This is a genomic window from Pseudomonas sp. DVZ6 (assembly GCF_024259445.1).
Classification (GTDB): Bacteria; Pseudomonadota; Gammaproteobacteria; order Pseudomonadales; family Pseudomonadaceae; genus Aquipseudomonas; species Aquipseudomonas peradeniyensis.
In genome coordinates, this window is sequence record NZ_JANCLM010000018.1 from 1 (window position 1) to 103,183 (window position 103,183).

General features: G+C 64.4%; 92 protein-coding genes and 1 pseudogene. 52 read left to right on the plus strand and 41 right to left on the minus strand.

All coding sequences use genetic code 11. The features are described 5' to 3' along the window. The first annotated feature begins 170 nt into the window (after positions 1 to 170). The 11 genes from NMG10_RS12365 (at position 171) to NMG10_RS12415 (ending at position 12,393) form a co-directional block, all read left to right on the plus strand. Positions 171 to 518, plus strand: coding sequence for a hypothetical protein (locus NMG10_RS12365; RefSeq protein WP_203651830.1), 348 nt, complete (start codon positions 171 to 173; stop codon positions 516 to 518). Between the two features lie 99 nt (positions 519 to 617). After that, a complete protein-coding gene (locus NMG10_RS12370; RefSeq protein ID WP_232856373.1) occupies positions 618 to 1,406 on the plus strand; it encodes an alpha/beta fold hydrolase in 789 nt (262 codons plus the stop codon). Next, positions 1,403 to 2,257, plus strand: a complete 855-nt coding sequence (locus NMG10_RS12375; protein WP_232856372.1) for an alpha/beta hydrolase — start codon at positions 1,403 to 1,405, stop codon at positions 2,255 to 2,257. Before NMG10_RS12370 ends, NMG10_RS12375 begins: the two co-directional genes overlap by 4 nt. A 102-nt stretch (positions 2,258 to 2,359) precedes the next feature. Next, complete coding sequence (locus tag NMG10_RS12380) at positions 2,360 to 3,154, plus strand: DUF4892 domain-containing protein (RefSeq protein WP_203651834.1); 795 nt, start codon at positions 2,360 to 2,362, stop codon at positions 3,152 to 3,154. A gap of 12 nt (positions 3,155 to 3,166) precedes the next feature. Then, positions 3,167 to 4,219, plus strand: coding sequence for an AI-2E family transporter (locus NMG10_RS12385; protein WP_254464442.1), 1,053 nt, complete (start codon positions 3,167 to 3,169; stop codon positions 4,217 to 4,219). Positions 4,220 to 4,457: 238 nt separating this feature from the next. Beyond that, positions 4,458 to 4,547: a K(+)-transporting ATPase subunit F gene (gene kdpF, locus NMG10_RS12390; protein WP_011534724.1), complete on the plus strand. Its 90-nt coding sequence runs from the start codon at positions 4,458 to 4,460 to the stop codon at positions 4,545 to 4,547. Between the two features lie 9 nt (positions 4,548 to 4,556). Continuing rightward, positions 4,557 to 6,251, plus strand: a complete 1,695-nt coding sequence (gene kdpA / locus NMG10_RS12395; RefSeq protein WP_254464443.1) for a potassium-transporting ATPase subunit KdpA — start codon at positions 4,557 to 4,559, stop codon at positions 6,249 to 6,251. Between the two features lie 10 nt (positions 6,252 to 6,261). Next, positions 6,262 to 8,316, plus strand: coding sequence for a potassium-transporting ATPase subunit KdpB (kdpB, locus tag NMG10_RS12400; RefSeq protein WP_254464444.1), 2,055 nt, complete (start codon positions 6,262 to 6,264; stop codon positions 8,314 to 8,316). A gap of 10 nt (positions 8,317 to 8,326) precedes the next feature. Further along, on the plus strand, positions 8,327 to 8,890 hold the full coding sequence (gene kdpC / locus NMG10_RS12405) for a potassium-transporting ATPase subunit KdpC (protein ID WP_232856368.1): 564 nt from the start codon (positions 8,327 to 8,329) through the stop codon (positions 8,888 to 8,890). Positions 8,891 to 9,046: 156 nt separating this feature from the next. Next, positions 9,047 to 11,701, plus strand: coding sequence for a sensor histidine kinase KdpD (locus NMG10_RS12410; RefSeq protein ID WP_254464445.1), 2,655 nt, complete (start codon positions 9,047 to 9,049; stop codon positions 11,699 to 11,701). Further along, a complete protein-coding gene (locus NMG10_RS12415) occupies positions 11,698 to 12,393 on the plus strand; it encodes a response regulator (RefSeq protein ID WP_232856366.1) in 696 nt (231 codons plus the stop codon). The genes NMG10_RS12410 and NMG10_RS12415 overlap by 4 nt, the downstream gene beginning before the upstream one ends. Positions 12,394 to 12,480: 87 nt before the next feature. Here the strand turns inward: NMG10_RS12415 and lysA are convergent, their stop codons facing one another. Further along, positions 12,481 to 13,710 carry a diaminopimelate decarboxylase gene (gene lysA, locus NMG10_RS12420; RefSeq protein ID WP_254464446.1) on the minus strand — a complete coding sequence of 410 codons (1,230 nt, stop codon included), beginning with the start codon at positions 13,708 to 13,710 and terminating at the stop codon, positions 12,481 to 12,483. Between the two features lie 228 nt (positions 13,711 to 13,938). On the opposite strand from lysA, the gene NMG10_RS12425 reads away from it, so the two are divergent. Next, positions 13,939 to 14,865, plus strand: a complete 927-nt coding sequence (locus NMG10_RS12425; protein ID WP_254464447.1) for a LysR family transcriptional regulator — start codon at positions 13,939 to 13,941, stop codon at positions 14,863 to 14,865. 4 nt (positions 14,866 to 14,869) lie between these two features. Here NMG10_RS12425 and NMG10_RS12430 read toward each other — a convergent pair whose 3' ends face one another. Both NMG10_RS12430 and NMG10_RS12435 read right to left on the minus strand, forming a co-directional pair. Next, positions 14,870 to 15,169 carry a hypothetical protein gene (locus NMG10_RS12430; RefSeq protein ID WP_234560528.1) on the minus strand — a complete coding sequence of 100 codons (300 nt, stop codon included), beginning with the start codon at positions 15,167 to 15,169 and terminating at the stop codon, positions 14,870 to 14,872. Positions 15,170 to 15,187: 18 nt separating this feature from the next. Next, complete coding sequence (locus tag NMG10_RS12435; RefSeq protein ID WP_254464448.1) at positions 15,188 to 15,673, minus strand: hypothetical protein; 486 nt, start codon at positions 15,671 to 15,673, stop codon at positions 15,188 to 15,190. A 54-nt stretch (positions 15,674 to 15,727) separates the two neighbouring features. Between NMG10_RS12435 and NMG10_RS12440 the strand changes: the two genes are divergently transcribed. Then, entirely contained in the window at positions 15,728 to 16,579 is an 852-nt protein-coding gene (locus NMG10_RS12440) for a helix-turn-helix domain-containing protein (protein ID WP_232856361.1), read from the plus strand. A gap of 95 nt (positions 16,580 to 16,674) precedes the next feature. After that, positions 16,675 to 17,013: a hypothetical protein gene (locus tag NMG10_RS12445; protein ID WP_254464449.1), complete on the plus strand. Its 339-nt coding sequence runs from the start codon at positions 16,675 to 16,677 to the stop codon at positions 17,011 to 17,013. A 3-nt stretch (positions 17,014 to 17,016) separates the two neighbouring features. Here NMG10_RS12445 and cynR read toward each other — a convergent pair whose 3' ends face one another. After that, positions 17,017 to 17,907, minus strand: a complete 891-nt coding sequence (gene cynR, locus NMG10_RS12450) for a transcriptional regulator CynR (RefSeq protein WP_254464450.1) — start codon at positions 17,905 to 17,907, stop codon at positions 17,017 to 17,019. Between the two features lie 110 nt (positions 17,908 to 18,017). Between cynR and NMG10_RS12455 the strand changes: the two genes are divergently transcribed. The 3 genes from NMG10_RS12455 to NMG10_RS12465 all read left to right on the plus strand — a co-directional run bounded on the left by NMG10_RS12455 (position 18,018) and on the right by NMG10_RS12465 (position 20,586). Next, the gene (locus NMG10_RS12455; RefSeq protein ID WP_186733909.1) at positions 18,018 to 18,677 is read left to right on the plus strand and encodes a carbonic anhydrase; all 660 of its coding nucleotides are present in this window, start codon (positions 18,018 to 18,020) and stop codon (positions 18,675 to 18,677) included. 30 nt (positions 18,678 to 18,707) lie between these two features. Further along, complete coding sequence (cynS, locus tag NMG10_RS12460) at positions 18,708 to 19,178, plus strand: cyanase (protein WP_186714928.1); 471 nt, start codon at positions 18,708 to 18,710, stop codon at positions 19,176 to 19,178. A 184-nt stretch (positions 19,179 to 19,362) separates the two neighbouring features. Continuing rightward, positions 19,363 to 20,586: an amidohydrolase family protein gene (locus tag NMG10_RS12465; RefSeq protein WP_232856359.1), complete on the plus strand. Its 1,224-nt coding sequence runs from the start codon at positions 19,363 to 19,365 to the stop codon at positions 20,584 to 20,586. A 9-nt stretch (positions 20,587 to 20,595) separates the two neighbouring features. Here the strand turns inward: NMG10_RS12465 and NMG10_RS12470 are convergent, their stop codons facing one another. The 3 genes from NMG10_RS12470 to NMG10_RS12480 all read right to left on the minus strand — a co-directional run bounded on the left by NMG10_RS12470 (position 20,596) and on the right by NMG10_RS12480 (position 24,138). After that, on the minus strand, positions 20,596 to 21,849 hold the full coding sequence (locus tag NMG10_RS12470) for an arsenic transporter (RefSeq protein WP_232856358.1): 1,254 nt from the start codon (positions 21,847 to 21,849) through the stop codon (positions 20,596 to 20,598). 8 nt (positions 21,850 to 21,857) lie between these two features. Continuing rightward, complete coding sequence (locus tag NMG10_RS12475; RefSeq protein WP_254464451.1) at positions 21,858 to 23,111, minus strand: MFS transporter; 1,254 nt, start codon at positions 23,109 to 23,111, stop codon at positions 21,858 to 21,860. Positions 23,112 to 23,244: 133 nt separating this feature from the next. Then, positions 23,245 to 24,138, minus strand: coding sequence for a LysR family transcriptional regulator (locus NMG10_RS12480; protein WP_028690499.1), 894 nt, complete (start codon positions 24,136 to 24,138; stop codon positions 23,245 to 23,247). A 146-nt stretch (positions 24,139 to 24,284) separates the two neighbouring features. On the opposite strand from NMG10_RS12480, the gene NMG10_RS12485 reads away from it, so the two are divergent. From NMG10_RS12485 to NMG10_RS12505, 5 genes are all read left to right on the plus strand, one after another. Further along, complete coding sequence (locus NMG10_RS12485) at positions 24,285 to 25,364, plus strand: 4-oxalomesaconate tautomerase (RefSeq protein ID WP_028690500.1); 1,080 nt, start codon at positions 24,285 to 24,287, stop codon at positions 25,362 to 25,364. A 76-nt stretch (positions 25,365 to 25,440) separates the two neighbouring features. After that, entirely contained in the window at positions 25,441 to 26,754 is a 1,314-nt protein-coding gene (gene dctA / locus NMG10_RS12490; protein ID WP_254464452.1) for a C4-dicarboxylate transporter DctA, read from the plus strand. Between the two features lie 123 nt (positions 26,755 to 26,877). Continuing rightward, the gene (locus tag NMG10_RS12495) at positions 26,878 to 28,182 is read left to right on the plus strand and encodes a CitMHS family transporter (RefSeq protein WP_028690502.1); all 1,305 of its coding nucleotides are present in this window, start codon (positions 26,878 to 26,880) and stop codon (positions 28,180 to 28,182) included. 63 nt (positions 28,183 to 28,245) lie between these two features. Continuing rightward, positions 28,246 to 29,499 (plus strand): OprD family porin, encoded by a 1,254-nt coding sequence (locus NMG10_RS12500; RefSeq protein WP_254464453.1) that lies wholly within the window; start codon positions 28,246 to 28,248, stop codon positions 29,497 to 29,499. A 179-nt stretch (positions 29,500 to 29,678) separates the two neighbouring features. After that, positions 29,679 to 31,031, plus strand: a complete 1,353-nt coding sequence (locus NMG10_RS12505; RefSeq protein WP_254464454.1) for an MFS transporter — start codon at positions 29,679 to 29,681, stop codon at positions 31,029 to 31,031. A 246-nt stretch (positions 31,032 to 31,277) separates the two neighbouring features. Here NMG10_RS12505 and NMG10_RS12510 read toward each other — a convergent pair whose 3' ends face one another. From NMG10_RS12510 to NMG10_RS12525, 4 genes are all read right to left on the minus strand, one after another. Continuing rightward, complete coding sequence (locus tag NMG10_RS12510; RefSeq protein WP_234560523.1) at positions 31,278 to 31,862, minus strand: hypothetical protein; 585 nt, start codon at positions 31,860 to 31,862, stop codon at positions 31,278 to 31,280. After that, positions 31,847 to 32,278, minus strand: a complete 432-nt coding sequence (locus NMG10_RS12515) for a hypothetical protein (protein ID WP_234560522.1) — start codon at positions 32,276 to 32,278, stop codon at positions 31,847 to 31,849. Before NMG10_RS12515 ends, NMG10_RS12510 begins: the two co-directional genes overlap by 16 nt. 133 nt (positions 32,279 to 32,411) lie before the next feature. After that, positions 32,412 to 33,452, minus strand: coding sequence for a hypothetical protein (locus tag NMG10_RS12520; protein ID WP_254464455.1), 1,041 nt, complete (start codon positions 33,450 to 33,452; stop codon positions 32,412 to 32,414). 361 nt (positions 33,453 to 33,813) lie between these two features. Next, positions 33,814 to 34,632, minus strand: coding sequence for a helix-turn-helix domain-containing protein (locus NMG10_RS12525; protein ID WP_254464479.1), 819 nt, complete (start codon positions 34,630 to 34,632; stop codon positions 33,814 to 33,816). Between the two features lie 246 nt (positions 34,633 to 34,878). On the opposite strand from NMG10_RS12525, the gene NMG10_RS12530 reads away from it, so the two are divergent. Both NMG10_RS12530 and NMG10_RS12535 read left to right on the plus strand, forming a co-directional pair. Further along, the gene (locus NMG10_RS12530) at positions 34,879 to 35,193 is read left to right on the plus strand and encodes a DUF2834 domain-containing protein (RefSeq protein WP_254464456.1); all 315 of its coding nucleotides are present in this window, start codon (positions 34,879 to 34,881) and stop codon (positions 35,191 to 35,193) included. A 298-nt stretch (positions 35,194 to 35,491) separates the two neighbouring features. Then, complete coding sequence (locus NMG10_RS12535) at positions 35,492 to 35,953, plus strand: hypothetical protein (protein ID WP_254464457.1); 462 nt, start codon at positions 35,492 to 35,494, stop codon at positions 35,951 to 35,953. On the opposite strand, the gene NMG10_RS12540 is transcribed toward NMG10_RS12535, so the two are convergent. Continuing rightward, positions 35,945 to 36,736 carry a response regulator transcription factor gene (locus tag NMG10_RS12540; RefSeq protein ID WP_234560519.1) on the minus strand — a complete coding sequence of 264 codons (792 nt, stop codon included), beginning with the start codon at positions 36,734 to 36,736 and terminating at the stop codon, positions 35,945 to 35,947. The two genes, NMG10_RS12535 and NMG10_RS12540, sit on opposite strands and share 9 nt — an antisense overlap. A gap of 138 nt (positions 36,737 to 36,874) precedes the next feature. Between NMG10_RS12540 and NMG10_RS12545 the strand changes: the two genes are divergently transcribed. Continuing rightward, on the plus strand, positions 36,875 to 37,978 hold the full coding sequence (locus NMG10_RS12545; protein ID WP_254464458.1) for a polyamine ABC transporter substrate-binding protein: 1,104 nt from the start codon (positions 36,875 to 36,877) through the stop codon (positions 37,976 to 37,978). A gap of 187 nt (positions 37,979 to 38,165) precedes the next feature. Continuing rightward, positions 38,166 to 39,038, plus strand: coding sequence for a contractile injection system protein, VgrG/Pvc8 family (locus NMG10_RS12550; RefSeq protein WP_232856350.1), 873 nt, complete (start codon positions 38,166 to 38,168; stop codon positions 39,036 to 39,038). Between the two features lie 63 nt (positions 39,039 to 39,101). Here the strand turns inward: NMG10_RS12550 and NMG10_RS12555 are convergent, their stop codons facing one another. Beyond that, positions 39,102 to 39,917 (minus strand): carbon-nitrogen hydrolase family protein, encoded by an 816-nt coding sequence (locus tag NMG10_RS12555; protein WP_254464459.1) that lies wholly within the window; start codon positions 39,915 to 39,917, stop codon positions 39,102 to 39,104. A gap of 123 nt (positions 39,918 to 40,040) precedes the next feature. Between NMG10_RS12555 and NMG10_RS12560 the strand changes: the two genes are divergently transcribed. The 4 genes from NMG10_RS12560 (at position 40,041) to NMG10_RS12575 (ending at position 44,217) form a co-directional block, all read left to right on the plus strand. Next, positions 40,041 to 40,853: a LuxR C-terminal-related transcriptional regulator gene (locus tag NMG10_RS12560; RefSeq protein WP_254464460.1), complete on the plus strand. Its 813-nt coding sequence runs from the start codon at positions 40,041 to 40,043 to the stop codon at positions 40,851 to 40,853. A 370-nt stretch (positions 40,854 to 41,223) separates the two neighbouring features. After that, on the plus strand, positions 41,224 to 42,540 hold the full coding sequence (locus NMG10_RS12565; protein ID WP_254464461.1) for an APC family permease: 1,317 nt from the start codon (positions 41,224 to 41,226) through the stop codon (positions 42,538 to 42,540). Between the two features lie 82 nt (positions 42,541 to 42,622). Further along, positions 42,623 to 43,786 (plus strand): AAA family ATPase, encoded by a 1,164-nt coding sequence (locus NMG10_RS12570; protein ID WP_232856346.1) that lies wholly within the window; start codon positions 42,623 to 42,625, stop codon positions 43,784 to 43,786. 26 nt (positions 43,787 to 43,812) lie between these two features. Continuing rightward, complete coding sequence (locus NMG10_RS12575) at positions 43,813 to 44,217, plus strand: hypothetical protein (protein WP_232856345.1); 405 nt, start codon at positions 43,813 to 43,815, stop codon at positions 44,215 to 44,217. Between the two features lie 432 nt (positions 44,218 to 44,649). Here the strand turns inward: NMG10_RS12575 and NMG10_RS12580 are convergent. From NMG10_RS12580 to gloB, 11 genes and pseudogenes are all read right to left on the minus strand, one after another. Next, a pseudogene (locus NMG10_RS12580) lies at positions 44,650 to 45,090 on the minus strand (GNAT family N-acetyltransferase); the annotation flags it as partial. 188 nt (positions 45,091 to 45,278) lie between these two features. Next, entirely contained in the window at positions 45,279 to 45,548 is a 270-nt protein-coding gene (locus NMG10_RS12585; protein ID WP_011534690.1) for a DUF3077 domain-containing protein, read from the minus strand. Between the two features lie 148 nt (positions 45,549 to 45,696). After that, entirely contained in the window at positions 45,697 to 45,942 is a 246-nt protein-coding gene (locus tag NMG10_RS12590; protein WP_011534689.1) for a hypothetical protein, read from the minus strand. A 273-nt stretch (positions 45,943 to 46,215) separates the two neighbouring features. Next, positions 46,216 to 48,105 carry a P-loop NTPase fold protein gene (locus tag NMG10_RS12595; RefSeq protein WP_254464462.1) on the minus strand — a complete coding sequence of 630 codons (1,890 nt, stop codon included), beginning with the start codon at positions 48,103 to 48,105 and terminating at the stop codon, positions 46,216 to 46,218. A gap of 138 nt (positions 48,106 to 48,243) precedes the next feature. Next, the gene (locus tag NMG10_RS12600; protein ID WP_254464463.1) at positions 48,244 to 49,848 is read right to left on the minus strand and encodes an ABC transporter ATP-binding protein; all 1,605 of its coding nucleotides are present in this window, start codon (positions 49,846 to 49,848) and stop codon (positions 48,244 to 48,246) included. A gap of 1 nt (position 49,849) precedes the next feature. After that, positions 49,850 to 50,869, minus strand: a complete 1,020-nt coding sequence (locus tag NMG10_RS12605) for an ABC transporter permease (RefSeq protein ID WP_254464464.1) — start codon at positions 50,867 to 50,869, stop codon at positions 49,850 to 49,852. A gap of 1 nt (position 50,870) precedes the next feature. Beyond that, positions 50,871 to 51,944 (minus strand): microcin C ABC transporter permease YejB, encoded by a 1,074-nt coding sequence (locus NMG10_RS12610; protein ID WP_046854817.1) that lies wholly within the window; start codon positions 51,942 to 51,944, stop codon positions 50,871 to 50,873. Position 51,945: 1 nt separating this feature from the next. After that, the gene (locus NMG10_RS12615; RefSeq protein ID WP_254464465.1) at positions 51,946 to 53,778 is read right to left on the minus strand and encodes an extracellular solute-binding protein; all 1,833 of its coding nucleotides are present in this window, start codon (positions 53,776 to 53,778) and stop codon (positions 51,946 to 51,948) included. Continuing rightward, entirely contained in the window at positions 53,775 to 55,607 is a 1,833-nt protein-coding gene (locus NMG10_RS12620; RefSeq protein ID WP_254464466.1) for an extracellular solute-binding protein, read from the minus strand. Before NMG10_RS12620 ends, NMG10_RS12615 begins: the two co-directional genes overlap by 4 nt. 217 nt (positions 55,608 to 55,824) lie before the next feature. Continuing rightward, positions 55,825 to 57,252, minus strand: a complete 1,428-nt coding sequence (locus tag NMG10_RS12625) for a lytic transglycosylase domain-containing protein (RefSeq protein ID WP_203651896.1) — start codon at positions 57,250 to 57,252, stop codon at positions 55,825 to 55,827. 100 nt (positions 57,253 to 57,352) lie between these two features. Continuing rightward, complete coding sequence (gloB, locus tag NMG10_RS12630) at positions 57,353 to 58,132, minus strand: hydroxyacylglutathione hydrolase (protein WP_232856340.1); 780 nt, start codon at positions 58,130 to 58,132, stop codon at positions 57,353 to 57,355. An 84-nt stretch (positions 58,133 to 58,216) separates the two neighbouring features. On the opposite strand from gloB, the gene NMG10_RS12635 reads away from it, so the two are divergent. The 4 genes from NMG10_RS12635 to NMG10_RS12650 all read left to right on the plus strand — a co-directional run bounded on the left by NMG10_RS12635 (position 58,217) and on the right by NMG10_RS12650 (position 62,766). Next, a complete protein-coding gene (locus NMG10_RS12635; protein WP_254464467.1) occupies positions 58,217 to 58,990 on the plus strand; it encodes a class I SAM-dependent methyltransferase in 774 nt (257 codons plus the stop codon). A 13-nt stretch (positions 58,991 to 59,003) separates the two neighbouring features. Beyond that, entirely contained in the window at positions 59,004 to 59,450 is a 447-nt protein-coding gene (rnhA, locus tag NMG10_RS12640; RefSeq protein WP_028690529.1) for a ribonuclease HI, read from the plus strand. A 162-nt stretch (positions 59,451 to 59,612) separates the two neighbouring features. Continuing rightward, positions 59,613 to 60,368 (plus strand): DNA polymerase III subunit epsilon, encoded by a 756-nt coding sequence (gene dnaQ, locus NMG10_RS12645; protein WP_254464468.1) that lies wholly within the window; start codon positions 59,613 to 59,615, stop codon positions 60,366 to 60,368. Between the two features lie 154 nt (positions 60,369 to 60,522). Continuing rightward, complete coding sequence (locus tag NMG10_RS12650; protein ID WP_234560501.1) at positions 60,523 to 62,766, plus strand: Orn/Lys/Arg decarboxylase N-terminal domain-containing protein; 2,244 nt, start codon at positions 60,523 to 60,525, stop codon at positions 62,764 to 62,766. Here the strand turns inward: NMG10_RS12650 and NMG10_RS12655 are convergent. Next, positions 62,750 to 62,968, minus strand: coding sequence for a hypothetical protein (locus NMG10_RS12655; protein WP_028690532.1), 219 nt, complete (start codon positions 62,966 to 62,968; stop codon positions 62,750 to 62,752). The two genes, NMG10_RS12650 and NMG10_RS12655, sit on opposite strands and share 17 nt — an antisense overlap. 158 nt (positions 62,969 to 63,126) lie before the next feature. Between NMG10_RS12655 and NMG10_RS12660 the strand changes: the two genes are divergently transcribed. Further along, a complete protein-coding gene (locus NMG10_RS12660) occupies positions 63,127 to 63,687 on the plus strand; it encodes an NADPH-dependent FMN reductase (protein WP_232856337.1) in 561 nt (186 codons plus the stop codon). Positions 63,688 to 63,783: 96 nt separating this feature from the next. On the opposite strand, the gene phnX is transcribed toward NMG10_RS12660, so the two are convergent. Both phnX and NMG10_RS12670 read right to left on the minus strand, forming a co-directional pair. Next, complete coding sequence (gene phnX, locus NMG10_RS12665; protein WP_234560500.1) at positions 63,784 to 64,611, minus strand: phosphonoacetaldehyde hydrolase; 828 nt, start codon at positions 64,609 to 64,611, stop codon at positions 63,784 to 63,786. A gap of 34 nt (positions 64,612 to 64,645) precedes the next feature. After that, positions 64,646 to 65,752, minus strand: a complete 1,107-nt coding sequence (locus tag NMG10_RS12670) for a 2-aminoethylphosphonate--pyruvate transaminase (protein ID WP_203651911.1) — start codon at positions 65,750 to 65,752, stop codon at positions 64,646 to 64,648. 114 nt (positions 65,753 to 65,866) lie between these two features. On the opposite strand from NMG10_RS12670, the gene NMG10_RS12675 reads away from it, so the two are divergent. From NMG10_RS12675 to NMG10_RS12710, 8 genes are all read left to right on the plus strand, one after another. Next, positions 65,867 to 66,730 carry a LysR substrate-binding domain-containing protein gene (locus NMG10_RS12675; RefSeq protein ID WP_203651913.1) on the plus strand — a complete coding sequence of 288 codons (864 nt, stop codon included), beginning with the start codon at positions 65,867 to 65,869 and terminating at the stop codon, positions 66,728 to 66,730. Positions 66,731 to 66,794: 64 nt separating this feature from the next. Continuing rightward, positions 66,795 to 67,823, plus strand: coding sequence for an AraC family transcriptional regulator (locus tag NMG10_RS12680; protein ID WP_232856335.1), 1,029 nt, complete (start codon positions 66,795 to 66,797; stop codon positions 67,821 to 67,823). A gap of 181 nt (positions 67,824 to 68,004) precedes the next feature. After that, entirely contained in the window at positions 68,005 to 72,447 is a 4,443-nt protein-coding gene (locus tag NMG10_RS12685) for an NEL-type E3 ubiquitin ligase domain-containing protein (protein WP_254464469.1), read from the plus strand. A gap of 89 nt (positions 72,448 to 72,536) precedes the next feature. After that, complete coding sequence (locus tag NMG10_RS12690) at positions 72,537 to 74,183, plus strand: AMP-binding protein (protein WP_203651916.1); 1,647 nt, start codon at positions 72,537 to 72,539, stop codon at positions 74,181 to 74,183. A 12-nt stretch (positions 74,184 to 74,195) separates the two neighbouring features. Continuing rightward, entirely contained in the window at positions 74,196 to 74,963 is a 768-nt protein-coding gene (locus NMG10_RS12695) for an SDR family NAD(P)-dependent oxidoreductase (protein WP_254464470.1), read from the plus strand. Between the two features lie 12 nt (positions 74,964 to 74,975). Then, a complete protein-coding gene (locus tag NMG10_RS12700) occupies positions 74,976 to 76,169 on the plus strand; it encodes an acetyl-CoA C-acyltransferase (protein WP_232856331.1) in 1,194 nt (397 codons plus the stop codon). Between the two features lie 8 nt (positions 76,170 to 76,177). Further along, positions 76,178 to 77,305, plus strand: coding sequence for an acyl-CoA dehydrogenase (locus NMG10_RS12705; RefSeq protein WP_254464471.1), 1,128 nt, complete (start codon positions 76,178 to 76,180; stop codon positions 77,303 to 77,305). Positions 77,306 to 77,318: 13 nt separating this feature from the next. Beyond that, the gene (locus NMG10_RS12710; protein ID WP_198743228.1) at positions 77,319 to 78,092 is read left to right on the plus strand and encodes an enoyl-CoA hydratase; all 774 of its coding nucleotides are present in this window, start codon (positions 77,319 to 77,321) and stop codon (positions 78,090 to 78,092) included. Between the two features lie 37 nt (positions 78,093 to 78,129). Here the strand turns inward: NMG10_RS12710 and NMG10_RS12715 are convergent, their stop codons facing one another. Further along, positions 78,130 to 82,665 carry a hypothetical protein gene (locus NMG10_RS12715; protein WP_254464472.1) on the minus strand — a complete coding sequence of 1,512 codons (4,536 nt, stop codon included), beginning with the start codon at positions 82,663 to 82,665 and terminating at the stop codon, positions 78,130 to 78,132. Positions 82,666 to 83,006: 341 nt separating this feature from the next. Here NMG10_RS12715 and NMG10_RS12720 point away from each other — a divergent pair, with 341 nt between their 5' ends. From NMG10_RS12720 to NMG10_RS12740, 5 genes are all read left to right on the plus strand, one after another. Next, positions 83,007 to 83,411, plus strand: coding sequence for a TraR/DksA family transcriptional regulator (locus NMG10_RS12720; RefSeq protein ID WP_050704989.1), 405 nt, complete (start codon positions 83,007 to 83,009; stop codon positions 83,409 to 83,411). A gap of 275 nt (positions 83,412 to 83,686) precedes the next feature. Then, positions 83,687 to 85,171, plus strand: a complete 1,485-nt coding sequence (locus tag NMG10_RS12725; protein ID WP_232856388.1) for a methyl-accepting chemotaxis protein — start codon at positions 83,687 to 83,689, stop codon at positions 85,169 to 85,171. 116 nt (positions 85,172 to 85,287) lie between these two features. Further along, entirely contained in the window at positions 85,288 to 85,482 is a 195-nt protein-coding gene (locus NMG10_RS12730) for a hypothetical protein (protein WP_203651925.1), read from the plus strand. A gap of 507 nt (positions 85,483 to 85,989) precedes the next feature. Continuing rightward, positions 85,990 to 86,460, plus strand: coding sequence for a hypothetical protein (locus NMG10_RS12735; RefSeq protein WP_028690546.1), 471 nt, complete (start codon positions 85,990 to 85,992; stop codon positions 86,458 to 86,460). Next, a complete protein-coding gene (locus NMG10_RS12740; protein ID WP_203651927.1) occupies positions 86,457 to 86,666 on the plus strand; it encodes a hypothetical protein in 210 nt (69 codons plus the stop codon). The genes NMG10_RS12735 and NMG10_RS12740 overlap by 4 nt, the downstream gene beginning before the upstream one ends. A gap of 165 nt (positions 86,667 to 86,831) precedes the next feature. On the opposite strand, the gene NMG10_RS12745 is transcribed toward NMG10_RS12740, so the two are convergent. From NMG10_RS12745 to NMG10_RS12775, 7 genes are all read right to left on the minus strand, one after another. Continuing rightward, a complete protein-coding gene (locus tag NMG10_RS12745; RefSeq protein ID WP_203651928.1) occupies positions 86,832 to 87,197 on the minus strand; it encodes a Na+/H+ antiporter subunit G in 366 nt (121 codons plus the stop codon). Further along, the gene (locus NMG10_RS12750) at positions 87,194 to 87,472 is read right to left on the minus strand and encodes a K+/H+ antiporter subunit F (RefSeq protein ID WP_011534656.1); all 279 of its coding nucleotides are present in this window, start codon (positions 87,470 to 87,472) and stop codon (positions 87,194 to 87,196) included. Before NMG10_RS12750 ends, NMG10_RS12745 begins: the two co-directional genes overlap by 4 nt. Next, positions 87,469 to 87,957: a Na+/H+ antiporter subunit E gene (locus tag NMG10_RS12755; protein WP_203651929.1), complete on the minus strand. Its 489-nt coding sequence runs from the start codon at positions 87,955 to 87,957 to the stop codon at positions 87,469 to 87,471. Before NMG10_RS12755 ends, NMG10_RS12750 begins: the two co-directional genes overlap by 4 nt. Continuing rightward, positions 87,954 to 89,633 (minus strand): monovalent cation/H+ antiporter subunit D, encoded by a 1,680-nt coding sequence (locus NMG10_RS12760; RefSeq protein WP_234560489.1) that lies wholly within the window; start codon positions 89,631 to 89,633, stop codon positions 87,954 to 87,956. Before NMG10_RS12760 ends, NMG10_RS12755 begins: the two co-directional genes overlap by 4 nt. Then, positions 89,630 to 89,974: a Na+/H+ antiporter subunit C gene (locus NMG10_RS12765; protein ID WP_028690551.1), complete on the minus strand. Its 345-nt coding sequence runs from the start codon at positions 89,972 to 89,974 to the stop codon at positions 89,630 to 89,632. Before NMG10_RS12765 ends, NMG10_RS12760 begins: the two co-directional genes overlap by 4 nt. Beyond that, positions 89,974 to 92,880 (minus strand): monovalent cation/H+ antiporter subunit A, encoded by a 2,907-nt coding sequence (locus NMG10_RS12770; protein ID WP_254464473.1) that lies wholly within the window; start codon positions 92,878 to 92,880, stop codon positions 89,974 to 89,976. The genes NMG10_RS12765 and NMG10_RS12770 overlap by 1 nt, the downstream gene beginning before the upstream one ends. A gap of 299 nt (positions 92,881 to 93,179) precedes the next feature. After that, entirely contained in the window at positions 93,180 to 94,124 is a 945-nt protein-coding gene (locus tag NMG10_RS12775; protein WP_254464474.1) for a DMT family transporter, read from the minus strand. Positions 94,125 to 94,208: 84 nt separating this feature from the next. On the opposite strand from NMG10_RS12775, the gene NMG10_RS12780 reads away from it, so the two are divergent. Beyond that, entirely contained in the window at positions 94,209 to 94,772 is a 564-nt protein-coding gene (locus NMG10_RS12780) for a helix-turn-helix domain-containing protein (RefSeq protein ID WP_254464475.1), read from the plus strand. A 4-nt stretch (positions 94,773 to 94,776) separates the two neighbouring features. On the opposite strand, the gene NMG10_RS12785 is transcribed toward NMG10_RS12780, so the two are convergent. Continuing rightward, a complete protein-coding gene (locus NMG10_RS12785; RefSeq protein ID WP_254464476.1) occupies positions 94,777 to 95,325 on the minus strand; it encodes a cysteine hydrolase family protein in 549 nt (182 codons plus the stop codon). A gap of 82 nt (positions 95,326 to 95,407) precedes the next feature. Between NMG10_RS12785 and NMG10_RS12790 the strand changes: the two genes are divergently transcribed. Further along, a complete protein-coding gene (locus NMG10_RS12790) occupies positions 95,408 to 96,385 on the plus strand; it encodes a GlxA family transcriptional regulator (protein WP_254464477.1) in 978 nt (325 codons plus the stop codon). Here NMG10_RS12790 and soxR read toward each other — a convergent pair. Then, positions 96,352 to 96,840, minus strand: coding sequence for a redox-sensitive transcriptional activator SoxR (soxR, locus tag NMG10_RS12795; protein WP_203651936.1), 489 nt, complete (start codon positions 96,838 to 96,840; stop codon positions 96,352 to 96,354). The two genes, NMG10_RS12790 and soxR, sit on opposite strands and share 34 nt — an antisense overlap. 88 nt (positions 96,841 to 96,928) lie before the next feature. On the opposite strand from soxR, the gene NMG10_RS12800 reads away from it, so the two are divergent. Next, positions 96,929 to 97,309: an antibiotic biosynthesis monooxygenase gene (locus tag NMG10_RS12800; protein ID WP_203651937.1), complete on the plus strand. Its 381-nt coding sequence runs from the start codon at positions 96,929 to 96,931 to the stop codon at positions 97,307 to 97,309. On the opposite strand, the gene NMG10_RS12805 is transcribed toward NMG10_RS12800, so the two are convergent. Both NMG10_RS12805 and NMG10_RS12810 read right to left on the minus strand, forming a co-directional pair. Next, the gene (locus NMG10_RS12805; RefSeq protein ID WP_203651938.1) at positions 97,288 to 98,058 is read right to left on the minus strand and encodes a S9 family peptidase; all 771 of its coding nucleotides are present in this window, start codon (positions 98,056 to 98,058) and stop codon (positions 97,288 to 97,290) included. The two genes, NMG10_RS12800 and NMG10_RS12805, sit on opposite strands and share 22 nt — an antisense overlap. Then, positions 98,042 to 99,154, minus strand: coding sequence for a DUF3182 family protein (locus NMG10_RS12810; protein WP_254464478.1), 1,113 nt, complete (start codon positions 99,152 to 99,154; stop codon positions 98,042 to 98,044). Before NMG10_RS12810 ends, NMG10_RS12805 begins: the two co-directional genes overlap by 17 nt. 195 nt (positions 99,155 to 99,349) lie before the next feature. Between NMG10_RS12810 and NMG10_RS12815 the strand changes: the two genes are divergently transcribed. Next, entirely contained in the window at positions 99,350 to 101,152 is a 1,803-nt protein-coding gene (locus tag NMG10_RS12815) for an aminopeptidase P family protein (protein WP_232856323.1), read from the plus strand. 48 nt (positions 101,153 to 101,200) lie between these two features. Here NMG10_RS12815 and NMG10_RS12820 read toward each other — a convergent pair whose 3' ends face one another. Together NMG10_RS12820 and rhtA are read right to left on the minus strand one after the other, a co-directional pair. Beyond that, complete coding sequence (locus NMG10_RS12820) at positions 101,201 to 101,482, minus strand: hypothetical protein (RefSeq protein ID WP_186714886.1); 282 nt, start codon at positions 101,480 to 101,482, stop codon at positions 101,201 to 101,203. A gap of 185 nt (positions 101,483 to 101,667) precedes the next feature. Next, positions 101,668 to 102,555 carry a threonine/homoserine exporter RhtA gene (rhtA, locus tag NMG10_RS12825; RefSeq protein WP_203651943.1) on the minus strand — a complete coding sequence of 296 codons (888 nt, stop codon included), beginning with the start codon at positions 102,553 to 102,555 and terminating at the stop codon, positions 101,668 to 101,670. Positions 102,556 to 103,183: the final 628 nt, after the last annotated feature.

Consider the following 103,183-nt stretch of genomic DNA (forward strand, 5'->3'; position numbering starts at 1 on the left):
GCTGCAAAGCAGCCCCGGCAAGTCCAAGCCGGACGCCAAGTATCAAGACCTTGAAAGGGCTGGGCTGAGCCCTGGCAACTGGTATTTCTGTCAGTTGCCAGCCGGGAGGCGGCCCAAGTAGCGTGGCGCGGTGAATGATTCATGGGGCCGACAGGCACAGGGAGTGGTGAGTGAGCCGTTATCGCATGGCGCTGGTGCGCTCGGTCGACCCGCAGTGGCTGCTCGACAAGCTGACGGACGATGGTCGGCTGGATTTCGCCGAGTATCGCCTGATGCAGGACATCGCCGATGCCAAGCTTGATGAGCTGATACGCCGGTTCGAAGGCCAGCATGAGTTCGAGCAACTGCGCCAGGCCAGCATCCGCATGGCGCACCTGCTGCAGACCAGCTGTCTGGCCCTGCGCCGGTTGGCTGACAATGAGAACGACTGCAGCCTGGGCCGCCAGGCCCTGGAGTGGCAACTGGGCTACATGCAAGCCTGCCTGCACCGTTCGCTGGCCAGCCTCGAGCGCTGCTGAATGACCTGATCGCCACCGGCGATGACCTTTCCGAACGTTGCCGCCAGGGTCCGGCTTGCCGACAATGGGCTATCCATCCCTCGTGCAGAGCAGGCGGCCATGTCGCAGCAGATCTTCTTCGCCCACGCCAACGGCTTCCCCTCGGCCACCTACGGCAAGCTGTTCGCCGCCCTGGAGCCGGACTACGAGGTGCATCACCTGGCGCAGCACGCCCACGACCCGCGTTTTCCGGTCAACGACAACTGGCAGAACCTGGTGGACGAACTGCTGCATCACCTCGAGCAGCAGGATGCGCCGGTCTGGGGTGTCGGCCATTCGCTGGGCGGCGTGCTGCACCTGCATGCGGCGCTGCGCCGCCCGGAGTTTTACCGTGGGGTGGTGATGCTCGACTCGCCGGTGCTGACCCGTGCCGATGAATGGCTGATCCAGGCCGCCAAGCGCCTGGGCTTCATCGACCGCATCACCCCGGCCGGGCGCACCCTGGGCCGGCGCGAGGCATTTCCCGACCGCGACAGCGCCCGCCGCTACTTCGCCGGCAAGACCCTGTTCCGCCACTTCGACCCGGACTGCCTGGAAGCCTACCTGGAACATGGCCTGGAGCAGGGTAAGGAGGGCCTGCGCCTGCGCTTCGACCCGGCCACCGAGATCAGCATCTACCGCAGCATTCCCCATGTCAGCCCGGCCCGGCCACGCCAGTTGCAGGTGCCGCTGGCGATGGTACGCGGCGCCCAGAGCCGGGTGATCCGCAAACACCACGCCCTGGCCGTGCGCGCCATGGCCAAGGGCGAGTACCACAGCCTGCCGGGCGGGCACATGTTTCCGCTGGAGCGGCCCACCGACACCGCTGGCCTGATCAAGGGCCTGTTCGACCGCTGGAGCCAGGCATGAGCGCCCAGGTCGAGGAGATCCGCCTGACGTTGGGCCATATCGAGCTGGCCGCACACCTGTTCGGCCCGGCTGACGGCCTGCCGGTGATCGCCCTGCATGGCTGGCTGGACAACGCCAACAGCTTCGCTCGCCTGGCGCCGCAACTGAAGGGGCTGCGTATCGTCGCCCTGGACCTGGCCGGGCATGGCTACTCCGAGCATCGTCCGGTCGGCGCCGGCTATGCCCTGGCGGACTACGCCCATGACGTGCTGCGGGTTGCCGAACAACTGGGCTGGAAGCGCTTCGGTCTGCTCGGTCATTCGTTGGGCGCAATCATCTCGGTACAGCTGGCCGGGGCCTTGCCCGAGCGGGTCAGCCACCTGGCGCTGATCGACGGGGTGATTCCGCCGACGCTCAGCGAACAGGACGCTGCCGAGCGCTTGGGGCTGGCGCTGCAGGCGCAACTGCGCCTGGAGGGCAAGCGCAAATCGGTGTACGCGACCCTGGAGGCGGGCGTCGAGGCGCGCATGAAGGGCATGGTCGCGGTCAGCCGCGAAGCTGCCGAACTGCTGGCCCAGCGCGGCCTGATACCGGTGCCCGGCGGCTACAGCTGGCGCAGCGACAGCCGCCTCACCTTGCCCTCGCCAACCCGCCTGAACCAGGACCAGGCCATGGCCTTCGTCAAACGCATCGCCTGCCCGGCCTGCCTGGTGGTGGCCGCCGACGGCATGCTGGCGCGCCACACGGAATTGCTGGAGCAGCTACCCTTCGAGCGGGTGACCCTGCCGGGCGGCCACCACTTGCACCTGAACGACGCCGAGGGCGCGGCCCTTGTCGCAGACTGTTTCAATCGCTTCTTTGGCATTCCTTGACTTGCACCGGACAAGTGTCGAGGCTTGGCGGGTTGAAAGGGAGACAACCATGTACATGCCAGACATCCACGCGCCTTGCCCCGCCACCTGTGAGGGCGGTCGATGAGCGCACCTGTTTTCGTTCGCGGCGCCATTGCCGCCTGCTTCGCCATCGCCAGCCCCCTGTTGTGGGCCGGCAGCCTGCCGGTACCGCCTGACGCCAAGGTGGTCGACCAGCGCCCGGCGGTGGAGCAGGAGCGGGTCTACCCCATGGGACCGCTGCGCAAGATCAGCGGCCGCCTGCGGGTCGACGACAAGGTCGAGAGCCGTGGCCAGGTCAGCTCGGTGACCTATGAGCTGCCGGTCGAGCGCAGCGCCCGCGAAGCTTTCACCAGCGCCCGCGAGGCCCTGCAGCAGGAGGGCGGCTATCCACTGTTCTGGTGCCAGGGCCGCGATTGCGGCGAGGCCAGCCTGTGGGCCAACGACGTGTTCGCCAATGCCCGGCTCAATGGCGGTGACGAGCAGCAAGCGTTCATCCTGCTGCGTCGCTCAGCCGAGGAAGCCGACACCCTGGTGGCGCTGTACAGCGTGACTCGCGGCAACCGCCGTGCTTATCTGCATGTCGAGGAGTTCGTCGCCGGCAGCCCGCTGGGCGAGCTGCTGCCCACTGCCGCCACGGTGCTGCGCGAACTGCGCGATACCGGCAAGCTCGACTACCCTGATCTGGCCGAGCCCCAGGCTACCTGGGCAACGTTGCTGGCCCGCAGCCTGAACCTCGACAGCACCCTGCGCGTCAGCCTCAGCGGCAAGGGCGCCGAGGCCTGGCGCGAGCAGCTGGTCAAGGCCGGCGTGCGCAGCGCGCGGCTGGAGGTCGGTGACGCCCCGACCGAGGGCCTGCACCTGGAACTGATCCGTTGAGTGAGCGCCACCATGGCCAACAATGACCGCCTGTTGATCCAGATCCTGCTGCTGACCCTGCTGGGGGCCGCGCTGTGGGTGATGGCACCGTTCATCTCGGCGCTGCTGTGGGGCGCCATCCTGGCCTTTGCCAGCTGGCCGCTGATGCGCCTGCTGACCCGTGTGCTGGGTGGGCGCGAAACCCTCGCCGCGAGCCTGCTGACCACGGTGTGGATCCTGCTGGTGGCGCTGCCGCTGGTGTGGCTGGGTTTCAACCTGGCCGACCATGTGCGCGATGCCACCGCGTTCATTCGCGACGTGCAGGTCGATGGCCTGCCGGACGCGCCCGCCTGGGTGGCGGGCATTCCATTCGTCGGTGAGCGCCTGGTGAGCTGGTGGGAGTCGTTCGACCAGCAGGGCGCGGCCTTGCTGGCCTCGGCCAAGCCGTACCTGGGCCAGGTCGGCAACTGGCTGCTGGCACGCAGTGCGCAGATTGGCGGCGGGGTGCTGGAGCTGACCCTGAGCCTGGTGTTCGTGTTCTTCTTCTACCGCGACGGGCCACGCTTGGCAGCTTTCGTCCATCGTCTGCTGCAACGGCTGGTGGGCGAGCGCGCCGAGTACTACGTCGACCTGGTGGCCGGCACCGTGCAACGGGTGGTCAACGGCGTGATCGGTACCGCCGCGGCCCAGGCCCTGCTGGCGCTGATCGGCTTCCTGATCGCCGGCGTGCCGGGGGCCATCGTGCTCGGCCTGGTGACCTTCATGCTCAGCCTGATCCCCATGGGTCCGCCGCTGGCCTGGATCCCCGCCACCGCCTGGCTGGTATGGAAGGGTGACTACGGCATGGCGGTATTCCTGGGGGTGTGGGGCACGTTCATCATCAGTGGCGTGGACAACGTGCTCAAACCCTACCTGATCAGCCGGGGCGGCAACCTGCCGCTGGTGATCGTGCTGCTGGGGGTGTTCGGCGGCCTGATCGCGTTCGGTTTCATTGGCCTGTTTATCGGGCCGACCCTGTTGGCGGTGGGGTACAGCCTGCTGCTGGACTGGAGCCGCAATTCGGCGCAGCACACGCCGCAACGTTGACCTTTCGGGCCTCTTCGCGGGTAAACCCGCTCCCACAGGTACAGCGCAGCCCTTGAGCTTGGCGCAGCACCTGTGGGAGCGGGTTTACCCGCGAATGGGCCCGTGAAGCGATCCGGTGTATCTGATCTTTACGCATTCTTTATGCCCCGGCCCCACCCCCGATCTCGCCCCTTTACGCCCCTCCCTCGGACAATTTCCCCAAAGCGGCCCTCACGCCGCACCAAGGGGAGATTCACTCATGTACATGCTCGACGGGCTGTCACTGCTATTGGCGGTGGCGTTGGCGGTTTACCTGCTGGTGGCGCTGCTGCGCGCCGACCGCGGCTAAGGGGCGACCATGCACAGTTACGATTACCTGCTGCTGCTGGCGTTCTTCGCCATCGTGCTGCTGCCGGCGCCCTGGCTCGGTCGCTTCTACTACAAGGTGATGGAAGGCCAGCGCACCTGGCTGTCGCCGCTCCTCGGCCCGGTGGAGCGGGGCTGCTACCGCGTTGCCGGCGTGCGCGCCGACCAGGAGCAGAGCTGGAAGCAGTACACCCTGGCCCTGCTGGCTTTCAACCTGGTCGGTTTTTTGATGGTGTTCGGTGTCCTGCAACTGCAGGGCAGCCTGCCGCTCAACCCGCAGCACCTGCCGGGCCAGGAATGGTCGCTGGCGTTCAACACCGCGGTCAGTTTCATGACCAACACCAACTGGCAGGCCTACAGCGGTGAAGCCTCGGTCAGCTACCTGAGCCAGATGATCGGCCTGACCGTGCAGAACTTCGTCAGCGCCGCCACCGGCCTTGCCGTGCTGGTCGCCCTGTGCCGGGGTATCGCCCGTCGCTCGGCCACCACCCTGGGCAACTTCTGGGTCGACCTGACCCGCGCCACCCTCTACGGCCTGTTGCCGCTGTGCCTGGTGCTGGCGCTGCTGCTGGTTTGGCAGGGCGTGCCGCAGACCTTTGCCGACTACGTCCACGCCGTGACCCTGCAAGGCACCGACCAGACCATCCCGCTGGGCCCGGCCGCCAGCCAGATCGCCATCAAGCAGCTGGGCACCAACGGCGGCGGCTTCTTCGGCGTCAACTCGGCGCACCCGTTCGAGAACCCGACGGCCTGGAGCAACCTGTTCGAGGTGGCTTCGATCATCCTGATCCCGGTGGCCCTGGTGTTCACCTTCGGCCATTACGTCAAGGACCTGCGCCAGAGCCGCGCGATCATCGCCTGCATGCTGGCGCTGTTCCTGATCGGCGGCAGCACCGCGCTGTGGTCGGAGCACCAGCCCAACCCGGCCCTGCAAAGCGCCCAGGTACAGCAGAGCGCGCCGCTTGAAGGCAAGGAGAGCCGCTTCGGCACCACCGGCTCCGTGTTGTGGACGGTGACCACCACCTCCGCCTCCAACGGTTCGGTCAACGCCATGCACGACAGCCTCAACCCGATTACCGGCATGGTGGCGATGGTCAACATGATGCTTGGCGAAGTGATCTTCGGCGGCGTCGGCGCCGGCCTCTACGGCATGCTGCTGTTCGTGTTGATCGCGGTATTCCTGGCCGGCCTGATGATCGGCCGCACCCCGGAGTACCTGGGCAAGAAACTCCAGGCCCGTGAAGTGCAACTGCTGGTGGCGAGCCTGCTGGTGATGCCGGTGGGCGTGCTGATCCTCGGCGCCATCGCCGCCAGCCTGCCTGGGCCGGCCGGCGCGGTGACCAACCCCGGCGCCCACGGTTTCAGCCAGCTGCTCTACGCCTACACCTCCGGCACCGCCAACAACGGCTCGGCCTTCGCCGGTTTCGGCGCCAACACGGTGTACCACAACGTGATGATCGGCCTGGCCATGCTGATCGGCCGTTTCGGCTACATCCTGCCGGTGCTGGCCCTGGCCGGCAGCCTGGCGGCGAAGAAGAGCGCGCCGCAAGGCCTCAACAGCTTCCCCACCCACGGCCCGCTGTTCACCACGCTGCTGCTGGTGACCATCCTGCTGGTCGGTGGCCTGACCTTCCTGCCGACCCTGGCCCTGGGGCCGATTGCCGAACACCTGAGCCTGGGTTTCTGAGGAATACACAATGAACATGCCCATTCCCGAAGTGAAGGCGCGTCAAGGCGCCAAGGACCAGACCCGCTTCAGCGCGTTGTGGCGCCCGGCGCTGGTCCAGGCTTTCGTCAAGCTCGACCCGCGCCAGCTCAAGCGCGCCCCGGTGATGCTGGTGGTGGCCCTCACCGCCGTGCTCACCACCGTGCTGTGCCTGGTGCCCGGCAGCGGCGTGAGCACCGGCGTGGCGGTGCAGATCGCCGTCTGGCTGTGGTTCACCGTGTTGTTCGCCAACTTCGCCGAAGCCCTGGCCGAGGGCCGCGGCAAGGCCCGCGCCGACAGCCTCAAGGCCGGCAGCCAGGGCCTGACCGCCAAGCGCCGCAAGAGCGACGGCAGCTTCGAGAGCGTCGCCGCCACCCAGCTGCGCAAGGACGATGTGGTGCGCGTGGTGGCCGGCGAGATGATCCCCGGCGACGGCGAGGTGCTCGAAGGCATCGCCGCGGTCAACGAGTCGGCGATCACCGGCGAGTCCGCCCCGGTGATCCGCGAGTCCGGCGGCGACCGCTCGGCGGTCACCGGCAACACCCGCCTGGTCTCCGACTGGCTGCTGATCCGCATCACCAGCAACCCGGGCGAGTCGACCCTGGACCGCATGATCGCCCTGGTCGAAGGCGCCAAGCGCCAGAAAACCCCCAACGAGATTGCCCTGGACATCCTGCTGATCGGCCTGACCCTGATCTTCCTGATCGTGGTGGTCACCCTGCAGCCGTTCGCCCGCTTCGCCGGTGGCGAGCTGCCGCTGATCTTCCTCGCCGCGCTGCTGGTGACCTTGATCCCCACCACCATCGGCGGCCTGCTGTCGGCCATCGGCATCGCCGGCATGGACCGCCTGGTGCGCCTGAACGTGATCGCCCGCTCCGGCCGTGCGGTGGAAGCAGCCGGCGACGTGCACACCCTGATGCTCGACAAGACTGGCACCATCACCTTCGGCAACCGCCGCTGCAGCGCCCTGCACGCCGCCTCCGGGGTGACCGCCAAGGAGCTGGGGGAGGGCGCCTTGCTCGCCTCGCTGGCCGACGACACCGCCGAGGGCAAGTCGATCGTCGAGTACTTGCGCCAGTTGCACGATTTCGCCGAGCCTTTGACCGAGCAGTACGCAGCCATCGCCTTCAGCGCCGAGACCCGTCTGTCGGGCATCGATTTCCAGCAGCGCCGCTACCGCAAGGGCGCCGTCGACGCGGTGCTGGCCTTCTGTGGCCTGCAACGCCTGGAGCTGCCCGCCGCCCTGGCCCGTGAAGTGGAGCGCATCGCCCAGAGCGGCGGCACTCCGCTGCTGGTGTGCGTCGACACGCACCTGCTCGGCGTGATCCATCTCAAGGACGTGGTCAAGCCCGGCATCCGTGAACGCTTCGCCGAACTGCGCAAGCTCGGTATCCGCACCGTGATGGTTACCGGCGACAACCCGCTGACCGCCGCCGCCATCGCCGCCGAGGCCGGCGTGGACGACGTGCTGGCCGAAGCCACCCCCGAGAAGAAGCTGGCGCGCATCCGCCAGGAGCAGAACGACGGCCGTCTGGTCGCCATGTGCGGTGATGGCGCCAACGACGCCCCGGCGCTGGCTCAGGCCGATGTGGGCATGGCCATGAACGACGGCACCCAGGCCGCCCGCGAGGCCGCCAACATGGTCGACCTGGACAGCGACCCGACCAAGCTGCTGGACGTGGTGCAGGTGGGCAAGGAGCTGCTGGTTACCCGCGGTGCGCTGACCACCTTCTCCATCGCCAACGACGTGGCCAAGTACTTCGCCATCCTGCCGGCGCTGTTCGCCGCCATCTACCCGCAGCTGGGCGTGCTCAACCTGATGCACCTGGCCAGCCCGCAGAGCGCGATCCTCTCGGCCATCGTGTTCAACGCGCTGATCATCATCGTGCTGATCCCCCTGGCTTTGCGCGGGGTGCGGGTGCAGGCCGCCAGCGCTGCCCACCTGCTGCGCCGCAACCTGCTGATCTACGGCCTGGGCGGCATCGTCGTGCCGTTCGCCGGGATCAAGCTGATCGACATGCTGCTCACTGCGCTGCACCTGGTCTGAGGAGGCTGATATGACCGCTTATGTACGCCCGGCCCTGAGCCTGGTCCTGCTGATGACCCTGGTCACCGGCGCGCTGTATCCCCTGGCGGTGACTGGCATCGCCCAGGTCGCCTTCCCTGGCCAGGCCAATGGCAGCCTGGTGCGCGATGACCGCGGCGAGGTGCGTGGCTCGGCGCTGATTGCCCAGGAGTTCAAGGGCGACGCCTGGTTCAAGTCGCGGCCTTCGGCGGGCGCCTATGCCACCGTGGCCAGTGGCGCCAGCAACCTGGCGCCGAGCAACCCGGCGCTGGCCGAGCGCGTGAAGACTGATGCCGCCGCGCAGTACCAGGGGCAGCAGGGGCCGGTGCCTCAAGCGCTGCTGACCACCTCGGGCAGCGGGCTGGATCCGCACCTGCCGCCCGAGGCCATCGCCTACCAGCTGCCGCGTGTGGCGGCGGCACGGCAGGTACCGGTGGAACGCTTGCAAGCGCTGGTGAATGAGGCCACCCTGCGTCCACTGGTCGGGCCGCCCGTGGTGAATGTGCTGGCGCTGAACCAGGCGCTGGAGCGCTTGGCGCCTGTGGCCGCGCACTGACACCCCTGTAGGAGCGGCCTCGTGCCGCGAAAGGGCCGCGCAGCGGCCCCAGCGATTGTTGCCTCACCGCAGATCACCTGGGGCTGCTATGCAGCCCTTTCGCGGCACGAGGCCGCTCCTACATCGACCGCGTAATGAGGCAAAAAAGGATGAAACATGAGTGACTCCGCCCGCGCCGACGCGTTGTTGGCGGGCCTGCCCCGGGAAGGCCGGGGCAGGCTCAAGGTATTTCTCGGCGCCGCGCCCGGGGTCGGCAAGACCTTTTCCATGCTGCAGGCCGCCCACGCCCAGCAACGCCAGGGCGTGCGCGTGGTGGCCGGGGTGGTCGAGACCCACGGCCGCGCCGAGACCGAGGCCCTGCTCGGCGGCCTGGCTCAGCAACCGCTGTTGCGCAGCGAATACCGCGGCGTGATGCTTGAGGAAATGGACCTCGACGGCCTGCTCAAGGCCGCGCCACCTCTGGTGCTGGTCGACGAACTGGCCCACACCAACGCCCCCGGCAGCCGCCACGCCAAGCGCTGGCAGGACGTGCAGGAGCTGCTCGCCGCCGGCATCGATGTGTACACCACGGTCAATGTCCAGCACCTGGAAAGCCTCAACGACAAGGTCCGCGACATTACCGGCGTGCAGGTGCGCGAGACCTTGCCCGACTGGGTGCTGCAGGAAGCCTTCGAGCTGGTACTGATCGACCTGCCGCCCCGCGAGTTGCTCGAGCGCCTGCGCGAGGGCAAGGTCTACGTGCCCGAGCAGGCGCGGGCGGCCATCGAGGCCTATTTCTCCCAGACCAACCTCACCGCCCTGCGCGAGCTGGCCATGCAGACCGCCGCCGCCCAGGTCGACGCGGACCTGGCCAGCGGCTACCGCCAGCGCGGCCAGGAGGCTCCTGCCTTGCGTGGGCGCCTGCTGGTGGGCATCGATGGCGACGACCAGGCCGAACGGCTGGTGCGCCACGCCTGCCGCGTGGCCCAGCGCCGGCATCTGCCGTGGAGCGTGGTGCATGTGGACAACGGCCGCCTGCGCGACGAAACCGCCCGCCATCGCCTGCAGGCCGCCCAGCAACTGGCCGAGCGCCTGGGCGGCGAAGTGGTGCTGCTGCGTGCCGGTGAAGTGGCCCGTACGCTGATCCAGCACGCCGCCGAGCGTCGCGCCAGTCTGGTACTGGTAGGGCAGTCCCGCGACCTGCTGCGTCGGCGCTTCTTCGGCGCCGGCGTCGCCGCGCGCCTGTTGCGCGAGAGCCACGGCCTGGAGATCAACGTCCTCGACCGCGACGCCCAGCCGCAAGCGGCGCGGGCGGCGGTCAAGCGTGTGTGGGTGTGGCGTCACTACCTGCTGGCGCTGTTCGCCACCGTGCTGGCCACCGGCCTGGCCTGGGCCGTGTCGAGCATGCTGGCGTTGCCCAACATCTCCCTGGTGTTCCTCGCCGCCGTGCTGCTGGTAGCGGTGCGCAGCAGCCTGGGCCCGGCGCTGGCCTGCGCGGCGTTGTCGTTCCTGACCTACGACTTCCTGTTCATCCCGCCGAACTTCTCCTTCGCTATCCAGCGCGAGGAGGATGTGCTGACCCTGGTGTTCTTCCTGTTGATGGCGGCGCTCACTGGCAACCTGGCCGCCCGCCAGCGCCGCCAGCTGCAGGCCCTGCGCGAGACCCAGGCGCAGACCAACCAGCTGCTCGACCTGTCGCGGCGCCTGACCGTGGCCACCGACCGCCAGGCCGTGTTCAGCGCCGCCGGCCAGCATATGGACGGCTGGCAGGACGTGCAGGTGTGCCTGCTGGAGCGCAGTGCCGATGGCTTGCTGCAAGTCGCCAGCGGTGGCAACCATGCCTTCACCGACAACGAGCGCGCCGCCGCCGAATGGGCCTGGCAGCATGGCCAGGCCGCAGGCTTTGGCAGCGATACCTTGCCTCACGGTCGTTGGTGGTGGTGGCCGTTGGCCGTGGAAGAGCAACCCCTGGCGCTGCTCGGCATACGTCCCCGCGATGGCGAGCCGCTGAGTGCCCAGCGCCGCCGTCTGCTCAAGGCCCTGGCGCAACCCCTGGCCCAGGCCCTGGCCCGCGCACGCCTTGGCGAGCAACTGGAAGCCGCGCGCCTGCATGGCGAAACCGAGCAACTGCGCAGCGCCTTGCTCGCCTCGGTATCCCACGACCTGCGCACCCCGCTGACCTCCATGCGCGGCAGCATCGACAGCCTGCTGGCCCTGGGCGACGCGATTCCCCCGGACGACCGCCGCGAACTGCTCGAAGGCACCCGCAACGAAGCCGAGCGCCTGGATCGCTACATCCAGAACCTGCTGGACATGACCCGCCTGGGCCACGGCACCCTCAAGCTGGCCCGCGACTGGGTGGCCCCGGCCGATATCGTCGGCAGTGCCCTCAATCGCCTGCGCGTGGTGCTGGCGCCCCTGCGCGTGCACACCGAAGTGCCGCCGGAGCTGCCGCTCCTGTTCGTGCACGCGGCGTTGATCGAGCAGGCGCTGATCAACGTGCTGGAGAACGCCGCCCGTTTCTCCCCGCCGCAGGGCCGCCTGGAGCTGCAGGTCTCGGTGCGCGACGAGCAGCTGTGCTTCGCTGTCGCCGACGAAGGCCCAGGCATTCCCCCGGACGAGCGCGAAAAGATCTTCGACATGTTCTACACCGCTGCCCGCGGCGACCGGGGCGGGCAGGGCACCGGTCTGGGCCTGGCGATCTGCCAGGGCATGATCGGTGCCCATGGCGGCCGCATCCTGGTCGATGATGGCATCGATGGCCACGGCACCTGCATCACTCTATGCTTGCCGCTGCCGACCCAACCCGATACTGAAAGTGAAGCCCCATGAGCCAAGCCGCCACTCTGCTGGTCATCGACGACGAGCCGCAGATCCGCAAGTTCCTGCGCATCAGCCTGGCGTCCCAGGGCTACAAGGTGCTCGAAGCCGCCACCGGCAGCGAGGGCCTGGCCCAGGCCGCGCTGAACAAGCCTGACCTGGTGGTGCTCGACCTGGGCCTGCCGGACATGGACGGCCAGCAGGTGTTGCGCGAGTTGCGTGAATGGAGCACGGTGCCGGTGATGGTGCTGTCGGTACGTGCCAGCGAGGTGCAGAAGGTCGATGCACTGGATGGCGGGGCCAACGACTACGTGACCAAGCCATTCGGCATCCAGGAGTTCCTCGCCCGGGTGCGGGCCTTGCTGCGCCAGGCGCCGCAGGTCGGTAGTGCGACGTCTGCCGCGAGCTTCGGGCCATTGGTAGTGGACTTCGCCTTTCGCAAGGTGACCCTGGATGGCGTGGAAGTGGCGCTGACGCGCAAGGAGTATGCGCTGCTGGCGCAACTGGCCGGGCACCCGGGGCGGGTGATCACCCAGCAGCAGCTGCTGAAGGACATCTGGGGGCCGACCCATGTGGACGACACCCACTACCTGCGCATCGTGGTGGGGCACCTGCGGCAGAAGTTGGGGGACGATCCCACGGCGCCGCGGTTCATCGTCACCGAGGCGGGGGTAGGGTACCGGCTGGTGACGCCGGCCCTGTAGGAGCGGGCTTGCCCCGCGACCACCGGCGAAGCCGGTGCCACGCATCGTATCGCGGGGCAAGCCCGCTCCCACAGGTAGAGCTGGGCGCTAAATACCCAGTTCCAGTGCCAAAAGCTCCTGCACGGTCTGGCGCCGACGGATCATGCGCAGGTTGCCCTGCTCGACCAGAAACTCAGGCAGCAACGGGCGGCTGTTGTAGTTCGACGACATCGAAGCCCCGTAAGCCCCCGCGTCATGAATCACCAGCAGGTCACCCACCTTGGCCTCTGGCAGTTGCTGCGGGGTCAGCTCCTCGTCGTTCTGGGTAAATACATCCCCCGACTCGCACAGCGGCCCGGCCACCACGGTCGGTTGCAGCGGACGGCTCACTGGCCGGCCCACGGCATCGAACAGGCTCATGCGGTGGTAGGCCCCGTACATCGCCGGGCGCATCAGGTCGTTGAAGCCGGCATCGACCAGTATGTAGTGCCTGTCGCCCATCTGCTTGACGGCACGCACCTCGGCCACCAGGCAACCCGACTCCGCCACCAGGAAGCGCCCCGGCTCGATTTCCATGCGCACGGGATGGCCGAGCATGGTTTCAACTTCCGCCCGCGCCACCGCCCAGGTGCGGGCGTAGCGTTGCAGGTCCACCGGCTGGTCGTCGCTGCGGTATGGCGTGGACAGCCCGCCACCGATGGAGAAGGCCTCGATGTCCACGCCCAGCTTGCCGATCAGCCCGACCATGGCGCCGGCCACCTGTTCCAGATGCTCGTAGTCCACGCCCGAGCCGATATGCATGTGCACGCCGACCAGGTGCAGGCCGTTTTCTTTCACGCAAGCCAGCGCCTCGGGCAGTTGCTCGTGCCAGATGCCGTGCTTGCTGTTCTCGCCACCGGTGTTGGTCTTGCGGCTGTGGCCATGGCCGAAACCCGGGTTGATGCGCAGCCATACCCGGTGCCCGGGGGAGTGCTCGCCCAGCTGGCGGAGCATGTCAATGGAGCCGGCGTTCACTTCGATCTTCGTCTCGACCACTCGGGCCAGGGTCGGCTGGTCCAGCACGTCGCAGGTCAGCACCACGCCGGCCGGGTCACCGTCCACCGTCGCCCCGGCCGCGAAAGCCCGCTCCATCTCACCCAGCGACACGGCATCGAGCACCAGGCCACGTTCGCGCATCAGGCGCAGGACATGCAGGTTGGGGTTGGCCTTCTGCGCGAAGCGGACCGTGTCAAAGTGCTGCAGGAGCTGGTCGATGCGCTGGTGGATGGTCTGGGCGTCGTAGGCCCACAGTGGCGAGCCGTGCTGGCGGACGGCCTGGGCCAGGAGGGTGGTGGTCATGGTGGTGTTCCTTGTAATGGATGCACCGATCTTGAGTGAGTTGGATGATTCATAAAAATAGATAATTTTCAGAAGGTCATCCGTATTTGATATACATTCGACTGCTGTAGGAGCGGGCTCGTCCCGCGAACACCGGCAAAGCCGGTGCCATCCACCGCGTTGCCGGTGTTCGCGGGACAAGCCCGCTCCTACAGGTCCCTGCCAAACGTTCAGGTGTTGCATGCCCCCATGAAACTCTCCATCCGCCACATCGAAGTGTTCCGCGCCATCATGGCTGCCGGCAGTGTCACCGGCGCCGCGCGCCTGCTGTTCACCTCGCAGCCCACCGTCAGTCGCGAGCTGGCGCGCATGGAGCAGGTCACCGGTTTGAACCTGTTCGAACGCGAAGGCGGGCGCCTGGCACCCACGGCCCAGGCCTTGCTGCTGATCGAGGAGGTCGAGCGCGCCTTCGTCGGCCTGGAGCGCATCGATCGCTTCGCCCAGGCCATCCGCAACTTCGAACAGGGCCGGCTGGCCATCACCTGCCTGCCACTGTTCTCGCAAACCCTGCTGCCCAAGGCCTGCAAGGCGTTTCACCAGCAACACCCGGGCGTGAGCGTAAGCATCACCGCCCAGGAGTCGCCGCTGCTGGAGGAGTCGCTGGTGGCCCAGCAGCACGACCTGGGCCTGACCGAAACCGGGCAGGTGCTCAGGGGGGCGGTCGGGGAGCTGCTGTTCAGTGCCGACATGGTCTGCGTGCTGCCCGAAGACCACCCATTGCAGGCCAAGCCGGTGCTGGCGCTGCAGGATTTCCACGAGGTCGACTTCATCAACCTGGCCAGCCTGGACAGTTACCGGCAACAGCTTGACCGGCACTTCCGCGAAGCAGGGGTGAACCGACGCACGATCATCGAGACCACCAGCGCGGCGTCGGTGTGCGCGATGGTCCGGCAGGGCCTGGGGGTGGCGATCATCAATCCGCTAAGCGGGCTGGAAGCGGGGCAGGGGGGCTTGCCGATTCGCCGCTTGAGCCTCTCGGTGCCGTACCAGGTGATGTTGATCCGGCCGGAGCTGCGCCCGGCATCGGCGGTGCTGGAACCGTTTTGCCAGGCATTGAAGGCGCAGGCGCGGGACATGCAGGCGGCATTGGCGAAGGCCTTCCATGGCGCCACCTGATCGCTCAATGCGCCATGGCCTTGAACGTTCGGAAGCAAAGCCCCGTCGCCAGCCGTTGCGCGGTCAGATCGAAGAGCATGGCCAGGCACGGTAGCTTGAAGTGCGCGGTCATCTGTTCGACACAGTCCCAGTGGCCGGTGATGATCCAGCGTTCACTCGGCAAGGCTGCGTACTTGAGGCTGTACACCACGCATCCCGAGGTACGGTTCAACACCTCCAACAAGCCTTCCAGCCTCTCCTGGAGCACCGCTGCCGAACCGATGGCCGGGATGATCTCGACGGTGTTGATTGCGACCAGACCCATGGCGAGCCCTCCCTGTGTTCACTTCGCCAGCAGCTGGTTCGCCACTTTGAAGGCTTCTTCCTGGGTGGCGACGATATGCAGGGGGTAGCCCCAGAAGGCTTCGAACTTGGCTGCGAACAATTGAGCGGCCTCCTGTTTGTCGGCATCCGGCTCGATGAGGATCTGCCCCCGGACGTAGGTGCGCAGCGCGGCCTTGTGGCGCTTCATCCACAGTGACAGTTGTTTCTGTTCGTCATGGGTATGTCCATTGGCTTTTTGCCTGGCGCGTTCCGCGTCCAGCAAGACGAACGGTTCGGCGCCTGCCAGCAGCGTTTCGAAGGCTGCGAAACCTTCATCGCGGGTATCGATGGTGGCATTACCGGTATCCATCCAGACCAGCGGGAAATAGGTGGAATCCAAAAGCATCTGTCTGATCCTCTGCGTGTGTTGATGCGTGGTCGCCGTTCTGGAAAACCGACATCGGCGACCCAGATGCACGATAACCACGTGACTCATGGACGTCATTGCGAAATCTTGTCATTCTGTTTTTCATTTCGGCCAATGCGTCAGCTTCGAGCAATGAGCAGCATCGTGGAATCAATCACCCCCGAAACCCTGGCCAGCCCATGGGATGTCGATGGCATTCCACGTCAGGTCATCGCCTTGTGCGCGTCCCGCGTAGGCAAGGACTGGGAGCTTGCCCCTCACCGTCATCGCAAGGCGCAGTTGATCTACACGGTGCGCGGCATTCTCAACTGTGAGGTGGAGACCGGGGTGTGGATCGTGCCGCCGCAGTGCGCGGTGTGGATCCCAGGGGGGCTGCTGCATTCGACCCGTGGCTCGGGAGAAACCGAATGCCATTGCCTGTTCGTCGAGCCGGAGGCGGTCGAGTATCTGCCGACCACCTGCTGCACGCTGGCGGTGTCGCCACTGTTGCGCGAACTGTTGCTCAAGGCGACGGGCTTCGAGGCGCTGTACGCCGAGCGCGGGCCCGAGGCGCGACTGATCGCCACGTTGCTGGACGAATTGTGCGCCGCCCCCGTCGAGGACCTGCACCTGCCCATGCCCCAGGACCGCAGGCTGCGCCAGCTGGCGCAGCGACTGCTGGCCGACCCGGCGAGCACAGCGCCGATCGGCGAATGGGCCCGGCGCATCGGCATGAGCGAGCGCAGCATGAGCCGGCTGTTGCTGCAGGAAGTCGGCATGAGTTTCGGCCGCTGGCGGCGGCAGCTTCATGTGATCCTTTCGTTGCAACGCCTTGCCAAGGGCGAGAGTGTGCAGGCGGTGGCCCTGGCGTTGGGTTACGAAAGCGCCAGTGGCTTCGTCACCATGTTCCGCAAGGCCATGGGCAAGCCGCCTGCGCGCTATCTGCTCGAGCGCGGTGCCGGTGATCCGGCCGAAGCAGCCCGTGGCATCGTGCTCGCGCCCTGAGCGGGAGGTACCCCGGAAACCTGAACGATTCGATTCCCGTCAGGGTCAACCCCTTCAGCAGTGATCAGAAACGCTCCACAGCATGAGGATTGATCATGAGTACCCTGACGATCGAAGGCTGGTGCAAAGGTGACGGTGACCGCAGGTCCACCCCGGTGGGCGACATCCACTTTGACATCCAGGGCGCCGCCCACACGGCGCTGGAGCAGGCCGAAGAGCGCCTGCAGCAGAGCCACGAGCCCGAAGCGATGGTGGATGTCGACATGGACACACTGAACCTGGTCTTGCCTGAAGGCTATGGCCCCTTGTCCGACTGCCGCCTGCGTGTCTACCTGAGCGACGACGAGCGCGGCCAGTTCCACCTGGTCGGGCATCGGGCCAGCGACGGCAGCCTGATCTACACCAATGCGGTGCTGATTGCGCAATTGAGCTGAGCCTCAGCTGCGCTCCAGCTGTGCGGCCACCTCCTTGGCCAGCGCCAGGAAGGCCTGCGCCGCCGCGGCCTGGTAGACACCCCTGCGCTGCATGAGCACGGCCGTGCGTTGCAGGCGCAAGGGGTCGAGGGCGATGGCGGTCAGGTCGTCATGCGCCAGGACGATGTTGGCGGGGAGCAGCGTCGACAGCGTCGTCCTGCGCACCACTTCGATGACCGCGCCGATAGCATTGGCCTCCATCCGCACCTGCGGGCGTATGCCGTGCTGCCGGCAATAGCGCTCGATCTGCTCCCGAGTGGCGAATTCGGCGCTGAGCAGGATCATCGACTCGTCGTTCAGCGCCTGTAGCCCGATGGCGCGTGCATGGGCCAATGGGTGCTGGCTGCCGACCACCAGCGCCAGTGTCTCGACCAGCAATGGGTAGGTGTCGATGTCCTGGGCGTGGGGCTCATCGAAGGCGATACCGACATCCAGTTCGTCCGCCAGCAGCAGTTCCTCCATGTGCTCCTGGGCGATTTCGCGCAAGTTCAGGGTGATATTCGGGTACCGGCTGTGGAAGGCCTCGACCAAGGGGCCGACCAGATAGCTGGTAAAGGTCGGCGTCACCGCCACCCGCAATGACCCTCGGCTGAGGTCGCTCACATCATGGATCGCGCGCCTGGCCTCCTGCAGTTCCTGCGACGCCCGTTTCGCATAGCGCAGATAGACCTCGCCGGCATCGGTCAGCCGAGTCGTGCGCCCCGAGCGATCGAACAACTGCGCCCCCAGGCTTTCCTCCAGTTGCCTGACCTGCTGCGAAAGCGCGGGCTGGGAGACGTGCAGGGCTGCCGCCGCCCGAGTGAAGCTATGGTGTTGCGCGACCGCGAGAAAGTACTGGATATGCCGGGCGAGCATGCTTCTCTCCATAAGATAATCTGATGCCATTCATCATAAATGAGACTTTTACCTTATGTAACGCACCGCCTAACCTTTGCCTCACACACCGCGACACTGAGGCATCAGCCATGCAAGACATCATCGACGGCTTCCTGAAGTTCCAGCGCGACGCCTTCCCCGAGCGAGTCAAGCTGTTCAAGGACCTGGCCACCCAGCAAAGCCCGCGGGCGCTGTTCATCTCCTGCTCCGACAGCCGCCTGGTGCCCGAGCTGGTCACCCAGCGCGAGCCGGGCGACCTGTTCGTCATCCGCAACGCCGGCAACATCGTGCCGTCCTACGGCCCTGAACCCGGCGGGGTGTCGGCCTCGGTCGAGTATGCCGTCGCCGCCCTGCAAGTGGCCGATATCGTCATCTGCGGTCACTCCGACTGCGGCGCCATGACTGCCATCGCCACCTGCAAGTGCCTGGACCACATGCCCGCCGTGGCCGGCTGGTTGCGCTACGCCGACTCCGCCCGTGTGGTCAACGAAGCCCGCCCGCATCAAACCCCTCACGCCAAGGTCGAGGCCATGGTGCGAGAGAACGTGATCGCCCAGCTGGCCAACATCCAGACCCACCCCTCGGTGCGCCTGGCCCTGGAAGAGGGCCGCGTGGCCCTGCATGGCTGGATCTACGACATCGAGAGCGGCCGCATCGACGCCTTCGACGGACGCACCGGCCAGTTCGTATCCCTGGCGGACAACCCAGACGTCCGCGCTGTTTCCCACGCTTCCCGGCACGTTGCCTGAACCCGATTTTCAACCCAAGGAGACACTCCCATGATCCAGTCGCAAATCAGCCAGAACGCCCGTCTTGCCCTGAGCGAGGTCATCCTCCTGGCCAAGGCCCGCAAGGACCTGTCGTTCGCCCAGATCACCGATGGCACCGGCCTGTCCGAAGCCTTCGTCACCGCCGCGCTGCTGGGCCAGCACCCGCTGCCGGCCAGCGCCGCCCAGGTGGTGGGTGACAAGCTCGGTCTGGACGCCGACGGCATCGCACTGCTGCAGACCATCCCACTGCGCGGCAGTATCGAAGGTGGCGTGCCGACCGACCCGACGATCTATCGCTTCTACGAGATGCTGCAGGTGTACGGCACCACGCTCAAGGCGCTGGTCCACGAGAAGTTCGGCGACGGCATCATCAGCGCCATCAACTTCAAGCTGGATGTGAAGAAGGTCGATGATCCGGAAGGCGGTTCCCGCGCTGTGATCACCCTGGATGGCAAGTACCTGCCGACCAAACCGTTCTGATTCGCTCATAGGGACATGGCCCGGTCTCCACAGGGTGGCCGGGCCATTTCTACAGACGATATTGGCCCCCTGTAGGAGCGGGCTTGCCCCGCGAACACCGGCAAGGCCGGTGCCATCCACCGCGTTGTCCAACATCGCGAGTACAGGGTGTCGACCGTAATGACTGATTACGAGAAACGACGGCATGGACCTGATCATCAGAAATGTCCGCATCGACGATGCAAAACCCTTGATGGATGTGGCCGTGCACAACGGCAAGATCACTGAAATCGCCCCGACGATCACCGCAACGGCAACCCAGGAAATCCAAGGCAATGGCAATGTCCTGATCCCAGGCTTCGTCGAAGGCCACCTGCACCTGGAAAAAGCCAATGTCATGCAACGCAAGGCCAACCGCTCCGGCACCTTGAAGGAAGCGATCGCCGTCACCGCCGAGCTCAAGCCCACGCTCACCCGCGAAGACATCCGCGAGCGCTCGACGCAGGTGTTGCGCGCGCTGGTGCAGGCCGGCACCACCCATGTCCGTGCCCACGCCGAGTTCGACCCCGCCCAGGGTTTTACTGGCCTGGATGTGGTGCTGCAGCTACGGGAAACATTCCGCGATGTCATCGATATCCAGGTGGTCGCCTTTCCCCAGGAAGGCATCCTCAAGTTGCCCGGCATGAAAGCGATGATGGTCGAGGCGATGGAGAAGGGCGCCGATGTGGTCGGCGGCATTCCCTACAACGACGTATCGCCCCACGAGCACATTGATTTCGTCTTCGACCTGGCCCAGCGTTATGGCAAGGACATCGACCTGCACCAGGACTTCGCCGACGACGCCGAGCACATGACCATCGAATACGTGGCCCGCCGGACCCTCGCGGCAGGCTACCAAGGGCGCGTCAGCGTCGGCCACCTGACCAGCCTGGCGGCCGTCGAACCAGCGCGCCAGTCGCGTATCATCGCGCTGCTGCGCGAAGCCGACATCAGCGTGATGTGCTTGCCGGCCACCGACCTGCACCTGGGCGCCCGTGGCGACAGCCACAATGTGCGGCGCACCCTGACCCCGGTGCGAGCCTTGCGCGATGGCGGAGTGAACGTGTGCCTGGCCACCAACAACATCCGCAATGCCTTCACTCCCTACGGCACCGGCGACCTGCTGCATATCGCGCAGCTGGCCATCCCCGCCTGTCACCTGGGCGGGGCGGACGACCAGGCCACGGTGCTGCCGATGCTCACCAGCAACCCGGCCAAGGCCCTGGGTTTGCAGAGCCATGGCTTGGCGGTGGGCAACGACGCGGACCTGGTGCTGATGGACACCCACCGTGTCAGCGACGTGATCCTCGACCTGCCCGCGCGGCTGATGGTGCTCAAGCGCGGCAGGGTGGTGGCGACAGCGGAGCAGCGGCGTTCGGTGGTGTTCTGAAGGCCGGGTTCAGACGGCCAGCAGCAACAGTGCCGCCAGCAGTGCCGGGGGCATTACCAGCACGCCCAGACGCAAGAAACTCGATGCGCCGACATGCTCGCCCTCGCGGCGGATCGCCACCAGCCACAGCAGCGTGGCCAGGGAGCCGGTGATCGACAGGTTCGGTCCCAGGTCGACGCCGATAAGCAAGGCGGCGGTGGTCTGCCGGGGCAGTTCGACGAGGTGGCCGATGGAACCGGCGATCAGGCCGGTGGGCAGATTGTTCATCAGGTTGCTGGCCACGGCCGCAGTCACGCCCGCCGTCCAGCTTGCCGTGCCTGCCGACTGTTGCGCCAGGGCGGCCAACGATTGGGCAAGACGGTCGATCACGCCGGTGTGGGCCACGGCTTCCACCAGCACGAACAATCCTGCGACCAAGGGCAGGACCCCCCAGGCCACGTGACGCAGCAACGGCGCCGGGTTGCGCCGCTGACGCAGGTGGATCAACCCGGTGGTGGCCATGCCTGCGCAAAATGTCGGCAGCCCTAGCGGCACGTCCAGTGCCGATACCGTCAACAGCAGGGTGCCGGTGAACATCAGGCCCAGCGCGCAAAGCCGGGCGCCGGCCGACAGGGGGCGCATCTCGATGGCCACGGCCAGCGGCTGACGGATGCGCTTGCGCTGGGTCACGCGCAGTACCAGGTAGGTCATGGCGATGGCGCCCAGCGAGGGCAGGGTGAGCTGGCGCAGCCATTCCAGCAGCGGTGGCATCTGGCTGCCGAAGACTACCAGGTTGGCCGGGTTGGAGATGGGCAGCACGAAGCTGGCGGCATTGGCGATGAAGGCGCAGATGAACAGGTAGGGCAGCGGCTCGGCCTTGGCCGCCTTGCACGCCGCATACACGGCCGGTGTCAGCACCACAGCGGTGGCGTCATTGGACAGGAACACGGTGACCAGTGTACCGACCAGGAATACCAGGTCGAACAGGCGTTGGCCCGAGCCCCTGGCATGCTGCACCGCGTACCTGGCCAGCCAGTCGAACAAGCCTTCCTGGCGAGCCAGCTCGGCCAGCACCATCATGCCGGTCAGGAACAGGTAGACATCGCCTCCTTCGGCGATTGCCGCCAAGGCCAGGCGCCATGGGATCAGGCCGCAGGCCGTCAGCCCTAAGGCGGCGCCCATCGCCCAGACATATTCGGGCACGCGTCCCGGCCGAAGGATGACCAGGGCGGTGGCCGCGGCCGCAACCGACCAGATGATCAGGGATGACTCAGCGACAGGCATGCGAGGACTCAGTTTCCGGAAGGGGAGTGAAGGGGAGGGGCTTGCTCGGCGTTGGCATCGCTGGCAGGTCGGCGGGTCTCCGGCATGGCCAGCCAAAGCAGAAGCAACGCTGCAGTCGCGATGCCCGCCAATGTCAGGAATGCCGCGTCGTAGCCTGCGGACTGTACCACCAGCCCCGCGACACCGGGACTTAGCGCCGCGCCCAGGCCGAAGGCCGTGGACAATGCGCCAAGGCTGACATTGAAGCGCCCGCTGCCTTGGGTGAGGTCCTTGACCACTACCGGGAACAATGCCCCGAACAGTCCGGCGCCGATGCCATCGAGCAATTGCACGGCCACCAGCCAGAACGGATCGTCCGACATCACGTAAAGCACGCCACGCAGCGGCAGGATCAGAAAGCCGGCGAGCAACAGCGGCTTGCGTCCCCAGCGGTCGGCCCTGGCGCCGGCCAGCAGCGCCATGGGCACCATCACCAGCTGCGCCGCGACGATGCACGCCGAGGTCAGCGGCGTGGCCAACTGCAGGTTGGCCTGAGCCAGCTTCTGGCTCACCAGCGGAAGCATTGCCGCGTTGGCCAGATGGAACAGCGCGCAGCACACGGCGAACAGCAGCAAGGGGCGATTGTGCAACAGTACGGCAAGGCCGGCGGGGTGGGCATGCTGGCCCGGCGGCCGCGGGTCAAGGCCGCGCGCGAGGTCATGGTCGATGGCTGTCGCCGGCACTCGGCTGATGGCGATCAGGCTGGCCACAGTCATCGCCGCCATCAGGTAGAACACCGCCACCGGTCCGAACAGGTAGGCCAGCCCGCCGGCGAGCACCGCCGAGCAGGCATTGCCGGCATGGTTGAAGGTTTCGTTGCGGCCCATGCGCCGGGTGAATGCCCGGGGCCCGGTCAGGCCCAGTGAAATGGCAGCGATGGCCGGTGCGAACACGGAACCGGCGAGCGCGCTGATGGCTTGGGTCAACGTCACCAGCGCGACGCTGGTGACCCAGGGCAGCACCAGGCAACTGCCGGTCACCAGCAGCGCGGCGATGGCCATCACGGCGCGCTTGGCCGTGGTCCTGTCGATCAGCGCGCCAGCTGGCGTCTGGGTCAGCAATGCCGTGACGCTGGCCAAGGTCATGACCAGGCCGATGCTGCCGGGCTCCCAATGGTGCACCGCCAGCAGGTAGATCGCCAGGTAGGGCCCAAGCCCATCACGGACATCGGCCAGGAAAAAATTCAACCCATCGAGCGAACGTTCATGAGCAGGCGAGGCCAAGGAAAACTCCGCAGGGACAAGTGAACAGAGCACCCTGGATTTCAAGGGCGGTCAATAGCCGCATACGTTATGCACTCCGCGGCGCAGGTGCTGATGAACTTTGCGCGGATCCGGCATGCCATCGGTCCAGGGGTCAGCGATTGGGCCATTGCTGCAAGAGGATCGATACGAACTTTTCGGCCGCCGGCGACAGCGACGCACCGCGACGAAACACCAAGCCCAGCGTGCGGCTGACCTGCGGCTCGCCCAGCGGCACGCTGACCAACGTCGGATGGTCGGCGCTGGGCATGGCCAGGCTAGGCATGGCCGAGACCCCCAGCCCGGCCTCGACCATGCCCAGCGAGGTCGACAGGTGCTGGACCTCGTAGAACCATTGAGGACGAAGGTTCAGGCCGGCTAGCGCATGATCGAGCAACATGCGGTTGCCGCTCAGGCGACCGACCCCGATCAAGCGGTAGTCGGCCAGTTCGGCCCAGGTCACCGACTCGCGCTTGGCCAACGGGTGGTCCCGGCGGCATGCGAGCACAAAATGCTCCTGTACCAGCGAGACGAACTCGATGTCCGGATGCTGGCCACTCATCATGTTGATGCCAAAATCGGCCTCTGCGCGCAGTACGGCTTCCAGCCCATCGTTGGCACTGAGGTCCAGCAGGCGGATGCGGATCTTCGGGTACTGCGCGTTGTAGTCGCGGATCACCGAGGGCAGAAAGTAGAACGCTGCCGTGGGAATGCAAGCGAGGGTGACCTGCCCCGTCTGGCGCTCGGCCAGTTCGCGGATGCTCAGGATCGAATCCTCGAAATCATCCAGCAGGCGCCTGGCCTTGGGCAGGAAATCCCGACCCACGCTCGTCAGGCTGACCCGGCGCGTAGTGCGTTCGAGTAACGAAGTACCGAGCCCTTCCTCGAGCTTCTTGATTCGTCGGCTCAGGGCGGGTTGGGACAAGTGCAGCGCTTCTGCAGCCTCGTGAAAGCTGCCAAGTTCGGCGATTTTCACGAAAGATCTTATATCTTGCAGTTCATATTCCATCAGGCATCGCTCAGTGGGCCGTTCGATTATTGATGCTTGCATCGCAATAATGACTACGATATTTGCATTGGATTGATTTATCCATCCCTGTCACTCTTTTGCTCACAACATCAATGATGTCCATTGATCAACAAGAGTGCGAAATCATGCAACGAATTCCTTGCGTACTCATGCGCGGCGGTACCTCCAAAGGGCCGTTCTTCCACGCCTGGGACCTGCCTGCAAACGTGGTCGAGCGCGACGAGTTGCTGATCAACCTGATGGGCTCCGGACACGAGCTGGAAATCGACGGCATCGGTGGCGGCAGCCCGCAGACCAGCAAAGTGGCGATCATCAGCCCGTCGTTGCACGCCGATGCCGATGTCGACTATCTGTTCGTCCAGGTGATGGTCGCCCAGCGGCGCGTCGACACCGCGCCCAACTGCGGCAACATGCTGTGCGCCGTCGGGCCGTTCGCCATCGAGCAAGGGCTGGTCAAGGCCAACGACGGCAAGACCCTGGTACGCATCCGCAACCTCAATACCGGAACCTTCGTCGATTCACTGGTGCAAACGCCTGGTGGCATCGTGCGCTACGAAGGGCGCACGGCGATCGACGGCGTCCCTGGCACGGCGGCCCCGGTGCACCTGACGTTCCTCGATGCAGTGGGCAGCAAGACCGGCAAGCTGTTCCCTACGGGCAAACCTCAGGATGTGATCGACGGCGTGCCGGTCACCTGCATCGACATGGCGATGCCCATGATGATCGTCGACGCCCGGCAACTGGGCGTGACCGGCTCGGAAACCCCGGCCGAGCTGGATGCCGACAATGCCTTGCTGCAGCGCCTGGAAGCCTTGCGCCTGAAGGCTGGCAAGGCCATGGGCCTGGGTGATGTCAGCGGCATGGTGATTCCCAAGCCGGTGCTGGTCGCGCCACCTCGGCATGACGGTACAGTGCAGGTGCGCTATTTCATGCCGCACAATTGCCACCGGGCCCTGGCGATCACCGGCGCCGTCGGGTTGGCCACGGCTTGCGTCAGCGCCGGTACGGTGGTCGGCGACCTGCTCGGCGAGGGGGCACAACACTTGGAGCAGGTGCGCATCGAACATCCCAGTGGTGGCATCGACGTGGCGCTGTCGCGTAGCGGCGTCGATGGCAAGACCCTGCAGGCATCGGTGGTGCGTACCGCCCGTCGGCTTTTCTCAGGGTTCGTCTATGCCCCGTCCTCGCGCAGGCTGGCGGGATAGACCCAGGCCGCCGCCACCATCAGCGTGGCTTCAGCAACAAGCGCATCCGCACAATTTCAACAATGGGTGATGCCTCATGAAACTTGCCAGATCCCTGTATTTCCAGATCCTCTGCGCCGTCCTGCTGGGCGTGGTGGTCGGCCACTTCTGGGCGCAACAGGCCGTTGCCCTCAAACCCCTGGGCGACGCCTTCATCAAGTTGATCAAGATGATGATCGCGCCAGTGGTGTTCTGCACCATCGTCACCGGCATAGCCGGCATGACCGACAAGCGCTCCCTGGGGCGCCTGATGAGCAAGACCTTGCTGTTGTTCCTGCTGCTGACCGTGATCAGCCTGGTGATCGGCCTGGCGGCGGTGTACCTGTTCCGGCCCGGCGCCGGCATGAACATCGATCCTGCCACCCTGAGTACAGAGGGCCTGGGCCAATACGCCGCCTCGGCGGCGAAACTGGGCGTGGTCGACTTCTTCATGCACATCATTCCGGAGACATTCATCGGTGCCTTCAACAAGGGTGAGGTGCTGCCGGTGCTGTTCATCGCCGTACTCAGCGGCTTCGCCCTGTCGTCCATGGGCGAGAAGGGCCGGCCCGTCCTTGCGGTGCTGGAGTCGGTCTCGGTCATGGTGTTCCGTATCTTCGGTTACCTGATGCGTTTCGCCCCGGTCGGTGCGTTCGGTGCGCTGGCCTTCACCGTCGGGCAATACGGCGTCACCTCCCTCGGCGCCCTGGCCAAGCTGGTGGGCACGCTGTACATCGCTTGCGCCTTCTTCGTCCTGGTTGTGCTGGGCGGCATCTGTCGCGCCCATGGCTTCAGCCTGTGGAAGCTGCTGCGCTATTTCCGCGAAGAATTTCTGGTGGTGCTGGGTACCTCGTCCACCGAGCCGGTGCTGCCGCGCATGCTCGAAAAGCTCGAGCGGCTCGGTTGTCGCAAAGGCGTGGTAGGGCTGGTGCTGCCAACCGGGTATTCCTTCAACCTCGATGGCACCGCCATCTACCTGTCGCTGGCGGCCGTGTTCATCGCGCAGGCCTGCAACATCGACCTGACCCTCGGGCAGACGGTAACCATGCTGGCAATCATGCTGCTGTCGTCCAAGGGGGCCGCCGGCGTGACCGGTAGCGGCTTCGTGGCGTTGGCCTCGACCCTCACGGTCATCCACGACATACCGCTGGCCGGGCTTGCCTTGTTGATCGGTATCGATCGCTTCATGTCCGAGGCGCGGGCCCTGACCAGCCTGGCCAGCAACGCCGTGGCCACCGTGGTCATCTCGCTGTCGGAGCATGCCTGCGATCGCGAAACCTTGCTGCGCCGCCTCGACGGCGCGCCATCGGCGGCCGACGAAGCCGTCGACGCTCACCCCGAGTGGTCCGCGCAGCCTCCCCGGCACGGCTGACAACCGGTTATCGCTCCCATGTTGCAGTAGATTTCCCCCCAGCATCCCTGCGATGCCGGGTGGGGCAGGGGGCCGCCTGCGCGTCGGGCGGTCAAACACAGAATAAAAACAAGAGAAAAAACCATGCTCGCACTCCTGGGCCTGATCATGGTGGTGACGTTCACCTACCTGATCATGAGCAAACGCCTGTCGCCGATCGTCGCGCTCACAGTGGTACCCATCGTTTTTGCCGTGATCGGCGGTTTCGCTCCCGAGCTCGGCAAGATGATGCTCGATGGCCTGAAGATGGTGGCACCCTCGGCGGCGTTGCTGCTGTTCGCCATCCTGTTCTTCGGCCTGATGATCGATGCCGGCCTGTTCGACCCTTTGATCCGCAAGATTCTCAAGCGGGTGAACGGCGATCCGATCAAGATCGCCATAGGCACCGCGCTGCTGTCGTTGCTGGTTGCCCTCGACGGCGACGGCACCACCACCTACATGATCACCTGCGCGGCGATGCTGCCGCTGTACAAACGCATCGGCATGAACCCGATGATTTTGGCCACGGTGTCGATGCTATCGCTGAGTATCATGAGCGGCATGAGCCCCTGGGGCGGGCCTGCCACCCGCGCGATCGCCGCCCTTGGCCTGGATGCGACCGAATACTTCATCCCGATGCTGCCCACCGTGATCGGCGGCGCGGTCTGGGTGGTGTTCACCGCCTATCTGTTGGGGCGCGCCGAGCGTCGGCGCATCGGCAATGTCACCCTGGCGTCAGGGGGCGGCAATTGCTACATCAAGGAGATCCTAGGCGACAACCCACACAAGCGTCCGCGCCTGGCCTATGTGAACCTGATGCTGGTGATCGCCGTGATGACCGCGCTGGTGATGGGCGTGATGCATTCAGCGCTGCTGTTCATGATCGGTTTCGTTGCCGCGTTGATGATCAACTATCCGCAACTGGAGCTGCAGAAGGAGCGCATTCTCGCCCATTCGGGCAATGCCATGACCGTCGTGCTGCTGGTGTTCGCCGCCGGCATATTCGCCGGCATCTTCTCCGGCACCAAAATGGTCGACGCCCTCGCCCAGACCTTGGTGGACTGGATCCCCGACGCCTGGAGCCACTGGTTCCCGCTGGTGGTGGCGCTGACCAGCATGCCGCTGACCTTCGTACTGTCCAATGACGCCTACTACTTCGGGGTGGTGCCGATCCTGGCCAACGCGGCCGCGGCCTATGGCATCGACCCGGTGGAAATCGCCCGGGCCTCGGTACTGGGGCAGCCGGTGCACCTGATGAGCCCGTTGGTAGCCTCGACCCTGTTGCTGGTGGGGATGGTCGACCGCGATATCGGCGACTTCCAGAAAGCCACCGTCAAGTGGGCGGTGCTTACCTCGCTGGTGATCACCGCGCTGGCGCTGCTCACAGGTGCCTTGTCTTTCTTCGTGTGAATCACCGGGCGCCGCGCGGCGCCCACCCACCGCTCATCCAAGAACAACAACAGAGTACCGATCATGTTCCGAAGTGTTTTCCGTGGGGCCACCTGTGGCCTGCTCTGCGGCTGGTTGCCCGTTGCCGGCGCTGGCGGATTCGTCGACGACGGCAAGCTCAAGCTGCAGCTGCGCAACGTCTATTTCAACGAGAACTTCCGTGACGAGCAGGGCCTGTCCCCACGCGCGGCGGCCTCCGCCAAGCATGAGCGGACCGAGTGGGCGCAGGGCTTTTTGCTCGACTACCAGTCCGGGTTCACCCAAGGCACCTTGGGCGTTGGGTTCGATGCCCTGGCCCTGGTGGGCGTGCGGTTGGACTCCGGACGCGGTCGCAGCGGCAGCGGCCTGTTGCCGGTGCACGACGACGGTCGGGCCGCGGACGAATTCAGCAGCGCCGGCCTGACCGCCAAGGCGCGCCTGGGCCAGACCGTGATCAAGCACGGCACCTTGCTGCCCAAGACCCCGGTGCTGGTCTACAACGACGCGCGGTTGTTGCCGCAGACTTACCAGGGCACGCAGCTGACCAGCACCGACATCGATGGGTTGAGCCTCACCGCCGGTCACCTGGACAAGTTCAAGTTGCGCGACTCCTCGGACAGCACCGGCTTGTACCTGGATGGCTACAGCGGCAACGCGTCCGGTGATTTCTCCTACGTCGGTGCCGATTATGCGGTGGGCAAGCCGCTGCGCCTGAGCTACTTCCACGCCCAGCTCGACGGCTTCTATCGCCAGGACTTCGCCGGCCTGGTGCATGACCTGCCGCTGGCCGGCGGTGTGCTGACCACCGACCTGCGCTACTTCAGAAGCCGCGACAGCGGTGCCGCCCATGGCGGCGCCATCGACAACGACCTGTACAGCGGGCAACTGGCGTATGCGCATTCCGGGCATACGGTCGGTGCCGGCTACCAGGTGCTTGATGGCGAGGCGGGGCTGCCCTATATCAGCGGCGCAACGGTGTATTCGTTCAGCAACGTCGGTATCGGCAAGTTCATCGAGGAGCAGGAAAAAACCTGGATGGCCAGCTATGCCTACAACTTCGCCGCCGCAGGGGTGCCCGGGCTGACCTTCATGACGCGTTACCTCAGCGGCGACAACGGTCGCGCCGGGGAGGCGGGTATCAAGGAATGGGAGCGTGACGCCGAACTGGCCTACGTGGTCCAGGGTGGCCCGCTCAAAGGCCTGGGGGTGAGGTTGCGTAACTATGTCTATCGTTCCGACTTCGCCCGAGGTCGCGACAGCAACCGTGTGTACCTGACCTACGACATCGCGCTTTGGTGAGTGTCCATCCTGGGTGGACGGTGCGCGTCCAGGCGTCGGTTGTGGGCATTGATGGCGGGCTTGCCGAGGTCCATCGGCTGCTATCAGCGCGATCAATGTTGGCAGACGATGGCCTGATGTCCCTCTAGATTGCAAAGGCGTGCTGGAAGCCCCGAACAACAATAACGAGGGACCCGACTATGCCCACCGCCACCCAAGCATCCAACGCCTGGCGCATCCTGTTCCTGCTGTTCCTGGCCAACCTGTTCAACTTCTTCGACCGCACCATCCCCGCCATCGTCATCGAGCCGATCCGCCTGGAGTGGCACCTGAGCGACTTCCAGATCGGCATCATCGGCACCGCCTTCACCCTGGTCTATGCCATCGCCGGCCTGCCGCTGGCGCGCATCGCCGACACCGGCTCGCGCAGTCGACTCATGGGCTGGGGCCTGCTGGCGTGGAGCGGGCTGACGGCGGTCAACGGCATGGTCGGCAGTTTCTGGAGCTTTTTGCTGGTGCGCATGGGCGTGGGCATCGGCGAGGCCAGCTACGCGCCGGCCGCCAACTCGCTGATCGGCGACCTGTTCCCCGCCGGACGGCGGGCGCGGGCGATGGGCATCTTCATGCTCGGCTTGCCGCTGGGCCTGCTGCTGGCGTTCTTCACCATCGGTGCGATGGTCCAGGCCTTCGACAGCTGGCGCGCGCCGTTCTTCATCGCCGCCGTGCCCGGTGTGCTGCTGGCGCTGTTCATCTTCATGATCCGCGAGCCCGCGCGCGGCGCGGCGGAGACGGTGGCCACCGCCCAGGCCCCGCTGGACCGCCCCCTGCGGCGGGTGCTCAGCGTGCCCACTTTCGCCTGGCTGGTGCTGGCGGGGCTGAGCTTCAACTTCGCCACGTACGCCTGCAACTCGTTCATGGTGCCGATGTTGCAGCGCTACTTCGCATTGCCGCTGCACGACGCCGCGGTGGCTACCGGGATGATCGTCGGCCTGAGCGGTCTGGTGGGCCTGACTCTTGGCGGCTGGGTGGCCGACAAGGTGCACCAGCGTTTTGCTAACGGCCGTCTGGTGTTCGCCGCGCTGAGCATGTTGGTGGCCACCCTGTGCACCGCCTGGGCGCTGCATGCCGGGCGTATCGAGTTGGGCGTGTTTGTGGCGGTGTTCGGGATCGGCTGGTTGTTCTCGTACAACTTCTACACCTGCGTGTACACCGCCATCCAGGATGTGGTGCAGCCGCGCCTGCGGGCCACGGCCATGGCGCTGTTCTTCGCCGGGCTCTACCTGCTGGGTGGTGGCCTGGGGCCAGTGGTGGTTGGTGGGCTGTCGGACCACTTTGCCGGAGCGGCCATGGCGGCGGCGGGCGAGGTGGCGATGAGCGAGGCGTTCAAGGCCCAGGGGCTGCATGATGCGATGTACCTGATCCCTGTGGCCCTGTTGCTGACCATGGTGTTCCTGCTGGCGGCCTCGCGGTGTTTCAGCCGGGATGCGCAACGGATGCGCGAGGGTATGGTGATCGATGCATCGGCGACGGCGAATCAAGCCGCAAGGGCCTGAGCGAGAGAACCTCGGTGGTACCCGATCTGTGCAGAAGAACTTTCTTGTGCCGGTGTTCGCCGGTGGACCGGCTTCAGGGTGGTCGAGAGAGCGATCACCGACAAGTCGGTGCCATCGAGCGGGGCATCCGCATCGCGTTGTGTATGCCAGTTCTGGACTTGGCTAGTGCTCTGAGTGTCGAAGCCAACCCGACCGTTGGGTTACGGGTGATGCGAACGATGCATCCGTCGCCGGTAGTGCTTGTTTTCAAGGGCCACAGTTTGCGGGAGAACTGCTTTTGCTTTCGGTCTTCGATCTTATTGACGTTCGATAGTTTGCAGTTATCTCTCGATCTGTATGCAATATACGCCAGCTTCCAGCAACTGGAGTGCCTGGTAGTATTGAGAGCTCACCGTTGTCAGGCTGAATTCTGAAGCAAAAGGTCTTGAGCAGATTGTCGGTGTTGTTGATGACATGCAGAGGCCATTTGCTCTTGTTGCCGGCTAGGTCTCCGTTGCTGTCTACATGGATCAGCAACAGGTCGTAGGACCTTCCAGGGTCCACACTGGCGCGGTCGTGTATACAAATCTCCATGAAGTCTTTTGGGGTGTTGAACGAAAATGATTGCGTCTGGCTACTGCCGTCCACGGCGACGTAGTCCATTTTCCCACTCAGCGCGACGGAGAATTCCCGGGTGTTATTAGGGTCGGCCAATGGGCCTTGGCATTCATACAATAGGGTAAGTGCCGTGACTGTCGGATTTGCGTTTCCGCATGAGGTGATCACCAGCATCATCAGGATGCAGAAGCAAGCGCGTGACAATTTTTTATGGGTGTTCAGTAAGGCTGGCATGGCGGCTCCAAGGCCGTATCGGCGACCACGTCGTTTTTACTGTAAATCTGCAAGTCGGCAGCTATGGCACGGTCTGTTTTGCTGATCACCCAGTAACCATTAATGATGGACGGATTGGCGAGATCAAACTCCCCGCCGCTTGTACGTCCTTCGAAACACTGGTCCCTGATCAGGGTCTGGCCACCGTTTGCGACTACCAATGTCCAGCTTTTATTGGCGTTGATCGGTTGATAATCCTTGTCTACGTTTTTCAACGTCAGGGTGTACCCCGAGCCCGGGCTTATGCCGGCTCTGTCGTGAATGCAAATCCGCACGTAATCGTCGGCCGAGTCCAGCGTGTACTGATGGGTAAACTGTGATGTGCCGTTTTTATAGTCTCGGCGCCCGGTGAAACCAGCCTGAAATTCGTTTGTCATCGTGGGATCGGTGAAGGGTGCCGAGCAGCGATATTCTTGTGTGCTGGGTAGAAATCTCACGGGTGCGCACGAGAGTATGAGGGTACTCGCTGCTGCCACTATGCATAGAGTGTGTTGTTTCATTTTAGATTGCCTATGGCTTTTCTATAATCAGATGCATTTTAGGCTGTTTTGCGTTAGGGGAGTCTGCATCGGGCGCTCGGTTTCGTATCACCGATAAACTGCCATCTGCAAGTATGCACTCGACGAGGCCCTGGAATTCAATGACGTTCTGCTGGGAGATGGTGAGCGTCGGGGCGTCTTTCGGGTCAAATCGATATTCCGCAGTTCCCCCGTTGACAGAGGAATATCCGGTGATCATGTCGGGAAGATCAAGAACAATTTTACTGATCTCAACGCCGTTAACCGTGGTTGTGCTGGTCAGCTGGGGTGTCCGTGCATTTGGATTCTGTTGCCATAAAAAACTCGCCCCTCGTTCAGTATGCGGTGTCTTGGTGAATAGGAAGGGATCCATTTCGCAGGAGGGTGGTGGGTCGATGTTGCCTATGCCGGTTGCCGCGACGAACTGGAGGAATGGAATCTTGTATGTTGCGGTGGCCTGCCTGTGAGCGGCGTCATGGGCCCAGACAGCCTCCAGGCTTTGATTGTCTGTCGCTGGGCGTTCGATACGCAATACAGGGTATTTGTTACGGTCGATTTGGCATGTCCACATCTGCGGGTCACACTGCTGTGTTTCATAATCCGCGTTTATACACGCCCCGGATATTCTGACCGGTATGTCAAGCGCGTGCGTGCTCCCTTTGCTCTGGTAGGTGACTTTTATATTGTTGTTGAGTGAGTGGCTTTTTTGTGGAGTCAGCGTGAAGCGCAACCTGATGCTGGGGCTTTCCCCACTCATTTTTATTGGGTATGCGTTGACGCGTCCGCGAGTGTCGATGGCCTCTATTGATCCGAACACCGAATCATTGGTTTCCCACTTGATACCGTCATCTGCAATTTCTGCGGCAAGCTCTTGAGGGACATCAAGCTGCAGCACCAAGGTAGCAACCTTGAACTCGCCATACGCTATCGTAGGTTGTACGCTCGTTGGGATGGCAGCAATCAAAGGGTCGGCGCAATAACCGCCGGTGCTGATAAGCAACAGACTTGCTGCTGAGAAGCATGCGGCCTTCATGGTAAATTACTCGCCAAGTGAAGATGTATGGGAAGAGTTTCAAGTAGAGCGAAAGTATTGCCGGTGGTGGGAGGTTTGTGCTTGTTTGTAGTGTAGGTTGTTTTAAGTAGTGCCCACTTTGTGTTTCAATTTTTTTGGAATGCTTGATGTGTTGCTTATAGCGATGAGGTTTGCGTGAGGGTTTACTTTGGATTTGGCGTCGATATCCGTCGGCCTCGTGTTTTGGTTAGGTGGGCTATCTGCCTGTGTCTTTATTCGCTATGTGACGAACGAGCTTCACCGGGAATGTGGTCGTAGTTGCGTTGATGCCGATCGCAGTTAGCACCGGGAAGTGCGGTGTCAGCGCGTTCGGCGATAGCGTCTATCCAATATTCGCAAGCCACGTTTCATATGCAGTCCTCATGGTCTGCCACGTTTCATGATTGGCGGGAACCAAATGCTCGATGCGCAGCGAAGCCACTGTAATATCCAGGGGCATGCCGAAGGTTGTGAAAGTGGACAGAAAGTGCAGCTCGCCCTCACCGGTGCGCACGCGGGTCAGCACCATCGGTGACAACGGTGCGTCCGGCGGCAACGCGGGCGGGGTGGGCAAGCCTTGCAGCCACCGCGTCAGGTCAGGATTGCCCACCGCCTCCCTGGCCGCCCGCTGCCAGGCGATTGCCCGTATCTCGTCGGCATTGACCAGATGATCCCCCAGTCCGCCCGGGCGTAGCAGTGTGTCCAGCAGGTTGAGGCCCGAGGTGCTGTTCGTTGGTACACCGGCCATCGTGAACAGCAGCCCGGCACTGGCATTGGCTGCGGTGATGTCCCAGTTGCTGGCGATGACGATGGCTGGCGCGGGGTTGTTGGCCTGCAGGATGTACTCCAGCGCGTCGTGCACCATCTTCATGGCCGGGGCGTCGGGTGCCGAGGCTGCGTAGCGCGGTGCGTAGCCTGCCGCAAGGAACACATCGTTGCAGTGGTCGAGCGGCACTTCCAGTGCGCTGAGCAGGGCGTGCAGCGTGCTTGGGCTGGCCTTGGCGCGGCCAGTTTCCACGCAGCTCAGGTGGCGTTGCGACAGGCCTGCCAACAGCGCCAGGTCGAGTTGGCTGAGGCCGGCCTGGCGGCGCAGTCGGCGCAGGTGCTCTCCTGCATCGGTGATGGCAGGTGTTTGCGTGGAATGAAAGGGAGAAGGGCTCATGCTGCGACTCTGGCTGTCCTTGGCTGATGCGTCCATGACCTGCGAGGTCATTGAGGCGGGGACGACTCTATCACTACCGTGAAAGCAAGATCGCGTTCATCGAACAAAGCACAACTCTTAGATTTTACTGGGGCTGCGGGGGAGCGGGCTGGTCCCGCGATCACCCGCGTAGCGGGTGCCAGGCTCCGCGGCGCCTGCATCGCGGGGCAAGCCCGCTCCTACAGGTCCCTGCCAAGGAGTCGGACAATGAAAGCTGAATGGATCGCGCTACCAGTGTTGCTGCTGTTTACCCTGTACACCGGCTGGACCCTGATGATTGCGGATCAGTCGCTCATCGCCTTTGGCCTTGACCTGATGTCCCGACCCGATACGGCCCAGGTCGTTATCGACCTGTATGTGATGGCCGGGCTGGGCTGTGTGTGGATGGTAAGCGACCAGCGCCAGCGAGGCGGATCGTTGCTTGGTGTCTTGCCCTATCTGCTGCTGACGGCGGTGTTTGTCTCCCTGGGGCCGTTGCTGTACGTCGTGGTCAGGGGCTTTGCGCAGAGGCGCGGGGCATGAGCGGCGCTCTCGCGGTCTATGCCTGCTGCGTGGCGGTGCTGGTCATCGATGGGCGGTGTTCGGCGCAGGGTTCAGCAAGCGCAATTGGGGCTGCTGCGCAGCCCATCGCTGGCAAGCCAGCTCCCACAGGACCGTGCTGCTCCTGAGGATTGCGCTGTACCTGTGGGAACCGGCTTGCCGGCGATGGGCCGCAAGGCGGCCCTGCTAGCACTCGTGCCCGAAGGCCGGCTGTGCTAGCGTGCGCCGCCCAGCCACGAGGCTGCGGGCCGTTGGTTCTCGAATGACAAGGACAGTCGATATGAGCGATACCCCTTCAGTACTCAGAAAACTGGCCATTCGGCTATTGGGGTTGGTCGTGGTGCTGCCCGTGTTTTTGGTAACGGGATACTGCACCACATTCGCCGTGTTCTTGCTCCCGGGGATGATCTATAACGGGTTTGATGACCCTTGGGACTATCAACTGAATCGCATTGGCTTGGTCATTGTGTTGCTCATAGGCCTTATTGGCGTGAACACAGGGCTAAAGCTGTACCGGCATTTCCTGCGCAGCACCCGGGCGCCGGAATGGATCGGCTCGGCCTGGGCGGGGCTGCGGGGTCGTAGCAAACCTGGCGATCATGTGCTGGTTTCCAGGGTCGCCGTGGTTCATGGTGTTTCTGGGATGGCCTTTGTCGGGCTGTGCGGTGTTTGCCTTGTTGTTGCTGCAAAGCACCGGATGGTCAGGGATCAGCGTCCGTCAAGAAGCCTGAATTCAGCTTGAACAGAAAACATCCGGCTTCGGCACAAAAAACCGAGCAAACAATTCCGATTGCGACTTGATATTCAACTTGGCGTAAATATTCCGGCGGTGCACTTTCACCGTTTCCGCCGAGAGTGAAAGTTTCCCGGCAATCTCTTTGTTGGAGAAACCGCTCAGCAGCAGCCTGAGCACATCGCTTTCACGGGTGGTGATCTGCGCGCCCAGCTGGCTCAGTGTTTCCTGCCAGGGCGGTGCCTCGGCAAGGTCCTTCTCGACGTCCACTTCAAAGGCCATGCGCTGGTGCATCAAGGCCGTCACCCAGGGCTTGATGAGGTCGAGGATGGTGATCTGCTCCTGGCTGAAGCGCGCCTTGCTGCCAATGGAGATGCACAGCGTGCGGTCGGCGTCGAGCTGAACGTTGTATTGTGCTTCATCGGCCGAGATGTAGTGCGCGAAGTACTGGTGGTAGTACTCGGTTTCGAGAAAGTACTCCGGCGCGATATCCAGCAGGTGGAAGAACCCGCTCTGCGGGTTTTCCCGATTGGCGATGTAGAACGGGTCCAGCAGGTAGAGCCCCTTCACATAACGATGGATGAACGCGTTGACCTCTTCGGCATCCGCCACCTCGGGCAAGCTCACCACTTCCACTTGCTGGTTGGCGAAGATCAGCACCACCCAGTTGTCGATCTGCACGTACTCGTTCAACACCCTAACCAGCGAACTCCAGAACGCCGGACGGTCCAGCTGCATGATCAGCTTGCCGATCGATCGGTGCCAGGCCAGGCTTTGCAGGTCGAACGGCATTATCTACCCCTTTTGGGTTAGGCATTCGCGGGTCAGAGGTAAGTATTCCGAGGTATTTACTATCCGGTCCTGCCCGGTATAGTCGCTCACTGGGCCTAGGATGGCCGTGAAGATACATCGATTCGATAAGGATGTTGCATGAGACGGTCACGTTTGCGAACCCTTTTTTCGGCCTCGCTGCTCTGTGCGGGGATCAGTACCTCGGTGCTGGCCGCCGAGCCCGGGATGCACCTGTACAACTGGTTCGGGCTGCTCGCACCGGAGACGCCGAAGGCGTTCGAGCAGGAAACCGGCACCCGCGTGCACATGGACGCGTTCGACAGCGCCGACATCATGCAGAGCAAGGTCATGGCCGGGCGCACCGGGTATGACGTGGTGGTGGCCACTTCCAACGTGCTGCCCAGCCTGATCGCGGCGGGCGTGCTGCAGCCGCTGGACCGCGTGCAACTGGGTAATCTTTCGCATATCGACCCCGATATCCTTGCCCAGCTGGCGGTCAACGACCCCGGCAACCGCTACGCCGTGCCCTACCTGTGGGGCACCACCGGCATCGGCTACGACATCGACAAGGTCAAGGCCGCGTTGGGCGACCAGGCGCCGGTGGACAGCTGGGACCTGATCTTCAAGGAAGAGAACATCAGCAAGCTCAAATCCTGCGGCGTGGCGATGCTCGACTCGCCCAGCGAGATCATCTCGATTGCCCTGAACTACCTGGGCCTGCCCAGCAACAGCAGCAACCCGGCGGACTACCAGAAGGCGCAAGACCTGCTGATGAAGATCCGCCCGTACGTGCTGTATTTCGACTCGTCGCGCATCGACACCGACATGGCCGACGGCAATATCTGCGCGGTGGTCGGCTGGGCCAACGGCGCCCTGGCCGCCCAGGCCCTCAACGAGAAGAACAACACCGGGCGGCGGATCGGCTACAGCCTGCCGCGCGAAGGCGCGCTGGTGTGGTCGGAAAACCTGGTGCTGCTCAAGGATGCGCCCCATCCCAAGGCAGGCATGGCGTTCATCAACTACATGATGCGCCCGGAAGTGATCGCCAAGACCTCGAACCACACCCTGTACCCCAACGCCAACAAGGACGCCACCCAGTTCGTCGAACAGGCGCTGCGGGACAACCCGTGGATCTACCCCGACAAGAAGACGGTTGCCACGTTGATCCCGCTCGAGCCGCTGCCGTTGAAACTGGAGCGGATCCGCACACGGGTCTGGACCAAGGTGAAGAGTGGCGTTTGACCTGAGCTGATGTGTCGCCAGCTGCCTGGTGCAAGGGTGTATCGGGCAGCGCGTTGAACAGGGTTGCCTGCGGCCGATTGCTTCAGCGCCCCGCGAATACCATCGTTTCGTGGAACCCGGCTGTTTGGCAGTAGCGGGCGATGGTCTTGCGCACCTGATTTCATCTTATGCCGGAGGAGAACAGCGGATGTTCAGCCCAGCCCATAAGACATACTTGAACTTGACGATCAAAGGTGTGGAGCACGATTTCCAGGTGCTCGGCTACACCGGGGAAGCGGTGGCCAACAGGCCTTTCTTCTTCAACGTGGAACTGGCCAGCGAACGGCCTAGCCTGGACCTTGAACGCTTCCTCGACCTCGAGGCCTTCTTCAGCTTCGACATGAACGGCAATGGCATCCATGGGCGGATCTACCACATCGCGCCGATGGGGCAGGCCCCGTGTTCGGCGCGTTACAGGTTGACTCTGGTGCCGCATTTGTCCTACCTGCGTCACCGCATCAACCAGCGGATCTTTCAACAGTTCTCAGTGCCCAGGATCGTCGCCTTGGTATTGGAAGAGCATGGGATCGTGGGAGACGCCTATCGCTTCGAGCTGAGTGCGAGCTACCCCGAGCGCGACTACTGCACCCAGTATGGCGAAACGGATCTGCACTTCGTCCAGCGCTTGTGTGAAGAGGAGGGCATTCGCTTCCACTTCCAGCACAGTGCCCAAGGCCATGTGCTTGTGTTTGCCGATGGCCAGACGGTGCTGCCGTGGGGCGTGCTTTATCGTCCGCCCCTGGTTCATGCCAAGCCCCGGGTGGTGGAGAATCAGACCGCCGTGGTCATTGCCGTGGAGGATGACGAGAGCCGGTGTGATCGGCGCCTTGCCCGGATTCAGGTCAAGTTTCCCTGGGATCCTGAGGACAGGTTCGACGACAAGAGCTGTTGCTGGTTGTCGGTGGAGTCCGAATGGTGCTGTGAAAGCACTGCCCCACGAACGGGAATGGAAGTCATGGTCACGTTTCTCGGAAACGATCCTGATCAGCCGCGGGTCAGTGGGTGCCTGTGCTGCCGATAGCCTCATTCTGGCTACGGCAGCTTTATCCGAAATCCTCTGCGTCCTGCCCTGTCGTGTTTTCCCTTAATCGATAACCAGCTCCCATACGCCACTGGCATGCTCGATCCGCTCACCCGGCAACTGGATGCGCTGGTTGGCGCTGTAGTCATGGAAGGCGCGGGCCTTGCCGATCAGCGACAGGTCCAGGGTCACGCTATGCCTCGACTCGCCGCGCCCAGCCTCGAACAGCGTGCGGCCATACGGGTCCACCGCCAGGCTCGCCCCCACGAACACGCAGCCATCCGGCCCATCGCCCACGCGGTTGGCGACCACGGCGAACACCTGGTTCTCCATCGCCCGGGCCATCACCGATACCCGGTGCACATGATCCTCCGGTTCAGCCAGGCCATCGGTGATCAGCATCAACTGCGCGCCCAGGGCCTTCAGCGCCCTCGCTGTCTCGGGGAATTCGCTGTCGTAGCAGATCAACAGGCCCAGGCGCACGCCGCGCCATTCGACGGTGGCGAAACGGTCGCCCGGTACCACGATGCCGTGCTCCGGCAACCACAAGTGGGTCTTGCGGTAGGAGAGCAGGATGCCTTCAGGGGCGATGAACAGGGTGGTGTTGTAGAACGTGCCGCCATCGTTTTCGTACAACCCCAGCACCACCGCGACATTGTGCTGGCGCGCCGCCGCGACCACCGCCTGCACGGCATCGCCGTCGATGGCTTCGGACAGCATGCCGACGTCGTCCTCAGTGAGAAAACCGGTCAGGTGCGACTCGGGGAACAGCAGGATATCGGTGTCCGGCGCGCACTGGGCCAGGGCCTCGAGGATACCGCGCAGGTTGTGGGCGGTGTCGCCGTCGCGGGTTGTCGTCTGTACCACTTCGATCTTCATGGGCAATCCGTCTCGCTGGGCCCGACCCTTCCGCGGGCGAGTGACATTTGCGAAGGGTGGTGCAAGTATGAAAACAATCACTGGCAAAACAATCACTTCGACGGGTTAACCCGGGGGTAGGGCATGAGCTTGAGCCTGCAGGATCTTTCGTGGCACCAGGGTGTGGGCCAATGCATCGAGCACCTCGACCGGCCGAGCTTCTGGCGCACACTGGCGACGCTGCTCGGCGACTTCGTCGAGGTGGATACCTGGGTGGCGCTGCTGTTCAGCCACGACAAGCCGCTGATCTTCGACCAGAGCCCTTACGAGCGCGAGGGCATCGACCCGCTGGTGAGTGTGTACGCCAACGGCCTGTACCTGCTCGACCCGTTCTACATCAGCAGCCGCGAGCGGCCGCTGACCGGCCTGGTGCGCCTGGCCGACGTGGCCCCGGAGCAGTTCCAGCAGACCGACTACTACCGCCTGTACTTCACCCACAACGTGGTCGCCGACGAGGTGCAGTTCAACCTGGCCCTGGGCGATGGGCGCACACTGTGCCTGTCGCTGGGCGGGCGCTCACGTTTCGACGCCCAGGCCATCGCCCAGCTGGAGCTGGTACGCCCCTGGCTGATCGGTCTGCTGCGCCAGCGCCTGCACTTCGAACAAGTGCCCGAGCGCGCACCGGCCAAGCCCGCGCTGGGCCTGGCCCAGGGGCGCGACGAGGCGCGCCGGCAACTTGAGTCGGTGCTCACGGCGCGGGAGCTGGACGTGGTGCGGTTGATCCTGTCGGGGCATTCGAACAAGGAGACGGCCATCAAGCTCAAGCTGTCGGCCGAGACGGTGAAGGTCCATCGACGCAACGTGTACCGCAAGCTGGACGTGAACTCCCAGAGCGAGCTTTTTTCGCTGCTGTTCCTGGCCGGTGAAGACCTCGCCAGCCTGCAACCGGCGCCGTGATTCCCCTGCGCCATTACCCCCAGGTTAATCCTTCGACGTTATAGGAATCCGCACGGGGATCCGCATACTGGGCTGGCAGCTTGCTTGCGCGTGACCACCTGGAAACCGCGTGAGAGCGGGCTTCGCGGTCGCAGCGTGGGAGCGGGCTTGCCCCGCGATCACCGGCAAGGCCGGTGTCATCCACCACATTGCCTGCATCGCGGGGCAAGCCCGCTCCCACGCTGCATTCCCTGCACCTGCACCTGCACCTGCTTAGCGTGCTGCAGACCGGCTTGGCAATTTCCTAGAACAATCACAAGAGGATGACCCATGGCTCATTTCGCTCACGGCCCAGCCCGTGGCATCGCCCCTGCGCGCCAGGAGGCCACCCATGCCTGACGCCACCCCCGCAAAACTCTCCCTGACCTCCCTGACCGTCTTCGGCCTGGCCTACATGTGCCCGAGCCTGGCCATGGTGATCTTCGGCGTGATTTCCGAACGCAGCGACGGCATCGCCCCCAGCGCCTTCCTGTTGGCCACTGGCGCCATGCTGCTGTCGGCCCTGAGCTACGCCAAGCTGTCGCGCCTGTTCCCGGTGTCCGGCTCGGCCTACTACTACGCCAAGCGCCTGCTCGGCCCCGGCTGCGGCTTCGTGGTCGGCTGGGCGGTGCTGCTGGCCTACCTGTTCATGCCCATGGTCGCCTGGCTGCTGCAGTCGGTGTTCCTCAACGCCCAGTTCCCGCAGGTGCCCACCTGGGGCTGGCTGCTGATCAACATCGGTCTGACCACGGCGGTGACCGTCAGCGGCATGACCCTGACCGACCGCCTGAACAAAGTGCTTACGGTCCTGAGCGTGGCGCTGGTGCTGCTGTTCATTGGCTACTGCCTGCGCTATGTGGCCGGCCAGCCCCAGATCGGCTTCACCCACCCCGTATGGAACGAGCACAGCACCTTGACCGGCCTCACCGCCGCCGCCGCCATCGCCGCCTATTCGTTCCTCGGGTTCGACGCCGTGACCACCCTGGCCGAGGAGGCCGAGCAGCCCAAGCGCGACATCCCCCGGGCGGTGCTGCTGGTGATCAGCGTGGGCGGGCTGCTGTTCACGGCGGTGGCCTACCTGATGCAACTTAGCCATCCCGGCGGCCAGTTCGCCGACCCAGAGACTGCGACCTATGCGCTGTCGATCGAGGTGGGTGGGCAGTTCTTCGCCGACTTCGTCAACCTCGGCGGCATCGTCGCCGGCTTCGCCTCGTGCCTGGCGGTGCAGGTCAGCGCCAGCCGCTTGCTGTACTTCATGGGCCGCGAAGGCGTGCTGCCGCCGCGTTATTTCGCCAAGCTGCAGGGCAGAGCGCGCACGCCGGTGTTCAACCTGCTGCTGATTGCCGGGCTGGGGTTGATCGGGATCGGCGCGGATGTGAGCTCGGCCGCTTCGCTGATCAACTTCGGCGCGTTCCTGGCGTTTGCGGCGGTGAATGTCTGCGTGATTGCGTACTACCTGCGTGAGCGGCGCAAGCAGCGGTTGAGCGGGGTGGGGTTCGTGGTGTTTCCGCTGCTGGCGATTGGGGTGAACCTGTATCTGCTGTCGCTGCTGAGCACGGTGGTGATACTGGCCGGGGTGGCTTGGCTGGTGTGTGGCGGGTTGTACCTGATGTGGCTGACGGCGGGGTTCAGCAAGTCCACGCCGGGGCTTATGGAGGTTGAGTCTTGAGGTGATGCGTATGCCACTGCAGCTTTACACGGAATTATTCCAGGCCAATAATTATTGGTAACTCATAATTTAGGATAAACCCATGGCTGACATTTTCCTGCGCCCGGAACTGGCGGCCGATATGGCCAGGCAACTGCTCAAGCCCTCTGCACTGGATATCGGCCTGCGTTCCGGGTTGTTCCTGTCCGGCCTGCGCCGGACGGGCAAGACCACCTTCCTCAAGAACGATCTGATCCCGGCCCTGGAGGCACAGGGCGCACTGGTGATCTACGTCGACCTGTGGAGCGACACCCAGACAAGCCCGGTGAAGCTGGTGCTGGCTGCCGTGCGCAAAGCCCTGCACGAATTGCAGACACCGACCTCGTCGTTCATGCAACGTCTCAAGCGCGTGCGTGGCGCCGAGGTGGAGCTGGCCGGTTTCAAGTTCGGTTTCAACCTCGATACCCTGGGTGAGGCAGGCGGCGTGACACTCGCCGAAGCGCTGACCGAAGCGGTGGACCAGGCCAAGGCGACAGTCGTGCTGATCGTCGACGAAGTGCAGCATGCCATCACCACAGAAGACGGGCAGCAGATGATGCTGGCCCTGAAGGCCGCACGTGACGCCATCAACCCAAGGCCCGCGACGCCTGGGCATTTCCTGTTCATCGGCACCGGCTCGCACCGGGCCATGGTCAACGAGCTGACCGCCCGGCGTAACCAGGCGTTTGCCGGCGCCACCAACGTGGCTTATCCGGTGCTGGACGAGGGCTATGTCGCGTTCTGGCTCCAGCGGCTCGCCGCAGATGGCCTCGACAACCTGCCCTCGCTGGAGGTGGCGACCGAAGCGTTCAAGACACTGGGCAGCCGGCCTGAAGAGTTCATCCGTGCCCTGCGTCAGTTGATTCACTCGCCCAGCCTCGGTTCTGGGGCGGATGTGGTGCTGCCGGTGATCGCGGCCACGCTGCGTTCGGCGGCGGCCGACCTGGAACTGATGAAGGTCGAGGAACTGGGCGTGCTGGCCCAGGCCATTTTCGCCCGGATCGCCTCCGTGGATGGCGAGACGCGGGGTGTGTTTTCCAGCGAGGCGGCGGGGGAGTATTCGACGTTCGTGGGGCGTGAAGTGCGGGTGGAGGAGATCCAGCCGGTGGCCAATGAGTTGCTGGCGGCGAACCTGATCATTCGCCGGGGGCATGGCCTGTATGGCGTGACTGATCCGTTCGTGCAGGAAATCTGGCGGGAGCGCCAGGCGATGCTGGGCAAGCGCTGATAGACGTTCAGGGCAGGCGAACACCGATGAAGATCGACTTTGAATTGCTCACATTGCCGGATGACATGTCGGGCTACAACGCGGCGGCCTTTACCGAGGGCCGCCTGAGCATTGAAGTGCAAGGGCAGGTTTTCTTGCAGGTGGAGTACTGCTTGCTGCTCGAATTGGCGAACGTGGTGACGCAATGGTTGAAAGCCGTCGCCACCCATGGGGCTCAGGATTTTTACTACGCCTCGATGGACGAAGAAGAGGAGCCGATCCTCGCGCTGCGCTACTGCCGCGCCAGATCGGTCTTCTCACTATGGTCCTGTTGGGTGGTTTGCGAGTCAGGTCCCGAAGTGACGCTGGAGCAGGCCATCGAATGTTTCGAGCGGTATGTTCATGAGTTGAGGCAGGCAATCGACCAGCGTCTGCAGGCCGTTTTGCCCTGACAACCCATTCAAACCTACGCGCAACCTGTAGGAGCGGCTTTGTGTCGCGAAAGGGCCGCAAAGCGGCCCCCGGTTTCTGATGTGTTGCGAAGAATGGAATGCAGCGTGGGAGCGGGCTTGCCCCGCGATCACCGGCAATGCCGGTGCCAAACACTGCGACGCTCGAATGAACACCCTGCAAGGTTAGCCGAGCGCATGTGAACGGACTCACTCATAACCCATGTTCAGGTTTTGGGCTTGGGTTGCCAATTCATCCATCGCTCCACGACTGGCTTCGTCTCGCTTGTCCTTGTAGGCAATCAGCTCGGAGAACGTGATAGCCCGTTCACCTTCAGCGCTGGAATGGGGGATTGCTCCCTCATCCAGCAGCTTTGCCAGATGCTCGCAAGAAACGTTAATCGCGAGGGCCGCCTCCGTCATGGTCAGCGTGGACTTTTCCATGACAATGGTGCGCTCCACGCCATGGAATTCATCACGAAGCTTCCGATACCCCAACCGCGCGTAGAACCCTTGGGCGGTGATGGATGAAGGAACGCGCAGTGCCATGACACCTGCCCTGATCGCTGCAGCATGAACGGCCTCCATCAACCGTTTGCCGACACCTGTCCGATGATGGATTGGAGCGACGAACACTGTCCTGACAACCTCGCCATCCAGGCTTGCCGTCCCCAGCAATTCGTTTTGGTTGACTGCTACGAATACCATTCGGCTATCGAGCAATGCACTGACCGCCGCAGGTGAAAAGCTCTGCTCGACCTGGGCGATCACCTCTGCCGGGTAATCCTGCGAGTTGGATTCGCGCAATGCCGTGATCACGATGCGGCTGATGGCTTCTGCGTCTTCGCGCTGAGCGCGGCGGATATGACATTCCATGGAGACATCCCGAATTTATGCCCAAAGCTTAGCCGGTGTAGGAGCGGCCTTGCCGAGGCGTCGGACCGGTCGGAAAGGGCTGCGTAGCAGCCCCAGCAATCTTCGCAACACATCAGAAACCTGGGGCCGCTTTGCGGCCCTTTCGCGACACAAGGCCGCTCCTACAGGGTCCGCGTTTACCTGTGAAGTCAGTGCTTCATCCCCAACTCCGCATCATCCATCAGCGCCTTGGCCAGCGCGCTCAGGTAATACGATGCCCAGATCAGCTGAGGCTTTTCCTCCATGATCCCGGTGATGGTCAGGTCGCACACGCAGCCCATCAATTCCGAAGCCTGTTCCCGTGCGTGCTGGCAAGGGATGCCGGGTTCGATGCAGAACAGCGGGTCGGTATGCTTTTCACCCTGGTAGAACTTGGTCTTGCCCACGGTGGTGTGGGGCGTGGTGTCGTCTGTGCTCATGGCTCAATCTCCCTGAAATGATCGGTGCCTGGGCAAGCAGGTAGTCCAGCAATCAGCTACACAACATCTGCCGCGCAGCCACGCCGATCCCCTGTGGGAGCCGGCTTGCCGGCGATGAGGCCAGCCCAGGCAACCTATGGCTAACGCCTTAATGCAACGTCCGAGGCTCCACCTGCGGCATCTGCACCTGAATCAACGCCGACTCGAGCAGCACTCGCAGCGCCTCCATTTCATGCATCGCGGCCATGACCAGGATCGACACGGGCGACTTGGGATGCAGCAGAACAGCCTGATGAGCCACGGTCTGCGCACACAGGGCGTACTCGGTGGCCTGGATGATGGTGTCTTCGAGGGAGTGGTGGTTGTGGGGTGGATCGGGGACGATCTTTAACATGTTGAGCTCCTATATCCCTAAAGGAGCCACCACCGGCCCGCTGTCAAACAGAAGGGTGGCAGCTGTACGTGGGTTGACAGACCGGCGGACATAGGAAGTTCCGGCGCACGCAAGCGTGCCCGCACGTACAGCTACCGTTGAAGGTGCTGCATACCCTAGTACCGTCGCGGCCTGTCAAAGCCGATCGCTGAGTTCAGCGACTTGCTGAGACTAGGGCGATGCCGCACCGACCGCAACGGAAAAAAGGCAGTGAGAGTATGTTTGGGAAATGGACTACAAGGAAGCAGGGAAATCTGATGCCTCTGGGGGTGTTAAGCGTTGATTGCAGCTTTTCAGGTCCTCTAATGCTTTGTTGATTAGCTGAGCTGAGACTTCTTTTAGGCAATGCCCAAACAAACTTTTGGGGCGTGCGGCGGCTTCTTGATCAATAATGTACTTTACAGCGGTGATCCATTGTAATTCTGTATGGATTTCCAGCAGGCCAGAGGCTCTATAGCGCTCTTTGAAGAATTTACAGGCATCGTATAAATCTTCAGGTTTTAGTTTAAATAAGGTGCTGGTAAAAGCCTCTGGCAGGATGCTGCGCAGGATAGGGGTGTCATAATATTCACCGCAGCCATAGCTAGATGTATAGAGGGACTGCGAAAAAGCAGAAGGTGTGGCTTCCAGCTTTGAGAGTAGTCTTTCACCCAAGGAAGGGAGGGTTTCAAGATAAGACTCTCGCTCTTGTTTTCTTAGGTACTCACAGATATCGCGAAATTTTTCATGTTCCCTAGAGAAATAGCACATTCCCAATGCGGATTCATCTTCACGAAATTCGGCAGTTCGGCGAGCGCTGAAGTGGCCTTGTTCGCGAATCGCATCAATGCAAGTAACGGCAGTTTCCGTTATTGATTCAATGCTTTCTTCGAATAGACCGTGCTCTGAAAAAAATATCATCATCCCCACGATGTGTTTTATTTCATGGTGGGCAGTGAATTTCGTATTTTTGAATTGTTGCCAGACTTCGGATGCTAAAGTCGTAAAGTCAGTGTCTGAGTGAGATCTGAAGTTCCATAGCCTAACCCAGTTAGGAGAGGTTTTTGAGACTAGGTATCTGCTGTTTTTTAGGTGGTCGGTAATGGTGCTTGCATCTATAATTCCTTTCCATAAAATATCTATCCATGTGTTTATTTCCAAAAGGAGGTCGTGGCTTTCAAAGTCGGCGTATTTTTCCGAAAGTATAACTGCTAGTGGTTTTTCTTGGGCGGTTGTCTTGTTGTCGCGAGATTTAGATATGGAGTAATTTATCCATTGATCTTTGAGGTTTAGAATGTCGTTTGGGGCCATTTTCCCGTGACGAATCTCGAATGTGAATACAAGAAATAACCTTAGGAAATGAGCCATTAGCTCAGAAGACTGGGTGATATCGTCTGGAAGTCTTTGCTCTAAACGTGAAAATTCCAATATGGCTTGCCGTAAGTGGCGTAGGTTTTTATAGCCTGCTTGGTGATGAATTTCTTTTATCAGCTCTCGGTGAGGCTCGAAGAATTTTTCTAAGCCTGAGTCTTCGATGAATTTATCTAAAGCCTCATCGATTTGGGGAGTGATTTCAAATGTCCTGCCAACTAGTTTTTCTTTGATGAGCTTGTACTTGTCATTTTTATCAAGCTCTTCTTCGTTGGCAATAAGTATTGCTTTGTAGCTCTGGTGCTCTACGAAGTGGTTTATGTAGCCCAATAGGTCTGGTAGGTTTATTGAGCACCGCTCAATGTCGTCGAAGATTAAAGTGAAGCCTGATGTGTTAGTTAAGTATTCAGGAAGGTTCACGCTCGGAATGGAGGCGGTGGCTGAGACATCGTCTTTGCCGTCCGAATCTAAATCAAGTTTTATGGTTGCCTTTAGTGCTCCCTTGAGAACCTTTCCTGCGAGCTCCATTCCTTTTTTTGATAAAACAGGATGGAGCTTTCTGTAGAATTCATATTCAATTGCCGAGAATGAGCTGAGGCCATAGAGACTGATGTACAACTCTTTTGCCTCCTTGTTGTTTAGCTCGCTAATTAGCTTTTCAATGAACCACGTTTTTCCTGAGCCCCAGGCTCCTGTCAGTAGAAGCGCGTAACGGGGAGGAGTGTTTGAGAAACAATAGTCAAGGGCGAATTCGTGAATATGTGAGTTACTCATTCAGGTCTCGCTTAATATGGGGGTTGCAGAGGTTAAGGGTCTCGGATTTTGGTTTTTACGGCGCTCTAATGTCTGGTGTAAGGGTTTTATAGCCTGGTTTTGGTTGTTGGCTAAGAGCTTCATGGCTTTGGGGTAAGTTTAAATTTGAAAATTTAAAAATGCCGCCTCCAACAACTGCCTCGTATACCCATGCTTCGGCTCATGAAAAATAGCCCCCGCATCCCCTTGCTCAACCACCTGCCCATGCTTGATCACCATCAACTGATGACTCAACGCCTTGACCACCGCCAGGTCATGACTGATGAACAGGTAAGTCAGGTTGTACTTAACCTGCAAATTCCGCAAAAGCTCAACCACCTGCCGCTGCACCGTCCGATCCAGCGCCGAGGTCGGCTCATCCAGCAAAATCAGCGCCGGCTTCAACACCAACGCCCGAGCAATCGCAATCCGCTGCCTTTGCCCCCCAGAAAACTCATGGGGATACCGGTGCCGCGTCCTCGGATCCAGCCCCACTTCCTCCAACGCCGCAATAATCGCCGCTTCTTGCTCAGCCGGTGTACCGATCTTGTGAATCCGTAACCCTTCGCCAACGATATCCGCCACACACATGCGCGGGCTCAGGCTGCCAAAGGGATCCTGAAACACCACCTGCATCTCCCGCCGCAGCGGCCGCACTTCCTTCTGATTCAGCCCTTCAAGATTCTGTCCATGGAAGCGAATCCCTCCCTGGCTGGAAATCAACCGCAAGATGGCCAACCCCAAGGTCGACTTGCCCGATCCACTCTCGCCAACGATCCCCAGCGTCTGCCCCCGGGGCAGGCTGAAGTTCACCCCATCCACCGCCTTCACATGGTCCACGGTCCGGCGCAGCAGCCCCTTTTTGATCGGGAACCACACCTTCAGGTCCTTCACCTCCAGCAACGGCGCCCCTTCGGCATTCGCGGCAGGTGCGCCGCTGGGCTCGGCATTGATCAGCATCTGTGTATACGGATGCTGCGGCTTGCTGAACAGCGTGGCGCAGTCGGCCTGCTCGACGATCTTGCCGCACTGCATCACGCACACGCGGTGGGCGATGCGGCGAACCAGGTTGAGGTCGTGGCTGATCAGCAGCAGGGCCATGCCGAGGCGCGCCTGCAGCTCCTTGAGCAGGTCGAGAATCTTCAACTGCACGGTCACGTCGAGCGCCGTGGTGGGCTCGTCAGCGATCAGCAGTTCGGGTTCGTTGGCCAGGGCCATGGCGATCATCACCCGCTGGCGCTGGCCACCGGACAGCTCATGGGGCAGGGCTTTCAGGCGCTTGTGCGGCTCGGGAATGCCGACCAGTTCCAGCAGCTCAAGTGTGCGGGCGGTGGCGGCCTTGCCGGTGAGTCCCTTGTGCAGCAACAGGATCTCGTTGATCTGCTTCTCGATGCTGTGCAGCGGGTTCAGCGAGGTCATCGGCTCCTGGAAGATCATCGCAATGCGGTTGCCGCGAATCCGCTGCATGGGCTTCTCGCCCAGGTGCAGCAGGTCTTTGCCTTCGTAATGGATGGTGCCGGAGGGATGCCGGGCCAGCGGGTAGGGCAGCAGGCGCAAAATCGAATGGGCGGTCACCGACTTGCCCGAGCCGCTTTCGCCGACCAGGGCCAGGGTTTCGCCCTTGCGGATGTCGAAGCTGATGCCGTCGACCACGCGGTTGACCTGCTCGCCAGTGACGAACTCCACCGCCAGGTCGCGGACTTCGATCAGGGTGTCTTGGCTCATGTCATTTCCTCGGGTCAAAGGCGTCGCGGGCGGATTCGCCGATGAATACCAGCAGGCTCAGCATCACCGCCAGCACGGCGAAGGCGCTGATGCCCAGCCACGGGGCTTGCAGGTTGGACTTGCCCTGGGCCACCAGCTCTCCCAGCGACGGGGAACCTGCGGGCAGGCCGAAGCCGAGGAAGTCCAGGGCGGTGAGGGTGCCGATGGCGCCGGTGAGGATGAACGGCATGAAGGTCATGGTCGAGATCATGGCGTTGGGCAGGATGTGGCGGTACATGATCGGGCCGTTGCTCATCCCCAAGGCGCGGGCGGCGCGTACGTATTCGAGGTTGCGCCCGCGCAGGAACTCGGCGCGCACCACATCAACCAGGCTCATCCACGAGAACAGCAGCATGATGCCCAGCAACCACCAGAAGTTGGGCTGCACGAAGCTGGCGAGGATGATCAGCAGGTACAGCACCGGCAGGCCGGACCAGATCTCCAAAAAGCGCTGGCCGGCGAGGTCCACCCAGCCGCCGTAGAAGCCCTGCAAGGCGCCGGCGATCACGCCGACGATGGAGCTGGCGATGGTCAGCGTCAGGGCGAACAGCACCGAGATACGGAAGCCGTAGATCACCCGGGCCAGCACGTCGCGGCCCTGGTCGTCGGTGCCGAGCAGGTTGTCGGTGGAGGGCGGTGCGGGGGCCGGTACTTTCAGGTCATAGTTGATGCTCTGGTAGCTGTAGGGGATCGGCGCCCACAGCACGAAGGCGTCCTTCTTCTCCATCAGCTCGCGGATGTACGGGCTCTTGTAGTTGGCCTCCAGCGGGAACTCGCCGCCAAAGGTCGTCTCCGGGTAGCGCTTGAAGGCGGGGAAGTACCATTCGCCGTCGTAGCGCACGGCAATCGGCTTGTCGTTGGCGATGAACTCGGCGCCCAGGCTCAGCACGAACAGCACCAGGAAGATCCACAGCGACCACCAGCCGCGGCGGTTGGCCTTGAAGCGCTCGAAGCGACGGCGATTGAGGGGGGACAGGGCCATGTCAGTGCTCCCGGCTGGCGAAGTCGATACGTGGATCGACCAGGGTGTAGGTGAGGTCGCCGATCAGCTTCACCACCAGACCAAGCAGGGTGAAGATGAACAAGGTGCCGAACACCACCGGGTAGTCGCGGTTGATCGCCGCCTCGAAACTCATCAGGCCCAGGCCGTCGAGGCTGAAGATCACCTCGATCAGCAAGGAGCCGGTGAAGAAGATGCCGATGAACGCCGAGGGGAAGCCGGCGATCACCAGCAGCATGGCGTTGCGGAACACATGGCCGTAGAGCACGCGGGTGCGGCTCAGGCCCTTGGCCTTGGCGGTGACCACGTACTGCTTGTTGATCTCGTCGAGGAAGCTGTTCTTGGTCAGCAGGGTCATGGTGGCGAAGTTGCCGATCACCAGCGCGGTGATCGGCAGTACCAGGTGCCAGAAGTAGTCGAGCACCTTGCCGGTGGTGGAGAGCTCGTCGAAGTTGTTGGAGGTCAGCCCGCGCAGCGGGAACCAGTCGAAGTAGCTGCCGCCGGCGAACAGCACGATCAGCAGGATGGCGAACAGGAACGCGGGGATGGCGTAGCCGACGATGATCGCCGAGCTGGTCCAGACGTCGAAGTGGCTGCCGTGGCGCACGGCCTTGGCGATCCCCAGGGGGATCGACACCAGGTACATGATCAGCGTGCTCCATAGCCCCAGCGAAATGGACACGGGCATCTTCTCGGCGATCAGGTCGATGACCTTGGCGTCGCGGAAGAAGCTGTTGCCAAAGTCCAGTTGGGCGTAGTTCTTTACCATGATCCACAGCCGTTCGGGCGCCGACTTGTCGAAGCCGTACATGCGCTCGATTTCGGCGATCAGCGCCGGGTCCAGGCCTTGCGCGCCGCGGTAGTTGGAGCCGGCCACCGACACTTCGGCGCCGCCGCCGGCGATGCGGCTGGTGGCGCCTTCGAAGCCTTCGAGCTTGGCGATCATCTGCTCGACCGGGCCGCCGGGGGCGGCCTGGACGATGATGAAGTTGATGATAAGGATGCCGAACAGGGTCGGGATGATCAGCAGCAGGCGCCGCAGGATATAGGCCAGCATGTCAGTTGGCCTCTTCCGCGGCGGGGGCTTCGCTCACGGCAGGCGTGACGTCGGGCTTGATCCACCAGGTGTCGATGCCGATGTCGTACTTGGGCGACACGGCGGGGTGGCCGATGTGGTTCCAGTAGGCCACGCGGGAAGTCTTGATGTGCCAGTTGGGGATCACGTAGTAGCCCCACAGCAGTACCCGGTCCAGGGCACGGCAATGGTCGATCAGGCTCTGCCGGGAGTCAGCGTTGATCAACTGCTCCACCAACTGGTCGATGGCCGGGTCACGCAGGCCGATGAAGTTGCGGCTGCCGGGGTTGTCGGCGGCGGCGCTGTTCCAGTATTCACGCTGCTCGTTGCCGGGCGAGTTCGATTGCGCGAAACCGCCGACGATCATGTCGTAGTCCCGCGAGCGCAGGCGGTTGATGTACTGCGATACATCTACCCGGCGGATCTCGAGGTTGATGCCCAGGTCCGCGAGGTTGCGCTTGAACGGCAGCAGTACGCGCTCGAACTGGGTCTGGGCCAGCAGGAACTCGATGGTCACCGGCTTGCCGTCCTTGTCGACCATCTTGTCGTCGACGATCTTCCAGCCGGCGTCCTGCAGCAGCTTGTAGGCCTGGCGCTGCTGGTCGCGGATCATGCCGCTGCCGTCGGTGACGGGGTTGCGGAAGGCGCCGTTGAACACCTCGTCGGGCACCTTGGCGCGCAGTGGTTCGAGGATCTTCAGCTCGGCGGGCGAGGGCAGGCCGCTGGCGGCCATCTCGGAGTTCTCGAAGTAGCTGCCGGTGCGGGTGTAGGCGCCGTTGAACAGCTGCTTGTTGGTCCATTCGAAGTCCATCAGCAGGCTGATGGCGTGGCGCACGCGGATGTCCTGGAACACGGGTTTGCGCAGGTTGAAGATGAAGCCCTGCATGCCCACCGGGTTGCCGTTGGGGATCTCTTCCTTGATCAGGCGGCCGTCGCGCACGGCGGGCACGTCGTAGGCGGTGGCCCAGTTCTTCGCGCTGACTTCCAGGGCGTAGTCGAACTGGCCGGCCTTGAGGGCTTCGAGGGCGACGGTGTTGTCGCGGTACGAGTCGAAGGTCATCACGTCGAAGTTGTAGAAGCCGCGGTTGATCGGCAGGTCCTTGGCCCAGTAGTCCTTGACCCGCTCGTAGCGGATCGAGCGGCCGGCCTTCACCTCGACGACCTTGTACGGGCCGCTGCCCAGTGGGATCTCCAGGTTGCCGCGGTTGAAGTCACGGCCCTCGTACCAGTGCTTGGGCAGCACCGGCAGCTGGCCGAGGATCAGCGGCAACTCGCGGTTGTTGGTGTGCTTGAACTTGAACAGCACCTTGAGCGGGGCTTCGGCGACCACCTCGGTGACGTCGGCGTAGTACTGGCGGTACAGCGGCGCGCCGTCCTTGATCAGGGCGTTGAAAGTGAACACCACGTCCTCGGCGCGCATCGGCTGGCCGTCGTGGAAGCGTGCTTCGGGGCGCAGGTAGAAGCGCACCCAGCTGTTGTCGGGGGCCTTTTCGATCTTGCCGGCCACCAGGCCGTATTCGGTGAAGGGCTCGTCCAGGCTCTGGCGCATCAGGGTGTCGTAGATGCTGCCGACGTTGTCGGCGGGCACGCCCTTGTTGATGAACGGGTTGAGGCTGTCGAAGCCGCCGAAGCTGGACTGGCGGAAGGTGCCGCCCTTGGGCGCGTCAGGATTGACGTATTCGAAGTGCTTGAAGTTGGCCGGGTATTTTGGCGGCTCGTCGTACAGGGTCAGGGCGTGCTGCGGGGCGGCCACGGCCGGGAGCGTGAGGCAGGCCAGCAACAGGCTGCCGGCCAGGCGGCGCAAGGTGGGCGTCATTTGGCTTTCTCCGAAGTCTTCTTGATCCACCAGCTGTTCAGCCCGAGGGTGTAGGGCGGCGTGGTGACGAAGGCGAACCGGTTGCGGTAGGCCAGGCGGTGATTGTCGAGGTACCAGTTGGGGATCATGTAGTACTGCCATGAGAGCACGCGGTCCAGGGCACGCGCCGCGGCGATCTGGTCATCACGCGTGCGGGCGGCGAGCAGGGTGTCGAGCAGGTGGTCGACCACCGGGTCCTTGACCCCAGCATAGTTCTTGCTGCCCTTGGTGGCGGCTTGGCTCGAGTGGAAATACAGCCACTGTTCGAGGCCCGGGCTCAGGGTCTGGTTCAGGGTCATCAGGATCATGTCGAAATCGAACTGGTCGAGCCGTTGTTTGTACTGGGCGCGGTCGACGGTGCGCAAGCGCGCATCGATGCCGATGCTGGCCAGATTTTCGACATAAGGTTGCAGGATGCGTTCGAGGTTCGGATTCACCAGCAGCAGTTCCATACCGAATTGCTGGCCCTTGCTGTCCACCAGGCGCTGGCCGTTGAGCTTCCAGCCGGCCTGGGCGAACAGCGCCAGGGCCTGGCGCAGGGCCGGGCGGCTGATGCCGCTGCCGTCGGTGTGGCTGACCTGGTAGGGCTGGGTGAACAGCTTCTCGGGCAGTTGGTCGCGGAACGGCTTGAGCAGCAGCCATTCCTTGCCGGTGGGCAGGCCTGTGGCGGTGAAATCACTGTTGGGGTAGTAGCTGGTGGCGCGCCGGTAGGCGCCGTTGAACAGCGCGCGGTTGGTCCACTCGAAATCTAGCATCAGGCCCAGCGCCTGGCGTACCCGCGGGTCGCTGAAGGTGGCGCGGCGGCTGTTCATGAACAGGCCTTGGGTCTGTGTCGGGATCTTGTGCGGGATCTGCGCCTTGATCACCTCACCGCGGCGCACGGCGGGGAAGTTGTAGCCGTTGGCCCAGTTCTTCGCCTGGTGCTCGATGTAGAGGTCGAACTCGCCGGCCTTGAAGGCCTCGAAGGCCACGGTGGCGTCACGGTAGAACTCGTATTCGACGCGCTTGAAGTTGTACTTGCCGCGGTTCACGGCCAGGTCCTTGCCCCAGTAGTCCTTCACCCGCTCGAACACCAGCCGGCGGCCGGGTTGCACCTCGGTGATGCGGTAGGGGCCGCTGCCCAAAGGCGGCTCGAAGGTGGTGGCCTTGAAGTCGCGCTTTTCCCAGTAGTGCCTGGGCAGCACCGGCATCTCGCCCAGGCGCAGGATCAGCAGCGGGTTGCCGGCGCGCTTGAACACGAAGCGGATGCGCAGCGGGCCGAGGATGTCGACCCGGGCCACTTCCTGCAGGTTGGTGCGGTAGATCGGGTGGCCGTCCTTGAGCAGGGTGCGGTAGCTGAAGGCGACATCGGCGGCGGTGATCGGCACGCCGTCGTGGAAGTGCGCCTCGGGGCGCAGGTTGAACACCACCCAACTGCGGTCCTCGCTGTACTCGACGGAGCGGGCGATCAGGCCGTAGCTGGAGGTGGGCTCGTCGCCGGAGGGGTCGTACATGCCGGTGCCGACCATCAGCGGCTCGTTGAGCTCGTTGATGCCGTACTGCAGGAAGTTGGGCGTGGTGACCGGGCTCGAGCCCTTGAAGGTGTAGGGGTTGAGCGTGTCGAAGGTGCCGAAGGCCATGGCCCGCAAGGTGCCGCCTTTGGGGGCTTGCGGATTGACCCAGTCGAAGTGGGTGAAGCTGGCCGGGTACTTGAGCGTGCCGAACTGCGCGTATCCGTGGCTTTCGCTCACCATCGCGACGGCGGGGAAGCTCAAGGCCAGGCTGAGAGACAGCAGGAGGGGACGTATCAAGTCGGCATCCGATCCAGAAGGCGTTGGGCTTGGTTCGGGGTACAGTAACAGCTTGTCTGGAATGGAAAAAGGGTGCGAGCCGGTCAGATGAATGTGGCTGATTGGGGCTGCTTCGCAGCCCTTTCGCGGCACAAGGCCGCTCCTACAGAGTCTGCGTAATCCCTGTAGGAGCGGCCTTGTGCCGCGAAAGGGGCGCGAAGCGCCCCCGGGATTCACATCAACGCGACAGGTAAACGGTCAGCGTCTGCCCCGGCTTGAGCGCATGCCCGCTGCGCGGGTTCCAGCGCTTGAGGTGTTTCATCTCGACGTTGAAACGCTTGGCCACCAGGTAGTACGAGTCGCCCTTGCGCACCTTGTACTGGGTGGAACGCTGCTTGGCATCGGCCACGCGGTTGGCCGCCGCGCTCGGCGCGTTGCCGCCACGCAGGGCCAGCACCTGGCCGACCTTGAGGCTGTTGCCGCGCAGGCTGTTCCAGCGCTGGATGTCCTTGACCGCGACGCGGTTGGCCTTGGCGATGCTGCCCAGGTTGTCGCCGCGCTTGACCCGGTAGCTGCGCGCCGCCGGCGCCTTGGCATCGGCCAGGGCGGCCTGGAACACGGCCTTGTTCGGCTGCAGGGCGACCAGTTCCTCGGGCTTGAGGTTGGACATGCGGTCGCTCAGCAACTGTGCCTTGGCGGTAGGCACCAGCAACTGCTGCGGGCCGTCCACGGTCATGCGCTTCTTGAAGGCGGGGTTGAGCTGGATCAGCTCGTCTTCGTCGATGTCGGCGAAGGCCGCGACGCGCGACAGGTCGAGGCGGTCGTTGATGGCGACGGCTTCGAAATAGGGTTCGTTGGCGATCGGGTTCAGGTTGATCCCGTAGGCGGCCGGGGTGTTGACCACCTGCGACAGGGCCAGCAGCTTGGGCACGTAGTCGCGGGTTTCCTGCGGCAGCGGCAGGTTCCAGTAGTCGGTCGGCAGGCCCAGGCGCTCGTTGCGCTCGATGGCGCGGCTGACGGTGCCTTCGCCGGCATTGTAGGCCGCCAGGGCCAGCAGCCAGTCGCCGTTGAACATGTCGTGCAGGCGGTTCAGGTAGTCCAGCGCCGCATTGGTCGAGGCGGTGACGTCGCGACGGCCATCGTAAAAATTGGTCTGGCGCAGCTTGAAGTGGCGCCCGGTGGACGGGATGAACTGCCACATGCCGGCGGCGTGCGCGCGGGAGTAGGCCATCGGGTTGTAGGCGCTCTCGATGGCCGGCAGCAGGGCCAGTTCCAGCGGCATGTCGCGTTCTTCGAGGCGCTCGACGATGTAGTGCAGGTAGAGGCTGCCGCGCTCGCCGGCGTTCTCGAGGAACGACGGGTTGCTGGCGAACCATAGGCGCTGCTGTTCGATGCGCGGGTTGACGTCCATGCCGTCCTGCAGGGCGAAGCCCTGGCGCATGCGCTCCCAGACGTCCTGGGGCGGCGCTTCCTTGGGCTTGACCACCAGTGGCGCGGGCTTGTGCTTGATCCGCGCCTGGTAGTTGTGCGCGCGAACGCTGTCGGATTCGTCGAGCTGACGGGTGCTCTGGCAGCCGACCAGGGTGGCGGCCAGCGCCAGTGCACTGATCTGTGCCAGTCGCGTCAGGGCGACCGAATGAGCGGTTCTGCGGCTAGGGGAAGACATCGGCTGGAACGGTTATCCGGGCAAAAAAGTTGGGCGATTCTAGAAACCGGCCCCGGCCGGGTCAACCTTTGGGCTTATGTCACGATATATCTTGAGGTTATCAGAACACGTCCTTCCAAGACCTCAAGGCAGCAAAAACAGTGGCTTGGGTGGGGTTGGAATGTCCCTTCCATTCGTCTGCTTTTTGTTTAACGAATGTTTCAGCGGTGCGCAAAAACGGGTTGGTCAGGCGCTCCAGACCTATGGTGGAGGGCAGGCTGATGCGATTGTCGGCGCGCAGGCGGGTAACGTCTTCGAACCGTTGCAGAACGTGCGGGTTTTCCGGTTCCACGGCACGGGCGAAGCGCAGGTTGCTCAGGGTGTATTCGTGGGCGCAGTACACTTCGGTCTCGGCCGGCAGGGCGGCCAGGCGCTGCAGCGAATGGTGCATCTGCTCGGGCGTGCCTTCGAACAGGCGCCCGCATCCGGCGGCGAACAGGGTGTCGCCACTGAACAGTAGCGGCGTGGGCGATTGCGCAGTGTAATAGGCGATGTGCCCCAAGGTGTGGCCGGGCATGGCCATGACCTCGAACCTCAGGCCCAGTGCCTTGACCTGCGCGCCGTCCTCCAGGGCAACGTCGCGGGCCGGGATGCGTTCGCTGGCCGGGCCGTAGACAGTGGCGCTGGTGGCCTGCTTCAGGACTTCGACGCCGCCGACATGGTCATGGTGGTGGTGGGTGACCAGGATCGCCTCCAGCGCCCAGTCTGGATGTTGGCCGAGCCAGGCGAGCACCGGCCCGGCATCGCCGGGATCGACCACTGCGCAGCGGCGATTGGCAGTATCCTGTAACAACCAGATGTAGTTGTCGTTGAAAGCGGGTAGGGCATCGATCTGTATCATGTGCGGATCCGTATCGCCAAGCCTGGACATTGAGGGCATCTTAGCCGCGATGGCGCGGCCGGAGAACCTTCGAGGGAGAATGCAATGACCGACCAAGCCTTCGCCCAGGCCGACCCCGACTGGGTCGAGCTCATCAGCCTGGCCCGCGACTGGTTCAATGGCCCCCTTGGGCAGTTGATGCTCAAGGAAGAGGAAAAGTTGCTCGAAGAAGAGCTGCGGCGCTTCTTCGGTGGCTACCTGGTGCACTACGGCCCCTGCGTCGAACCGCCGCCCAACGCCCCGCAGGTGCAGCGCAACGTGCGCCTGGGCGCGCCGTTGCCGGGGGTGGAGATCGTCTGCGAGGAGCAGGCCTGGCCGCTGTCGGAACATGCCGCCGACGTGGTGGTGCTGCAGCACGGCCTGGACTTCAGCCTCTCTCCCCACGGATTGCTCCGGGAGGCGGCCAGCGCGGTGCGCCCGGGCGGTCACCTGCTGATTGTCGGCATCAATCCGTGGAGCAGTTGGGGGGTGCGGCATTTCTTCAGCCAGGGCGCCTTGCGCAAGGCCCGCTGCATCTCGGCGTCGCGGGTCGGCGACTGGCTCAACCTGCTGGGCTTCGCGCTGGAGAAACGCCGCTTCGGGTGCTATCGTCCGCCGCTTGCCTCGCCGGCCTGGCAACAGCGCCTGGCCGGTTGGGAGCGGGTGGCCGGGGGCTGGCAGGGCGCCGGTGGCGGTGTCTACCTGCTGGTGGCGCGCAAGATGGTGGTCGGCCTGCGGCCGCTGCGCCTTGAGCGCCGCGAGCCGATGGGCAAGCTGCTGCCGCTGCCGTTGGCCAAGGTCAATCGCAGCGCCACCCACCCCGATTCCGAAAAGCACTGAACACGAGTGGTACATGAGCGATAGCGTCGAGATCTACACCGATGGTGCCTGCAAGGGCAATCCCGGCCCGGGCGGCTGGGGCGTCCTGATGGTTTTCAAGGGCGTCGAGAAGGAACTGTGGGGCGGCGAGCGCGAGACCACCAACAACCGCATGGAGCTGATGGCCGCGATCGAGGGCCTGAAGGCGCTCAAGCGCGAGTGCGAGGTGGTGCTGACCACCGACTCCCAGTACGTGATGAAGGGCATCAACGAGTGGATGACCAACTGGAAGAAGCGCGGCTGGAAGACCGCCGCCAAGGAGCCGGTGAAGAACGCCGACCTGTGGATGGCCCTCGATGAACAGGTCAACCGGCACAAGGTGACCTGGAAGTGGGTGCGCGGGCACATCGGCCACCCGGGCAACGAGCGGGCCGACCAGTTGGCCAATCGTGGGGTCGATGAGGTGCGGGCTCAGCGTTGAGCCAACTGGGGCTGCTGCGCAGCCCTTTCGCGGCACAAGGCCGCTCCTACAGGATTTACACGGTCCCAGTAGGAGCGGTCTTGTGCCGCGATGGGCCGCAAAGCGGCCCCGATTCCGGTATACTCCCGCCCCGAATTCAAGCCCCGCAAGTTGGAGTCACCCGTGGAGCAGCAGCAAGACAAACGGTTCGTCATCCTCGACACCGAGACCACCGGCATGCCGGTGGCCGAAGGCCACCGCATCATCGAGATCGGTTGCGTCGAGGTCGTGGGCCGGCGCCTGACCGGGCGGCACTTCCATGTCTACCTGCAGCCCGACCGCGAGAGTGACGAGGGTGCGATCAACGTCCACGGCATCACCGACGCCTTCCTGGTCGGCAAACCGCGTTTCGGCGATGTGGCCGAGGAGTTCTTCGACTTCATCCAGGGCGCCACCCTGGTCATCCACAACGCGGCGTTCGACGTCGGCTTCATCAACAACGAGTTCGCGCTGATCGGTCAGCAGGATCGCGCCGACATCTCGCAGCACTGCCCGATCCTCGACACCCTGATGATGGCGCGCTCGCGCCATCCGGGGCAGCGCAACAGCCTCGATGCGCTGTGCAAACGCTACGGTATCGACAACTCTGGCCGTGAACTGCACGGCGCATTGCTCGACTCGGAACTGCTGGCCGACGTCTACCTGGCGATGACCGGCGGCCAGACCAGCCTGTCGCTGGCGGGGGATGGCGCGCAGGGCGAGGATGGGCAGGGCAGCACCGGCAGTGAGATCCGTCGGATTACCGGTCGTGCGGCGGGTAAGGTGATCATGGCTAGCGAGGAAGAGCTCGAGGCCCATGCCGAGCGTTTGGCGGCCGTCGCCAAGTCGGCGGGTGGGCCGGCGATGTGGCAGGTGCTGACCGAGGCCCCCGCCAGCTGATTCTCTGACAGTACCGGCCCTTTCGCGGGTAAACCCGCTCCCACAGGCAACCCCCCCGAACCTGTGGGAGCGGGTTTACCCGCGAAGAGGCCGGCACTGACGACACCAGCCTCAACTACCCTGAGGGGGAAGCCCCCGCAGAGGTAGCCGCCCGATGTACAAGGACCTCCAGTTCCCCATCCTCATCGTCCATCGGGCGATCAAGGCCGACAGCGTCGCCGGCGAACGGGTGCGTGGCATCGCCGACGAACTGGCCAGGGACGGCTTCGCCATCCTCGCCGCCGCCGACCAGGCAGAGGCGCGCCTGGTGGCCGCCACGCATCATGGCCTGGCCTGCATGCTGATCGCCGCCGAGGGTGTCGGCGACAATAGCCGCCTGCTGCAGAACATGGCCGAGCTGATCCGCCTGGCCCGGCTGCGCGCACCCAACCTGCCGATCTTCGCCTTGGGCGAGCAGGTCACCCTGGAGAACGCCCCGGCCGAGGCCATGGGTGAGCTCAACCAGTTGCGCGGCATTCTCTACCTGTTCGAAGACACCGTGCCCTTTCTCGCCCGCCAGGTGGCGCGGGCCGCGCACACTTACCTCGACGGTTTGCTGCCACCGTTCTTCAAGGCCCTGGTGCAACACACCGCGCAGTCGAACTACTCCTGGCACACCCCAGGCCACGGCGGCGGCGTGGCCTATCACAAGAGCCCGGTGGGGCAGGCCTTTCACCAGTTCTTCGGCGAAAACACCCTGCGCTCGGACCTGTCCGTGTCGGTGCCCGAGCTGGGCTCGCTGCTCGACCATACCGGCCCCCTGGCCGCCGCCGAGGCGCGGGCGGCGCGCAACTTCGGCGCCGACCATACCTTCTTCGTCATCAACGGCACCTCCACCGCCAACAAGATCGTCTGGCACGCCATGGTCGGGCGCGGTGACCTGGTGCTGGTGGACCGCAACTGCCACAAGTCGGTGGTGCATGCGATCATCATGACCGGCGCCATCCCCCTCTACCTGTGCCCGGAGCGCAACGAGCTGGGCATCATCGGGCCGATCCCGCTCAGCGAATTCACCCCGGCGTCCATACAGGCAAAGATCCAGGCCCACCCGCTGGCCCAGGGGCGGCCGGCGAAGATCAAGCTGGCGGTGGTCACCAACTCCACCTACGACGGGCTGTGCTACCACGCCGGGCTCATCAAGCAGACCCTCGGCGCCAGTGCCGAGGTGCTGCACTTCGACGAGGCCTGGTTCGCCTACGCCGCCTTCCACGAGTTCTTCACCGGCCGCTATGCCATGGGCACGCCGCGCGGCGATGAGGGGCCGCTGCTGTTCAGCACCCATTCCACCCACAAGCTGCTGGCCGCCTTCAGCCAGGCGTCGATGATCCATGTGCAGGACGGCGCCGCCCGCCAGCTGGACCGCGACCGCTTCAACGAAGCGTTCATGATGCATATCTCCACCTCGCCGCAGTACAGCATCCTCGCCTCGCTGGATGTGGCCTCGGCGATGATGGAAGGCCCGGCCGGGCGCTCGCTGCTGCAGGAGATGTTCGACGAGGCCCTGAGCTTTCGCCGGGCGCTGGCCAACCTGCGCGAGCACATCGCCGCCGACGACTGGTGGTTCAGCATCTGGCAGCCCCCGCTGGCGCAGGGCGGCGAGCGCCTGGAGGCGGCGGACTGGCTGTTGCAGCCGGGGGCCGAGTGGCATGGCTTTGCCGAGCTGAGCGACGACTATGTGCTGCTCGATCCGCTCAAGGTCACCCTGGTGATGCCGGGAGCCGGTGGTGGGGCGGGCGAGCACGGCATTCCGGCCGCGGTGGTCGGCAAGTTCCTCTGGGAACGGGGGCTGGTGGTGGAGAAGACCGGTCTGTACAGCTTCCTGGTGCTGTTCTCGATGGGCATCACCAAGGGCAAGTGGAGCACGCTGCTGACCGAACTGCTGGAGTTCAAGCGCCACTACGACGCCAATACCGCGCTGGCCGACTGCCTGCCCAGCGTGCTGACGCCGCAGCCGTCACGCTACCAGGGGCTGGGGCTGCGCGACCTGTGCCAGCAACTGCATGCCTTCTACCGCGGCAATGCCACGTCCAGGCAGCTTAAGCTGCTGTTCACCCGTTTGCCCGAGGTGGCGATGACCCCGGCCGAGGCCTATGACCGGATGGTGCGCGGGGAGGTGGAGGCGGTGCCGATCGAGCAGCTGCTGGGCCGGGTCGCGGCGGTGATGCTGGTGCCGTATCCGCCGGGGATCCCCTTGATCATGCCGGGCGAGCGCTTCACCGAGGCGACCCGCTCGATCCTGGTCTATCTGGAGTGCGCCCGGGCCTTCGATCAGGGCTTCCCGGGCTTCGTCGCCGACGTGCATGGCCTGCAGCGCGAGGGGACGCTGTACACCGTCGATTGCGTCAAGGAATGCGGATGATCTCGACGCCGGTCTGGGCCAGCTCGAAGCGGTCGTCGCCCAGGTGGTTGACGCGGTCGCCGATGGCCAGCCGATAGCTGGTGACCGGCGCGCCGAGGGTGCTGCCGTCAGCCTGCAGGGTGGATTCCTGGAATTCGTGGACGGGGTAGATACGGCCTTCGGCGTCGCGGGCGTGAAACTGGCCGACCATTACTGCTGCCATTTAGGTGGAAACCTCTGAATCGTGTAGGAAATGTCTGTAGGCATAGACCAGTGAAACGCCCGGGAAGTTTTCAGCCGAATGGAAAAAAATCGGGAAGCCGAGGAACGGTCATCTATAACTAACAGGTCCCATTCCCAGAGCAGAGGTTGCAAAACGCCATGAGCCAGGTCTATTCGGTAGCGGTTGTCGTCGGCAGCTTGCGCAAGGAGTCCTACAACCGCAAGGTGGCCCGCGCGCTATCTGAGCTGGCGCCGTCCAGCCTTGCCCTGCGGATCGTCGAGATCGGCGACCTGCCGTTGTACAACGAAGATGTCGAGGCCGAGGGTGCCCCCGAGGCGTGGAAGCATTTTCGCGACGAAATCCGCCGCAGCGACGCGGTGTTGTTCGTCACCCCGGAGTACAACCGTTCGGTGCCGGGCGGGTTGAAGAACGCCATCGACGTGGGTTCGCGGCCCTATGGGCAGAGCGTATGGAGCGGAAAGCCGGCGGCGGTGGCCAGCGTGTCGCCGGGGGCGATCGGCGGGTTCGGCGCCAATCATGCGGTGCGCCAGTCGCTGGTGTTCCTCGACATGCCGTGCATGCAGATGCCCGAGGCTTATATCGGTGGGGCGGCGACGCTGTTCGATGATAGCGGCAAGCTGAACGACAAGACCCGGCCCTTCCTGCAGGGCTTTATCGACCGGTTCGCGTCGTGGGTGAAGTTGAACCGGGCAGTCTGATCCCCCCAAAAGCATCGCGGGGCAAGCCCGCTCCCACGCCAGGCATGCATGTATGCTGAGCGTGGGAGCGGGCTTGCCCCGCGATGTTTTTCGACTTCAGGCGCTCTGCGGCATCTCCCCCTTGGCCAATCGCCGGTTGATATCGGCAATCACTTCGGGCAACTCGTTGATGGTGTCGATCAGGTAGTGCGGCCGCGATGCGGCAAACATCCCATGGATCCGCTTGCGCTCGCTCTCCAGCTTCTCCGCGCTCAACGCCCGGTAGCCTTCCCAGGTCAGCCCCAGGGCATTGCCCGAGCACACGAGCGCCACGGTCCACATCCCGGCGCGGCGGCCTTCGAGAATCCCCGGCACGGTGTCGTCGACCTTCACGCAGGCAGCCACGTCATCGATGCCCAGGGCAATCACGTTGGCCAGCGCCTGGGCCGGCCACGGGCGGCCGTTCGGCGTCTCGTCGGTGGCCACCACATGGTCGGCCACGTAGCCGTTCTGCGCGGCCAGTTCGACCACCTTGTCCATCACCACCTTCGGGTAGCCGGAGCAGGAGCCGATTTTCAGGCCGTCCTTGCGCAGCCCGGTCAGGGTGTCCAGGGCGCCTGGGATCAGCGCCGAGTGCACGGCGATCTTCTCGATCTGCAGCGGCATGAAGCGCTCGTAGATGGCGGTGACATCGTCGTCGGTGGGCGTGCGGCCGAACACCTTGCGGTAGCGCTCGGCGATTTCCGGCACGTCGCACAGGGTGCGGATATGGTCCCACTTGCCCATGCCCATCGGGCCACGGGCTTCTTCGATGGACACCTGCACGTCGAACTCGGCGAAGGCTTCGACGAAGATCTGGGTCGGGGCGAAGGAGCCGAAGTCGACCACGGTGCCGGCCCAGTCGAGGATGGCGGCTTGCAGCTGGGTGGGGTTGCTGTAGTTCATGTGCGCGTTTTCCTTGAATTGGGTGGGCAGAGGGTCAGATGTCCAGCACTTCCATTTCCCGCAGCACCTCGGCCACGGCGTTCACGGCGGCCTGCATGCCATCGGCGCCAACCACGCCGATGCAGCCGACGCGGAAGGTCTCGACCTGGGTCAGCTTGCCCGGGTAGAGGATGAAGCCCTTGGCCTTGACCCGCTCATAGAAGTCCTTGAACTGGTAGCGCGGATCCTTCGGCGCGTGGAAGGTGACGATGATCGGTGCCTGGATGTCGGCGGGCAGGAAGCTCTTCAGACCGATCTTCGCCATGCCGTCGAGCAAGGTCTTGCAATTGTCGGCGTAGCGTTGGTGGCGAGCGGGCAGTCCACCTTCTTCGTTGTATTGCTGCAGCGCTTCGTGCAGGGCGGCGACCACGTGGGTCGGCGGGGTGAAGCGCCACTGGCCGGTCTTGGCCATGTAGGCGTGCTGGTCGTGCAGGTCCATGGCCAGGGAGTGGGCGTTGCCCTCGGCGGCGGCCAGGGCGGTTTTTTCGGCGAAGACGAAGCCCATGCCCGGCACGCCTTCCAGGCACTTGCCGGAGGCGGCGATCAGCGCTTCGAAGGGAATTTCACGAGCATCGATCGGCAGCGCACCGAACGAGCTCATGGCGTCGATGATCAGGCGCTTGCCGTGGCGCTGGATCACCTGGGCGATCTCGGGCAGCGGGTTGAGGATGCCGGTGCTGGTCTCGCAGTGGATCAGCGCCACATGGGTCACGGCGGGGTCGGCGGCCAGCAGGCGGTCGACGTCGGCGGCGGTGGTCGGCTGGTCCTCGGCGGTCTCGAAGGTGCTGTAGGCGCGGCCCAGCACCTTGCAGATCTTCGCCAGGCGCTGGCCGTAGGCGCCGTTGATCAGCACCAGCACCTTGCCGTCACGGGGTACCAGGGTGCCGATGGCGGCCTCGACGGCGAAGGTGCCGCTGCCTTGCAGGGGCACGCAGTGGTGGCTGGCGCTGCCGTCGATGATGGCCAGCAGTTGTTCGCACACGCTGGCGGTCAGCTGGTTGAAGTCGCGATCCCACGAGCCCCAGTCCACGAGCATGGCCTGGCGGGTGCGGATCGAGGTGGTCAGGGGACCGGGGGTCAGCAGGATCGGGGCGTTGCTCATTCCGGGGTTCCTCACTTGCGGTGGGCTGGAAACTTAGTGGGGCTAGGTTGCAATTCGCCGTGTCATCAATCAAATTGTTTGTAGATATGCCAGCCATAAGTCAGGCCGATAGATATGAACCTGTTCCAGCTCCGCGCCTTCGACGCCGTCGCCCGCGAGGGCAGCTTCACCCGCGCCGCCGAGCGCCTGTTCATCAGCCAGCCGGCGGTGACCGGGCATGTGAAGGCGTTGGAGGAGCACTACCAGATCACCTTGCTGCGCCGTACCGCCCGGCGGGTCGAGCTGACCGAGGAGGGCACGCGCCTGGCGGCCATCACCCGGGCCATGTTCGGCCTGGCCGAGGAAGCCCAGGCCATGCTCGAGGCCAACCGGCAGTTGCTGACCGGGCGCCTGGAGGTGGCGGCGGACGGCCCGCACCGGGTGATGCCGATGCTGGCGCAACTGCGCGAGCGCTACCCCGGCATCACCGTCAACCTGCGCCTGGGCAATGCCCAGGAAACCCTGGCCGCGTTGCTGTCGGAACATGCCGATGTGGCCGTGCTGACCGAGATCGAGCCGCGCAAGGGCCTGCACCTGCAGGCGTTATGCGAATCGCGGTTGTGTGCACTGTTGCCGGTGGGGCATGCCTGGGCGGGTGCCGGGGGTGACTTGCCGCTGGCCGAGCTGGACAGGCAGATCATGGTGCTGCGCGAGCCCAGCTCGACCACCCGGCGCACCTTCGACAAGGCCTGCGCCGACGCTGGCGTGCAACCCCGGGTGCTGCTGGAACTGGACAGCCGCGAAGCGGTCACCGAGGCGGTGGCGGCGGAGCTGGGCATCGGCGTGGTGTCCTCCACCGAAGTGGCCCATGACCCGCGGGTGGTGGCCCGCCCCCTGGGCGGCCAGGGTCTGGTCAACCAGCACATGGTCGGTTGCCTGGAGCGCCGCCGTGAGTTGCGCCTGATCCAGGCGTTCCTGAGCCTGGCCGCCGGTCAGTGATTGGCGGCTGACGTTTTCCCCATGGCGGCCTAAGATGGCGGCCACAGCGCAGACTGGATTGTCGATGAGCGAGAAGGACACCATTTCCATGCAACTGGTGCGCGAAGCCCTGTTGCAGACCTGCCCGGCCGGCGAGCCCGACGCCGGGCTGCTGGCGCGTGCCGGGATCGCGGCCGAGCAGTTGGACCTGCCCGAGGCGCGGGTCACGGCCGAGTCCTACGCCCGGCTCTGGCGCCTGTTGGCGCGGCGCTGCAACGACGAGTTCTTCGCCATGGACCGGCGCGGCCTGCGCAGCGGCAGCCTGGCCTTCATGGCCCGCAGCGCCATGGCCCAGCCGACCCTGGGCGCGGCCCTGGACAACCTGCTGGCGTTCCTGTCGCTGATGCTCGAAGACCTGCAGCCGGGCCTGGTGCGCCAGCAGAGCCTGGCCGAGATCGTCATCAACGAACCCGGCGATACGCCGCGCCGGGCGTTCACCTACTTCACCTTCTGGATGATCGTGCACGGCCTGGCCTGTTGGTTGGCCGGGCGGCGCATCCCGATCCTGGCCATCGACCTGCGCTGCGCCGAGCCGCCGTTTTGCGACGACTACCGGGTGATGTTTTCCGAGAACCTGCAGTTCGAGCGCCCGCGCACGCGGATGATCATCGCCGCCGAATGCCTTGAACTGCCGGTCAGACGCAGTGACGAGGAGTTGCAGCGCTTCCTGGCCGAGGCCCCGGGCAACATCCTGGTCAAGTTCCGCGACCCGGCCAGTCTGGCCCGGCAGATCCGCCACCGCTTGCTGGAGATGCCGCCGGGCACCTGGCCGGACGCCGAGCAGGTGGCCGCCACCTTGCACATGTCGGTGTCGACGTTGCGTCGACGCCTGTCGGAAGAGGGCCAGAGCTACCAGGGCATCAAGGACGGCGTGCGTCGGGAACTGGCCATCGCCTGGCTGGCCGAGGCGCAACTGGGATTGGGTGATATCGCCGAGCGCCTGGGTTTTGCCGACAGCAGCTCGTTCTACAAGGCGTTTCGCAAGTGGTTCGGTTGTAACCCGGGCCATTATCGTTCGCTGGTCATGCATGAAGGTGGCGTAGCGGGTGGGTGAGTCTTCCCGCTGAAGCGGCGCTGGCGGCTTGTGCACTGTGAGGCACCTTCAAGCACAAGGTCCTTACAGCATGACTTCTAATACCCTCTTGCCAACCGAAGCAGGCAGGAATGCGCAACTTCGCGCACTTTTGGACAAATTCATTGGTGCAAGACTGCCGGACTGGTTCACACAGGCTTCCGTGGAGCGCCTGAGGGCACTGCACAAGGCGTTCCAGGTCCATGAAAAGAGTCGTCAGCAACTGGCGCGGGCTACAACTGCTTTGGTATCGGCGCAACAGTTCGCCGAGCAGCATTTCCAACCGATGCTCAAGACCCTGTTGCCCGATGGGCCCGCGCTGGATGCGCTGGAGTGGGTCGACGCCTGGTACGGGGTGACGCCGATCCTGTCCACGCCTAGTGTCGAGCCACGCGAGTTGCGTTCTCCGGCACGGCTGCGGCTGATGCAGAACTTCCCTACATCCGCCTCGTTCTTTGTTGCCACAGGATTGGTGAACAGCGGCGCTTCGGCTGTCATGTCCAGTCCAGAGGGTGTTGCCGATGCCTGCCGCAAGCTGGATCTGGGCAAGCAGTACCAGGTATTGATCGCTCAGGTGTTCAGCCCGGCCAATCGAACTTTGCTTGCTGAGCATAAACGAGCCGCATTTGTCCTGATGTGCGAGCTTGCCCTGTGTCGTGCGCAGATCAGCGTCGAGGAGTACATGGTCCTTGACCAGCTTTCGAGCGGCAAGGCAGATCAGCCAGGTCAACAGTGCTTCGCCGGCGCGGGTGAGCTGCGCATGCTGGGGTTCACCGTCGAGAACGCCTTGAAGATCCAGTTGCGTGACGCGCAGGGTACGGACAAGGGCGTCATCCTCTACGTGCCCGATGATGGGCAGAACTCCCTGCGCCGTTTCGATTCAGCCCAGTGCATGGAGCAGGCGCTGGCAAGTGAGCTGGAAAACGCGGATATCCGTCGGGACTTTCGCGAACGGATTCGCCTGCGTGACCGCGCTGCCTTCAGTCAGTTGCTGGACGTGCGCCTGAGTGATGAGGTGCCAGATCTGCAAATGGAAGGTGCCGCTTCCGGGCAGGACATCTTCACCACACTGGCCACTACCCAGGTAGAGCGGTTCAAGGATGACGGCAAGCTGCTGCTGGTCTCGAATGCGGACGCCGATCAGCAGGCCGCCAACGAGCGCCTGGCCACCTGGTCAGGGATCGGTTTCACCGTGCTCGGACTGGCGGGGCTGGGTATTCCTATCGTCGGTGTGGCACTGTTCGCGACCCTGGTGGTGGATACCCTCGCGCATGTGTATGAAGGCGCTGTCGACTGGAGCGAGGGGCACCAGCATGAAGCGCTGGAGCATCTGTTCAGCGTCGCCGAGACCGTGGCGATCACAGCGGCCACCGCTGCAGGTGCCACGGCGGTAGCAAGCGTGCTCAAGCGCAGTTCGTTCGTTGACCTGCTCGATCCGGTCAGGACAAGCCAGGGCTCGCGCCTGTGGCAGGCGGACCTGCAGGTGTACGAATCTGACCCGGGGGCGGCGCGGCTGTTGGACAACGGCTTGTACGGTGAGGGCTCCCGGCGCTGGTTGCGTGTCGACGACAAGTACTACGAACTGCAACGGGAGGCGCCCGGCAAACCCTGGAGTTTGCGCCATGCCGAGCGCGCCGACGCTTACGGGCCGCCGGTCGATTTCAATGGCGAGCGTTGCTGGCGCATTCGCCTGGAGCGACCTCTGGAGTGGGACGACAGCACGCGGATGCTCAACCGTCTGTGGCCGCTGGACCCGCCGCTTTGCGCCGAAACGGCCGGACGAATACTGCAAGCTGCCGGCGTCGACAAGGAGGCATTGCGTGGGGTGCTGGTGGAGAACCGCCAGGCGCCGATCGCCCTGCGGGATACCTTGAGGCGCTATATGGCGGCGAGTCGGGTTTCGGCGCTGTTCAGCGCACTGGAAAAGCCCGGTGCGCTCCTCGAGGACACCCAGGTGCTGGCATGGTGCAGAGCCTGTGCGGACATGCATACGCTGGATGACCAAGCCATCGGCAGGCAGTTGCTGACACGACGGTATGAGCTGCGTGAGGCGCTGCACAACCACCTGGCGGAAGACCTTTTGCTCGCCGAGGATCCGCTGGAGGCATTACCGGACGATGAACCTGCAGCGGACGCGCTGCTGCAGCAGTTGCAAAGCGAGTTTCCCGGCTTGCCCCTGGCCTACGCCACCGAAGCGGTGCAGAGCGCCGACGCGATGCTGCGACGGGTGGCCATCAGCGAGTCTCGGTTGCCGATGGCGATCCTCAAACAGGTTCGCTCGCTGCTCGGGCAAGCACGACTGACACGGGCACTGGAAGGTCTTCTGCTGGATACCAGCTACACCGATGGGACTGGCGAGCTGGTGCTGGCCTTGCTGCCCAGACTCGCCAACTGGCCTGCGTCGCTGAACCTGGAGCTGCGCGAGGGTTCGGCGTTTGGCCGACTGATCAGTGTGCTGGACCCTCAAGGTCTGCGCGAGAAACGCACTGTGCTGGTCTGGCGGTCGGGCCAGTTCCACCTTTATGACCACCAGGGGCTGGCGCTGGAGCAGGACATCGACGCGCCGGGCGGGTTGTTCCAGGCCCTGGTGGGCTTGCTCGGACAGGAGGGAAAGCAGGCCCTCAAGCTCACTGGGCAGTCACCAGCCGAGCAACTGCGCCAAGCGATCATCGGCGAACTGCCAAAATCACGAGACGCAATCATCAATCGGTTAGGCTGGCGGGCAGTGGCCCCCAGGTTCAACCCTGGCAAGCGCTTGCCCGATGGGCGAGTCGGCTACACCCTTGGCGGTTCGCTCTCCAGGCGCTCGGGGACCATGGACACCCTGAGGCTGCGTGTCAGGGCGCTTTACCCCTCGCTGAGCATTGTCGAAGTGGAAAGGATGATCCAGGAGTGGCAGTTGCGCACGGGGGATGCCATCGAGGAGCTGTTGTCCCAGGAAACCAACTTCACCTACCTGGAAGATACGCTAAGCGTCTGGGAACGTGAGCCGCGCAGCCGTGCACTGCGCAATCGGCGCCGGCAGTTCTCCAATCGCCTGCGCAGCGCCTGGCGTCATGAGGGTGAAACCATTCGCAGCTACAGCCAGGACCGTGTCGGGCGTATCCTGAGCATCGAGGGCTGGCGCATCGGCTCGTTACCAGACCTGCCCGCGGAAATCGACATGGGGCACATCTACGAGTTGCGCATGTCCGGCATGGACCTGATGAGCATGTCGCCGATGTTCCTGGGCTGCTTCGATTCCCTGGAAACCTTGAGCCTGAACAATAACCTGCTGACTACGGTGCCTGAGCAGATTGCCCAGTTGCCCAGGCTCAGGCGGCTGGAGATGAGGTCGAATCGCATCCAGATGAATGCCTCGGGCGTCGCCACCTTGTCCAGCCTTGAAGGCCTGGAGACCCTGGTGCTCGACTTCAATCCGCTGCGTTCGCTGGAGCTGGACTTCTCCCGTCTTACCGAGCTGCAATTCCTCAGGGCGAACCGATGCTCCCTGAGAAGTGTGCCGACAGGTATCGAGCGATGCACTCAACTGATCCTGGCCGATCTGCGCTTCAACCTGATTTCCACGGTTCCCAATGGCCTGATGGCAACTTCGCGGACCTTCAGGCGTCGCGTGAACCTGGACGGCAACCCGGTGCCACTGCCAACGTTGACCGCATTCATGGCCGGGGACGCTGACGAACCGGTCGACGCGCAGTTGCCGGAGGTTATCGACCCCTTGCAACGCTGGCTCGAGACGGGTGAGCCGCAGGGGCGTGCTGAACGACGTGCCATGTGGCAGCGCGTGCAACAACTCGAAGGCAGCGCACAATTGTTCCTGCTGTTGGCCACCCTCACCAGGACCCAGGATTTCCTCCAGGCCCCCGAATACCTGGGCGAGCAGGTCTGGCAGTTGATCGAGGATGTCGACTCCGACAGCGTATTGCGCGACGACCTCTTCACCCATGCCGGTATCCAGCTCACCTGCCATGACAGTGTCGCGGAACGCTTCAGCAGGTTGTGGATGCGGGCACTGGTTCACCATGCCGAAGTGGAGGGCAAGGTGGGCAGCAATGGTGACGAACTGTTGAAGTTGGGGCGGGCCCTGTTTCGCCTGGACCGTCTCGATGAGTTCGCCAGGCAGGAGGTGATGTTGCGGGAGGCAGCGGGGCAGGAGGTCGACGAGCTGGAGGTCGTGCTTGGCTTGCGGGTTGAGTTGGCCGATACGCTGGGTCTGATCGGGCAGCCCAGGTCGATGCTGTATGGTGCGTTGGCGGACATCACTCCTGCGTTGAAAGAGCGGGCGGTCGATGCGGTGCTGGCGGACGAGACAGATGGGCACCTGGTGCAGAGCCTGGCCAATCGTGAATTCTGGCGTGATTACCTGAAAGTGCGGCATGGCGAGCTCTTTGCCCAGCATGACGAAGAGTTCGCTGAAAAGCTTGCCGCGTTGGATGAGCAGGCCTTGAGCAGCGATGCGTACCTGAAGGCCTGCAATGCCGTGGCGGCGGAGCGCGAGGCCAGTGAGCGCGCGATGATGGTCACGCTGACCCAGGAAGTGCTGGACCTTGAGGCCGTGGGCGTTAAGCTCGGCCCGGAGGATGGCGAATCCGCTCAGCCGGATTGACAGCTTTGGCCATTGCCGGCTGCGCCTCTCGGCGCGAACATCGTCAGACCGATGGTGCACTCCAACAATAAGAAACCAGGAGTCTGACGATGCGCGATTACGCCGAGGCCGCCCGTTCGTTCGACCATGCCCGGGCCGCCGCCGCGGCGCTGCATGGCAACCTTGAGGCCCTCAACGCCTGTGTCGAGTGCTGCGACCGCCACACCGGCAGCAACAAACCCGCCCTGGTCTGGGAGGACCGGGATGGCAACAGCGGGCGCTACACCTTCGATCAACTGCAGGCCCTGGCCGCACGCTTTGCCAACGTGCTCAAGGCCCAGGGCGTCGAGGCCGGCGACCGGGTCGCCGGGCTCATGCCGCGTACCCCCGAATTGCTGGTGACCATCCTTGCCACCTGGCGCCTGGGCGCGGTCTACCAACCCCTGTTTACCGCATTCGGCCCGAAGGCCATCGAGCACCGCCTCGAGCAGTCCCACGCCAAGGTGGTGATCACCGATCGCAACAACCGGCCCAAGCTCGATGAGGTGGCGGACTGCCCGACCATCGTCACGGTCGCCGCCGTCGAGGGCGAACTGGACTTCCATCGCAGTCTCGAGGCCGCCGCCGGCGATTGCGCGCCGGTGATGCGTACCGGCGACGATCCTTTCCTGTTGATGTTCACCTCGGGCACCACCGGCCCGGCCAAGCCGCTGGAAGTGCCGCTGCGCGCCATCGTCGCGTTCCAGGGCTACATGCGTGACGCCATCGGCCTGCGCCCGGACGACAACTTCTGGAACCTGGCCGACCCCGGTTGGGCCTATGGCCTTTACTACGCGGTCACCGGACCGCTGTCGCTGGGCCATGCCACCACCTTCTACGACGGCCCGTTCAGCGTCGAAAGCTGCGCGCGGGTCATCGACAAGCTGGGCATCACCAACCTGGCAGGCTCGCCCACGGCCTACAGGCTGCTGATCGCGGCGGGCAGCGCATTCTCGGCGCCGATCAAAGGGCGCCTGCGGGTAGTCAGCAGTGCCGGCGAACCGCTCAACCCGGAAGTGATCCGCTGGTTCGCCGACGAGCTCGGGGTGACCATCCACGACCACTACGGCCAGACCGAGCTGGGCATGGTGCTGTGCAACCACCATGCGCTGGCGCACCCGGTGCACCTGGGTTCGGCCGGCTTCGCCATTCCCGGCCACCGCATCGTGGTGGTGGACGAGCAGGGCAACGAACTGCCTGTCGGCCAGCCTGGCATCCTCGCGGTGGATCGCGAGCAGTCGCCGCTGTGCTGGTTCGCCGGCTACCACGGGCTGCCGACCAAGGCCTTTTGCGGTAAGTACTACCTGTCCGGCGACACCGTCGAGCTCAACCAGGATGGCAGCATCAGCTTCGTCGGTCGCAGCGACGATGTGATCACCACCTCCGGCTACCGGGTCGGCCCATTCGATGTGGAAAGCGCCCTGATCGAGCACCCGGCAGTGGTCGAGGCGGCGGTGATCGGCAAGCCCGACCCGGAACGCACCGAACTGATCAAGGCCTTCGTGGTGTTGGCCCAGGGTTACCAGGGCAGCGCCGAACTTGAGGAAACCCTGCGCCAGCATGTACGCCAGCGCCTCTACGCCCACGCCTACCCGCGTGAAATCGAATTCGTCGGCGAGCTGCCCAAGACCCCGAGCGGCAAGCTGCAGCGCTTCATCCTGCGCAACCAGGAAATCGCCCGACAACAAGCCGCGCAGCCGATCGCTGCGGGCGCCTGAAGGAAGACCGACATGCACATCACTCAAAAGAATTTCATCGTCAGCGGCGCGGCCTCGGGCCTGGGCGCCGCCACCGCGCAAATGCTCATCGAGGCCGGCGCCAAGGTCATGCTGGTCGACCTGAACGCCGCGGCAGTCGAAGCCAAGGCCGCCGAACTGGGCGCCAATGCCCGCTTCGCGGTGGCCGATATCAGCGACGAGCAGGCCGCCAAGGCAGCGGTCGATGCCGCGGTCGGCGCCTTCGGCAGCCTGCACGGGCTGGTCAACTGCGCCGGCATCGTCGGTGCCGAGAAGGTCCTGGGCAAGAACGGCCCGCACGCCCTGGGCAGCTTCGCCAAGGTCATCAACGTCAACCTGATCGGCAGTTTCAACCTGTTGCGCCTGGCCGCCGCGGCCATGGCCGAAGGACCGGCGGACGAGGGTGGCGAGCGGGGCGTGATCATCAATACCGCCTCCATCGCCGCCTATGACGGCCAGATCGGCCAGGCCGCCTATGCCGCCTCCAAGGGCGCCATCGCCAGCCTCACCCTGCCGGCGGCCCGTGAGCTGGCGCGCTTCGGCATCCGCGTGATGACCATCGCTCCCGGCATTTTCGAAACCCCGATGATGGCCGGCATGACCGACGAAGTCCGTGCCTCGCTGTCCGCCGGCGTGCCGTTCCCGCCACGCCTGGGCCGCCCGCAGGAATACGCAGCACTGGCCCGTCATATCATCGAGAACAGCATGCTCAACGGCGAGGTGATCCGCCTCGACGGCGCGCTGCGCATGGCTGCCAAGTAAGGAGAACCGAACATGACCCTCGCCAATGATCCGATTGTCATCGTCAGCGCCGTGCGCACGCCCATGGGCGGCCTGCAGGGTGACCTCAAGAGCCTGACCGCGGCGCAGCTGGGCAGCGCGGCGATTCGTGCCGCCGTCGAGCGCGCCGGTATCGATGCCGCCAGTGTCGAGCAGGTGCTGTTTGGTTGCGTGCTGCCGGCCGGGCAGGGCCAGGCACCGGCACGCCAGGCGGCGCTGGGTGCCGGCCTGGACAAGCACACCACCTGCACCACCCTGAACAAGATGTGCGGCTCGGGCATGCAGGCCGCCATCATGGCACATGACCAGCTCCTGGCCGGCAGCGCCGACGTGATCGTCGCCGGTGGCATGGAAAGCATGACCAACGCCCCCTACCTGCTGGACAAGGCCCGTGGCGGCTACCGCATGGGGCACGGCAAGATCATCGACCACATGTTCATGGACGGCCTGGAAGACGCTTACGACAAGGGCCGTCTGATGGGCACCTTCGCCGAGGACTGCGCGCAGAAGGGCGACTTCAGCCGCGAGGCCCAGGACGCCTTTGCCATCGCTTCGCTGACCCGCGCCCAGGACGCGATCAAGAGCGGCCGCTTCGCCGCCGAGATCGTTCCGGTGGAAGTCACCGAGGGCAAGGAAAAGCGCATCATCAAGGACGACGAGCAGCCGCCCAAGGCGCGTCTGGACAAGATCCCGCAGCTCAAGCCGGCTTTCCGCGAGGGCGGCACCGTCACCGCGGCCAACTCCAGCTCGATTTCCGACGGCGCCGCCGCGCTGGTGCTGATGCGTCGCTCCGAGGCCGAGAAACGCGGCCTCAAGCCGCTGGCGGTGATCCATGGCCACGCGGCCTTCGCCGACACCCCGGCACTGTTCCCCACCGCGCCCATCGGTGCCATCGACAAGCTGCTCAAGCGTACCGGCTGGAACCTGGCCGAGGTGGACCTGTTCGAGATCAACGAGGCCTTCGCCGTGGTCACCCTGGCGGCCATGAAACACCTCGACCTGCCCCACGACAAAGTCAATATCCACGGCGGCGCCTGCGCCCTGGGCCACCCGATCGGCGCCTCGGGCGCGCGCATTCTGGTGACCCTGCTGTCGGCCCTGCGCCAGAACAACCTGCGCCGTGGCGTGGCGGCCATCTGCATCGGCGGTGGCGAAGCGACGGCCATGGCGGTCGAGTGCCTGTACTGAGGTGAATCATGCTGGTAACTGAAGAGCAACAACAGATCGCCGACGCCGTGCGCGACTTCGCCCAGGAGCGCCTGAAGCCGTTTGCCGAGCAATGGGACAAGGAACACCGTTTCCCTAAGGAGGCCATCGAGGAGATGGCCGGCCTGGGCCTGTTCGGCATGCTGGTACCGGAGCAATACGGCGGCAGCGACACTGGCTACGTGGCCTATGCCATGGCCCTGGAAGAGATCGCCGCCGGTGACGGCGCCTGCTCGACCATCATGAGCGTGCACAACTCGGTGGGCTGCGTGCCGATCCTCAAGTTCGGTAGCGAGGCGCAGAAGCAGCAGTTCCTCGCGCCGTTGGCCAGCGGTTCGATGCTCGGCGCCTTCGCCCTGACCGAGCCCCAGGCCGGCTCCGACGCCAGCAGCCTGAAGACCCGCGCCCGCCTGGACGGCGACCACTACGTGCTCAACGGCAGCAAGCAGTTCATCACCTCCGGGCAGAACGCCGGGGTGGTGATTGTCTTCGCCGTGACCGACCCGGACGCCGGCAAGCGCGGCATCACCGCCTTCATCGTGCCCACCGACTCACCGGGTTACCAGGTGGCACGGGTCGAGGACAAGCTCGGTCAGCACGCCTCCGACACCTGCCAGATCGTCTTCGACAATGTGCGGGTGCCGGTAGCCAATCGCCTGGGTGAGGAAGGGCAGGGCTACAAGATCGCCTTGGCCAACCTTGAAGGCGGCCGCATCGGCATCGCCTCGCAGTCGGTGGGCATGGCCCGCGCCGCCTTTGAGGCAGCACGCGACTACGCCAACGAGCGGCAGACCTTCGGCAAGCCACTGATCGAGCACCAGGCCGTGGCCTTCCGCCTGGCCGACATGGCAACGAAGATTGCCGTGGCCCGGCAGATGGTGCTGCACGCCGCCGCCCTGCGCGATGCCGGGCGTCCGGCACTGGTGGAAGCGTCGATGGCCAAGCTTTTCGCCTCGGAAATGGCCGAAAAGGTCTGTTCGGACGCCTTGCAGACCCTCGGCGGTTATGGCTATCTGAGCGACTTCCCGCTGGAGCGGATCTACCGCGACGTGCGGGTCTGCCAGATCTACGAAGGCACCAGCGACATTCAGCGCATGGTCATTGCGCGCAATCTTTGAAGGAGCAGACTGCATGGCATTCGAAACCATCCTGTTGGACATCCACGGCAAGGTCGGCCTGATCACCCTCAACCGCCCGCAGGCGCTCAACGCGCTGAATGCGCAGATCGTCGGCGAGATCAACCAGGCCCTGGACCAGCTGGAGCGTGACCCGAACATCGGCTGCGTGGTACTGACTGGTTCCGCCAAGGCCTTTGCCGCCGGCGCCGACATCAAGGAAATGGCCGAGCTGCAATACCCGCAGATCTACGTCGAGGACCTGTTCAGCGATTCCGATCGCATCGCCAACCGGCGCAAACCGATCATCGCCGCGGTGTCGGGCTTCGCCCTGGGCGGTGGCTGCGAGCTGGCGATGATGTGCGATTTCATCCTGGCCGCCGACAACGCCAAGTTCGGCCAGCCGGAAATCAATCTCGGCGTGCTGCCGGGCATGGGTGGCACTCAGCGCCTGACCCGCGCCGTGGGCAAGGCCAAGGCCATGGAACTGTGCCTGACCGGCCGCCTGATGGGCGCCGAGGAAGCCGAGCGCGCCGGCCTGGTGGCGCGTATCGTGCCGCAGGCGGAGCTGGTGGAAGAGGCGCTTAAAGTGGCCGCGACCATCGCCAGCAAGTCGATCCCGGTGAGCATGATGGTCAAGGAAAGCGTCAACCGCGCCTTCGAAGTCACCCTGAGCGAGGGCGTGCGCTTCGAGCGCCGGGTATTCCACGCTGCATTCGCTACCGAAGACCAGAAGGAAGGCATGGCCGCGTTCATCGCCAAGCGCGAGGCGCAGTTCAAGGACCGTTGATGTCACGCGGGCGCCGTTTGTACGGCGCCCCATGTCACTACAGGTTGAAGAAGTAGCGCTCGGCTGCGGCGCTGGTGATGGGCGCCCGGTAGACCTCAACCTCCTTGCCGCTGGCGTCGGTATGGCGCCCGCCGGCGGCATGGCGCTGGGCAGCAGTCTTCAGGTGGCCGGCGGTGAAGTCGGCCTTGGCCGTGTCCGCTGCCGGGTAGTGGAAGTGGGCGTACCACAGCGCCTGGCCACCCCGGCTGATGCTGTATTCGTCCAGGTAGTCGACGGGGCGGCCCTTGACCTTGGCCAGGCGGGTGCGGCCACCGACCAGGGCGATCCGCACTTCGCCTTGCTCCAACAGGAACTGCACCTCGCCCATCCTCGGTTGACGCGCCACGGCGGCGTCCATACGCATCCGGGTCGCCTGGCGAGCCATCTCTGCGGCCAGATCGCGCAGGTGCCTGGCCACCCTTTCGGCATCCTTGCCCTGGCTCGCCTCGTCGGTTTCATTGTCCGCTGTCAGACGCGCCTCGATGTCCTCGACCCGTTCCAGCAGGCGGTCACGCTGGTGCAGCACGGACTCCTCGATCTCCACTGGCAGGTAGCTGTCCGAGGCCCGTTGCAGGCGGGCCACTTCCTGCGCGGTTTCGGCGATAAGCCCGTCGCTGCCCTTGAGCAGGCGCTTGAGGCTCAGGCCTGACGCACGGTTGACCACAATCGCCGGTGCGACCTCGACCCATTCACCGTGCTTGAGATGGTAGGTCTGGCCCGGGGTCTTGCTGTCGGGGCCCGGAATGTCCACGGTGCTGGCGTCGTTCGTGCGGGGCTCGGCCAGCAGCAGGCCATGTTCGGTGGTTTCGATCAGGCCGGGAACCTTGCTGCGCAACTGCTTGAGGGAGCTGACCGGTGGGTAGTCGGGCAAATTGCCCAGGTCCTGGGCAATCAGGCCCTGGATGTGCTCCAGTTCGTCGCGCAGGCGTTGCAGGGTCTGTTGCGCGGCCTCGCCGGGCACGCGCTCCGCGAGGTTGCCCAACTGGCGCGCGGCGGCCTGGAAATGCCCCTGGATGCTGCGCAGCAAGCGCACCGACACTTCCTGATCGGCATCGGCCAGCTTGTACAGTTCGCTGCGCTGGATGATGCCGAGCTGGAAGCTGCGCCAGAAGCGGTCGCGCCAGTAGGCGGTATCGTTGCTCAGACCATGGACCAGGGTCAGGCGGTTGAGCAGGCTTTCGAGGTGCAGGAAGCGCAGGAACAGGTCCTTGTTCGCGGTGGCGGAGGGGACGGCCATCAGATCGCGCCAGTGGACGATATCGGGGTGTCGCTGGCCGGCCAGCCGGGTCAGTTCTTCCTGGCGTTGGCGTAGCAGGGTGTTGTTGTGGATCATCTGCTCGAGCAGCGGTTGCATGGTGTCCAGGCGCTGGGTCGCGATGCGGATGTCGGCGCGGCTGAGCTCCTCGCCGTCCTGGTCCTGTTGCCGGGCGATCTGCGCCAGTTGCTCGCGGATGGGCTGGTAGCGTTTTTGCAGCAGGGTACGCAGGAGCTGCTGGCAGGAGCAGTCCTGGTACAGCGCGAATGCATGTACCTTGCGAAAGTCTTTCACCGGTTGCATGGCGTTGCGGGTCCTGAGGTGTTCTATATGGGTGGTCCAGAATGCCGACAAGGCCTGCACCTTGCCCTGGCAACGCTCCAGGGTCGCATCATCGAGGGCAGTGGCGGCCAGCTTGTCGATGGTGCTCAACTCCCGGATCCTGTCCGTCATCAGTGCCTTGTCCGCCATGATCGCCTCATTGGCCGCCTGCATGGCCGTCTCCTTGTCCAGGCGCATCCGGCGGATCTGCTCGGACAATGGCATGCCGCCCTTGAGCCCCAGGCGCAGGTCCAGTTGCCAGCGGCCGATCTCGTCGCGGTGCAGCCATGGGCCCTGGGTGAGGTCCGGGCCGATGATGCGCAGCCGCTGCGGTACCACCAGTTCCACCTCGTAGACATTGCCGTCCTGCAGGGTGAAGAAGCGGGTGTCCTGCAGATAGAGCCCACGCAGCCTGCCGTTGGGTATCGGCGCTCCCAGCGCGCTGGCCTTGACCGTTGCCTGCAACGCCTCGAGCGCGTCGCGTTGGGTGTCGTTGAGTCGCCGATCAGGGCGGGCCCAGGTGAAATCCAGCTGGGTGAAGGGCACTGCTGCCGCGACAGGCAGGAGGGGGCCGGTTTCGCAGGCGTGGGGTGGTGTCAGCCCGACGGGCGACCGAGGTGTCATGCCCTGCTCCAGTTGCAGCCGTATGAGCGAGTGGGAGAACAGCAGCAGGGCGATGTTCAGCAACAGGTTGACCAGGGCCAGTTCGTGCCCGGTGGGGTTGCGTTCGGCATCGGATTCGACGAACTCGGCCAGGGCCACTTCCATCTGGACCAGCCAGGCTACTTTGCCCAGGGTGCCGCCGGCCAGCGGCAGCAAGGTGTTGAACAGCAGCCAGCCCAGTTCTTTCCAGCTGTTCCAGCGGGTCTGCGCGCTGGTGCTGGCCTGGGCCTCGAAGCGCTGGATCGACTCGGTCACACAGCCGTCGTACAGGGCCTGGTCGACATGGGCGACAGCATCCTCGATGGACAGGCTGACAGGCGCAGGCGTGCTGAATGGCACGGCGCTGGTGTCGTCCAGCGGCACGAACAGATGCGGTTCGAGGAAGCCGCCGTGGGCATAGAAGCGACGGTCCTCGGCCGGCAGGCGTTGCAGCAGGTCGTCCTGCAGCGGCCCCGTTGCGCTGATCGCGACGAACAGCGCCATGCGATCGGCGAAGTGCACCAGTGGCTCCTGATGCAGCGGGCGGTACAACAGGCAGCCTGCGCTGCCCGGATCGTCAGGCTCGATCAACCAGGTGTTGAGGGGATGGTCCGGCGCCGAACCGGGTGTCTTGATGAACCCCAATGGCCGCAGGATCCAGCGTGGTAGCAGCCCATCGGGGCCGGAGGCGAACACCTGGGCGACATGTCCTGGAATCGTCGGGTCCTGCAGGCTGCCGCGCAGGTAAAGCTCCATGGCCAGGGCCGGGAGCTGGGCCCGCAGTTGCTGGTACAGCAGGTGCTGGCGCTGCTGCCGGCGGGGCGGATCATCCAGCAGTTTGCCGCGCAGCATGGCCGGGTAGGCGCTGGCGATGTCCAGTTCGCTGACCAGGCGACGCAGGTAGGGTTCGTCCAGCCATTGCGGCAGGGCATCCCCGCTCGTGCTGCTCAGCACCACGCGTCCGGGCCTGAGCAGCCCGAGGTTGCCGATGGCCAGTTGGGCGAGGGTCAGCACCACCGGCGTGACCTCGCCCGAGGTGATGATCATGTCCTGGCCCGCAGCGGCGGCGGCGATGGTCTGGTAGTTGGTGAGGCGAATGGTTTCGGGCGCGGGCGCGTCGGCGGGATGATCGCTGGCCATGCGGGCGGCGAGGCGGCGATTGGCGAATGCTTCGGCATCGTCGATGCCGTCGAGCCAGAACTGCCCCTGGGTGTCTCGATATTGCTGGGCGACATCGATCAGCAGTTCGCTGTAGTGCATCAGTGAACGGCTGTCGGCATTGCGCAACCAGTCGGGTAGCTGTTCACTGAGTGTCTTGCGCTGGGCAGTCTCGACCTCGTCGCACAGGTCGATCAGCGAGGTCAAGCGATCCAGGTCACGGTTCATGGCCATGGCATCGAACTCGCCGTGGTAGCGTCCGGCGAGGTGTTCCACCAATCGCAACTGCTGCTCGAGCAGGCCCAGGGCCTGGACCTGGAACACCGGGTCGGTGGAGGCCGCTATTTCGATCTGGCGTTGACCGGATCGCACGACCTTGGCCAGGGCGTGGTCGATGTCTTCAAGCATGACCTGGCGGGAGTTGAAGCGCAGCAGCTTGCCGGTCAGGGTAAAGAGCAGGGTCAGCGCGCGTTGTGGATCGCCGTCGTCATGCTCGATCAGCACGGCGCTGGACAGGTCGGCATCGAGCTTGTTGTCGGCGCTCAGGTCCACGCCCAGGTTGAGTACTTGCAGGCCCTTGGTATTGGACCAGTCGCTGCGCTGGGCCGGTGTCGGATAGTCATGCACCAGGCGCACGATGGCCTGTGCGAAGCCGGGCAGGGTCTGGGTTCTGGCCTGCAGGAACTGGTCCTTGAGGTAGCTGGAATACCAGCTCCAGGGGGTCTGTCCGCTGCTGTCGTGGCGGCCCCAGTAAGCCACCAGTGCCTGCCGGTAGCCATCCACGAGCAGCGGGCCTGCTTCGTCGATCAGCAACTCGACGGCATGCAGGTCGAGGTCCACCTGCCAGGCCGGATCGCTGTCCTGACGGGTGCTGAGAAAGTCCTCGCCGACGGTCAGGTTGAGGGTGGCGCGCTGGCAGTAGCGCTCCACCAGGACCTGGGAGAGCGGTCGGATCCAGGGTGTGGTGGATTGCGCTCGGGCACTGACAAGGTACAGGCCTAGCGGGTCATGGGCATTGCCCAGTTGTCGCTGCCGCCATTGATCACGCAGGATATCGTCGGCGGCGTCGAGCAGGGTGGGGCGGTCGTTGAAGCGTTTGGCGACCTTGCAGTCCAGGTTGCTGAAGCTGGCCAGGCGTTGGTGCAGGTTGTCGTTCATGATGGGGCTTCGGGTCGTTGTGAGGGCCGCTATCAAGCGCGTTTTCCTGCTGTTTCGTGCGCTAGCTGGCTACTACCCGAGAGAACCATTATTATTTCGGCATATTACCCAATGGCGTCTTGCAGGCGCGCAATCCGTACTATTCCACGGTGCCAGTCAGCGGATTCCCAACCTGTTTCGGCCAAATCCGCCGTCATTTCTGTTGCCCACTCGGGCGCGGCACCTTAGACTGCCGCCCCCTGTAAAAGAGTGCCGGTTGGCGCTTGAAGAATTCCGCGGCCGACGAAGCTTCGTCGGCGGCACCCGAATCGCCCAATGCACATTTTTTCATAGAGAAATCGATGACCAAGGAACAGTTGCTGGCCATGTCGGCCGATGACTACATGAACGCCGAACAGCTCGCGTTCTTCACCAAGCTGCTGCAAGCGATGAAAGTCGAAACGCACGAGCGCATCGAACTCAGCCGCACCTCCATCGAAAGCCTGGACAGCCCCTCGGATCCGGCTGACGTGGCGTCGGTCGAGGAAGAACGCACCTGGCTGGTCAACGCCATCGACCGCGACCAGCGCCTGCTGCCGCAGCTGGAGATGGCCCTGGACCGCATCGCCGACGAAAGCTTCGGCTGGTGCGACGACAGCGGTGAGCCGATCGGCCTGAAGCGCCTGCTGATCAGCCCGACCACCAAGTACTGCATCGAAGCCCAGGAGCGTCACGAGCAGCTCGACCGCCACCAGCGGCAGATCTGATCCAACGCCTTGCGCAAGGCCCCACGGAGCGATCCCTGGGGCCTTCGTGTTTTCTTGCCCTGTATCAACGGGTGGCCGGCTGCATCCAAGTGAGCGTGGATAATGGCGTTATAGTGGCGTTTAATGACGTCACAATAACGACATGCGGATGGACCACGACAATGATGCGAGAAGGATCTCTGCCGGCCGGCGCAGCGCCGCAGGCCACCCCGACCCGTGCGGGGGCCGCCGTCGCCCTGTTGCAGGGCGTCGCGCTGTGCGCGGTGTTGGCGGCCATGGCGTTCACCGGGCTGCCCTTGTACCTGGCCTTGCCGATGGCGCTGGCGGTGCTGTGGCTGCCGCGTGGGCGCAAGGTGGCCGCCGTGCAGCCGGTATCGACGCCGGCCCAGGACGGCACGCTGCTCCAGGAACTGGCCCGCGGCACCAGCCACAATGCTTTGTCGGCCGCCGCAGTGGCGCATTCGGTGCAGCAACTGGCGGCCCGGGTGCAGTCGCAACTGGGGGCTGCCCAGGAGATCGTCGGCAGTGCCGAGATCATGATCACCACCGAGGAGCAGACTGCCCAGCTCAGCCAGCAGGCGCTGCAAGCCGCTCGTTCCGCCCACGGCAGCAGCGTGGTCGGCAGCGAGGTGCTGGCCGAGTCCATCCAGTGCATGCGCGAGCTCAGTGTGCGCGCTTCGGCCAGTCGCGAGCTGATCGAGGCCCTGCATCAGCGCAGCGAGGATATCGCCCGGGTCACCCTGGTGATCCAGGGCATTGCCAGCCAGACCAACCTGCTGGCGCTCAACGCCGCCATCGAGGCGGCGCGGGCCGGCGAGCATGGCCGTGGCTTCGCGGTGGTGGCCGACGAGGTGCGCGGCCTTGCCGGGCGTACCGCCAGTGCCACCGAGGAGGTCGGCCAGATGGTTGCGGACATCCAGGCGCGCACCGCCCAGGTGGTGGCGCAGATCCGCACGCTGGCCGAGGACCTGGGCAAGGGGGTCGGCCAGGTCGAGCAGGCTGGCGGGCAACTGGCGCAGATTGCCAGCCTGGCGGCCAGTGTCGAGGGGCAGGTGAGCGAGATCGCCGGGGGCACGCAGGTCAACCAGGCTCAGCTCGACACCCTGTTCCAGGCCGTGGCCCAGGTGCGCGGCGACCTGGAGGTCAGCGACCAGCAGACCCGGCGCCTGGCCAAGGCAGCGGTGCAGATGGAGGGCCAGGTGGAAAGCCTGAGCGAACGGCTGGCCGAGGTCGGCCTGGACGCCTACCACCAGCGGGTATTCGAACTGGCGCAGGCGGGCGCGCGGCAGATCGGCGAATGTTTCGAGACGGATATCGAACAGGGGCGCATCGGCCTGGACGATCTGTTCGATCGCCAGTACCGGCCGATTGCCGGCATGCAGCCACCACGTTTCAGTACGCGCTTCGACCACTATACCGACACGGTGTTGCCGCAGCTCCAGGAGCCGTTGCTGCAGCACGACGGTATGGTCTACGCCATTGCCTGTACCCAGCAGGGCTACGTGCCGACCCACAACAATGCGTTCAACCAGCCGCTGACCGGCGATGCCGCCCATGACACGGCGCACAACCGCAGCAAGCGCATGTTCGATGATCGTACCGGCGCTCGCTGCGGCAGTCACCAGCAGCGGGTGCTGCTGCAAACCTACACGCGAGACACTGGTGAGCTGATGCACGACCTGTCGGTGCCGATCTTCGTCGCGGGACGACACTGGGGTGGCCTGCGCCTGGGGTACCGGCCTGAACCCGGGCTCGATTGAGGCGATTTGTTGCCTGGAGTGCAACACTGCTGTACCGCCTTGCGCTTTATTCGTGGGGTACCCAGGTCGTATCATGCGCACATCGTTAGGTTGCTAATTAAATTCCGGAGGGGATGATGACTAGCCGAGTCGATGTGGCCGTGATGATCGGCAGTGGTGTGCCACGGTCCTTGCAGGCCCTGGGCAAAAGGGCGTGCTGGGTGGTACTGGTTGACGGCGAACGTCGTGGCACGGCCTTCGCCAGCCGTGACGAGGCCCTGGAGTGCCAGGCTGCATGGCAACAGCAACTGGGCAGGAGCCAGGCGGCGTGAAGCTTCAGCGCTCCAGGTGGCGTGCAAGCTCCCAGGCGTCCTGGTAGCGCTGGCGGAATCCGCGGACCTTGCCAGAGGTGATTTCAGTGATGTGAAAGAAGCCGATACCGGCGGCCACAACGCTGTATCGGGATGTGCCTGGCATAGCCGTACGCCAAGAAATGTTACTTGCCTCTCGACGGAATTCGGTGTTTTCGTGCATATTCCTGTACCTGTAATGCGCGACGAAGGGTTGGGGCACACTCATGCTGAAGTGTCGCCCTCAGTAGTCGCATCTTCCTGACCCCTTTGCCGTCAGGTTATACGTTTCCTATTTGCGGATAGTTTGCCGAAGCACGCCGGATGTTCCAGCGGGGAAGTGTTCCCTGCTTGGCGTATCGTTCGTGTGCGTGGATCTTCGCTTATTGAATCCATGGTCCTTTGGACTTCGACTTTGTGTGGCTGCCACCCCAACGCCCAGCGGCGTGTGCGGTGCGGCTTGCTGTAATTGATGTGAGGAGCTTTTCATTGGCAGTCAGTACTCTGGATACCCATGCGTTGTTTGCCCTGGGCGATTTGCGCGCCAAGCTGGTCAAGTTGTTCCAGGGGCGCTTCGTGTATGTCACCGAGCAGAACCCCGACGGCCTGTACATGGCCGAGATCGATACCGATGACGCCATGGTGGTCGATGACAAACAGCGCCTTGAGCTGAAAGTGGGTGACCACTTCCGCGCCGCGGTGCTGCCCAGCCGCGAAGGCGGCAAGCTCGAACTGCGTTTTCGCGAGATCAAGTTCAATGTGTACGGGCAGGGCGACTACGCCTTCGTTTCGGTGCCGGAAGGCGAGGCCATCGTGTTCCGTGAAGGGCAGGGCGTGATGCTGGTGTTCGCGGCCCAGCAGCAGGTCCAGGAAGGCCTGGGCAAGCTGCTCAAGGCGGTGACCGGCAAGGTCGCCAAGTGGCGCAAGGGCGAGCTGACCACCTTCAAGGCCAGCGAGTGAGCGACGAGGACACGCCCGCCTCGCGGGCCGACTTCCACCGTGAGCATCAGGCCCGGGCCCTCGAGCAGGCCGAGCGCCTGCTGGCGCGCCGGGATGAACTGCAGGGGGCGTGGCTGGGCTGGGTGGCCGGCGAGCTCTACCAGATGAGCCCACCGCCCTTCGTCGCCATGGTGCGACGCGAGCTGCAGCGCTTGAGCCAGGCCTGACGGTTGGGGTTGCGCATTCCCCTGTAGGAGCGGCCTTGCGCCGCGAAAGGGCTGCAAAGCAGCCCCGGCAATTTATGCGTCAACGCTGAAACCCTGGGGCCGCTTTCCGGCCCATTCGCGGCGCAAGGCCGCTCCTACAACGGGCGTGCGTGGCTTGAGGCCACTTCAGTTCCCGCGATCACGCCCGCTGCTGACTTCCTCCGGTACGTCCTCGCCCGAGGTGCGCTTGCGAAACAGCGCGGCCCTGGCCAGCAGCAGGGTGGTCACCGGCACGGTGATCGACAGCAGGATCGGAATCAGCCAGGCATGCAGCACCGGGCTCTGCTTGAGCACCGAGAAGTACAGGATTGAGGCCAGCGCCACGCACCAGGCGCCGATGGTCGATGCCAGCGCGGGCGGGTGCATGCGCTGGAAGTACTCCTTCAGGCGCACCAGGCCGATGGCGCCGATCAGCGCGAACAGGCTGCCGATGAGCAGCAGGGCTGCCGTGATCAGCTCAAGCCAGAACGGCAATACCACGGATTCGTTCATTCGATCACCTCGCCACGCAGGAGGAACTTGGCCAGGGCGAACGAGCCGACGAAGCCGAACAGGGCGATCAGCAGGGCGCCTTCGAAGTAGGTGTCGCTGGCGTAGCGGATGCCCAGCACCAGCATCATCAGCATGCCCAGGATGTACAGGTAGTCCAGGGCCAGTACCCGGTCCTGGGCGGACGGGCCGCGGAACAGGCGGATCAGCGTCAGGCCCATGGCCAGGGCGAAGATGAACAGGCTGGCGAGGACGGCATTGGCAAGCAGGCCGCTCATTCGAAGATCTCCATCAGCGGGCGTTCATAGGTGTGTTTGAAGTGCTCGATGAATGCTGGTTCGTCGTCCAGGTCGAACACGTGCAGCAGCAGTACGCTGCGGTCCAGGGCCAGCTCCGACCAGATGGTGCCCGGCACCACGGTGGTGATCATCGACAGGGCCGCCAGGCCGTGGGCGTCGCGCAGGTCCAGCGGGATATGCACGAACGCCGAGCGCGGTGGCGTGCTGCCGGCGCGCAGGACACCACGGGCGACCTGCAGGTTGGAATGGATCACGTCGAGGCCGACCCGGCCAATCAGCTTGGCGATCACCCAGGGCCGGCGCACGTGGGCATGCTGCGGGCGCAGCGGCGCCATCAGGATCGGCGCGAGGATACCCAGCAGGGCGCCCAGCAGCAGGTTGCCGGGGCTGACCGACAGATTGAGCAGCAGCCACAGCACGAACAGCGCAACGGACAGCAATGGCGCGGGGAACAGTCGGTTCATGGCTGCACCTCCAGGCCGGCGGTGGTCGGGCCAGGTACTGGCCGCGTCGACATCACGGCATTGATGTAGGCTTCCGGCGTGCGCAGGCTGGCGGCGGTGTCCTGGGTGTAGCGCAGCAGCGGCTCGGCCTTGAGGCTGAGGAAGATGCACAGGCCCAGGAGGATGACGATGGGCACGCATTCATAGCGACGCAACACCGGGGAGGGGCGCTCCTCGGGCTTCCAGAAGCGCTGGATGCCGACACGGCCGAAGGCGATCAGCGAGGCCATGCCGGACAGCACCAGCAGGGTGACCAAGGTCCAGCCCGCGGCGCCCAGCGGTTGCTCCGGGGCAACCCCCAGCCCCTGCGGGTTGAACAGCGCACTGATCAGGTTGAGCTTGCCGATAAAGCCCGACAGCGGCGGCATGCCGATGATCAGCAGGGCGCAGGCGATGAAGCTCAGGCCCAGGAAGGCCATGGTCCAGGGAATGATCTGGCCGATCACCACCTGCTGCTCGTCGTCCAGGTTGATGCCCTTGGGCGGATGCAGCGACTCCAGCGGCGAAGGCATCGCATCCTCTTCCTCGTCCAGTGGCGCCTCGTTGGCCGAGCGCGAACGCTCCACCAGCTCGGCCAGCAGGAACAGCGCGCACAGGGCCAGCGTGGAGCTTGCCAGGTAGAACAGCGCGGCGCCGGTCAGGATCGACTGGCCGAAGCCGACGGCGGCCAGCAGTGTACCGGCGGACATCAGGATGCTCAGGGCCGCCAGGCGCTCCAGGCGCTGGGCGGCGAGGATCGACATGGCCGCCACGGCCAGGGTCGCCAGGCCGCCGTACACCAGCCAGTCGCCGCCGAAGAACGCCGAGGCGCCGGCCTGGCCGGAGAACAGCAGCGTCCACATGCGCAGGATGGCGTACAGCCCGACCTTGGTCATGATTGCGAACAGCGCGGCCACCGGCGCGCTGGCCGATGAATAGGCCGGCACCAGCCAGAAGTTCAACGGCCACATCCCGGCCTTGGCCAGGAAGGCGATGGCCAGGATCGCCGCGCCGGCATGCAGCAGGCCGCGGTCGGCTTCCGGCACCAGCGGCACCTTCAGCGCCAGGTCGGCCATGTTCAGGGTGCCGGTCACGCCATAGAGCATGGCCGCACCAACCAGGAACAGCGAGGAAGCGAACAGGTTGATGGCGATGTAGTGCAGCCCGGCCTTGACCCGCGCCCGCCCCGAGCCATGCAGCAGCAGGCCGTAGGAGGCCGCCAGCAGCACCTCGAAGAACACGAACAGGTTGAACAGGTCGGCGGTGAGGAAGGCGCCGTACAAGCCCATCAGCTGGATCTGGAACAGTGCGTGGAAGCTGGCCCCGGCGCCGTCCCAGCGTGCCCGGGCGAACAGCAGGGCGCTCAGGCCGACGATGCCGGTCAGGGTGAGCAGCAGCGCCGACAGGTGATCGACCACCAGAGCGATACCAAACGGCGCCGGCCAGTTGCCCGGCAGGTAGACGCCGATGGACTCGGCCTGGCCCTGGGTGCGCACCCACATCAGCAAGGTGACGGCGATGCCCAGGCCGAGGGCGGTGGACAGCAGGTTCAGGCGCGCCTTCAGCCAGCGGTGCTTCTCGCCGATCAACAGCATCAACGATGCGGTAATCAACGGCAGCAGGATCGGCGCGATGATCAGTTGGTTCATCCCGCTCATTCCTCACGCTCCCGGCCATCGACGTGGTCGGTCCCGGTCAGGCCGCGGGAGGCCAGCAGCACCACCAGGAACAGCGCGGTCATGGCGAAGCTGATGACGATCGCGGTGAGCACCAGCGCCTGGGGCAGCGGGTCGGTGTAGTGCAGCAGGTCGTGGGGCACGCCGTCCTTGATGATCGGCTCCTTGCCGATGAACAGGCTGCCCATGCTGAAGATGAACAGGTTGACCCCGTAGGACAGCAGGCACAGGCCCATGATCACCTGGTAGGTCCGCGGGCGCAGGACCAGCCAGACCCCGGAGGCGGCCAGGACACCGATGGCGACTGCAATGACTTCTTCCATCAGGCGGCTCCTGCTTGGCTGGACTTGGCGGGGCGGTAGGCACGCACCGACTGGTGGGCCAGGGCGGTGAGGATCAGCAGGGTCGAGCCGACCACCACGGTGTACACGCCGATGTCGAAGAACAGCGCGCTGGCCACGTGCACGTCACCCAGCAGTGGCAGGTGCAGGTGGGCGGTGTGAGTGGTCAGGAACGGATAGCCCAGCAGCATCGCCCCGGCGCCGGTGAGGGTGGCGCAGAGCAGGCCGGTGCCCATCCAGCGCAGCGGACGCAGGCTCATCTGCGCCTCGACCCACTGGGTGCCGGCGACCATGTACTGCAGGATGAACGCCACCGACATCACCAGGCCGGCGACGAAACCGCCGCCCGGCTGGTTGTGGCCGCGCATGAACAGGTACATCGACACCAGCAGGGCGATTGGCAGCAGCAGGCGCACCAGGGCGGCCGGCACCATCATGAAGCCGAGCGCGGTGTCGGTGGCCTGGCGCGGGTTGACCAGGTCGGTGACCACGTCCGGCGCCAGCTGACGCTGCTGGGCCGGCAACTGCATGCTCTCCTTCGGCGGGCGGAAGCGGCGCAGCAGGGCGAACACGGTCAGCGCCACGGCCACCAGCACGGTGACCTCGCCGAGGGTGTCGAAGCCGCGGAAGTCCACCAGCATCACGTTGACCACATTGCTGCCGCCGCCCTGGGGCAGGGCGCGGCTGAGGTAGAACGACGAGATGTCGTTGGGTGTCGGGCGGGTCAGCATGGCGTAGGACAGCAGCGCCATGCCGCCGCCGACCAGCACCGCCAGCACCAGGTCGCGCAGGCGTCGCAGGCGTGCGCGGTCCTGGCTGCCGGGCAGCGGCGACACGCCTTCGATACGCCGTGGCAGCCAGCGCAGGCCGAGCAGGATCAGCACGGTGGTGACCACCTCGACCGCCAGCTGGGTCAGCGCCAGGTCCGGCGCGGAGAACCAGACGAAGGTGATGCAGGTCATAAGGCCGCAGACACCGACCATGATCAAGGCCGCCAGTCGATGGTACTTGGCCTGGTAGGCGGCGCCGATGGCGCAGGCGATGGCGATCAGCCAGAGGGCGACGAACACCCCGGAGCCCGGGATCTTCGGCCGGTCGCCCCAGCTCAGGCCGCTGTACAGCAGCGGCACCAGGCCGGCGACGAAGGCTGCCAGTACCAGCATGAACAGCTGGGTCTGCAGGCGCCGGGTGGTCAGCAGGCGCTCGACGCGGCGGGCCAGCAGCATCAGGCGCACCAGGCCGTGCTCGAACAGGCGCTTGCCGTTGAAGCGCTCGATTAGCGGCGGGTGGGGGAAGCGGCCGCGCTGCAGCTGCTTGCGCAACAGCAGATAGAGCACGATGCCGCCGGTCATGGCGATCAGGCTCATCATCAGCGGCGCGTTCCAGCCGTGCCAGATGGCCAGGCTGTATTCCGGCAGCACGCCGCCCACCACGGGCGTCGCGGCTGCTGCCAGCAATGGACCGACCGATTGCGCCGGGAAGATGCCCACCACCAGGCAGGTGAGCACCAGCAGCTCGACCGGCGCGCGCATCCAGCGCGGCGGCTCGTGGGGCGTGTGCGGCAGGTCCTGGGCCGGTGGGCCGAAGAACACGTCGACGGTGAAGCGCAGCGCGTAGGCCACGCTGAAGGTCCCGGCGAGGGTGGCGATCACCGGCAGGGCCGCTTCGACCCAGGCCGTGGAGGTGATGAATACGGTCTCGGCGAAGAACATCTCCTTGGACAGGAAACCGTTCATCAACGGCACGCCGGCCATCGAGGCGCTGGCGACCATCGCCAGGGTCGCGGTGAACGGCACCAGGCGGAACAGGCCGCTCAGGCGGCGGATGTCACGGGTGCCGCTCTCGTGGTCGATGATCCCCGCCGCCATGAACAGCGAGGCCTTGAAGGTGGCGTGGTTGAGGATGTGGAACACCGCAGCGACCGCCGCCAGCGGGCTGTTCAGGCCCAGCAGCAGGGTGATCAGGCCCAGGTGGCTGATGGTCGAATAGGCCAGCAGGCCCTTGAGGTCGTTCTGGAACATCGCGGCGAAGGCGCCGAGCAGCAGGGTGGCGGCGCCGGCGCCGCCGACGATCCAGAACCATTCCTCGCTGCCCGACAGCGCCGGCCACAGGCGGGCCAGCAGGAACACCCCGGCCTTGACCATGGTCGCCGAGTGCAGGTAAGCCGAGACGGGGGTTGGGGCCGCCATGGCATGGGGCAGCCAGAACTGGAAGGGGAATTGCGCGCTCTTGCTCAGGGCGCCGATCAGGATAAGGGGCAGCAGCACCGGGTACAGCGCATGCTGGCGGATGGTGTCGCCGGCAGCCAGGACCTTGTCCAGGTCATAGCTGCCGACCACATGGCCGAGCAGCAGGGCCCCGACCAGCAGGCACAAGCCGCCGGCCCCCGTGACCATCAACGCCATGTAGGCGCCGCGGCGGGCGTCGGCGCGGTGGTGCCAGTAGCCGATCAGCAGGAAGGAGAACAGGCTGGTCAGCTCCCAGAAGAACACCAGCTGGATCAGGTTGCCGGAGATCACCAGGCCGAGCATGGCACCCATGAACGCCAGGAAGAAGGCGAAGAAGCGCGGCACCGGGTCCTGGGGCGACATGTAGTAGCGGGCGTACAGCGACACCAGGGTACCGATGCCCAGCACCAGCAGGCTGAACAGCCAGGCGAAGCCGTCCATGCGCAGAACCAGGTTCAGGCCCAGGCTCGGTAACCAGAGGAACTCTTCGCGGATCACCCCGCCATCGGCAATCTGGGGGTACAGCAACGCCACCTGGACGGTGCCGACCAGGGCCACGAGCCCGGCAAGAATGGACTCGGCGTTGCGTGCGTTGTGCGGCAGTACAGCCGCCAGGCAACTGCCCAGGAAGGGCAGAAGCAATAGCACAATCAATGACATAGCGTTCTGTTCTGAGAAGTTTGCCAAGGATCATACGTGCCGGACGGTTGATCACCAACACGCAAGGGTTTGCAGGATCCTACAAATGTGCTGTGACAAGCTGTTTTTTTATAACAGTTTCTTTCAGAGCATAGCGGCTGATCGTGTGCCCGTGGGGTTGTGCGTTCCCTGTGTAGGAGCGGCCTTGTGCCGCGAAAGGGCCGCATGGCGGCCCCGGGGATTCAGTGTTCAATCGCCGGGGCTGCTTTGCAGCCCTTTTCGCGGCGCAAGGCCGCTCCTACACAGGGTGGTTGCCTTGCCTACAATCCCGCCTCGCGCTCGCGCGCCTCATCATCCTGCAAGGCGCTGGCCTCATCCTGGCGTCGGATCTTCAGCTCGCTCACCACCACTGCCAGCACGATCAGCAGCCCGCCGATCAGCGCCACGCCCGGCAGGCGCTCGCCGGCGATACGCCCGACGATACCGGCCCACACCGGCTCGCCAGCGTAGATCAGGGTAGCGCGGGTCGGCGAAACCGACTGCTGCGCCCAGTTCATCGCCACCTGGATCACCGCGCTCATGGCCCCCAGGCCCACCGCGCTTGCCAGCAGCAGCCAGGAAAAACCGGGCAGTTGCTCCTGGGTCGGCACGATCATCAGGAACGACAGCGCCGAGGCGGTGGCCAGTTGCACCACGGTGACCCGGCGCACATCGACCTTGCCGGCGTAGCGGCTGATCAGGATGATTTCGCCGGCAATCGCCACGGCGCTGACCAGGGTCACCAGTTCGCCTTCGCTGAAGTGCAGCGCGCCGCCCTCGGGGCCGGCCAGCAGCATCAGGCCGACGAAGGCCAGGCCGATGCCCAGGCTCGGCATCAGGCCCGGGCGCCGGCCCAGCACCAGCCATTGCAGCAGCGGCACGAAGGGCACGTAGAGCGCGGTGATGAATGCCGACTGGCTGCTGCTGATGGTCTGCAGGCCCATGGTCTGCAAGCCGTAGCCAAGCATGATCGACACGCCGATGAGCACGCCGGCCTTGAGCTCGATGAAGGTCAGCCCCGACAGCGAACGGGCCGACACCAGGCCGACGAACAGCGCGGCGGCGGCAAAGCGCAGTCCGACGAAGAACATCGGCCCGCTGACGGTCATGACGTTGTGTACGATCAGGAAGGTGCCACCCCAGAGCATGGTGATGAACACCAGCACCAGTTCGGCCTTGCTCAGGCGCAAGCTGACGGTGGGTTTGCGGGTGGGGGCCTGGCTCATGGTCTTGCGCACTCGGAAGGGGCGGCGCACAATTCGCCGCAAAGTGGGCAGTATACTGCGCATCCCCTACCAGTGAGCAATATAGTGCACAAAGATTCCGAGCACCGGGCATCGGTGCTGCAGCATGTCAGCCAGAACGTTCGTCGCCTGCGTGGCGACGCCGGCCTGAGCCAGGCCGTCCTGGCCGAGCGTTCCGGGGTCAGCCGGCGGATGCTGGTGGCCATCGAGGCCGGCGAGAAGAATGTCAGCCTCACCACCCTGGACCTGATCGCCGAAGCGCTGGGGGTGGCGTTCAGCACCCTGATCCAGGCGCCGGACCGGCGCGACCCCAGTCGCATCGAAGAGCTGGCCTGGGCAGGTGTGCACCCTGCCAGCCGCGCCGTGCTGCTCGGCAGCAGCCCGGCGCGCCGCGAGGTCGAGTTGTGGGAGTGGACCCTGGCCCCGGGCGAGTGCTACGCCAGTGAAGCCGACGCCGCCGGCTGGAGCGAGCAGATCTATGTGAGCGAAGGCCGCTTGACCCTGATCATAGAAGAAGGAGAGCGGCAACTGGGCAAGGGCGAGTTCTTCGTCTTCCCCAGCGACTGCCGCTACGCCTACCGCAACGATGGCCAGGAGCCGGTGCGTTTCGTGCGTAACGTGGTGATCTGAGCCCTCAAACGGCCAGCAGCTCGTCGGTACTGGCGACCCTGGCATAGGCGAACGCCAGCGCGGCCATTGCCGAGGCGTGCACATCGGCCGCCGCCACCCGCTTGCCGTCGAACTCCAACGCCAATGTTGCGCAGGCATCGTGGGCGACGCTGACTTCATAGCCGAAGTCGGCGGCGGCGCGGGTCGCGGCATCGATGCACATGTGGCTCATGCTGCCGGCGATGGTCAGTGCCTTGATGTCGTGCTGGTCGAGCAGCGCCTTCAGCTGGGTGTCGCGGAAGCTGTTGACCTTGTGCTTGAGCACTACCGTCTCGCTGGCTGCCGGCGCGACCTTGGGGTGGATCTGTGCGCCGACCGAGCCCGGCACGAAGAAGGGCGCGTCGGCGCTCTCGAACTCATGGCGCACATGCACCACCAGGTCGCTCCGCTCGCGGGCTGCGGCCAGCAACCGGGCGGCGTTGTCGGCGGCCGCCTCGGCGCCGTCCAGGGTCCATTTGCCACCGGGGAAGTAGTCGTTCTGGATATCGATGATGATCAGGGCGCGCTTGCTCATGGTGCCTCCTGCGGCAGTAGTGATGAACTGCCGATAGTTATAGGCTTGGGCGACCCGATCGAGGATAGGCGCGAGCGACACAATGACGGCAAAAACTGACAGCCTGGAAATCGGCGTGCTGATCTATCCCGGCGCGCAGAGCGCGGCGGTGCACGGCCTGACCGACCTGTTCGCGGTGGCCAACCGGGTCGCCGCGCAGCTGGGCGCCCATGATCTGCCAGTACTGCGAGTGACCCATTGGCAGCTCGATGGAGCGGGTCAGTTGCAGGTGGTGCATGACAGCCTGCCGGCGAACGGCCATGCGCTGCGGGCGCTGATGATTCCGCCGAGCCTGGCGGCGACCCCTTCGGCCGAGGTGTTGCAGGCCCATCGCGCCGCGCTCTGCCAGGTGCACAGCCAGGGCACCGTGCTGGCCTCGGTGTGCATCGGTGTGTTCCTGGTGGCCGGCAGCGGCCTGCTGGATGGTCGGGCGGTCTGCACCCACTGGAACTATGCCCAGGCCCTTACCGAACGCTTTCCCAGGGTGCGGGTACAGGGCAGCCAGCCGCTGCTCGACGACGGCGACATCGTCACCTCCGCCGGGCTGATGGCCTGGACCGACCTCGGCCTGCACCTGATCGAGCGCTTCCTCGGCCACACCCTGGCCCGCGAGACGGCCCGCTATCTTGCGGTCGAGCCCTCGCCGGCGCCGTTGCCCGGCGCCCTGTTCCAGCCGCGCCTGGACCATGGTGACGAGGCTGTTCTGAAGGTGCAGCACTGGTTGCAGGCAGAGGAGGCCCGGGATGCCAGCCTGGCCGACATGGCCGGTTGCGCGGGCCTCGAGCCGCGAACCTTCCTGCGTCGCTTTCGCGCCGCCACCGGCCTGCGTCCCACCGAATACGCGCAGCAGGTGCGGGTCGGCCGGGCCTGCCGCTTGCTGGAGTTCACCCGGCGCAGCGTCGACCAGATCGCCTGGGGCGTCGGCTATCAGGACCCCAGCGCCTTTCGCAAGGTGTTCCAGCGCCTGACCGGGATGACCCCCAGCGATTACCGTCGGCGTTTCGCGGTCATCAGCGGCTGAGCTTCGCTGGTGGTTGGGTGCGGCCCCGGGCCTTCATCGGCGAGGCGGTCGTGATGGTTGCGCAGCGGGCATTCCTTCAACGACATGCAGCCACAGCCGATGCAGCCGTCGAGCTGATCGCGCAGCATCACCAGCTCGTCGATGCGCCGGCTCAGGTCGTCGCGCCAGCGCGCCGACAGGCGCTGCCAGTCGTCGGCAGTGGGGGTGTGATCGCAGGGCAGGGCCTCCAGGGCGCTGGCGATGTCGGCCAGGGCGATGCCCAGGCGCTGGGCCATCTTGATCACCGCCACCCGGCGCAGCATGGCCCGTGGATAGCGGCGCTGGTTGCCGGCGTTGCGAGTGCTGTGGATCAGTCCCTTGGTCTCGTAGAAGTGCAGGGCGGTCACGGCCACGCCGCTGCGCGCGGCCAGCTGGCCGACGCTGAGCAAGCGCTCCTGGGCGGAAGGGGGCTTCATCGGCAATAAAATCCTTGACCTTGAGTTAGCTGGAGGTTTTACCCTCCACGACCATCTGCTGCAAGAGCCCGAAACGAGGAGATGCGTCATGGCGGCCAACACCCATTCCCTGTGGTTCACCCAGATGATCGAGTACGACGTGCCACCGTTGCGCCAGGACGCCCTGGCCGAGGCCCTGGTGGTGCGCAGCGAGCACCTCGCGCAACGCTGCGATGGTCTGCTGAGCGTCAGCATCCAGGTCAGCGACGACGGTCGTCGAGTGCTCCAGCACCTGCGCTGGCAATCGCGCCAGGCCTGGGTCGCCGCCGCCGGCTGCTTCATCGAGGAGCCGTTCCTCGACCTGCTGGGCGAGCACCAGGCCCGCGGGGTGAACTTCGCCGCGTACCAGACGCTGCGCAGCCTGGTGCGTGGCGCCGATGGCGGCCTGCATTGTCAGCTGGGTAGCACTCAGGCATACCAGGGCGCGTAGTGCGGGTAGCGGTCCAGGCGCGCGCCGATGACCATCTCGCTGATCCACGCCGTGAGTATGGCGCTGTAGGCTTTCTGGCTTTCCTCGCTGGACAGCGCGTGGTCGGCGCCGTCGACCAGGCGGTGGGTCATCGAGTGGGCGCCGACGAAGGCCGAGCGGTAGCTCATCAGCGTGCTGTGCGGCACATAGTCGTCCTGTTCGGATTCCACCAGCAGCACGTCGCCGGCGAATTCGGCGCAGGCGGCCAAGGCGCGGTTGTCGGCCGGCCCGAGGTCACGCAGGCGGTAGGCGTTGAGCCGCTGGCGGTCGAGGGCCTGCTTGGGCGCCTCCCATTCATCGTCCCAATAGAGGGCCGGTACCCTCAACGCCAGCCATTTGACTGGCCGGTGACGGGTGAGCAGGGTCGCCAGGTAGCCGCCATAGCTGCTGCCGATCACGGCGATGGCGCCGGGATCGACCGACGGGTGGCTAGCCAACCGGTCGTAGGCGGCCAGCAGGTCGGCCAGGTTCTGCTCGCGGGTGACGGTCAGGCGCTGGCTCTCGGTCTTTTCATGTCCGCGCAGGTCGAAGGTCATGCACACGCAGCCGAGCCCGGTGATCTGCCGGGCACGGGCCAGGTCGCGTTGCTGGCTGCCGCCCCAGCCATGGACGAAGAGGATCCCCGGCATGCGGCTGCCCGGGCTGACCAGGGTGCCGACGATGCTGTCACCCTCGACGTGCAGTTCCACGGTTTCACTCTCGATGGTCATGGTCGCGTATCCGTGCATATTTGCTGAGTTGTCCAAGTTCACTGTCATGGCCCTGATAGAACAGGGTGGCGTCGGCGGGCAGTTGCGTGTCGCCGAATACCTCGTGAGTCGAGGCGCGTAGCCGTTGCAGCGCCGGATCGGCGGCGAAGGCCTGCAGCGCAAGGACCTCGGCGGGGCTGGCACCGCCCAGGCGCCAGGACTGTTCAAGCACGCCGCTGCGCAGATGGCCGTGATGGTCCTGGCCGCGGGCGATGTCGTAGTTGCGACGTGAGGCGATGAAGCCCGGGAAGTAGCGTTCGGCGGCCTCTTCGTAGGTCATGGCCTGGTTGATGGCCAGGCGCAGGTGGTCCTCGAGCGGCAGTTGCAGCAGTTGCTGGTAGTCGCCGCGCACGATCACCAGGTCGGAGCCACCATACACCTCGGTGCCCGCATGATCGCGGGTGAGGTGCTGGGTGCCGTGATAGCTCAAGGTTAGCCCGGCCACGCGTACCTGCCCTACGCTGAAGGTCTCGACCTCGTCGAGGTCTTCTTCCAGTACCAATCCCCACAAGCTCAGTTGTTGTTCATCCATCGCCTCCAGCAGCGGCTCCAGGGCCAGCCTGTCGATGATCACCTCCTGGCCCCGGCCGGCGCAGGCCAGTACCGGCTTGATCCTTACCGGCCCATCGCGCAGCAGCAGTTCGGCGGCGCGGCGGGCGTCGGCCCTGGAGAACACGGTATAGCCGCGCAGCAGGGCGTCGCTGGCATGCTGGGCAAAGGCATCGGTCCAGCCGGGCGGAAAGCTGGCGTCGGCCGGCAGCGGGTGGGAGATGGCTTTGGTGGCCATGTGCGGATGGCTGACCATGCCACCGAACAGATCCTGTTCGTCGTGAATGCCCAGCGCTGCGTGACGCTCCTGATCGACCAGGGTCTGGGTCGGTACATAGTAGTAGCCGGTCGCATCGGATTGCGTGGGCGAAGGCTCGACCCGCTCGACATCCAGCAGACGCGCCAGGTGATCGGCGATCTTCAGGTGGACTGCGCGTTCATGCTCGGGTGTGTGCTCGCGGGTGTCGAGCAGCACGACGGCGCTTTTCGGTTCGCGTGAGTGGGGCATGCTCGGCCTCGCGTACGCACGGTATGTAAGGGTTGTGAAGGCCCGCAGCCGGTTTAGTTCAGGAGGATGGATCGACGGTCGTCAGGGCAGTTGGGGCAATGCATGCCTTGTTACGGTCGTGGAGATTGCGGGCGCCAGCCGGCTGTTCCATTATCAACGCCCTGGACCCGTCGACACCTATCCGCAGGAGTGCGCATGAACAGTCAGTCCCCCCTTCACGAATCCGTCCCGGCGCGTCTTGCCCGCGTGCGCGAGGTCATGACCCGGGAGGGCGTGGATGCCCTGCTGGTGCCTTCGGCCGACCCGCACCTGTCCGAGTACCTGCCGGGCTATTGGCAAGGTCGGCAGTGGCTGTCCGGGTTCCTTGGTTCGGTGGGGACGCTGGTGGTGACGGCGGACTTTGCCGGGCTGTGGGCTGACAGTCGTTACTGGGAACAGGCGGACAAGGAACTGGCCGGCAGCGGCATCGAGTTGATGAAACTGCGCCCCGGGGAGCCCGGGGCGCTGGAGTGGCTGGGTGCGCAAGTGTCCGGCACCGTCGCGGTGGACGGCGCGGTCATGGCCCTGGCCTCGGCGCGGCAACTGGGCGAGCGTCTGCAGGCGCGTGGCGCGACATTGCGCACGGATCTCGATTTGCTGGACCAGGTGTGGGGGGGGCGCCCCTCGCTGCCGGGCAATCCGGTGTACCAGCACCTGCCACCCCATGCCACGGTCAACCGTGCGCAAAAGCTCGCCGAGTTGCGCAGCACACTGCGGGAGAAGGGCGCCGACTGGCATTTCATCGCCACCCTCGACGACATCGCCTGGCTGTTCAACCTGCGGGGTAGCGATGTCTCCTACAACCCCGTGTTCGTTTCCTTCGCCCTGGTCAGCCAGGACAAGGCGTTCCTGTTTGTCGGGCGTGACAAGGTCGATAGCCACCTGCGCCAGGTACTGGCGGCCGATGGTATCGAGGTTCGCGACTACGTTGGGGTCAATGACGCGCTGGCCGCGATTCCGGCTGCGGCGAGTCTGCTGGTAGATCCGGCGCGGGTCACCCGTGGCCTGCTGGACAACCTGCACGAGCAGGTGCGGCTGGTCGAGAGCATCAACCCGACTACCCTGAGCAAGTCGCGCAAGGGGGAGGGGGACCTCGTCCATATTCGCCAGGCCATGGAGCAGGATGGCGCGGCGCTGTGCGAGTTCTTCGCCTGGTTCGAGGCGAACCAGGGGCAGGAGCGGATCACCGAGCTGACCATCGACGAGCAACTGAGCGCGGCCCGGGCCCGTCGTCCTGGTTATGTGTCGTTGAGCTTTTCGACCATTGCCGCGTACAACGCTAATGGCGCGATGCCACATTACCGAGCTACGGACGAGTCCCATGCCGTGATCGAGGGTAATGGCCTATTGTTGATCGACTCCGGGGGACAGTACCTGGGGGGCACTACGGACATTACCCGTATGGTGCCGATCGGTGAGCCTAGCCAGGCACAGAAGGCCGACTGCTCGCGGGTGCTCAAGGGCATGATCGCGTTGTCGCGCGCGCGATTCCCGCGAGGCATTCTTTCGCCGTTGCTGGATGCCATCGCGCGAGCGCCGATCTGGGCGGATCAGGTCGATTACGGTCATGGCACCGGTCATGGTGTCGGCTACTTCATGAATGTGCACGAAGGCCCGCAAGTGATTGCCTACCAAGCTGCGCCGGCGCCGCAGACAGCGATGCAGCCAGGCATGATCAGTTCGATCGAGCCGGGGACCTACCGGTCGGGCGAATGGGGCGTGCGCATCGAGAACCTGGTGGTCAACCGCCAGGCGGGTAGCAGCGAGTTCGGTGAGTTCCTTGAGTTCGAAACGCTGACCCTGTGCCCGATCGATACGCGCTGCCTGCTCGTCGAGAAGCTCGGTAGCGAGGACATTGCCTGGTTGAATCGCTATCACCAGACGGTGCGCGAACGGCTGGCCCCGTTGCTGGCTGGGGACGCGTTGGCATGGTTGGAGCAGCGTACTGCGCCGATCTGAAACAGGCGGGCCTGAAAGCGAAAGGGCAGCCCTTGGCTGCCCTTTTCGTTATTTGCAGATCACGATCATGCTGCGGCTGGTGTAACCGGCGGGGTTGATACCGAATACATAGTCGCCAGGCTCTTCGTCGGTGTCGCCGGAGCGGGCGATGACCTTGTAGCCCTTGCTGCTGCAGGCGCTGGCGGCTTTGCTATAACACTTGTCCCACGACGAGGAGAGCCCCGAGCAGTTGATGTGCAGGCCCTTCTTCCCCCGTTTCACCTCGGTGTTGGCTGTCGCGGCGCATCCCGCGATGGCCAGGATGCCCAGAATGAGCAAAATACGTTTCATTCCTGTCCTTATCGGCCCGACTGCTTTAACGGACCTGTCGTTTGCGCTTTGCCTCTTCCCTGATGATCCCCGGCGTCCATGTGCCGCCCAGTAGATAGCGTCAAGATGATGATTGGGTGACAGCTTAATCAGCCAGGCCGGGTGGTACAAGGTTGCAGGTCAGCTAAATGCAAATATTTCTCAAATCAGTCGGCGGCAACGGGCGGTGCTGTATCCCGTTTCATGGAAAGTGTCGCCCCCACCGACGCGGTGATGATGGCAAGAATCGCCAGCCATTGCCAAAGGGTGAGTTTCTCACCCAGGAAGAGTAGGCCGGACAACGCGCCAAAGGCCGGTTCGATGCTCATCAGCGTGCCGAAGGTACGGGCGGGCATGCGGGTCAGGGCGACCATTTCCAGGCTGTAGGGGAGGGCTGTCGACAGAATGGCCACGCCCAGGGCCACTGGCAGGAGCGCGGGTGTCAGCAGGGCACTGCCGGCGTGGACGATACCGATGGGGGCGACGAACAGCGCGGCGATCACAACGCCCAGGGCTGCGGTCTGGATGCCGTTCTCGGCACCGGCTTTCTGTCCATAGAGGATGTACAGCGCCCAGCACACGCCTGCCCCCAGGGCATAGGCGGCACCGACTGGGTCCAGCCCGCCACCGGTCTGGCCGACAGGAATCAGCAGCAGCAGGCCGGCGACCGCCAGGGCGATCCACAGGAAGTCCAGCGCCCGTCGCGAGGCCCATAGCGCCACGGCCAGTGGGCCAGTGAACTCGAGGGCGACGGCGATACCCAGTGGCACACTGCGCAAAGACATATAGAAGAGGAAGTTCATGCCGCCCAGGGCCATGCCGTAGATGATCACACTGCGCAGGGTGCTGGCGTCCAGGCGTGCGCGCCAGGGGCGTAGTAGCAGAAGCATGATGACGCTGGCGAAGATAAGGCGCAGGGCAGTGGTGCCCTGGGCGCCGACGATGGGGAACATGCTCTTGGCCAGTGATGCCCCGGACTGGATGGAGGCCATGGCGATCAGCAGCAGACCGATGGGGAACAGCGTGGCGGTCAGGCTGCGGTTTGGGGTGTTCATGGGGGTTTCCGATTATTGTGCGCGCTAGGGTGCGCAATATAGTGCGCAACGGGAGGGTGGGTTGGCAAGGTTGGGATAGGGTTGGTGGGTGGTGTGAGGGCTGGGAGGTGCCTGCCTTGGGGTTGTGTTGTGTTTCAGAGGTGTCCGCCGAAGATTCTCTGGCGCCTATGAGATCGAGCGCCGCCCGCGCGGCGCATCGCGGCACAAGGCCGCTCCTACATCTGTTTCGGGCCAATCATTCCTGTGAATGAGGCGGCGCCAGCCTTGGTGCATGCCTCAAGTCGTGCGGAGCGGCAGTGGTGCCCACGCCGAAACCGCGCCGGACCAACAAGGCTGGCAACCATGGCCTGACAGGTTCGGCACGTTGCAACAAATGTAGGAGCGGCCTTGTGCCGCGATGCGCCGCGCGGGCGGCGCTCGGTCTCACAGGCGCTGCAAGGGTCGTGGCGAACACCTTGAGGCCCTGACGCGGTCTTTTCCCCCGATATTTCAATTTGATGAAATTAACGGTTGACGCCCTCTCAGATCCCCTTATAATGCGCCCCACTTCCGACGTAGTCGAAACGAAAAATCTTTTGTTAATCAAAAGGTTGAATGTTTCAGGTGGTATCGGAGGTGCTTCGATCAC

Excerpts from the sequence above, each read along its gene's own strand:
- NMG10_RS12575 (WP_232856345.1), top strand. The coding sequence starts at position 43,813 with ATGAAGATCGACTTTGAATTGCTCACATTGCCGGATGACATGTCGGGC.
- NMG10_RS12715 (WP_254464472.1), bottom strand. The coding sequence starts at position 82,665 with ATGAACGACAACCTGCACCAACGCCTGGCCAGCTTCAGCAACCTGGAC.
- NMG10_RS12370 (WP_232856373.1), top strand. The coding sequence starts at position 618 with ATGTCGCAGCAGATCTTCTTCGCCCACGCCAACGGCTTCCCCTCGGCC.
- NMG10_RS12705 (WP_254464471.1), top strand. The coding sequence starts at position 76,178 with ATGCTGGTAACTGAAGAGCAACAACAGATCGCCGACGCCGTGCGCGAC.
- cynR (WP_254464450.1), bottom strand. The coding sequence starts at position 17,907 with ATGCTCGCCCGGCATATCCAGTACTTTCTCGCGGTCGCGCAACACCAT.
- NMG10_RS12480 (WP_028690499.1), bottom strand. The coding sequence starts at position 24,138 with ATGGAATATGAACTGCAAGATATAAGATCTTTCGTGAAAATCGCCGAA.
- NMG10_RS12670 (WP_203651911.1), bottom strand. The coding sequence starts at position 65,752 with ATGAGCAACGCCCCGATCCTGCTGACCCCCGGTCCCCTGACCACCTCG.
- rhtA (WP_203651943.1), bottom strand. The coding sequence starts at position 102,555 with ATGAACACCCCAAACCGCAGCCTGACCGCCACGCTGTTCCCCATCGGT.
- NMG10_RS12695 (WP_254464470.1), top strand. The coding sequence starts at position 74,196 with ATGCACATCACTCAAAAGAATTTCATCGTCAGCGGCGCGGCCTCGGGC.
- NMG10_RS12690 (WP_203651916.1), top strand. The coding sequence starts at position 72,537 with ATGCGCGATTACGCCGAGGCCGCCCGTTCGTTCGACCATGCCCGGGCC.
- soxR (WP_203651936.1), bottom strand. The coding sequence starts at position 96,840 with ATGAAGCCCCCTTCCGCCCAGGAGCGCTTGCTCAGCGTCGGCCAGCTG.
- dctA (WP_254464452.1), top strand. The coding sequence starts at position 25,441 with ATGAAACTTGCCAGATCCCTGTATTTCCAGATCCTCTGCGCCGTCCTG.
- NMG10_RS12425 (WP_254464447.1), top strand. The coding sequence starts at position 13,939 with ATGAAACTCTCCATCCGCCACATCGAAGTGTTCCGCGCCATCATGGCT.
- NMG10_RS12615 (WP_254464465.1), bottom strand. The coding sequence starts at position 53,778 with ATGACGCCCACCTTGCGCCGCCTGGCCGGCAGCCTGTTGCTGGCCTGC.
- NMG10_RS12570 (WP_232856346.1), top strand. The coding sequence starts at position 42,623 with ATGGCTGACATTTTCCTGCGCCCGGAACTGGCGGCCGATATGGCCAGG.
- NMG10_RS12545 (WP_254464458.1), top strand. The coding sequence starts at position 36,875 with ATGAGACGGTCACGTTTGCGAACCCTTTTTTCGGCCTCGCTGCTCTGT.
- NMG10_RS12720 (WP_050704989.1), top strand. The coding sequence starts at position 83,007 with ATGACCAAGGAACAGTTGCTGGCCATGTCGGCCGATGACTACATGAAC.
- NMG10_RS12805 (WP_203651938.1), bottom strand. The coding sequence starts at position 98,058 with ATGACCATCGAGAGTGAAACCGTGGAACTGCACGTCGAGGGTGACAGC.
- lysA (WP_254464446.1), bottom strand. The coding sequence starts at position 13,710 with ATGACCACCACCCTCCTGGCCCAGGCCGTCCGCCAGCACGGCTCGCCA.
- kdpB (WP_254464444.1), top strand. The coding sequence starts at position 6,262 with ATGAACATGCCCATTCCCGAAGTGAAGGCGCGTCAAGGCGCCAAGGAC.
- NMG10_RS12675 (WP_203651913.1), top strand. The coding sequence starts at position 65,867 with ATGAACCTGTTCCAGCTCCGCGCCTTCGACGCCGTCGCCCGCGAGGGC.
- NMG10_RS12815 (WP_232856323.1), top strand. The coding sequence starts at position 99,350 with ATGAACAGTCAGTCCCCCCTTCACGAATCCGTCCCGGCGCGTCTTGCC.
- NMG10_RS12555 (WP_254464459.1), bottom strand. The coding sequence starts at position 39,917 with ATGAAGATCGAAGTGGTACAGACGACAACCCGCGACGGCGACACCGCC.
- NMG10_RS12590 (WP_011534689.1), bottom strand. The coding sequence starts at position 45,942 with ATGTTAAAGATCGTCCCCGATCCACCCCACAACCACCACTCCCTCGAA.
- NMG10_RS12540 (WP_234560519.1), bottom strand. The coding sequence starts at position 36,736 with ATGCCGTTCGACCTGCAAAGCCTGGCCTGGCACCGATCGATCGGCAAG.
- NMG10_RS12625 (WP_203651896.1), bottom strand. The coding sequence starts at position 57,252 with ATGTCTTCCCCTAGCCGCAGAACCGCTCATTCGGTCGCCCTGACGCGA.
- NMG10_RS12700 (WP_232856331.1), top strand. The coding sequence starts at position 74,976 with ATGACCCTCGCCAATGATCCGATTGTCATCGTCAGCGCCGTGCGCACG.
- NMG10_RS12610 (WP_046854817.1), bottom strand. The coding sequence starts at position 51,944 with ATGCTGGCCTATATCCTGCGGCGCCTGCTGCTGATCATCCCGACCCTG.
- NMG10_RS12710 (WP_198743228.1), top strand. The coding sequence starts at position 77,319 with ATGGCATTCGAAACCATCCTGTTGGACATCCACGGCAAGGTCGGCCTG.
- NMG10_RS12500 (WP_254464453.1), top strand. The coding sequence starts at position 28,246 with ATGTTCCGAAGTGTTTTCCGTGGGGCCACCTGTGGCCTGCTCTGCGGC.
- NMG10_RS12380 (WP_203651834.1), top strand. The coding sequence starts at position 2,360 with ATGAGCGCACCTGTTTTCGTTCGCGGCGCCATTGCCGCCTGCTTCGCC.
- NMG10_RS12550 (WP_232856350.1), top strand. The coding sequence starts at position 38,166 with ATGTTCAGCCCAGCCCATAAGACATACTTGAACTTGACGATCAAAGGT.
- kdpA (WP_254464443.1), top strand. The coding sequence starts at position 4,557 with ATGCACAGTTACGATTACCTGCTGCTGCTGGCGTTCTTCGCCATCGTG.
- NMG10_RS12535 (WP_254464457.1), top strand. The coding sequence starts at position 35,492 with ATGAGCGATACCCCTTCAGTACTCAGAAAACTGGCCATTCGGCTATTG.
- NMG10_RS12635 (WP_254464467.1), top strand. The coding sequence starts at position 58,217 with ATGACCGACCAAGCCTTCGCCCAGGCCGACCCCGACTGGGTCGAGCTC.
- NMG10_RS12790 (WP_254464477.1), top strand. The coding sequence starts at position 95,408 with ATGACGGCAAAAACTGACAGCCTGGAAATCGGCGTGCTGATCTATCCC.
- NMG10_RS12655 (WP_028690532.1), bottom strand. The coding sequence starts at position 62,968 with ATGGCAGCAGTAATGGTCGGCCAGTTTCACGCCCGCGACGCCGAAGGC.
- NMG10_RS12430 (WP_234560528.1), bottom strand. The coding sequence starts at position 15,169 with ATGGGTCTGGTCGCAATCAACACCGTCGAGATCATCCCGGCCATCGGT.
- gloB (WP_232856340.1), bottom strand. The coding sequence starts at position 58,132 with ATGATACAGATCGATGCCCTACCCGCTTTCAACGACAACTACATCTGG.
- NMG10_RS12745 (WP_203651928.1), bottom strand. The coding sequence starts at position 87,197 with ATGAACGAATCCGTGGTATTGCCGTTCTGGCTTGAGCTGATCACGGCA.
- NMG10_RS12650 (WP_234560501.1), top strand. The coding sequence starts at position 60,523 with ATGTACAAGGACCTCCAGTTCCCCATCCTCATCGTCCATCGGGCGATC.
- NMG10_RS12435 (WP_254464448.1), bottom strand. The coding sequence starts at position 15,673 with ATGACGTCCATGAGTCACGTGGTTATCGTGCATCTGGGTCGCCGATGT.
- NMG10_RS12505 (WP_254464454.1), top strand. The coding sequence starts at position 29,679 with ATGCCCACCGCCACCCAAGCATCCAACGCCTGGCGCATCCTGTTCCTG.
- cynS (WP_186714928.1), top strand. The coding sequence starts at position 18,708 with ATGATCCAGTCGCAAATCAGCCAGAACGCCCGTCTTGCCCTGAGCGAG.
- NMG10_RS12725 (WP_232856388.1), top strand. The coding sequence starts at position 83,687 with ATGGCGTTCACCGGGCTGCCCTTGTACCTGGCCTTGCCGATGGCGCTG.
- NMG10_RS12510 (WP_234560523.1), bottom strand. The coding sequence starts at position 31,862 with ATGCCAGCCTTACTGAACACCCATAAAAAATTGTCACGCGCTTGCTTC.
- NMG10_RS12385 (WP_254464442.1), top strand. The coding sequence starts at position 3,167 with ATGGCCAACAATGACCGCCTGTTGATCCAGATCCTGCTGCTGACCCTG.
- NMG10_RS12810 (WP_254464478.1), bottom strand. The coding sequence starts at position 99,154 with ATGCCCCACTCACGCGAACCGAAAAGCGCCGTCGTGCTGCTCGACACC.
- NMG10_RS12775 (WP_254464474.1), bottom strand. The coding sequence starts at position 94,124 with ATGAGCCAGGCCCCCACCCGCAAACCCACCGTCAGCTTGCGCCTGAGC.
- NMG10_RS12770 (WP_254464473.1), bottom strand. The coding sequence starts at position 92,880 with ATGTCATTGATTGTGCTATTGCTTCTGCCCTTCCTGGGCAGTTGCCTG.
- NMG10_RS12755 (WP_203651929.1), bottom strand. The coding sequence starts at position 87,957 with ATGAACCGACTGTTCCCCGCGCCATTGCTGTCCGTTGCGCTGTTCGTG.
- NMG10_RS12660 (WP_232856337.1), top strand. The coding sequence starts at position 63,127 with ATGAGCCAGGTCTATTCGGTAGCGGTTGTCGTCGGCAGCTTGCGCAAG.
- NMG10_RS12445 (WP_254464449.1), top strand. The coding sequence starts at position 16,675 with ATGAGTACCCTGACGATCGAAGGCTGGTGCAAAGGTGACGGTGACCGC.
- NMG10_RS12680 (WP_232856335.1), top strand. The coding sequence starts at position 66,795 with ATGAGCGAGAAGGACACCATTTCCATGCAACTGGTGCGCGAAGCCCTG.
- NMG10_RS12820 (WP_186714886.1), bottom strand. The coding sequence starts at position 101,482 with ATGAAACGTATTTTGCTCATTCTGGGCATCCTGGCCATCGCGGGATGC.
- NMG10_RS12455 (WP_186733909.1), top strand. The coding sequence starts at position 18,018 with ATGCAAGACATCATCGACGGCTTCCTGAAGTTCCAGCGCGACGCCTTC.
- NMG10_RS12415 (WP_232856366.1), top strand. The coding sequence starts at position 11,698 with ATGAGCCAAGCCGCCACTCTGCTGGTCATCGACGACGAGCCGCAGATC.
- NMG10_RS12765 (WP_028690551.1), bottom strand. The coding sequence starts at position 89,974 with ATGGAAGAAGTCATTGCAGTCGCCATCGGTGTCCTGGCCGCCTCCGGG.
- NMG10_RS12565 (WP_254464461.1), top strand. The coding sequence starts at position 41,224 with ATGCCTGACGCCACCCCCGCAAAACTCTCCCTGACCTCCCTGACCGTC.
- NMG10_RS12605 (WP_254464464.1), bottom strand. The coding sequence starts at position 50,869 with ATGGCCCTGTCCCCCCTCAATCGCCGTCGCTTCGAGCGCTTCAAGGCC.
- NMG10_RS12485 (WP_028690500.1), top strand. The coding sequence starts at position 24,285 with ATGCAACGAATTCCTTGCGTACTCATGCGCGGCGGTACCTCCAAAGGG.
- NMG10_RS12760 (WP_234560489.1), bottom strand. The coding sequence starts at position 89,633 with ATGAGCGGGATGAACCAACTGATCATCGCGCCGATCCTGCTGCCGTTG.
- NMG10_RS12410 (WP_254464445.1), top strand. The coding sequence starts at position 9,047 with ATGAGTGACTCCGCCCGCGCCGACGCGTTGTTGGCGGGCCTGCCCCGG.
- kdpC (WP_232856368.1), top strand. The coding sequence starts at position 8,327 with ATGACCGCTTATGTACGCCCGGCCCTGAGCCTGGTCCTGCTGATGACC.
- NMG10_RS12785 (WP_254464476.1), bottom strand. The coding sequence starts at position 95,325 with ATGAGCAAGCGCGCCCTGATCATCATCGATATCCAGAACGACTACTTC.
- NMG10_RS12750 (WP_011534656.1), bottom strand. The coding sequence starts at position 87,472 with ATGAGCGGCCTGCTTGCCAATGCCGTCCTCGCCAGCCTGTTCATCTTC.
- phnX (WP_234560500.1), bottom strand. The coding sequence starts at position 64,611 with ATGAACTACAGCAACCCCACCCAGCTGCAAGCCGCCATCCTCGACTGG.
- NMG10_RS12600 (WP_254464463.1), bottom strand. The coding sequence starts at position 49,848 with ATGAGCCAAGACACCCTGATCGAAGTCCGCGACCTGGCGGTGGAGTTC.
- NMG10_RS12520 (WP_254464455.1), bottom strand. The coding sequence starts at position 33,452 with ATGAAGGCCGCATGCTTCTCAGCAGCAAGTCTGTTGCTTATCAGCACC.
- NMG10_RS12525 (WP_254464479.1), bottom strand. The coding sequence starts at position 34,632 with ATGAGCCCTTCTCCCTTTCATTCCACGCAAACACCTGCCATCACCGAT.
- NMG10_RS12585 (WP_011534690.1), bottom strand. The coding sequence starts at position 45,548 with ATGAGCACAGACGACACCACGCCCCACACCACCGTGGGCAAGACCAAG.
- NMG10_RS12375 (WP_232856372.1), top strand. The coding sequence starts at position 1,403 with ATGAGCGCCCAGGTCGAGGAGATCCGCCTGACGTTGGGCCATATCGAG.
- NMG10_RS12465 (WP_232856359.1), top strand. The coding sequence starts at position 19,363 with ATGGACCTGATCATCAGAAATGTCCGCATCGACGATGCAAAACCCTTG.
- rnhA (WP_028690529.1), top strand. The coding sequence starts at position 59,004 with ATGAGCGATAGCGTCGAGATCTACACCGATGGTGCCTGCAAGGGCAAT.
- NMG10_RS12470 (WP_232856358.1), bottom strand. The coding sequence starts at position 21,849 with ATGCCTGTCGCTGAGTCATCCCTGATCATCTGGTCGGTTGCGGCCGCG.
- NMG10_RS12560 (WP_254464460.1), top strand. The coding sequence starts at position 40,041 with ATGAGCTTGAGCCTGCAGGATCTTTCGTGGCACCAGGGTGTGGGCCAA.
- NMG10_RS12595 (WP_254464462.1), bottom strand. The coding sequence starts at position 48,105 with ATGAGTAACTCACATATTCACGAATTCGCCCTTGACTATTGTTTCTCA.
- NMG10_RS12530 (WP_254464456.1), top strand. The coding sequence starts at position 34,879 with ATGAAAGCTGAATGGATCGCGCTACCAGTGTTGCTGCTGTTTACCCTG.
- NMG10_RS12440 (WP_232856361.1), top strand. The coding sequence starts at position 15,728 with ATGAGCAGCATCGTGGAATCAATCACCCCCGAAACCCTGGCCAGCCCA.
- NMG10_RS12515 (WP_234560522.1), bottom strand. The coding sequence starts at position 32,278 with ATGACAAACGAATTTCAGGCTGGTTTCACCGGGCGCCGAGACTATAAA.
- NMG10_RS12730 (WP_203651925.1), top strand. The coding sequence starts at position 85,288 with ATGACTAGCCGAGTCGATGTGGCCGTGATGATCGGCAGTGGTGTGCCA.
- kdpF (WP_011534724.1), top strand. The coding sequence starts at position 4,458 with ATGTACATGCTCGACGGGCTGTCACTGCTATTGGCGGTGGCGTTGGCG.
- NMG10_RS12495 (WP_028690502.1), top strand. The coding sequence starts at position 26,878 with ATGCTCGCACTCCTGGGCCTGATCATGGTGGTGACGTTCACCTACCTG.
- NMG10_RS12800 (WP_203651937.1), top strand. The coding sequence starts at position 96,929 with ATGGCGGCCAACACCCATTCCCTGTGGTTCACCCAGATGATCGAGTAC.